Raw genomic sequence first — 112,216 nt, forward strand, 5'->3', positions numbered from 1 at the left:
TGTCGGCGGCGTGCCGCAATCGGAACGGCAGTTTCAGCGCCGACATCACCCGCCGCTACCACGCCCTGTGCAGCCACTACGGGCTGGCCTACAGCCGCAACAACCTTGGCGTGGCCCATGAGAACGGCCGTGTCGAAAGTCCCCACGGCCATCTCAAACGGCGGATCGAGCAGGCACTGCTGCTGCGCGGCAGCAGCGATTTCGACACGCTCGCTGACTACCAGGCCTTTCTGGCGGAGGTCCGCGATGACTACAACCGTCCGCGTCTGTGCCGGCTGGAGCAAGAGAAAGCGGCGCTGCGGCCACTGCCGCCATTCCGCTTTGCCGACTACGACATCGAGCAGCTGACAGTGCGGCGCACCAGCACGATCGAGGTGCGCAAGGTGGTGTATTCGGTTCCGCCGCGGCTGATCGGCCAGCGGTTGACGGTGCGGATCTTCCACGACCGGCTGCAACTGCTGCTCGGCCGCCAGCTGGCCTGCGAACTGGAGAGGCTCCACGGCGGTGTCGAACGGCATGGACGGGCGTGGAGCATCGATCTGGAGCACCTGATCGATGCCCTGCGCCGTAAGCCGCGGGCCTTGCTGCACTGCCGCTATCAGCAGGAGCTGTTCCCCGATGAGCGCTGGTGGCAGCTGTGGCAGCAGCTGCGCAATGGCGGCGACCGTGACGCCGCCGCCCGCCTGGTGGTGGAAGCCCTGTATGTGGGCTGCCGGCTGGCCGGTTACGAGCCGGTTCTGACCTGGCTGGAAAAGGCCCACCAACGGCAGGGGCTGTCGCTGGCGGCGCTGCAGCAACGCTTCCGGTTGCCGCCCCATCGCCCCCTGCCCACGCAACGCATCCCTCAACACCCCCTGCAGAGCTATGACGATCTCCTCGTCCTCCGTGCCAAGGCCCCAGGCAGCGGAGGCCGCCCTGCCGATCCTGTTGCGGCAGCTGCGGCTGGCACGGATCCGCTCCCACTCGCAGAGCATCGCCTCGCAAGCTGAGACCGAGGGCTGGAGCCACAGCCAATTTCTCTATTCCCTCTGCGAGCAGGAGGTGGAGCAGCGCCAGCAGGCCCGCCAGCAACGGCTGCTGCGTTCGGCCCAGCTGCCCTGGAGCAAGGCGCTCGCGGACTATGACCACAGCGGCAGAATCGAGGCCGGCCCATGGCAGGAGCTGGAGGGGCTGACCCACCAGAGCGAATGGCTGCAGCGGGGTGAGAACGTGCTGTTGTTCGGCCCCAGCGGCGTCGGCAAGACCCATCTGGCGATCGGCATCGTCCTGGCGCAGATTGCGTTGGATCAGCCCTGCCGCTTTTACCCAGCCACGGCACTGGTGCAGGAGCTGCAGAAGGCCCGCGCCGACTACAACCTGCCGCAGGCACTGGAGCGGCTGGATCGCTACCCGCTGCTGCTGATCGATGACATCGGCTATGTGCGGCGCGATGAGCAGGAGAGCAGTGTGCTGTTTGAGCTGATCTGCCACCGCTACGAGCGCCGATCGCTGCTGATCAGCGCCAATCAGCCGTTCACGGCCTGGGATGAGATCTTCCCCAGCAGCTCGATGACCGTCGCGGCGGTGGATCGGCTGGTGCATCACTGCCACATCGTCGAGATCGGCGGCGACAGCCACCGCCGCGCCGATGCCGAACGCCGCGCAGGGAGGCGGCGCAAGGAGCAGGGATAGGGCGAGGAGACATTGACGCGAGGCGACAACCTGGCGCCGATCAGCGCAGCCCCCGGTGGTGAGCTCCGCGCTGCCGGCGGACTATGGGGTCCGCCGGCTCGTGCGCTCCGCCAGAGGTTGGGGCGGAGAGTCACCAGCGGTACCGGCCAACCGGGTTGTCGTCTGCTGCCGAACACGAAAAGCCAGTGCTGATCGGACTTCTGGCAGGCAGGTGGCTCAGTTTTCATGTCGCCGCCCCCAGGTTGTCGCCGGCGACAACCTGGGGGCGATCAGGGACTCTCACCGGCCAACTTGGTTGTCGCGAAACGGCCAAGGGGGTTGACGCGGATCAGGTGAGGCTGGCATCGTCGCCCAGCAGACTCCAGAGCACCGAAAGTCGGCTGCGCTCGTATGGGGCCGCAGCCAAAGCTTCTGGACAATCCGCAATCGAACCCGGCTCCAGGCTCAGGCGAAGGCCACGCTCCCAGCTCAGGAAAGTGCCGTCGTGGGTGGGATAGAACCAGCAGGTGGCGTTGCTCAGCTCGCTCAACGCCACGCGATCCAGGCAGTGCAGAACCGTGGGATCGTCCGGATCGGCCTGGTAGATCCCAAGCCAGTGGTGCTGTGGCTCGATCCGCACGATCAGGGCGTCACACAGCAACTGGGTGCCATCGCTGCTGCGGCGTTGCTCACCGGTGAGGCGGCCATCGACAGGAAGCTGGCCCAGGTCGGGATGCTCGGCACCCCGATTGAAGATCCGCAAGGAACAACCAATCGAGGGACCTGAAGCCTGAGCCACCTGCAGATCCTCAAAAGAGGCGGTGCCATCGGGCAACGGCGTGGCCGGGGCCACCACGAAGATCAACGGTGAAGTCATGGCGACAACGGTGGAATCAGGGCGACGGCTTTGGAGGGAGTCTCGAATTTGGCGAGGCTCCCTCCATCACACTGAGCGGAGCCACTCGACTCTGTAGGTCCCGGTCGGGGTGAGCCACAGAGGAGAGGGGTCTCGCCCCGTCGTTGAACGACGAACCCAGGGGCTCACCTCTGGGAACCTGGAATGACCTGGATGGGGAGGGCGCGCAGTTCGCCGGCCTCCACTGAGAGGTCACCCGCCTCTGATGCAGCGGACTCGCTGAGGTCATCGAGCAAGGCAGGGACGATGCCGGCATCGAAGGAGAAGCGGCCGGGGCCGTTGCACAGCAGGGCGAGGCTGCCGCCCAGATACAGCAGCACCAGCTCGAGCACGTAGATGTTGAAGCCGGCGGTGGAGATGTGCTGGTAGGCCGCAACGGTCATCGTGCCGCTGAGGGCCAGGGCACCGAGGGGGGTCATCAGGCCCAGGATCACCAGCCAGCTGCCGATCAGCTCTGAAAAACCAGCGGCGTAGGCAAAGAACACCGGGAACGGCAGGTGCAGCGACGCCACATAGGTGTCGGCAAACTGCTGGGGATCGGCGAGCTTCTCCTGGCCGTGGTGAATCATCAGAGCGCCGATGGTGAGCCGCAGCAGCAGCAGGCCAACCGACGCCAGGCGTCCGGGGCGCTGCAGATAGGCCTTCAGTGCGGGAGCCACGGCCGTGAACAGGGCCCGAGGCGCGAAGCTGGCCGAGGGCATGCCCACGGCGACGAACCAGAGGGCGAAGCAGGCGGCCGCGAAGCCCCCGAACAACTCGAGCAGGGTGGACGTGGACACAGGGGAGGTCGCGTTTCCGAAATCATGGCAAGCATCGTTAAGGAACGTGAAGCATCGGCGAGGCAGGGCGAGCTCAGTTGCAGCAAGCTATCCGGGCGACAGGCCGGGGATGGAGGCCACGCAGCAGCCCCGCCGAAGCGGCAGGATGTAACAACTTCGTTACAAGGCGATGACCGCTGGCGAGCTGTTCCTCGAGAGCCTCAGCTCCGGGGTGATCACCCAGGCCGAGATCGATTGGCTGCTGAGCCAGCAGGAGCGCTTCTCCAGAGCGGAGCAGGCGGCAATGCAGCGGCTGGGGCGACTGCTTGACGAGGGGCAGATCCAACTGGGGTGCCGGGTCGCGCCGCACTGGCTCCGTCACCGTCAGATGCTGAACGACTGGATCGAGCCGCTGGGACGGCGTCGGGGTTCCTCTTCGCCCCATGACACCTGAGGCAGAGGTGGGCCCGTTCAAGCCAGGCGTGTGGATCCGGCAGCTCCTGCACCGGAGGCACGCGATCACGATTCAGAGGGGCAACACCACTGCTTCCGCCTCCGGGTGCTCCAGGCGGGTACCCATTCAGGGGGGCGGGACAGCTCATCGCGAACATCGATACGACTGAACCCTTGACGTCGGCTTGAATCCCGGTTGCATCTCAGGCAGAGACTTCCTGCGATGACCACCCCTCCGGCCGGGATTTCAGAAGCGGACTGGGCTTCCACTCCGGTGGGCGTGAGGGCTGGCTTCCTTGAGGTTCTTGCACAGCTCCAGAGACAACAGCAGGAGAACGACCAGCTCCGAGCGCAGCTCACCGACCTGGCGACGGAACTGGCCAGCCTGCGCGAGCGGATCGGCCGCAACTCCCGCAACTCCTCCAAGCCGCCCTCCAGTGACGGCACGGGTTTTAAGCCGCCCACCCGCTGCAAAGGCACTGGTCGCAAGCGGGGTGGTCAGCAGGGGCACCCGGGAGCAGGGCCGGAGCTGCTGCCGATCGCGCGTGTGGATGAGGTGCTCGAGCACCACCCGGACGCCTGCCGCCGCTGCGGCACCCTGCTACAGGGGGAGGATGCGGAGCCGCTGCGCCATCAGGTGATCGAGATTCCACCGATCAGCCCGGTGGTGATCGAACACCGTCTGCACCGTCTGGTCTGCCCCTGCTGCTCCACCAGCACCTGCGCCGAGCTGCCGGCGGATGTGGAGCCCAGCCGCTACGGCCCACGCCTGAGCGGCCTGGTGGGACTGCTGGGCAGCGCCTTTCCCCTGAGTTTCGGCCGAACCCAGGCGCTGCTGGATCAGCTGCTGGGTGTGGAAATCAGCCGCGGCGCTATCGCCACCATCCGGGCACGTCTGAGCGCAGCCCTGCAGCAGGCGGTGGAGGAAGCCCTGGAGGTGGCCCGGCAGCAGCCGGTGGCCTACGTGGATGAAACCGGCGCCCCCACCGGCAACGCCGACGGTTGTAATCCTGCTGGCAGGCGCGGCTGGCAGTGGGTCATGGTCACACCACTGGTTACGGTGTTCCTGCAGGGCCTGAGCCGCTCAAGTGCAGCGGCAATGGAGCTTCTGGGCCATACCTTTGCAGGGATCGTGGTGAGTGATCGCTTCTCGGCCTACAACCACCTGCCCGTGGAGCAGCGGCAGCTGTGCTGGGCCCACCTGATCCGGGATCTGGCGGCCATCGCTGAACGCCAGGGCGCCAGCAGGGAGATCGGAGCCCAGATGCTGGCTCTGCAGCAGCATCTGTTCGCTCACTGGCACCAGTGGAAGAGCGGAGCGATCGACCGGCCCCAGCTCCTGCATCGATGCCACCCCCTCCGCTTGGCGTTCGAGGCCACGCTGCAGCGGGTGGTGGATCTGGGCTGTGAGCGGGGCGAGCAAACGCCCTGGGCCCAGACGGTGCGAACCTGTCGCCAGTTGCTGCAGCGCAAGCAGGCGCTCTGGACTTTTCTGCAAACGCCAGGGATCGAGCCCACCAACAACGCTGCCGAGCGGGCACTGCGGCAATCGGTGATTCACCGCAAGATCAGCCATGGCGTCCAGTCCTCCGGCGGCGCCATCTGCCGCAGCCGGTTGCTCACCGTCACCGCCACCCTGCGGCAGCAGGGCCGCGATGTCTGGCAATTCCTGGAGCAGGCCTGGATTGCCCATCGCCTCGGCGGCGTGATGCCATCGCTGGTGCCGGATCGCTGAGGCAGCGATCACACGTGGAAGGAACAGATGGCCCCTCTCAGAGGAGAGATCGGAGATTGACTGACGCACTGGGGTGTCCCGACCCCTGAACGCTTACCCAGGCGGAACAGTCGGTCATCGGCGGCACGGCGGCTGATGTGCAGAAACAAGGGGATGTCAATGCCGAACTCCTGCTCGAACAAATCCTTCACTCCAGGCGTCTCGCCCAGGCCACAGGCACGGATGGCACGGCCAAGCCCTTGGCGAGGGTAATCCGTGAGCACCGTGAACAACTGGTTCAGGCGATGTTCCTGCAGGGCCTGAACGGGTGTGACGCCACGGATGTGATTGAAGCTGAAATCCAGACAGTGCAGGCTGGTGCCGAGCGAGTTGGCGAGATCCGGCATCTGAATTGGATCAGGGAAATGGAGGCCGAAATAGCGCGAAGCATCGCTCACGACTTGCCGTGGGTTGCTGCAGTCGCGCGGGGTATCGCGATCGGCCCGGTTCTCACCATCCACCACCGACAGAGATGGGTGACACCCAACAGTCACGCGTGCTGAAACACGTGACACCAAGCACGTGCATTCTCCTGGATTCAATCTGCACGGTCGGAGCGCTTGAAGCCACGGGTCGGCAGGTAAGTGGCACACATCGCAATCAGCAGTATTGCAATGTCATCAGGCGACTTAAGGAACCCCTGAAAAACCCGATAGAATCAGTACAGTTCCAATAATGAGACTGGCAGCGGATGGCGGCCCCCTCCAGTTGGGTTTCACGGACTACGAGCAGACCTACGCCAAGAAGAAAACGCGCCGGCAGCGCTTCCTCGATGAGATGGAAGCCACAGTGCCCTGGGATCCTTTCCTGGCCTTGATTTCGCCTGTGTACCACAGGCCTTCTGCCAAGGGCGGGCGCCCACCGTTTCCGCTGGAGGTGATGCTGCGCATCCACCTGCTGCAGCAGTGGTTCACGCTTTCCGATCCCTTGATGGAGGAGATGCTGATCGAGACCCCCTGCTTCCGCCGCTTTGCTGGGATCGACATGGTTGAGGACCGGATCCCTGACGAGACGACGATCCTGAACTTCCGCCACCTCCTGGAAGAGAATCGGATAGCAGAGCAGATCCTGGAGACGGTGAACCAGAGCCTGCGGGAGAAGGGCGTGATGCTTAAGGAGGGTACGATCCTCGATGCCACAATCATCAACGCTCCCAGTTCAACCAAGAACAAGACGGGCGAGCGGGATCCTGAAATGCACTCGGTGGCCAAAGGCAACCAGTGGTTCTTTGGGATGCGGTGCCACATCGGTGTGGATGCAGCCTCGGGTCTGGTCCATTCCGTGGTGAGCACGGCTGCCAACGTCCATGAGCTGAACACGGCACCCGATCGCGTCCATGGCGAGGAACGCGTGATCTACGGCGACTCTGGCCACATCGGCATCGAAAAGCGTGAGGCGTTCAAGGACTGCGAAGCAGAGATGCGCATCGCCATGAAGCCCGGACAGCGCCGAGTTCTACCGGACACCCCAGAGGGAAGACTGCTGGATCTGATGGAGGCGGCGAAAGCACATGTCAGGGCAAAGGTGGAGCATCCATTTCGGATCATCAAGTGCCAGTTTGGATTTCGGAAGGTCTTCTACCGAGGCATCCGCAAGAACAACCTCAAGCTGACGATGCTGTTTGCCCTCGCCAATCTCTGGATGGTGCGCGAACGTTGTCCTTCTACAGCGTAAATGACAGAATAAGTGTGCCATCTTGAGGGTGAGCAGCCAAAAATGATCGGGGAACTCACGAGAAATAAGCCAGTCAGGCCCTGGATTGGAGCACCTGGCGAGTAGCCAAGGACAAAATACCCCACTTGTGTCTCATTGACGAGAATGAGACACGCTTGCGCTCAATTCCCGGTCTTGATCAGAGCTTCCTTAAAAAGACACCTTCTCTCGTCAAGCTTCATTCATTCAGAAGCGTCAATCACTTTGACCTGACCCCGCGGGCGATCAGTGCCGCCACCCGTTCGTTGCTGGGGGGAGTCGCCTGGGCCTGAAAGCCCCTGGGCTCACGAGCGATCCTTCCCTCGCTCGCTTGCCTCGTCTCACGCCAACAGCGCCACCTCGACACAGAGCCCCGGGCCGAAAGCCATCGCCAGGCACGGTGCTGCTGCGCCATTGCGTCGCAGGCGCTCAAGGATGAACAGCAGGGTCGGGGAGGACATGTTGCCGCACTCCCTCAGCACCGATCGGGAGGGCTCGATCAGGGCGGGATCGAGTCCAAGGGTGTCGGTGACCGCCGAGAGGATGCGGGGGCCACCGGGATGCACGGCCCAGCAGCCGATGGCGTCAAGCGTCAGTTGTTGCTCCGCCAACCACGCCTCCAGCCAGGGCCTCAGATGCTGTGCGATCAGATCGGGGACCTGGGGGGACAGACCCATGACGAAGCCGTGATCCTCAATCGCCCAGGACATGGCTTCGCTGCTGTCGGGCACCAGGAGGGAGCCGCTGGCGATCAGGCGACGCAGCCCCAGGGCGGATTCCATCCCAGCAGCTGCCCCTTCCCCGCAGGCCACCAGAGCGGCGGCGCCATCGGCAAACAGGGCATTGGCCACGATCCTGTCTGCCTCCCAGCCGTACTGCAGATGAAGGCTGCAGAGCTCGACGGCGCAGAGCAACACGCAGGCGTTGGGATCGGCGCCGGTGAAGGCGGCCGCCACCCGCAGCCCGTTGAGGGCGGCGTGACATCCCATGAACCCCACATGGGTGCGGGCCACGCTGGGGCGCAGCGGCACGGCGGCCATCAGGGCCAGATCAACTCCGGGCGCATGGAAGCCCGTGCAGGAGACCGTGACCAGGTGGGTGAGGCGTTCGGAGGGAACCTGCGCCTGCTCCAGGGCAGCCCGCACGGCCCGCAGGGCAAGAGGCGGTGCTTGCTGGCTGTAGCGACGCATCCGCTCTCCGGTGCCAGGGCTCGTGCTGCCGAAGAAGCTCTGATCAGGACCGTCGATTGTGCCCATCAGGTCTTCCAGCACGAGGTGGCGCGTAGCGACCCCAGAGCGTCGATGGAGGGTGTCAACAAGCCGGCGCTTGGACGGGGAAGCCTCCTGCTCCGGCAGGGCCACCCGGGCGGCGATCGTGGCGGCGTCGCCCTGGGCCAGGCGATGCGGGGGAAGGGCTGTACCCAGGCCGTGAATCGTCAGGGACATGGCTCTGGGGTGATCCTTTGCAGGTTGGCACCATCGAGATGCTGGAGCAGGGGCGCCGTCAGGGCAGGCCAGCGCTCTGCTGCAGACAACATGGCTCGGCTCAGGCCTGGGCGCCGCAGAGCAAAAGCCAGGCCATGGCAGAAGCGCTGACGCGAGCCGATCAGGCGGGCATGGCGCCGGGCCCATTCCCGCTCGATGCCGTGATCCCATTCCCTTTGTGCCTGCAACACCAGCGGGACGACCGCCAGTGCCCCCACCAGGGCCCAGCCCATGCCCTCCCCCGTGAACGGCTCGACGTAGCCGGCCGCATCCCCCAGCAACAGCAGCCGTTTGGCCGCCGGGGGGATGGAGCGTCGGGTGAGAGCCGGCGTGGCTCGCCAGGGGGAAGTGGTGGCTTCCGGCAGAGGATCAAAGCCTGCCTCGGCCAGCACTTCGGCGGCGGCGGCGGCCGGCCCACCGGCTGCCACCAGATGGGGGCGATCGAAGGCCGCCGCCAGGTTGAGGGCATCTGCTTCGTTGCGCACCAGGCCCACGTAGCCATGCCGGCCGATGGCCATGTGGATCGTGCCGTTGCCGTAGCCCCTCACATCGGCCTTCAGCTCGCAGCCGGCGCCGATCCGGGCCCGGGGGCTGATCCGCGTTTCGATCGGCAGCTCCGGACCCAGAGCGGAGCTCCCCAGGCCCGAGGCCGCAAGCACGACCCGGGCGCTGGTGGTCTGCACATCATCACCGGAACGCAGCCGCACCTCCCGGCCGGCGGGGGAGCAGCCAGCCACGGTGGCCTCGCACGGCGAACGCAACACGGCGCCAGCAGCAACGGCGGCTTCGCACAGGGCCAGGTCAAGGCGCCCCCGGGAGAGTGAGCGGCCCGCCGGCAGGGCGAGTTCCAGCTGATGTCCTTGCAGACCGAGCCGGATGCGTCCGAGTGGAACAGCGCCCAGTTCATTGAGCAGATGGCCCAGTCCCGCCGCCTCCAGCGCCTTGAGGGCCACGCCATTGAGGCAGCTGCCGCAGATCTTCCAGCGGGGGAACGCTCGCTTTTCCACCAGGAGCACCCGCAGCTGCTGACGCACCAACTGGTGGGCGGCCAGCGCACCAGCGGGTCCGGCCCCGATCACGATCACGTCCCACTCGGGAGCGCTCATCGCTCCTGGGGCGAACAGCCCGGTCGTCGCCAACTCAGCAGATATCGCTCCGGCCAGCTGCGCCGCAGCCCAGCCCCTGCCAGACCGGCCCGGGTCGCCAGAGCCCGCACTTCCGACAACTGAAAGGCACCCTGCACCGAGACCGGACCATCGAAATGAACAATCGGGGAGCGACTCAGCAGTCGGCAGCCCGCCCAGGCCAAGCCGTAGCCCAGGGGGCTGCGGATCAGGTCATTGACCAAGACCAGGCAGCGGCTGGCGCCAGCCATTCGCCGCAGCAATTCCAGCGCCTGGTCTTCATCGAGATGGTGCAGAAACAGGCTGCAGAGGATCACGTCATAGTCCTCGGGGATGCGACCGTGGAGGGCGTCGGCCTGGAAGAACCGGGTACCCAAGGCCCGCTCTTCAGCGTTCCGGGTCGCGATAGCCACCGCCTGTGGGCTGATGTCGCAGCCATCGACCTGGATGGCGAGCCCTTCTCGGCGGGCCCGTTCCGCCAGGGCGGTGGTGTTGTCCCCACCGCCGCAGGCCAGATCCAGAACCCGCAGCGGCTTGTCATTCTGTTCCAGGGCCAGGGACCGGATCGGCGCGAACAGGGATCCAACAGCTCCGCTGAAGGCATTGATCCGGCGCAGACCCTGCAGGGCCTGGCTGTGGGCGAGCGGATCGATGCCGGGCTGGTCCATCCACTCGGGTTGCCGGTGCCGCTGGGCCAGGGACGGGAGAAGCATCAGACGGGAATGGGGTGGAGTGTGCTGCGGTTGTGATGTCGAGGGGGGATTGCAACCCAGAGCTCCATCGACCAGCCTCCCCCTCGCTGCCGCATCGCCAGGGCGACTTCAACGGCCATGGACCGACTTCAGGCCGCTGCAGGGCGGCGCTGCTGCATCACGTCGAGGGCTGCCCCGCCGGCAGCCACCACCAGACCACCGCTGAGGGCCAGGAACACCAGGGTCTGCAGCAGCAGCAGGAACAAGCCCAGGGCCGAGAAGGCCGTGATCCGGATCTTGGCCTTGATGAGGAGCGTCAGCAGCAACAGCACGGTGGCCTTGAGGGCCAGCACCTTGGCCGTGGTGAATGGGCAGAACGGGTTCAGAAGCACGGCAGACTGGCAGACCTCCCCATGCTGGTGACCTGTGGTCCATCCCGCGGCTGGCGTTCCACAGGCAGCGCCCACTCCGGGGGACAGGCCTGCCAGCCCTGCTGTCGCTTCTCGCTCCAGAGCCGCAGCGCCTCCTCGCGGCTCAGCTCCTACCGGCGTCACCGCTGCGCAGATGGCTGCGCCTACAGCAGTGGCACGGGCTGATCCGGCAGCAGCTCTCCGCTGGTGATCTCGAGCCGCTGACTCCAGCGATTCCAGAGGTGGGCCGGAAGTGCAGCACCTGGCGGCCGTCGCTGATCCAGGCCTCGCGGGGAGAAAGTGGCGGCCGCTTCCGTGCTCCTGAGCTCACGCCACGTCCTGTGACCAGTCCCGCTGGCGGTGCAGATCCTCGGTCCAGCCCCTGATGCAGATGGCAGACGAGCTGGGGGATGCAGTTCGGCCCCGGGTGGTGCCGTGAGGGGCATCCGGCCGGTGGCACGCTCTTCAGCCATCTGCCGTTGAGCTGGGGATGCCCAAGCAAGAGTCCAGAGCCCTCACAGGCTGGCCGCTGACGATCCCTCTGCACCTGTGCAGTTCTATCGCGCTCTGCTGGGCGTTGAGCCGCAGTCAGGCTTGAGCGCCGCGCACTGGCGCGTGCCGTGGCCGGTCGGGGGCTGGCTGGAGCTCTACGCGCCATCCCGGAACAGGCCGCAGCTGCTCCGGCAGGGTCGCCTGGCGCTTTGTCTGCAATGTCAGGCCGATGGGCCGGGCGCCCTTGCCGTGCTCCAGGCCTGGATCAGCCCGGCCCTGGATCTGGGTGCCACCGCAGAAGATCCGCCGCGTCAGCAACCGTTCGGCGCCGAGACCTGGCTGCAGGATCCGGAGGGCAACCGATTGCCGCTGCTGGTGATCCGATCACCGTGAAGCCCCTTCATGAAGCCCCATTGCCTCCCGTGAAGAGCGGTATCGAAGCTGCTGCAGCCGTTGCCGGCTCTGGCCGGCGGGCCCATTGTGGCTGCAACGGGATTCGGAGGCTCCATTGATGGAAGACACCCCCCCTGAGCACCAGCAAGGAGCGCGCTGACGATCCGGCCCCTGCTCCAACATTCCTGACGGATCACTGATGTTCCTGGCGTGTCATTTCCTGGAGGGGACACACGCCGTCCACTGCACCGCCTGAGGTGCCCCGGACCCAACGGAACGTCCCACTCGACACCTGGCCCCAGGTGCCAGCGCCGGCAGCTCCGCCCACAACTGAAAACCACCGATCTGAAAACGATCAGGCTGTTTCAACGCAAACCATCGCACGGCTGCGCCCGACCCCCTTGGGACGGCACCACGGCTGAGCAGGCAAACGCCCGGGGCCAACGCTCCGGGCTTTGTTGTGTCAGCTCAAGCCTTGTGATCCCCCTCGGCTTTGGCCAGGGCCGCCGCCGGATCGCCGCTGAGATCCGCCTTGAGGAACGCGGGCGATTCCGGTAACACCAGCTGCAGGTGACTCTCGCGGTGCAGCTCAAGCTCCAGCTCCCGGCTCTGCAGCTCCAGCACATGACCGGCATGGCGGTGGTCGTCGCTGAGCAGGTGCAGGTGGTAGCCCGGCACGTTGATCGTGCGGGCATAGCTGGGGGTCCAGAAACCCACCAGGGTGCCGGCCACCTGCTCCAGATCGAACGTCTCGAACACCCCACGGATGCGGATCGCCACGAACAGGTGGCGTTGTCGCGCAGGCCATCGAGCCGGGCAGTGAGATCGGCCCAGCTGGCCACATCGCGCAGGGTGGCCTGGTGGTCAGCCGCAAAACAGGGTCGGACAAAGGCAGTTGCCGCAACAGCTCTCGCCTGTCTCGATCCAGTAATTAGGGCCTGCTGAGAATCCCAGACCCACTGCCCCGCAGTTGATTCCAACAGGAATCTCATGATAGGATGGCCTGTAATCAGCCATTCCTGGCTTAGAAGAACCTGCTGACACGCAAATGTACGTTTTTCAGCACACCGGTCAGCTGTCGATTGAGGAGTTTCACTCGCCCTTTGGCGGGAAGCTCGATCCCAACAACCGCTGGGTTCTGCTCCACAAGTTGATTCTGTGGATTCAACTGGAAAGCCACTACGCGCCCCAGTTCAGCGCCAAGACAGGAGCCCCAGCCAAGCCCTTCCAGATGGCGTTCGGTGCGCTCTACATCCAACGACGATTGGGAGTGACGGATCGAGAGACGGTGGAGCTGATCACGGAATCACCCTATCTGCAATTTTTCATTGGCTTGAGCGGTTACCAGCCCCTGCCGCCGTTTGACGCCTCCATGATGGTGCACTTTCGCAAGCGAATTGGCCCTGAGCTGATCAAGGTCTGCAATGCTATGACCAAGGCCAACGGGATCGCAATGATTCAGGAGATGCTCGCTACTTGCGAGCAGGAAGACGGCATGACTGCAGAGGATCACAAGCAGCTTGCGGCCATTGAGGAAGAGCTGGGGGTGAAGCCAGCATCGCTCGATCCTGGCAGCAACTGGGGAACTCTGATCCTTGATGCAACCTGCGTGCCTGATGACATCCCCTACCCAGTGGACTTGAGGCTGCTTGCTGAGTCCCGGGACACAACGGAGAAGGTCATTGACGAGTTGTTCAAGCAGTTACAGGGCAAGATTCCCCGCAAGCCGCGCTGCAATAGCGTAAAAGCTCATAACCTATTCCTGGTTATCATCAAAAAGAAAAAGCCAAGCCGTGAGGAGATCCGGGAGGCGAAACGCTTCCAGCTCAACGAGATCAGCCGTAATCTCAGAGCAATTGACGGCATGATCTATTGCGGTGCAGAGCTTTCGGGGCTTGGTTCACAGCTGTACCGCAAGCTGCTGATCGCCAGTGAAGTCGCCCGGCAGCAACAGGAGATGTATAACGCTGACAGCCGGCGCATCGATGACAGGATCGTGAATCTGATGAAGCCACATGTAAGACCGATCGTGCGAGGCAAGGCGGGCAAGAAAACCGAGTTCGGGGCCAAGATTTCAATTTCTGATGACAATGGCTTTGTCGATGTGGATCGGATCAGCTGGGACAACTACAATGAAGCCAACGATCTGATCACACGTGCCGAGCAATACAAGGAAGAGCGAGGATACTACCCGGCCCGGATCTGTGCCGATTCAATCTATATGACATCTGGAAGCAAGAAGTTCTGTGAGGCTAATAAAATCAGAGTCAGCGGCCGCCCACGCAAGAAGCAGGTCGAAGCCGAGGTGCAGACAGCAGAGCAGCAAGAGCTGTTCAAATCAGACATGAGAAAGCGTTCCGTGATCGAGGGAAGAATCGGGACGGGCAAGCGGAAATACGGACTGGATCGAATCCTAACCAAGTTGGTTGAAACATCAAGAACAGTGATCACGATGGCGTTCTTTGTCATGAATGTCGAGAAGATCATGAGGCTACTGCGCCTCTTGTTCGCTATTTTTGTCTCTGTGTACATCCTGATGCTTGGTTTGTGCACTGTCCGGTGCCGTCCAGCGCTTCTGTGGGCTGCTTAGTCAGCTTCCAGGAGTAAAACTGCGGTCACCACTGCTCGGGCGTGCGGGCCAAGAGATCCGCCTTTGACGCGCCGGAAAAGCCCACAATCGAAATTCAGCAAGCTCTAATTAGGGCTTCCTGAATAAGGGCAGATCCACTGCAGTGCAATGGATCTCGGCAGTTTCTGACGGTAAAATGTGCGTGAAAGGGCTGATCTGAGCCCAAAAGCGGTCCGGAGTTTTCCACATGTATCGGCGTGAGCATCGTTATCAGCTCTCGTTCGAAGACTTCTTCCTGCCGTTTGGCGGCAAACTCTCCGGTGATAATCGGTGGATCAAGCTGGCTGAGCTCATTCCGTGGGATGAACTGGAGGACGACTACGCAGCGCAATTCTGTAAGGGCTTTGGAGCACCGGCAAAACCCTTTCGCATGGCACTGGGTGCCTTGATCATCAAGACCCGTCTCGGGCTCACGGATGAAGAACTGGTGGAGCAGATCAAGGAAAACCCCTATCTCCAGTTTTTCATTGGCTTGGAAGCGTTCCAGTCTTCGGCGCCGTTTGATCCATCGATGATGGTGTATTTCCGCAAGCGCTTGCCAGAAGCGATTGTGAATGAATGCAATGAAAGGATTGTGCGCCACGGCCTGAAAATGATTCGCTCATCAGATCCCCAGGGCACAGGGGATGACGACGGCAGTGGCGGATCGACCAGTCCTCCCGACCAACCAAAGCCATCCTTGCAGAAGCAGCCGAATCAGGGTTCACTCTTGATCGATGCCACCTGTGCGCCGGTGGATATCCGTCATCCCACCGATCTATCCCTGCTCAATGAAGCCAGGGAGGTGACTGAGATCCTGATTGATGCGATGCATCCCCAGGTCAGGGAACGCTTCGGCTACAAGCCGCGTACACACCGCAAAAAGGCGAGGCAGCAGTTTCTTGCAGTGGCCAAAAAGAAGAAGCCAAGGATCAGCAAGATCCGCAAAGCGATCAAGCAGCAGCTTGGTCACCTCAAGCGGAATCTGGCAAGCGTTGACGCCCTGATCGCCTGTGGTGGCAGCCTTCTGGCCGCCGGACGGCATATCTACCGGAAGTTGCTGGTGATCAGCGAGCTGGTCCGCCAGCAGACTATTCTCTATCACGCAGACAGCAGAAGCATCCCAGATCGCATCGTCAGCCTCTGCCAGGCACATATCAGGCCGATTGTCCGCGGGAAAGCTCGTTGCAATGTTGAGTTCGGAGCCAAGATCTCAATCTCTGTCACCGGCGAGGGATTCACCTTCCTCGATCGCCTGAGTTATGACCCCTACAACGAAGGAGAAGACCTCAAGGGTCAAGCGATTTCCTATCGGCGTCGCCATGGTCACTATCCGATGGTGATTTGTGCTGACCAGATCTACCGCACAAGATCGAACCGTGCCTTCTGCCAGCGCCATGGAATCCGTTTGAGTGGCCCGCGACTTGGACGGCCGAAGAACGATCCTGAATTGGTGGCTGCCGAGAAGCAGCAGTTCATCGATGACCAGCGCCAAAGGAATGCCGTTGAAGGCAAGATCGGCCAAGGCAAGAGGCGTTTTGGACTGGGCCTGATTCGTGAGAAGCTCGCTGTGACCCAGGGTTCAACCATTGCACTCAATATTCTGGTGATGAACCTCGAGAAGCTGCTGGAGCTTCTTTTTGTTCTTTTTGCGTCCTGGCTGCAACTTCTCCTGTGCAATCAACCAGGCAAGGGGTCCCCATTCGTGTGTGTGAGCACTCATCTCAGCCCCACATGAACGGCCAGTCTCCGCCTCACTCAGGCTCGGCTCTTTGACAGCTTGACCTCCCTCTCACTTTCTCAGGAAGCCCTAATTACCCGGGGATCTGGGAGCACTAGGTCGCAGGTTCGAATCCTGTCGCCCCGATTGACGCTTTTAGGAGTTTGCGGAAAAACCGTCAGAAACGCCGCGTTCCTCCCTCGCGTGATCTGATTACGCGCTGTTCGGGCTGGATTCGTTGATTCAGCGGTTCAGAACGCCAGATTTCAGGCGTTTTGCCCCGTTGGGGCTTCCTGGAAGCCGCCTCGTTGGCACACCTCTGGGCAACCACCTGTTCATGCCGCCGCCATCGCCGGTTTGAGCAGGTTGCCCAGCCGGATCAGGTTGTAGGCGATCACGTGCAGGCCAAACACTGCACCCACCTTTTCGGTGCCGCGCAGCTTGAACTGACGCAGACCGCCCCACTGCTTGATCCAGCCAAACACCTTCTCGATGCCGCGGCGGGCATTGATCGACTTGCCGTAGCCCTCATGGCGAGTGGTGCGGCCATCAATGGCGGAACCACCAGAGCGAGCAGTGTTCTGAGCCACGTGAGGTGTGACTCCGATGCGGCGCATCTCTGCGACAAAGCCCCTGGTGTCGTAGTTCTTGTCGGCACCGATCGTTTTCTGGTGGGCACCGGGACGATCTGCCGCCATCACCTTGGCGGCATCCCGCTCTCCGGTGCCCGTCGCTTGCGTGACGCGACAGTCGACGATCAGGGCATGGCGGTTGTCCATGAGCACGTGCCCCCGGTAGCTGGGCAACGCCGGATGGGCCTTGGATTTGCGGCACAGCAAGGCATCCGGATCGACGCCGGAGCGATGGGTCTTGTTGCTGAGCTTGATGCCGCGGAAATCCCCTTTCGCCCGCTTCCTGCCGGGCTTTGGAGCACCAAAGCCCTCGCCAGGGCCCGATGGCGGCGGCGGCGGATCGTCCTGCCCATCAATTCGCTCCAGCGAGGCATGGGACGCCCAGGCCTGCAGCAGGGTGCCATCCACCGAGAAGTGCTCATCGCTGAGCAGCGGCCTGACCTCCGGCGCACCCATCAACTTCTCCAGGAAGCGCCCCATCACCTCCTCGTTGAGCAGCCGCTCGCGGTTCTTGGTGAACGTTGTCGGATGCCAGATCGGATCATCCGGGCTGAGACCCACGTAGCCGCAGGCCCGGCGAAGCCGTAGCAGCGAAAGAGCAGGTTGTAGTGGAGCTGCTCCAGCAAAAGACGCTCCGAGCGGATGCCATAGAACGCCTGCAGCAACGAGGCCAGAAGCAGCTGCTCGGGCGGCACCGATGGCCGGCCTTCTGAGGCGTACAGCGCGCAGAAGGTGGGATTGAGTCGATCAAGGGCCTGATCGGCCAGCTTGCGGATCCGCCGCAGCGGATGACTGGCCGGAATCCGATCCTCGACCGAGACGTAGGAGAACAGCGAGCCGGTGCGCTCCTGTCGACCTCGCATCACAGGGTGGGCGGTTGCCCCATTTTCGCAGGGATGGGCGGGTTTTTCAGCGAACTCTTAGGTGCGGCACCGCCCCCCGGTTGGGCGGGGGATGGACGGCTCTCCCAGAGCATTGCTGCAGATCCTCAACGCATGGGCCAGCGGTGCCGCCGCATCGATGGTGTCGCCATGGCAAAACACCCGTTGGAGGTCCTCATCGTCGCCGTTTGCGCCGCTGAGGACGCCAGGCCGCAGGATGGCCAGGAGCATGGCCCAGCTGCTCGAAGAGCAGATCAGGGCCTAAAGGTCAGTGATAACCTGATGGCGCAGGCGGAGCTTTATTCCATGTCCATAGACATTCGCTCTTCGGGCGCCATTCTGAGGATCCTCAATCGGATCGCGTTGGTGGATGGTCATCTCTCGCCTGAGGAGGAGCATCTGCTCGATTCACTCGCGCAGCAGTACAAGCTCCAGGCCAAGATCGTGTCCTGGGAGCAGGAGCTCGCCGATCCCTCCAGGATCACTGCTCTGGCCTCCATCGTCGCGACTGAGCATCACGCCCTTCTGCTCAAGAGCGCCTATATGGTGGCCGGCATCGCCAGGGATAGCCGCGAGGACACCTACATCGGCACCGAGGAGGATGCTCTGCTCAAAGAACTGGAGTCGGTGCTTTCTCTCACAGCAGCTGAGGGGGCCACCGCCCGCCAACAGGCAACGGCGGAACTCGAAAGGCAACCGTCGCTCTGGCAGGTGCTGTACGCCTGTTTCGGTTCCCAGTTTGAGTGGCCGTTGCTGGGTTGATCGTCTGTCCCGTCAGCATTACGCGGGTGGGTTGTCCTGTTGGCTCTGCTGCAGCTCTGGTGCGCAACGTGAGTCTGGAGCAGCACCTCGGCACCATGAATGCCACCGGCTCGCAACCGTCAGCCACTCCCGGACTCTGTGCCTGCTTCCAGGCCGGGCACCGCCTGCAGAGCCGGTTCCAACGGCACCTGAAGGGCGTTGTTGGTGAGGGCGAAGAGCACGTACTGCGACACCAGGGCGATCAGATCCAGCAGGTCGCGAGGGCTGAGATGGCAGCCATGGAGCGCCCAGACGTCTGGAGGAATGGTGCGCTCGTTCACCAGGGCATCGGTGAGCACCAGCAGGCCCTGTTCACGGCCTGGAAAGTGCTCAAATCCGCCGCTGCGCAGCCATTCCAGTTCAGCTGTGGTGATCCCGAATTCACGGCCCACCTTCACGTGGTGGCGCCACACGTAATCGCTTTCGTAGAGCACGCCCATGCGCAGGATCACCAACTCCTGCTCCCGCCCATTCAGGGCCATGCCTGTCTTGCCAGCCACCCACCAGGCGAGGAAGCCATCGAGCAACTCTGGGCTATGGAGAAGCTGGCCCAGCACCTGGCGAGGAAATCCCTCTCCCTTCAGGCCAGCGCCCGGAATGCGCTCCAGGGTGGCGCGGGCGGCGTCGCTGAGTTCCTCGATCGGTCGTGGTGGAATGCGGGGGGTGGATTCGCAGGGGTGCAGCATCGCTCTGGAGTGGTGTCAGGGGCCATGGCTGGCGATCCAGTCACGGAATCGCCGGGCCAGAGGGGCCAGATTCGCGGAACGTGGGGTGGCCGCTGTGGTTGGCACCGCGACCCGGGGATGGGGGAAGGGGCCTGGGGGATCCACCGGGATCGTCACCACCCTGGCAAGACGGCGATAAGCGGAAGCCAGGGGCAGGCTGCTTGGGGATCCGACGGAGGCGCCGACGCCGTTGTCCAGCACGTACCAGTGCAGGTTGGCGGGGCTCCGGTGGAACAGGTGATCCTTCATGGCGCTCATCTGAGCATTCTGATCGCCGTCCACCACCACCACCTCGAGATCGGGACGGCTGCAGGCCAGGCTCCAGCCGATCGCGAGGGTGCCGCCCATGTAACCCACGTTGTAAAAGTTGCCCGGTCGGTCACCAACGGCCTGGGCTGCTCTCGCCGTGTAGCCGTTGCTGAAGAGCACCGCAGCATCGGGGTGAGCCGCCAGGATCGCCGCGATCGCCGCATCCCGGTCTGGAGCGCTGCTGCGTGATCCGTCCAGGGTGGCAGGGCTGGAAGTGCCTCCAGTGGCCTCGTCGCTCCACCACTGCCGGTCATCAGCGGAGGTGACAGCTTCGGCTGGGCTGGCGATGAACGCGGCGGGCGAGAGCTGCAGAACCCCTCGACCACCCTGTCGGGCAGCCTGGATTGCCGATGCAAGCCCCTGCAGCGGGTCCTCCAGTCCATGCCGATCACCGGTGATCACGGCCTCAGGCCCGAACACCTCCGCCACCAGCGCCTGAGTGCGACGGCCGATGGCCTGGTGGGGCTCGCTGACATCGCTGGCGTCATGACCGCGCCAGGTGATGAGTGCCACCAGGGGCAGGTCGAAGACCTCCGCTCCGGCGCAGGAGATCAGACCATCCGCGGCATTGGCCAGGCCGGAATTCTGCAGGTGGATCAGCGCCGGCTCGCCCGTGCCGAACCAGTGACCGATGGCCAGGCCCACCAGATTGCCCTCATGGGTGGTGGGTTGCAGTCGCAGTGCGCCGTGTCGACTGGCCTCGGACGCCAGGGCCGCCCAACCGGCGGTGACGGTGCAGGGCACCGTGAAGATCGTGCGGATCCCACCCTGGCCCATGGCGGTGAGCAGATCCTGATCCGTGGGCCTGGGGGTGGGGGGGCTCTCCATGCTCGGAACCAGGGACCTGTGATCAATGCAGCGAACGGACTGGCCGGCTGGCCCGATGATCAGTCCGCCAGGGCCCTCACTCCTCCTCAGCCGCGCCCAGGGGGATGAGCTTGATCTGCTTGCGGCCGAGCTTGATCTCGAATTCATCGCCCGGCTGCAGACCCAGCTGGGCGGTGTAGGCCTTGCCGACGAGCAGGTTGCCGTTGAACTGGACCTTGGTGACGTAGCTGAGCTGACGACCCGGTCGTCCTTTGCCGCCGACACTGCCGGTACCGAGGTTCATCCCTTTGGCCTCCAGCAACGCCTCATAGAAGGCCGTGAAGTTGAGGCGCTCGCTGCCGTCCTTCTTGGTGCTGACGTAGCCGCAGCCACGCACCAGGTCGGACTTGGAGACTTCGCCGAGATCCTTGACTTTGGCGAGCAGATCAGCACCGGTGAGCATGATGTGGGGATTGAGTGATGGGAACACCCTAATTGCCAGACGTCACACGGTGATCAACCACTGGGTGATCGGCCTTCGCTGAGACCCACCTGTTGCGACTGAGATCTGCTTAGGGGGTGAGTCCTTGATCGCACTGCGCAGCGGCGTTGCTGCATTTCTTCAGGGGCTGTAGCGCAACCGTGTGGTGGAGATCATGCCTGACCCGGTTCAGAACGGCTCCGATGGATCCATCCCTCGGTTTCCATGGATCATCGGCTGCTGCCGCCGAGGTGCGCCTCGATCGCATGAACCGTGCTGGCCACCCCATCTTCGCGGCAGAGCAACTGTTGCAGCTCCTGTGCCCGTTTGCGGAAGCATGACTCGCCTGCCAGAGCCCGGAGGCTGGTGGCGAGGGCCTCGGCGCTGAGCGTGCTGAGCCGGTGTGTGGCAGGACTGACCCCAAGCCGCTCCAGCGTGCGTCCCCAGGCGGGCTGATCCGCAAAGAAAGCCACCACCGTCGAGGGGATGCCGTAGCGAAGGGTGGCGGCGGTGGTGCCGGCGCCACCGTGGTGAATCGCCGCCTGCACCCTGGGAAACAACCAGCTGTGCGGGCAGTCCTCCAGCAGAAACACATCCGCCGGCAGGGCCATGCGGGGCTGCACCCGGCCCCAACCAGGCGAGAGGATCAGGCGTACTCCGGCCCGTTGCGCGGCCTCCACCATGACATCTGCCAGCGCCCCAGGATCACGGCAGATCATGCTGCCGAAGCCGGCGTAGAAGGGAGTGGGGCCCTTCGCCAGAAACGCGGCGAGATCCCGATCCGCTCTGTAGTCCGCGGGCAGGATCGCCCCATCGGCGGAGCGGGGCTCGAGGAAGCAGTAGCCGGTGAGCGAGGCGCTCGCTTTCCAGTCTTCCGGCTGGGGCAACACCTGAGGGCTGATCAGATGCAGCACCGGGGGATCCACCAGGTGTGCGGGTGGCGTGCGGCGGCTTTGGGCGCCACCCCAGGGGAGGGGATCCAGAGCCAGGCGCGCGCGACGAAAGTCCTGAATCACCCGGGCGTCCTGCCGCCACTTGAGCAGGCTGACCAGCCGGTAGCTGCTGCGGTTGAGGCGGCGTCGCAGACGACGACGGGGGCCGCGACCTCTCGTGCTGGTTGGTGATGCGGGAAAGCCCAGGAAAGGAAAATCACCGGTGGCCATGATCGGCATGGGGCTGAGCACCACCAGCGGGCAGCCAGTGGCCTCGGCCAGGTGGTAGCCCCACAGGCAGAGAGGCGAGACCAGCAGCAGATCCGTTCCTTCCATGGCGTCATGGGCTGTGGTCAACAGCTCACCGAGCAGCCCATCGGAAATCAGGCGCACAGGTTTGCCCTGCATCAGGGCCAGGCCCGTCTCCGATCTCAGCAGGGTGGTGAAGTCGCCAGGCAGGGGAACGAATGGCAGCGCATGCTCCTCAGCTGCAGCCTGGAAATTGACACTGCCGATCAGGGTCACCTCATGACCGCGGCGCTGGAGTTCCAGGAGGATGGCCAGGTAGGGCTGCAGGTCTCCCCTGGAACCAATGGAGATCATCCGGATCCTGGCCATGGGAGACGTCGCTGCTGCCGCGTGATGCTGCACGATTACGCCGGCAGCTGCTGCCATCACGGCATGGAATCGGTAGCGACGCCCGCCAGGGGTGGTGCCATCGGGGATCACGGCAGACGTGTGCCCACGCCTGAAGTCCCAGGGGCGCGTGATACCTCCTTGCACCTGCCACACCCCAAGGCGGAAGCGGCTGGCCCTGACAGGGAAGGCGCCCCGTGGGGGGCGCCCTGGCACCGGTTGGGGTCGTTGCTTCCTCACACCAGAAGCGACCGATCGGGTGTCTGTCGTTCACGCATCGCCTGCCTTGTGCCTGACAGGAGAGGAAATGGGATCACGTCTCTGGGAAGAGATGCTCGGAGCTTGACCTTCTCAGTTGTGATCCCGACTCGGGCTATGCAGCCCTGAGGTTCATCATGCGGGATTCAGAACTGGCGTATCGCTCTCTGCGGCTACGGGATGGCGTTCTCGCTGCGCCACCGAGTTCACCTGGTTGGTCAGCAACCATTCGTTTCACTCGCACCTCCGCGATGCACACCGGCTCGGGTGATCCCTGGCCGGACTCTGTTGGAGGGTGAGGGTCGGGTTGGCTCCCGGGCCTCCCCTCAACTTCAAGGTAAGGCCCCTGGCTGCGGCTGGTGGCTCCAGTCAGTTCCTGTTCCCGTCTGTGATGTGGCGGTTCTGCGAACTGTCAGGCTGCAGGCTGCGCCGCCCTCATCCCCACCCCACGGAGAAATGCACGCTCAGATCGGGCCGCGCAGCACGTAGCCGACGCCCCTGACGGTCTGGATCAGGCGCTCCGCCCCATCGTCCTCCAGCTTCAGCCTCAGAGCCCGCACATAGACCTCGATGATGTTCGACTCACCCAGGAAGTCGTAGCCCCAGACGGCCTTGAGAATCTGATCCCGGCTCAACACCTGCTGGGGGTGGCGGCAGAAGTGCTCGAGCAGGTCGAATTCCTTGGCGGTCAGCTCGATCCGGCGCTTTCCACGGTGCACCTGACGTGCCAGCACATTCAGCCTCAGGTCCTCAAAGACGAGCTCCGACGGAGCTGCATCCTGCCGTTTGCGCAGCTGGACCTTCACCCTGGCCAGCAGCTCTTCGAGACTGAACGGTTTGATCAGATAGTCATCGGCCCCGGCATTCAGCCCCTCGACCCGATGGGTGATCTCATCCCTTGCGGTGAGCATGATCACAGGCGTCCTGATGCCCGTGTGGCGCAGCCGCAGGCAGAGGTCGAGTCCCGAGAGACCCGGCAACATCCAGTCGAGCAGGATCAGGTCGGGTTTCAGGCTGCGCGCCATCTGCAGGCCGCTGATGCCATCGGCGGCGGCCTCCACCGCGTAGCCCTCGATCCGCAGTTCCGAGACGAGCAGTCCCGCCAGATTGGCGTCATCCTCCACAACCAGAATCAAGGGCTCACCCATGGCTGCCAGCGTGGAAGGACGATCGTGAACACGCTGCCCTGGCCGGGGCTGGAGCGCACCTGGATCGTGCCACCCATCGCGTCGAGCAGCGCCTTGACGATCGCAAGGCCGAGGCCTGAGCCGTCGCGTCCGCGGGTCATGCCCTCACTCACCCGGTAGAAGCGCTCGAAGATGCGTTGCTGCTCGCTGAGCGGAATGCCCAACCCCCGATCCTGCACCTGGATCTGGGCATTGCTGCCTGAGGCTGTCAATCGCAGATCAATTGCCGCCTCGGGCTGGGAATACTTGACGGCATTGTCGATCAGGTTGAGCAGCACCTGCTGCAGCCGGGCAGGATCCGCCGCGACCAGCACGGTGTCGTCCGGCAGCTGCAGCCGGATCGGTCGGCGGCTCACCTGCTCGGCCATGGCGGCGGATTCCGCCAGCAGCGCATGCAGATCCGTGGGCTGGCTCGCAACGATCAGCTGACCGCTGTCGGCCCGTGCCAGCTCCAGCAGATCACCAAGCAACTGGATCGCCCGCTCGGTTTCCGCCCGGGCCGTGTCGACGGCCTGCCGCTGGTCGGCATCGAGATGGGCACTGCGGCGCTGCAGGCTCTGCAGGTAACCGGCCACGATCGTGAGCGGCGTGCGCAGTTCATGCGACACGTTGCCCATGAAGTCCCGCTGCTGCTGCCAGGACACCGCCAGGCGGGCGAGCATGGCGTTGAAGGCCCGCGCCAGACCGCTCACCTCCGCAGGCGCCTGATCGAGTTCCAGCCTGGCGACCTGCAGTGCATCCGCCGACACCGCTGCCGCCACCTGGCTCATCTGCCGCAGCGGTGCCACCGCCATGGAAATGCGCGCACTGATCGCCGCGATCAGCAGCAGGGCCACCACCGCACTGAGCAGCAGCAACTGCCCGAGCCGTGCCTGCAGCTGCATCTGATCACCGGTGATGTCGCGGGAGAGCACCAGCTCGCCCACGGACTGCCCGTTCACCAGCAGTGGAGCGGCACAGAGCACGATCCGATAGGTCCCAAACCGAATCACCTGGGGGTGCGCCGGCATCGTCATCAGGGAACGTGCCAGCTGCGCCTCCGGGATGCGGAGATCGAAGTTGGCGGAGTGGCCGAGCAGCTCACCGCGGCGATCCTTCACCCACACGACCAGTCCTGGCGCGCCCACCTTCTCGATGGTGCGGTCGACACCATCTTTGAGGTTCTGGGTCTGCAGATGCATCGCCAGCTGCTCAGGGAATCGGGCGGCGATGTAGTCAAGCGTCTGCTTGTGGCCGGCAATCAACAGTTGTTCCAGCTGCCAGCCGGCCCAGATGCTCAGCGTGCTGAGGCCCAGCAGGGAGATCACCAGCAGCTCCAGGGTGAGGCGCAGCTGCAGGGAATCGTGCGCCGGAGTCAGGCGTCGCAGCCGCGACCACCAGCTGCTGGTTGCCGAGCGGAATCGGGACATCGACCTCGTGCATGACATGGGCAGCCGCTGCCCTGGGACAGCGACGCTGCCTGCAGGATTGCACCCTGCAACGATCAGGTGCTGGAGCCGAAGACGGCATCGCCTCGCTCACCGGCGCAGGCGCACCGCCGACATCCCTCATCGGGCCTGCACTTCAGAGGTGTGCGACCCCATGGTCGCGGCTCCGGCGACCTGGCGTTGTTGATCAGATCCGCATCGCCGCTTCATCTGAGGCTCATCTGGGCTCTGTTCACTGTGGGTGTCACTCCCTGGAGGCTTCACGATGCCGCGTCCACTGTTTCCGCTCGCCATCGCTGTGCTTCTGGGAAGCCTGGTTCCCATCCAGGCTCCCGAGGCCTCGGCCGCAACGCTCCAGCAGCCTGCCCAGGCCAGGATGGATGCTGCTCTGGCTTCAAGCCCGGCAGGCCCCCTTGCCAGACAGCTGCAGGGCAAACCGGTGGTGGTGGACGTCTACGCCAGCTGGTGTCCGGCCTGCCGCAACATCGCACCGACCCTGGCGCAACTGCGCCAGACCTATACCAACCGCGTGCATTTTGTGGTGTTTGATGTGAGCGACAAGGCCAAGACCGAGGTGTCCATGGCCAACGCCCAGCGGCTGGGTCTGGCGGGCTTCCTGAAGGCCAACCGGACCCAGACGGGCCTGGTGGCGATCATCGATCCCGCCACCGGCAAGGTCCTTGCCCAGCATCGCAACAATGCCGATGCCTCGGCTTACACCACCGTGCTGAACAAGGCCCTGTCGAAGTGAGCGCAGGCCATGGGTTGCCTTGTTCAGTCCCCTGGCACCCGGTCATTCTCGCCTCGTGTCCTGGTCTCTTCCATGCCATGACTCTCCCCTCCTTCCGCACGCGAACCCCGGCGGCCCCCACGCCCTGGCGGTCGTTCGCCATGCCACGCCTGCTGCCAGCGCTGGCATTGGGCCTGCTCACTCTCGTGGTCGTCGTGGGCTTGGGCCCACAGCTCAGCCGCCCGCTGGAGTGGATGATCGGCATCGCGGAGAACCGCTATCAACGCTGGTTTGACGCCCAGGACACCAGCCATCCCGTCCTGCTGCTCAGCCTGGCCTTCGGCGGCGGACTGCTGGCCAGTCTCTCCCCCTGCATCCTGGCCCTGCTTCCGGTGAACCTCAGTTACATCGGGACGTTGAAGCTGACCTCCCGTCGCGATGCCTTTCTCAAGGCGGCTCAGTTCGTGCTGGGGGCGGTCACGATCCTGAGCCTCTTCGGATTGGTGTCGTCGTTTGCTGGTGCCGTTCTCATCGATTTCCGCGGCTACTTCAACATCGGCGTGGGGCTGTTGATGGCGCTGATGGGCCTGGGTCTGGCGGGTTGGATCCGCCTGCCCCTGCCGCAGTGGCAGCTCGACACGCCGATCACCGGGCCCTATGGGGTGGGACTCGGCTTCGCCCTGGTGAGCTCCCCTTGCGCCAGTCCCGTGCTGTTCGCCGTGCTGGCAGCGGCTGCCGCTTCGGGCTCCCAGGTGTTGGCTGTGCTCACGATGGTCAGCTATGCCCTCGGCTACACGGCCCTGATCTTCCTCGCCAGCCTGTTCACCGGTCTGGCCAGGACCAGCCGTGGTCTGCTGCAGCACTCCGAGGCCATCGTGCATTTCGGCAGCCTCGCCCTGGTTCTCACGGGTCTGTACTACTTATGGATCGGTGCCCATTGGTTTGTGGGCAGCGGATGAACACTTCCCTTCGCATGCCGAGCACCACAACGCGGAGAGAGAGGACCCGTCCAACGCCTCCTGCGGACCTGGGCGGGTCTCCACCCGATGGGCGCCATGAAGCGGCAGTGCCGATGAAGGCGATCGTGAGTGATGCGCGTGAGGTGCTCTGGGTGGCGTTGGAGCAGGTGGATCGAGAGGCCTCCCGGCTGGAGGAGACCCGCACCAGCGGTGCGGGTCGGGATCTCCATCAGGGCCGGATCCCGCCAGAGCTAACGGGCGGGGAGCATGTCGATGCCGTGCCTGCGCAGGTTGGCCTCAGGTCTGGCGGGATCGATGGTCTGACCCTGCTCGATCAGGTTGAGCGCCTCAGCTCTGGCCCCAGCACAGCTTCGGGTTGGTGGTGGTGAGCAGCATGCCGGTCATCGGCACGTTGGTCGTCAGCAGGGTGTAGCTGAACTCACTGGGACGCACACCGGTGGGGTTGGCGCACAGGAATGTGGCCCCGTTGGTGTTGGTGGTCGTCTTGGTGCTGATTCCGTAGAGCTGCAGCAGGTTCACCATGGAAGCATCGTAATTCACCTCGCCATCGCTGCTGCCAAGGAACAGCTGGGAGCGGCTGCTGCCGCAGCGGGCCTTGGATGTGGTGACATTGGGATACAGGGCCGCAGAGGTATAGGTCACATCAAAGATCAAACCCTGGGGTGTGTCGGAGGTGCCTTGGATCGACAGAATGGCCACCGCGGTGGGGTTTGCCTGCTTCACGAACACCTGCTGAGGGATGAATCCCTTGAGATCAATGGCCTTGGCGCCATCTGCGAATAGAATTGACGCAGCCGAGATGGACGTGGTGACTGCAACCGCAATGGCGCGCGATGAGGAGTGACGAAGCATGAAAAATTCGCTTTCAAATTCAGCGTGCCACTGAGATTGTCTACTGATCATCGGCTCTCATATTTGGTTACATTCCTGCCAGTCAGTCCAGTTCGCCTCTTGTTGTTCACTGACGCTGGGAGTTGACTACCGCCGGCCTGCAGCAGGATGGGATGTGGGCGGTGGCTCTGACAGAAGTCTGCTGCCTGTACGGAGCCCACCATGCGATCTGGGAGCGATCTGCAGTGAGCCGATCACGCCAAGGCTCTGCCTTCTTCCGTGATCTGAGCGCTGCTCACGCTTCCAGGGCACCCAGAACCCAGCGCGGAGTTCAGTGCCTCTCGGCACCGCCTGGAGCTCGCCTCGAGATCACCGGCACTGAGACATGGTGAGCGTTCTCCTGGCACGGGGCCATTTTCAGGGCAGTTCCAGCCGCTGATCGGAGTGAGGCTGATCGATGCTTCCGGGCTGACCTCCTGGGAGCCTCAGCCGTCAGATCCAGCTGGGGCTCGGCGCGGTGGCCCTGGTGATCGGTGCGATGAACCTGCGCGATGCCCGCCGGCCCGGAGAGCGCTTCACCCTGTCGATCCCCGATGAGGCGAAGCCGGGGCTCTATGCCCGCATGCGTGGGGTGCTGCAGAGCCGGGGCCTGGCAGCGTCCCTTGTGGGGGTGGCGCTGCTGGCGGTGGTGGTGAACCTGGTGGAACTGCTCTGCACCGCCGGCCTGCCCGCGTTGTACACGGCCGTGCTCAGCCAGCAGGCCCTGCCGGCCTGGGGCCACTACAGCTATCTGGGCCTCTACATCCTGGGCTACATCGCCGACGACGCCCTGATGGTGGGCATGGCGGTGTGGGCCCTGGGCAACCAGCGACTGAGCGAAGCATCCGGGCGGCGCCTGAAGCTGCTCAGCGGAGCCGTGATGCTGATCCTGGGCCTGGTGCTGCTGTTCCCGCCCAGGCTGGCTGCTCTGAGCCCACCCGGTCAGCCGCCGGCCGGTGGAGACAGCTGGAGGCGAGCCCGCGGCCGCGACCCGACCGCGCCGCGAATCTGAAGGCTGATTCAGATGCCGACCTGAGCAGGGATCACGGGACGGTGGCGTCATGCAGGGCCACCACCGCGGCGGGAGGGGCCATCAGCTCGGCCGGATCGCCGGAAGCCAGCGGCAAGACCAGAAGCAACGGCAGCTCCGAGCGGAGCCGGGGCTCGAACCGCGGCAGATCGAACTGCGCCGAGCTCTCCGGAAGCGTCGTCTCGCCGGCAGGAACCAGTTCAGCACTGCGGTTTTCCAGCTCCCAGCTCCCGCCCAGGCCGTCGCGCAGCTGCAGCGGCCGGCTGTGGTCGAGCGCCTGACGGCCGGAGCGATCGGTGAACCGCAAGCGCAGCCCCCCTGGGTAGGAGGGGTCGAGCTGCTCCAGCAGCGTCAGCGACCAGGACAGACCGCTCTGATCCTGGAGGTTCCAACGCTGGGGCTCGAGCGCCAGAGCCGCCCCCGGGCCCAGCAGCAAGACCCCGAGCAGCAGCGCCAAAACCACAGACCCCAGCCCGCGCCCCGCATGCGAACGACGCGGTTGAGCAGAAACACCCATGGCCAGGACCTCAAAAGATGCGGCTTTCACGCTACCGTTGTATGCAGGTGAAGGGCACAGCACTTCATCCCTCTGCACAGTCTTCCCTGCCATGACCACGACCTCCCTCGCCCCCGCCAGGGGCGGCTCCTGGGAGTCCTTCAAGGACTGGATCACCTCCACCAACAACCGCCTCTACATCGGCTGGTTCGGCGTGCTGATGATCCCCACCCTGCTGGCGGCCGCCACCTGCTTCGTCATCGCCTTCATCGCCGCTCCCCCCGTCGACATCGACGGCATCCGCGAGCCGATCAGCGGCAGCCTGCTCTACGGCAACAACATCATCACCGCGGCGGTGGTGCCCAGCTCCAACGCCATCGGCCTGCACTTCTACCCGATCTGGGCCGCCTCCAGCCTCGATGAGTGGCTGTACAACGGCGGCCCCTACCAGCTGATCATCTTCCACTTCCTGATCGGCATCTACGCCTATCTCGGCCGCGAGTGGGAACTCAGCTACCGCCTGGGCATGCGCCCCTGGATCGCCGTGGCCTACAGCGCTCCGGTGGGTGCCGCCACCGCCGTGCTGCTCGTCTATGCCATCGGCCAGGGCTCCTTCTCGGACCCCATGCCCCTGGGCATCTCCGGCACCTTCAACTTCATGCTGGTGCTCCAGGCTGAGCACAACGTGCTCATGCACCCCTTCCACATGCTCGGCGTGGCCGGCGTCTTCGGGGGCAGCCTCTTCTCGGCCATGCACGGCTCGCTGGTGACCTCCAGCCTGGTGCGGGAAACCACCGAGCAGGAATCCCAGAACCGCGGCTACAAGTTCGGCCAGGAGGAGGAGACCTACAACATCATCGCCGCCCACGGCTACTTCGGTCGCCTGATCTTCCAGTACGCCTCCTTCAACAACAGCCGCAGCCTTCACTTCTTTCTGGCTGCCTGGCCCGTGGTGGGCATCTGGTTCGCCACCCTGGCGGTGATCAGCTTCTCGTTCAACGTGAATGGCTTCAACTTCAACCATTCCGTGCTCGATCACCAGGACCATGTGATCAACACCTGGGCCGATATCCTCAACCGTGGTGGCCTGGGCATTGAGGCCATGCACGAACGCAACGCCCACAACTTCCCCCTCGATCTCGCCGCTGTCCCTTCTGAGCCTGTGGCCCTACGCGCCCCGACGATCGGTTAGTGAGACTTTGAATCTCGCCCAGCCTGATCAGATCAGACGGCCGTGTTAAGGAAGCTCTGATCAAGACCGGGAATTGAGCGCAAGCGTGTCTCATTCTCGTCAATGAGACACAAGTGGGGTATTTTGTCCTTGGCTACTCGCCAGGTGCTCCAATCCAGGGCCTGACTGGCTTATTTCTCGTGAGTTCCCCGATCATTTTTGGCTGCTCACCCTCAAGATGGCACACTTATTCTGTCATTTACGCTGTAGAAGGACAACGTTCGCGCACCATCCAGAGATTGGCGAGGGCAAACAGCATCGTCAGCTTGAGGTTGTTCTTGCGGATGCCTCGGTAGAAGACCTTCCGAAATCCAAACTGGCACTTGATGATCCGAAATGGATGCTCCACCTTTGCCCTGACATGTGCTTTCGCCGCCTCCATCAGATCCAGCAGTCTTCCCTCTGGGGTGTCCGGTAGAACTCGGCGCTGTCCGGGCTTCATGGCGATGCGCATCTCTGCTTCGCAGTCCTTGAACGCCTCACGCTTTTCGATGCCGATGTGGCCAGAGTCGCCGTAGATCACGCGTTCCTCGCCATGGACGCGATCGGGTGCCGTGTTCAGCTCATGGACGTTGGCAGCCGTGCTCACCACGGAATGGACCAGACCCGAGGCTGCATCCACACCGATGTGGCACCGCATCCCAAAGAACCACTGGTTGCCTTTGGCCACCGAGTGCATTTCAGGATCCCGCTCGCCCGTCTTGTTCTTGGTTGAACTGGGAGCGTTGATGATTGTGGCATCGAGGATCGTACCCTCCTTAAGCATCACGCCCTTCTCCCGCAGGCTCTGGTTCACCGTCTCCAGGATCTGCTCTGCTATCCGATTCTCTTCCAGGAGGTGGCGGAAGTTCAGGATCGTCGTCTCGTCAGGGATCCGGTCCTCAACCATGTCGATCCCAGCAAAGCGGCGGAAGCAGGGGGTATCGATCAGCATCTCCTCCATCAAGGGATCGGAAAGCGTGAACCACTGCTGCAGCAGGTGGATGCGCAGCATCACCTCCAGCGGAAACGGTGGGCGCCCGCCCTTGGCAGAAGGCCTGTGGTACACAGGCGAAATCAAGGCCAGGAAAGGATCCCAGGGCACTGTGGCTTCCATCTCATCGAGGAAGCGCTGCCGGCGCGTTTTCTTCTTGGCGTAGGTCTGCTCGTAGTCCGTGAAACCCAACTGGAGGGGGGCCGCCATCCGCTGCCAGTCTCATTATTGGAACTGTACTGATTCTATCGGGTTTTTTAGGGGTTCCTTAACGGCATGGGCCTGGATCACTCCAGGCCCTTCTCATGCTCTCTCTTCCAATCCACCGCCGCCCTGGGACCCGCCCTTGGGAAGGGCCAGGAGTGGCCCCGCGGCCTCCACATGTCTCTCCATGCCCTGAACCTGTTGCTGTTCAGCTGGCAGGCCATCACCGGCATCGCCATCGTCAACAGGCTGCTCAGCGCCTGATGGCCCCGCCGAGCAGAGGGGCAGGCCCCCACACAGCGGCAGCCCTGCGTTCTGCTCTGAGCTCAAGTCACCATTGCATGAGGTAAAACCCATGACCAACACCGATGCTCTCGGGCGTGAGAACGAGGATCAGGCTCCCGATCCCGCCCGCCGCCAGCTGCTCAACCTGATCACCTTCGGCGCCGTGACCGGTGTGGTGGGAGGGGTTCTCTACCCTGCCCTGCGCTTCTTCCTGCCGCCTCGGGCCAGGGGGGGTGCCGCAGGCGTCCTGGCCCGCGATGAACTCGGCAACCCGATCTCCGCCAGTGGCTGGCTGCGGGCCCACAAGCCCGGTGAGCGCAGCCTGGTGCAAGGGCTCAAGGGCGATCCCACCTACCTGATCGTCACCGGCGACGACGCCATCGGCAGCTACGGCATCAACGCCATCTGCACCCACCTCGGTTGCGTGGTGCCCTGGAACGCGGCGGCCGGCAAGTTCATCTGCCCCTGCCACGGCAGCCAGTACGACGAGGCCGGCCAGGTGGTGCGTGGCCCTGCGCCCCTGTCACTCGCCCTGGCCCACGTGCAGGTCGACAACGACCAGGTGCTGGTCAGCCCCTGGAACGAAACCGACTTCCGCGACGGCTCCAGGCCCTGGTGGGCGTAGACCCGGGCCAATGGCCCGTGTTTCGCACGCACCGCGTTGCTTCGCGGTGCGTGCGGCATCGACGCAAGGGTCCCCGCTGCAGGGGACTCGCCTGATCTGTCAATCTCCTGTTCTCATTATGTATCGATCTGCACGCCGTTCCCATAGCCGTTGCCAGGGTGACCGGACCCGTGTGAAGCCGCAGGCTGTGCTCTCCATGGCTCGATCCCACCTCGCCTCCCGTGGTCAGCAGCTGGGCAGCAGGCCCCGGTTGCTGCCCTGGAAACGCCCGATCCGAGCCCTGCTGGGTGCTGTCTTGACGCTGCTGCTGTCCCTCCATCCCTCTCCGGCTCTCGCTGCCAGCGGAGAAGCTCCCGTGGATCCGCCCGTGCTCGCCAGGGCCGTCGATCAGATGGAGCAGCTCGACCGCATGCGCATCTCCCTGGCCTCGAGCCTAGAGGGCAGCAGCGAGGAGCCCACCATGGACACCATGCGGGAGGTGTGCTTGCCCGTGGGCAAGCGCGCCATGGCCATCGGCAAGGAGAACGGCTGGACCGTACGCCAGGTGGCCAGCAAGTACCGCAACCCCGACCATGCCCCCGCCGGCACCCAGGAGACCGGCGTCATGGACCTGTTCTCCAGACACCCCGAGATCACCGGTCTGTGGGAGCCAGCCACGGCCGAGCAGGGCGCCGGTGTGAACTATTACAGGCGCATCGATGTGCAGGCCAGCTGCCTGGCCTGCCATGGCAGCCGGGACAGCCGCCCCGCCTTCGTGAAAGAGAAGTATCCGAACGACAGGGCCTTCAACTTCCAGCCCGGCGACCTGCGCGGCATGGTTGCCGTGTTCATCCCGGAGGTGCAGGCGGCGCTGGCGGCGCAGGCATCGGACACCTGAGGCATCAACTGCACCTGCACTGTGTTCATCATGGCCGCGATGCCTGAACTCCCCTCCGTCTCCTATGCCGTGCGCCTCAGCGGATTGTGGGCGGCCTGGCTGCTGGTGATGCTGTTTCATGTGGAGCTGGGGCTGATGCCCCTCTTCCACGGTCTGTCGGTCGAGATCAAGAGCCAGGTGGCGGCCAGTCGGGTGCCACGCCTGTTTCTGGCGATGCTGTTCTATTTCCTGCTCCCGGTGGGAGCGCTGCTGGTGGCGATCCATGCCGTCGCCGATCCCGGTGGCTGGAGCGCGTCGTCACCCTGGCGCGGCGCCCAGTTTCTGTTCAGCGTGGTCTACAGCATCACCAACGTCATCCACCTGATCGCCGATATCCGCATTCCTGATTCGCGCAGCGATCAGGTGATTCTGATGACCGTGCTGACCCTGATCGGCCTGCTGATCAACCAGCAGGCCTGGGCCTGGTGGCAGGGGTGAGCAGCCTGGGCTGGATTCTCGTCGGCGGGCTGCTGATGAGCCTGGTGGCCATGGTGGGGGCGATCACCCTGCTGCTGCCACAGAAACAGCTGCAGAACATGCTGTTCCCGCTGGTCTCCCTGGCCGCCGGCTCCCTGCTGGGTGGGGCCCTGTTTCACATGCTGCCGGAGGGAATGGAAGCGATGGAGCCGCGCCAGGGCAGCCTGTTCATCGCCGCGGGGTTCACCCTGTTTCTGGCGATGGAGCAATTCCTGCACTGGCACCACTCCCACCGCCGTCCCGCCGCCAGGAATCACTCCGGCACACGCCAGGCCGTCGCGATTCTGATCCTGCTGGGAGATGCCCTGCACAATTTCATCGGTGGTCTGGGCATCGCCAGCACCTTTCTGATGAATCCTGCCGCGGGGATTGCAGCCTGGTGCGCCGCCGTGGCCCATGAGGTTCCACAGGAGCTCGGCGACTTCGCCATCCTGCTGCACAGCGGCTGGAGCCCGCGATCCGCCCTGCGCTGGAACTTCATTTCAGCCCTCACCTTTCCGCTGGGCGCCGTGCTGGCCTGGCTGATTGCCCAATCGCTGCCTGTGGCTGGACTGGTGCTGTTTGCCAGCGGCAACTTCATCTATATCGCCGCCTCCGATCTCGTTCCTGAGATCAAAGCCAACACCAGCCTGCGCTCCGCCTCCCTCAGCTTCGGCTGGTTCTGCGGCGGACTGCTGCTGATGCTGGGGCTGGCCCGTTAGCTGGACGGGGGCCGTCATGGAAAGACCGTCCCTCGCTGATTCGGGACACCGTCATCGCTGCATGCAATCCAGCCTCAGGGCGTCGGTTCCGCCACCGTGGTGACGAGGGGGCAGGGACGAATCCGATCAAAGGCAGACCAGTCAATGCGGCGCGGACCTCCATCACGCCCACCTTCAGGAGCCTCATCAATCATGTCGGCGAAGCAGTAGCCGAAGCGCAGGCGCTCCAGGGGCCAGTGGGCCTGGGCATGCACCGGTCGCTCGATCGTCTGATCCATGCCGCTGAAGGCCACCACCACTTCGGCATGCAGACGCGCCAGCTCCTCTGGACGCAGGCCATACAAAGGGCTGGAGGCATCGAGGCGATGCATGGCCGTCCACACCAGCAGAAAGGCCACGCCCCGGTCGCGCTCCAGCACAAGCGGTTTCAACCGCCGCAGCCGATGCCCCTCCCGGCTGATCTCGTCAACAGCCAGAAAGGCCTGCAGCCTCGCATCGCGCAGGATGTTGCCCCGCTCATTGGCCAGCCGGAAACAGAGGGTGGGCACGCCGTTGTAGAGGTGCACCACCGCCACCTGAGAGAAGCGGATGCGGGCATTGCTGCGGGCGAAGCGCGCGAACACCAGCCCCGTGGTGATGGCGACGAACAGCAGTCCGCTGAGCGCCTCGATCGACACCAGCACGTTGGCGTAGAGCCCACGCGGATGCAGGACGCCATAGCCGATCGAACCCAGGGTCTGCACGCTGAAGAAGAAGGCCTCAGCGAAGCTGGCCCTCGGCTGCGCCGTGCCACCGATGCCGGTGGGATCAAGCCGGAAGAGGCCGGCGAACAGCAGATTGATCGCCAGGTAGAGGGTGGCGATCAGGACCAGAAAGGCCGGCCAGGGGATGGCCAGGGCGAAATGGTAGGGATCACGCCAATGACGCCAGACGGAGCGAGGGCGTCCGACGAGAAGACCGCTTTCACGACGGAGCTTCTGATGAAGAGGTGGCATCGCCGGCATCCAACCTCTGGCCATGGTCGCGCGTCATGCCTGGCAACGCATGAAGACAATCAGGATGTGCCTCCTCCAGTGACGCAATCCCCCGCTACAGAAAGGACAGGCCTCAGAGCAGCAGCCATGGAGACCCGACACCACAGGGTGCTGATCGTGGGGGGCGGTGCCGCAAGCATCACCACCGCCAGCCTGCTCAGGCGTCAGCGGCCCCAGCTGGATGTGGCGATCCTGGAGCCCTCAGCCGACCACGACTACCAGCCCGGCTGGACTCTGGTGGGCGGCGGGGTGATGCGGATCGAGCAGACCCGCCGCAGCGAAGCCTCCCTGATTCCCGGAGGCGTCACCTGGATCCAGGCAGCAGCGACGGGATTCGACCCCGACCACAACAGCGTGGCCACCAGCACGGGTGACACCATCCGCTACGACGTTCTCATCGTGGCCACCGGCCTGCAGTGCCGCTGGGAGCAGATCGAAGGCCTCCGCGAAGCCCTCGGCAGCCATGGCGTCTGCAGCACCTACAGCAGGGATTTCGCTCCCTACACCTGGCAGAGCATCAGGGATTTCAAGGGGGGCAATGCGGTGTTCACCATGCCGGCCACCCCGGTGAAATGCGGCGGTGCGCCCCAGAAGGTGATGTACATGGCCGATGACGCCTTCAAGGCAAGGAGCGGGGTGGGCGTCAACAGCCGCGTGATCTTCTGCACGCCGCTCCGCACCTTGTTCGCCGTGTCCGCCTATGCCCGCACCCTGCAGCAGGTGGTGCGGCGCCGGGGCATCGACGTGCGCTTCGGGTGGGAGCTCAAGGCCGTGCGCGGACCCGAGCAGAAAGCGGTGTTCGACGTGCATGAGACCGATGGCAATGTGCACCGCGAGGAGCTGCCCTTCGGGATGCTGCATGCGGTGCCGCCGATGAGTGCCCCCGATGTGGTGGCCAGCAGTCCCCTCGCGGGCGAGGGGCCGGGCGGCTGGGTCGCCGCCGACCGATTCACGACGCAGCACCCGCGCTACGCCAATGTGTTCTCCCTGGGCGATGTGGCCGGCCTGCCGACCTCCAAAACGGCGGGCGCCGTGCGGGGCGAGGCGCCGGTGACGGCGGCCAACGTGCTCGCCTTCCTGGAGGGCCGGGAGCTCAGCTCCCACTACGACGGCTACACGGTCTGCCCTCTGATCACCGGTTACAACAATGTGGTGATGGCGGAATTCGATTACAGCCAGAAGCCGATCTGCTCCTTCCTGGTCGATCCCACCAAGGAGCGCTGGAGCATGTGGCTGATGAAAACGAAGATGCTTCCCTGGCTCTACTGGAATCGCATGATCAAAGGACTGCCCCACGAGAGCCGGTACCTCAAGCCTCTCGCACCGCTGGTGCATCTGCTCAGACTCGATTACCGCGAGCCTCCGTCACAGAGGAGACCAGCGGCCAGGCAGTAACCTGCTGACAGGGAGGCCACCCGTGCCACGCATCCGACAACCCGCCGATCACCGGCACTATGGTGATGGGAGAATTGTGCCAGGACCAATCATGAGGAAGCGGTCGGGACTGACTCGCATGTTCGGCCTTGTTGGTCTTGAACTCCTGGTCATGAGCAGTGCAGACCTGCCCGCCATGGCCCGCCCCACATTCGGCGATTGTGCCAAGGCAGTGGAGAGAGAGGGCTATCTCATCCTGGAGATGGATGCCCGAGGATCGAACTACGACATTGATGCAAGAAAAGGGGGTCGGGAATGGGATCTTCAGGCAGACAGGAATTGCAGGATTCTCGACGCCCGACCTGACTGACGGGGTCCGGTGTCCAGCCGTTCTGAGAGCCCCCGTACGAACCAGCAGCGGACATCCGGAAGCACGCCGGGCGCCTACTCAGCCTCGGCAGGGTGCGGCACCTTGCCACTGAAAGCCACATAGTTATAGATATTGTAGAAGAGCATGATCGGGATCAGTACACCGATGAACGTGAGCATGAACACCAGTGAACTGACCGAGGCGTGAGCCTCGAAAATGGTGACGGAGGGAGGAATGATGGCGGGAAAGACCATCAGTCCAAGCCCTGCAAAGCTCAGAATGAACAACAGGACCGTATAGACCAACGGCCACACCTCCTGCTCGAGGGACAGGCTGCGAAACAGCTGCACGATCAGGGCGATGCCAGCCAGGGGAAGCACCACGAACACCGGCAGGAACTGGGGGTCAAAGATCCGCTCCTTCAGGGTGCTCGACACGAAGGGGGTCGCCAGGGTGATCAGCAGGGCACCCGCCAGGGTGGTGGCGGCCGCGAGGCGGGCGGTGCGGCGGTGCAGGCGCTGCAGCTCGCCGGTGGTTTTGAGGATCAGGTAGGTGGAGCCGATCAGCACATAGCCCTGGATCAAGGTGAGAGCCACCAGCAGGCTGCTCCAGTTGCACCAGATCCAGGGGCTGCCGGTGAAGTGCCCCTGGCTGTCGGTGGGAATCCCGGCCAGCACGGTACCCAGACAGACCCCCTGCGCGGCGGCAGCAAGCACGCTGCCCAGGCCGAACATCAGATTCCAGGGACGCTTGCGCTCGGCATTTTCGCGGAACTCAAACGCCACGGCCCGCAGGATCAGGCCCAGGATCATCAGATAGATCGGGCCATACAGCGCCTTGAGGATGGTGCCGTAAGCCAGGGGAAAAGCGCCGAACAGGGCACCGCCCATCAACACCAGCCAGGTTTCATTGGCATCCCAGACATTGCCCAGCGACGTCATCAGGATGGAGCGCTGGGTTTCCGTCGGTGAGGTGAGCGACAGAATCCCGACACCCAGATCAAAGCCATCGAGGATGACATAGAGCAACAGAAACAGAGCCAGGATCACGAACCAGACCGCTGGCATGAAGATGTCAAGGAAGTCCATGACGACGGATCAGGGAAGAGCGGTGTTGGTGGCAGCCCCGGCTGCATGGCCTGGCTCCGCCGGAGGCATCAGGCTGAGGTCAGGTCCGCGGCGGATGATGCGCGAGCCAAACCAGAGGGCACAGCCGAGCAGCACCGCATAGAGCACCGCGAAGGTGCTCAGGCTGGCCAGCACCTCCGCGGCCGGCAGCTGCGACGCGGCGTCGGATGTGCGCAGCTGGCCGTACACGGTCCAGGGCTGGCGGCCCACGCAGCGCACCACCCAGCCCGCCTCGATCGCCAGATAGCCCGCAGGGGCCGAGAGGATCCAGGCCCAGCCCAGCCAGGGCAGCGCGAGCATGGTCTCCGCCGACAGACCACGGCTCCACCAGAGCAGCACGGTGAGCGCCATCAACAGGGTGATGGCGATGCCGATGCCGGCCATCAGCCGGAAGGAATAGAACAGCAGCCCGACCATGCGGGGCCGCTGATCGGCCGGCCAGCTGTTGAGGCCGCGCACCTCATGGCTGAGGCTGGAGCGTCCCTCCAGAATCCAGCTGAAACCACCCGGCACCGCGAGGCTCCAGCGGTTCCTGCCGGCGGCTTCATCCGGGGCCGCCAGCACCGTCCAGGCCGGAGAGCTGCCCGCGGGTTCGTTGCTCCAGATCCCCTCGATCGCCGCCAGCTTGGTGGGCTGATGCTCAGCCACCTGCAGGGCGCTCTCATGGCCCGCCAACACCTGCAGCGGTGCCACCACCAGCAGGATCACCAGCGCCAGCTTGAGCGAGAACGCAAAGAAGGCACGCATGGCCGCCTCCGCCTGCCGGCGGAGCAGCCACCAGCAACTGACTGCGGCCACCACCAGCATGCTGGTCTCCACGGTGGCGAGGCTCATGTGCAGCACGCTGCGCACCATGAACGGATTGTTGATGGCGGCGAAATAGTTCTGGACATGGAAATGGCCCTCGGAGAAGCTGCCACCGGCCGGCGTCTGCAACCAGGAATTGGCGCTGAGGATCCAGAACACCGAGAGGTTGGCGCCGAAGGCCACCATCACGGTGGCGAGAAAATGGATGGCCGGCGGCACCCGGTTCCAGCCGAACAGCATGATCCCCAGGAAGCCTGCTTCGAGCATGAAGGCCATGGCGCCCTCGAAGCCGAGCACGGAACCGAAGAAATCGCCCACGAATTCGGACAGGGGCGCCCAGTTGGTGCCGAACTGGTACCCATTCAGGGGGGCGGGACAGCTCATCGCGAACATCGATACGACTGAACCCTTGACGTCGGCTTGAATCCCGGTTGCATCTCAGGCATAGACTTCCTGCGATGACCACCCCTCCGGCCGGGATTTCAGAAGCGGACTGGGCTTCCACTCCGGTGGGCGTGAGGGCTGGCTTCCTTGAGGTTCTTGCACAGCTCCAGAGACAACAGCAGGAGAACGACCAGCTCCGAGCGCAGCTCACCGACCTGGCGACGGAACTGGCCAGCCTGCGCGAGCGGATCGGCCGCAACTCCCGCAACTCCTCCAAGCCGCCCTCCAGTGACGGCACGGGTTTTAAGCCGCCCACCCGCTGCAAAGGCACTGGTCGCAAGCGGGGTGGTCAGCAGGGGCACCCGGGAGCAGGGCCGGAGCTGCTGCCGATCGCGCGTGTGGATGAGGTGCTCGAGCACCACCCGGACGCCTGCCGCCGCTGCGGCACCCTGCTACAGGGGGACTCCTGAAAAATCCAGATCCATTGCGCCGCGGCTGGTCTCAAGCATGAGAAGCCGCTAAAATGGCCGTGAACCAGGCAATCCGTGATTGCCTTTACTCCTGATCACTCCAGATGTACCGGAGGCACAATAACGGTCAGATCTCAATCAAGGAGTTCCACCTGCCATTTGGCGGCACACTTGATCCCGAGAATCGCTGGGTTCAACTGGAGGGGCTGATGCCATGGGATGAGCTGGAACAAGCCTATGCCCCTCAATTCAACGCCACAATTGGCGCTCCAGCCAAATCAGTGCGGATGGCCTTTGGTGCTCTCTACATCAAACAGAAGTTGGGGTTAACCGACGAAGAGACTGTCCATCAGATCAGAGAGAACGCCTATATGCAGTTCTTTCTCGGCTTTGCGGGTTACACAGCCAAGGCACCGTTTGATGCCTCGATGATGGTGCATTTTCGCAAACGCTTTTCTGACGAGGATCTGCGCCGTATCAATGAGCTGGTGGTGCAGCGCGGCAAAGAGATCCTTCTGGAAGCACTTGCTCAGGTAGCAGACGATGACGACCATGATGATCCTGATTCCAGAGGAGGAGGCGCTCAGCTGGAACTTGATGCGTTGATCAAGCCTGCTGACTGGCCAGAAGGAAAGAATTGGGGCACTTTCACGATTGATGATAGTTGCACTCCTGCCGACATTACCTATCCCAGAGACCTCAGGCTCCTCAGCGAGGCTCGCACAACGACCGAGCGAGTCATTGATGATCTGTGCAGTCAGTCATCGGGATTCAGGAGACATCGACCTCGCTACGACCGTGGCCTTGCTCGTGCTCATTTCCTGAGAGTGGCGAAGCAAAAACGGCCACGCCGCCGAAAAGTGAAGGCTGCCATTAAACATCAGCTTGGATATGTGCGGCAGAATCTCAAAGCCATTGATGCTCTGATCGGCTGTGGGGCAACGCTTTCTGAGCTCAAGAGGCATTGGTGGCAGAAGTTGTTGGCCTGCAGCGAGTTGGAGCGGCAGCAGGGCCTTCTGCTCGCCTCTCAGACCAACAGCATTCCAGACCGCCTGGTGAATCTTGTGCAGACCCATATCCGCCCAATGGTGCGAGGCAAAGCACGTGCTGCGGTGGAGTTTGGTGCCAAAATCAGTGTTTCGGTTCAAAACGGCTTTCCGTTCTTGCACCGCATCAGCTGGAACCCCTACAACGAAGGAGAAGACCTGATCGCTCAGGCGGAAAAATACAAGCTGGATACAGGATCTTACCCAGAGCGCATCTGCGCCGACCGGATTTATATCACGGCCAAGAATAGGCATTTCTGCATGAGGAACGGTATTCGCCTCTCCGGCAAGCGATTGGGCCGCCCGCCCAAGGATCCTGATGTCACCACTGCACACAAGCAGCAGCTCCGATCTGATCAAGCTCGACGCAATGAAGTGGAAGGCGTCTTTGGATATGGAAAGCGCAAGTATTCCCTGGATCTGATCATGGTTCGTCTACCAGCTGGTGCCGAATCCTCCATCTCGATGGCCTTTGTCGTGATGTGCGCGGAAAAGGTCTTGAGGCTGCTGCGCCTCTTTTTTGCCCTTCTTTTTGGGTGGATCTACAGCTTTCTTATGGCCTGGTCAGCGATCAGAGCTCCTGCGGTCATCTGCAAGCCAGACTTTTGAGATCTGGCCCACTTGATGTCACGGCGCTTGCCGGCCTGATTAACGCGAAGCAAACGGACGAATTCGGCGCCGATGGGCCGAGAATCTTTTTCAGGAGTCCCTACAGGGGGAGGATGCGGAGCCGCTGCGCCATCAGGTGATCGAGATTCCACCGATCAGACCGGTGGTGATCGAACACCGTCTGCACCGTCTGGTCTGCCCCTGCTGCTCCACCAGCACCTGCGCCGAGCTGCCGGCGGATGTGGAGCCCAGCCGCTACGGCCCACGCCTGAGCGGCCTGGTGGGACTGCTGGGCAGCGCCTTTCCCCTGAGTTTCGGCCGAACCCAGGCGCTGCTGGATCAGCTGCTGGGTGTGGAAATCAGCCGCGGCGCTATCGCCACCATCCGGGCACGTCTGAGCGCAGCCCTGCAGCAGGCGGTGGAGGAAGCCCTGGAGGTGGCCCGGCAGCAGCCGGTGGCCTACGTGGATGAAACCGGCGCCCCCACCGGCAACGCCGACGGTTGTAATCCTGCTGGCAGGCGCGGCTGGCAGTGGGTCATGGTCACACCACTGGTTACGGTGTTCCTGCAGGGCCTGAGCCGCTCAAGTGCAGCGGCAATGGAGCTTCTGGGCCATACCTTTGCAGGGATCGTGGTGAGTGATCGCTTCTCGGCCTACAACCACCTGCCCGTGGAGCAGCGGCAGCTGTGCTGGGCCCACCTGATCCGGGATCTGGCGGCCATCGCTGAACGCCAGGGCGCCAGCAGGGAGATCGGAGCCCAGATGCTGGCTCTGCAGCAGCATCTGTTCGCTCACTGGCACCAGTGGAAGAGCGGAGCGATCGACCGGCCCCAGCTCCTGCATCGATGCCACCCCCTCCGCTTGGCGTTCGAGGCCACGCTGCAGCGGGTGGTGGATCTGGGCTGTGAGCGGGGCGAGCAAACGCCCTGGGCCCAGACGGTGCGAACCTGTCGCCAGTTGCTGCAGCGCAAGCAGGCGCTCTGGACTTTTCTGCAAACGCCAGGGATCGAGCCCACCAACAACGCTGCCGAGCGGGCACTGCGGCAATCGGTGATTCACCGCAAGATCAGCCATGGCGTCCAGTCCTCCGGCGGCGCCATCTGCCGCAGCCGGTTGCTCACCGTCACCGCCACCCTGCGGCAGCAGGGCCGCGATGTCTGGCAATTCCTGGAGCAGGCCTGGATTGCCCATCGCCTCGGCGGCGTGATGCCATCGCTGGTGCCGGATCGCTGAGGCAGCGATCACACGTGGAAGGAACAGATGGCCCCTCTCAGAGGAGAGATCGGAGATTGACTGACGCACTGGGGTGTCCCGACCCCTGAACGCTTACCCGAACTGAAACTCCATCGGCAGCCCCGAGGCCACACCGATGCCGAAGTTGAGCACATACAACCTGGCCCAGAAGCGGGCCTGCCGGTAATAGAGGGGGTTACGGGTGCGCAGCCAGAAGCCCTCCAGCACCACCAGAAAGATGGCCAGTCCGGTGGAGAGCACCGGCCAGAGCATGTGGAAGATCGCCGTCAGGGCGAACTGCAGGCGCGAGAGCACCAGCGTGTTGTCGAGCCAGTTCATCGATCCAGCCGGTCCATCCGAGCCAGGTTCTGCCCCAGAAACTGATCGGAGCTGCCAATCGGAGAGGTGATCCAGGCAGCAATCGAGAAACTTCGTTGCAATCACACTAGTGTTGTGTGTGATTTCACACCTGCTGGACGCGATGACCCCCGCCGATCCGGTTCAGTTCTGGGATGCGCGCTACGGCGACACCGACTTCGCCTACGGCGATCAGCCCAACGACTTCCTGCGGGAGCAGGCGGCACTGCTGCCCCCGGGCGATGCCCTCTGTCTGGCGGAGGGAGAGGGGCGCAACGGCGTCCACCTGGCCGAACTGGGACACCGGGTGACCGTCCAGGACCTCAGCGCCGTGGGGCTGGCCAAGGCCCGGCGGCTGGCCGCGGAGCGGGGCGTCTCCATCGAGACCTGCTGCGGCGATCTGCAGGAGTTCAGGCCGCGGCCCGAGAGCACGGATCTGGTGGTGGCCATCTGGATGCATCTGCCGCCACCCCTGCGCGCCTCGGTGCTGGCCCAGGCCATCGCGGCCCTGCGGCCGGGCGGGCATCTGATCCTGGAGGCCTACAGCCCGCGGCAGCTGGCCCTGGGCACGGGCGGCCCCCCTTCGATCGAGCTGCTGGTGGAGCCGGAGCAGATCCGCAGGGAACTGACAGGGCTGGAGCTGCTGGTGCTGGTGGAGCGGCAGCGCCAGATCCACGAGGGGCCGTATCACCACGGGACAAGCGCGGTGGTTCAGGCCGTCGGACGGAAACCCGCAGCACGCACCCCATGACCCCAGGAGCCAGGGCATTGCAACCATCCCCTTTATGCGGCTATGGTCATAGCAGTTGATTCTGGTTCGGTCATGACCGTTGCACCGGCCTCCTCCGTGTCCCTGGCTGCGGCTGCGGGCGGCGGCTCCCTGCTGTTCCGCCAGCTGTTTGATGCCGACACCGGCACCTTCACCTATCTGCTGGCCGATGTGGCCTCCGGCGAGGGGCTGCTGATCGACTCGGTGTTCGAGCGCCATCAGCGCGACCTGTCGCTGATCCAGGAACTGGGCATCCGCCTGGTGGCCTGCCTCGACACCCACGCCCACGCCGACCACGTCACCGGCAGCTGGCTGATGCACGAGGCCACCGGCTGCGCCATCGGCCTGGCCGCCGCCGCCCGCGCCGAAAACGTGACCACACCGTTGCAGCACGGCGATCGGGTGACGTTCGGCAGCCGGCACTTGCAGGTGCGCAGCACCCCCGGCCACACCGATGGCTGCATCACCTTCGTGCTCGATGACCAGAGCATGGCCTTCACCGGCGATGCGCTGCTGGTGCGGGGCTGCGGCCGCTGCGACTTCCAGCAGGGCAACGCCCACACCCTCTGGGCCTCGATCACCGAGCAGATCTTCACCCTGCCCGACTCCTGCCTGCTCTACCCCGGCCACGACTACACCGGCCGCACGGTGACCTCGGTGGCGGAGGAGAAGGCCTTCAACGCCCGTCTCGGCGGCGCCGCGACCGAGCGCGACTTCGTCGGCCACATGCAGAACATGAAGCTGCCCCACCCCCACAAGATCGCCGAGGCCCTGCCGGGCAACATGCGCTCCGGCAAGCCCCGGGAGGCCGTTCCCACAGCCCCCGGCTGGGCACCGCTGCAACGCAGCTATGCGGGGCTGCCCGAGCTGCCCCCCAGCTGGGTGGCGGAGCACCGGGATCAGGTCACGATCCTGGATGTGCGCTCCAGCGAGGAATTCGACGGCCCGGATGGGCGTGTCGCCGGCAGCCTGCTGATCCCCCTGCCGGAGCTCGAGGCCCGCGCCGCCGCGATCCCGGCCGATCGTCCGGTGGTGGTGGTGTGCCATTCCGGCAGCCGCTCGGCCCTGGCCACCCAGCAACTGCTCAAGGCCGGCCGCGCCCGGGTGGCCAACCTGCGCGGCGGCCTCAGCCGCTGGAGCGATGAGGGCTACCCGCTCGATGGGGCCGTCACCGCAGGCACCGCGAGCTGAGGCAGCCGAGGGGAGGGGTCCCGTGGGGCCCCATCCCGGTCGCCCGCTGCATGTCCACCGCTCATCCAATCCCCACTCCGACGTTCATCCCTTCCACTCCAGCCATGACCCACACCTCCGCCCAGCAACGCATCAGCGCCCGCGACCTGGCCGACCAGCTGGCCGAGCAGCGCGTCAAGGTGATCGACGTGCGCGAACCGATGGAATACGCCGGTGGCCACATCGCCGGCAGCCTCAACGTGCCGCTCTCGCGCATCACCGAGGCCGACCTGCCGCGCGGCCCGCTGGTGCTCGTCTGCCACAGCGGCAACCGCAGCGCCAGGGCCCTGGCCCAGCTGCTCCAGCAGGGCCATCCCCATCCCCTCTCCGATCTCGAGGGTGGCCTCCCCGCGTGGCAGCAGGCCGGACTGCCGGTGCGCAGGTTGAAGAACGCCCCGCTGCCGCTGATGCGCCAGGTCCAGATCGCCGCCGGTTCGCTGGTGCTGCTCGGTCTGATCCTCAGCAACGTGGTGGCGCCGGCCTGGATCCTGCTCACCTGGTTCGTCGGCGCCGGCCTGGTCTTCGCCGGCGTCAGCGGCTTCTGCGGCATGGCGCGTCTGCTGGCGCTGATGCCCTGGAACAAGGTGAGCCTCTGATGGCCCTCGGCACCCTTGTCCTGCTCGCCGGCGGTGGCGGCCTGATCGGCTTTCTGCTCTCGGTGCTGGGGGCGGGCGGATCGATCCTGCTGCTGCCCCTGCTGGTCAGCGGCGCTGCTCTGCCCACCCGGGAGGCGGTGCCGCTGTCGCTGCTCGTGGTGATGCTGCTGGCCCTGGCGAACCTGGGGCCCTACGTGAGCCGCGGCCAGTTCGCGCCGCGCCCGGCCCTGATCCTGGGTCTGCCGGCCCTGGCGGGCAGCTGGATCGGCGGCAGCTGGGTGAAGGCGGGCTATATCCCCGAGCCCGTGCAGCTGGCCGTGTTCGCCGCCGCGGCGCTGGTGGCGTCCTGGCTGCTCACCCGCCATCGCCCCGGCGCCAACGCTGAGCCGACAACGGCCACAGCGGCCAGGGGCCGCGCCATGGCCTGGGTGCTGGCCGGTCAAGGCGTCCTCGTCGGCCTGCTCACCGGCATCGCCGGAGTGGGCGGCGGCTTCGCGATCGTGCCGGCCCTGGTGCTCCTGGCGGGCCTGCCGATGGCACTGGCCAGTGGGACCAGTCTGCTGCTGATCGCCGTCAATGCCCTGGTGGCCCTGGCCGCTCTCGGCCACTGGCCCGCCTCCCAGCTCCCCCTGATGCTGCCCCTGCTGCTGGGAGGGGCTCTGGGTGCCGTGGTGGGTCAGCGGCTGGCGCCCCACCTCAGTGACCGGCGGCTGCGCCAGGGCTTCGCGGCGCTGCTGCTCGGATCAGCCCTGCTCACCGGCGCCGAGGCGATCAAGCGCCACCAGGTCCTGAGCGATCCGGCCACGGGCGCCTCGCGTCAGCTGCCGGAGCCCGCTTCCCGCCATCGCCCGGGCTGAAGACCTGCGCCACACCGTTGTCACCATCCCCACTGTCAGTCGCCCCCCCATGAGCCAGCGCACCTTCCAGTTCCGGCTGCGCAGCAGCCATGACGCCCCCGATCGCGCCACCAGGTCGCTGGTGGTGGAGTTCCTGGCCGAGTCGGGGGAGTGGCAACCCCAGACGCCCAGCCTCACCACCCCCGGCTTCCGGCTCTATCTGCTCTCGCTGCTGCTCTGCCAGCACCACTATCTGGTGGCCAATGCCCGTGAGCGCAGCATCCCGCTGCGGCAGGTGGAAGGATCGTTCACGGTGATCACCAGCGCCGACTGGACCCTGGAGCAGGTGACGGGAGACTTCCTGATGCAGCTGGATCCCGGGGCCTCCAGCGAAGAGCGGGCCCGCGCCGATACCGAGGCGATGGGGTACATCAAGGAACAGATGAAGCTCTGTCCGGTGTCGCGCAATCTGCCGGGATCGGTGGACAAGCACATGACCCTCTCGCTCGAGAGCTGACGAGCCAGGCCGCCACCGCAGCCTCGGCCGCTCCCAGAGCGTTCAGGATGGAGAACAGGCACGGTGATGAGGCGGCGTGACCCGGAGGATCTGGCTCACGATCGCTGCCGTGGCCGGCATGTCCCTGGTGGCAGGGCTGGCCGTGCGTCAACTCGGGCAGCGCCGTGCGCCCTCCTTCGCCAGCGGCAACGGCCGCCTGGAGGCCATGGATGTCGATGTGGCCGCCCACGCCGCCGGCCGCCTGGCGCAGGTGGACGTGCGGGAAGGCGATCGGGTGCGGGCCGGTCAGATCGTCGCCCGCATGGACGCGGCCGCCCTGACCGCCGACCTGCACCAGGCCCAGGCGGAGCTGGCCCAGGCCGAGGCCGCCATCGCCAGTGCCCGCAGCCTGCTGCGTCAGCGCCTGAGTGAGGAGCGGGAGACCCGCAGCACCATTGACGAGCGCCTGGCCGAGCTGCGCCTGGCGGAACGCCGTTTCCAGCGCTCCCGCTCGCTGCTGGCCAGCGGCGCCATCACCCAGGAGAGCTTCGATGCCGATGAGGCCAGGCGACTGACCGCCCAGGCCTCGTTGACCAGGGCCCGCGACGCCGCCCGATCCGCCGGAGCCGTGATCGCCTCGGCCCGATCCGGGCTCCAGGCCGCCGAGGCCTCCAGGGCTTCCGCCCTGGCCCGCATCGAGCGGATTCAGGCCGACCGGAACGAAACCCTCCTGCGCGCCCCCACCGATGGGCGGGTGCAGATCCGCATCGCCGAACCGGGGGAGACCCTGCCGACCGGCGGCAAGGTGCTCAACCTGCTGGATCTCAGCGATGTGTTCATGACCTTCTATCTGCCCGCCGGTGAGGCCGGCCGCCTCCAGCTGGGCAGTGAGGCGCGCCTGATCCTGGATGCGGCACCCGAGCTGGTGATCCCGGCACGGGTCACCTACGTGGCGAGCGCGGCCCAGTTCACCCCCAAGACCGTGGAAACCCGCTCCGAACGACAGACGCTGATGTTCCGGATCAAGGCCAGCGTCGAACCGGCTCTGGTGCGGCGCTACGAGCGGGGCGCCAAGATCGGCATGCCTGGCGTCGCCTGGGTGCGGCTGGACCCTGCCGTGCCCTGGCCCCGGCGGCTGCAGGTGAAGCTGCCACCCCCGCCATGAGCCTCGCCCTGCAGGCCACCGGATTGCGGCTGCGCTATGGCACCGTCACGGCCCTCGCCGCCATCGATCTGCAGGTGCCGACCGGCAGCTTCCTGGGGTTGATCGGACCCGATGGCGTCGGCAAATCGAGCCTGCTGGCCCTGATCGCCGGCTCTCGGCGGCTGCAGGGGGGGCAGCTGCAGGTGCTCGGCGCCGACATGGCCGATCCGGCGGCGCGCCGGCGGGTGAGCCCGCGCCTGGCCTATCTGCCCCAGGGCCTCGGCCGCAACCTCTACCCCAGCCTCACGGTGCGCGAAAGCATCGATGGCTTCGCGGGACTGTTCGGTGTGGCGCCCCACGACCTGCGGCGGCGGCGGGCGGCGCTGCTGGACGCGGTCGGGCTGGCTCCCTTCGCGCAGCGGCTCGCCGGCCAGCTCTCCGGGGGGATGAAACAGAAGCTGGGCCTGTGCTGCGCCCTAATTCACGACCCGGATCTGCTGCTGCTCGATGAACCCACCAGTGGCGTGGACCCACTCTCGAGGCGGCAGTTCTGGCAGCTGATCGGCGCGATCCGGCGCGAGCGGCCCCAGCTCACCGTGCTGGCAGCCAGTGCCGATCTCCAGGAAGCCGCCGGCTTCGAGCGGCTGGCGGTGCTCGACGCAGGACGTCTGCTGGCGGCTGGCTCGCCGGAGGAGCTGCTGCAACAAACGGGAACGACCAGCCTGGAGCAGGCCTTCGTGGCGCTGCTGCCTGCGGAACAGCGGGCCCGCCATCAGCCGGTGACCCTCCCCGAACCCCTGGCCCAGGCCACGGAGGTGGTGATCGAGGCCCGCGGACTGACCCGCCGTTTCGATGGCTTCACGGCGGTCGATGGGGTGGATCTGGCGATCCGTCGCGGTGAGATCTTCGGCTTCCTCGGCTCCAACGGCTGCGGCAAGACCACCACCATGAAGATGCTCACGGGCCTTCTGCCGCCGACCGCCGGTGCGGCCCTGCTGCTGTCCAGGCCGGTGCAGCCGCAGGATCTGTCGACCCGCCGCCGGGTGGGCTACATGGCCCAGAGCTTTTCGCTCTATCAGGAGCTGACCGTGCGGCAGAACCTGCGGCTGCATGGCCAGCTGTTCGGTGTTCCGGGGGTGGAACTGCAACGCCGGACGGATGCGCTGATAAGGCGCTTCGGCCTGGAGGCCGTCGCCGAGCGGCTGCCGGACGCCCTGCCGCTCGGCCTGCGCCAGCGGCTCTCCCTGGCCGTGGCCCTGATCCACCGGCCGGAGGTGCTGATCCTCGATGAGCCGACGGCCGGCGTGGATCCGATCGCCCGCGATGCCTTCTGGAACGAGCTGATCCGCCTCTCCCGCCAGGAGCGGGTGACGATCTTTCTGTCGACCCACACGATTGCGGAGGCGGCGCGCTGTGACCACGTGGCGTTGATGCATGCCGGACGGGTGCTCACGACGGCCCCGCCGCAGGAGCTGATCGCTCAGCGCGGCTGCCGCACGCTGGAGCAGGCCTTCATCGCCATCCTCGACGAGGTGGCTCCGCAGCCCATCCCACCTGAGGCGGTGGACTGGCTGGGGCCGCCGGCCGCCACACAGCCGGCTCCCGCGCCCTTCCGTGTGCGGCGCCTGGGCTGGACCGCCCGCCGGGAGGTGCTGGAACTGCGCCGCGATCCGCTGCGCGCCGTTCTCGCCCTGGTGGGCAGCGTCGTGCTGATGGTGGTGATGGGAACCGGCATCAGCTTCGATGTGGAACACCTGCCCTTCGCGGTGCTCGATCGCGATCAGAGCAGCCTGAGTCGCGATTACATCAGCGGCATCGCCGCATCGCGCTACTTCCGCCTGCAAGCCCCGATCACCTCCCCCGCTGAGCTGGATCGCCGTCTGGCCAGCGGCCGGCTGAGCCTGGCGCTGGAGATTCCGCCCCATTTCGCCCGCTCCGTCAAACGCGGCGATCCGGTGAGCCTGGGCATCTGGCTCGATGGGGCCATGCCCCAGCGGGCGGAGACGGCGCGCAGCAGCTTCGAAGGTCTGCACAGCCAGTGGCTGAAGGAGCAGCGTTCGCTGGGCCTCTTTCCCCGGGAGAGCCTGTCCGCCGTACCCGCCGGGGCCATCCCCGTGGAGACCCGCTTTCTCTACAACCCCGATCTGCGCAGCATCACGGCGATGGTGCCCTCGGTGATCCCGCTGCTGCTGATGCTGATCCCGGCGATGCTCACCAGCCTCTCGGTGGTGCGTGAGAAGGAACTGGGCTCCCAGGTGAACCTCACCGTGACCCCGCTGACCCGGCTGGAATACCTGCTCGGCAAACAGCTCCCCTACCTAGGGCCTGCTGAGAATCCCAGACCCACTGCCCCGCAGTTGATTCCAACAGGAATCTCATGATAGGATGGCCTGTAATCAGCCATTCCTGGCTTAGAAGAACCTGCTGACACGCAAATGTACGTTTTTCAGCACACCGGTCAGCTGTCGATTGAGGAGTTTCACTCGCCCTTTGGCGGGAAGCTCGATCCCAACAACCGCTGGGTTCTGCTCCACAAGTTGATTCCGTGGATTCAACTGGAAAGCCACTACGCGCCCCAGTTCAGCGCCAAGACAGGAGCCCCAGCCAAGCCCTTCCAGATGGCGTTCGGTGCGCTCTACATCCAACGACGATTGGGAGTGACGGATCGAGAGACGGTGGAGCTGATCACGGAATCACCCTATCTGCAATTTTTCATTGGCTTGAGCGGTTACCAGCCCCTGCCGCCGTTTGACGCCTCCATGATGGTGCACTTTCGCAAGCGAATTGGCCCTGAGCTGATCAAGGTCTGCAATGCTATGACCAAGGCCAACGGGATCGCAATGATTCAGGAGATGCTCGCTACTTGCGAGCAGGAAGACGGCATGACTGCAGAGGATCACAAGCAGCTTGCGGCCATTGAGGAAGAGCTGGGGGTGAAGCCAGCATCGCTCGATCCTGGCAGCAACTGGGGAACTCTGATCCTTGATGCAACCTGCGTGCCTGATGACATCCCCTACCCAGTGGACTTGAGGCTGCTTGCTGAGTCCCGGGACACAACGGAGAAGGTCATTGACGAGTTGTTCAAGCAGTTACAGGGCAAGATTCCCCGCAAGCCGCGCTGCAATAGCGTAAAAGCTCATAACCTATTCCTGGTTATCATCAAAAAGAAAAAGCCAAGCCGTGAGGAGATCCGGGAGGCGAAACGCTTCCAGCTCAACGAGATCAGCCGTAATCTCAGAGCAATTGACGGCATGATCTATTGCGGTGCAGAGCTTTCGGGGCTTGGTTCACAGCTGTACCGCAAGCTGCTGATCGCCAGTGAAGTCGCCCGGCAGCAACAGGAGATGTATAACGCTGACAGCCGGCGCATCGATGACAGGATCGTGAATCTGATGAAGCCACATGTAAGACCGATCGTGCGAGGCAAGGCGGGCAAGAAAACCGAGTTCGGGGCCAAGATTTCAATTTCTGATGACAATGGCTTTGTCGATGTGGATCGGATCAGCTGGGACAACTACAATGAAGCCAACGATCTGATCACACGTGCCGAGCAATACAAGGAAGAGCGAGGATACTACCCGGCCCGGATCTGTGCCGATTCAATCTATATGACATCTGGAAGCAAGAAGTTCTGTGAGGCTAATAAAATCAGACTCAGCGGCCGCCCACGCAAGAAGCAGGTCGAAGCCGAGGTGCAGACAGCAGAGCAGCAAGAGCTGTTCAAATCAGACATGAGAAAGCGTTCCGTGATCGAGGGAAGAATCGGGACGGGCAAGCGGAAATACGGACTGGATCGAATCCTAACCAAGTTGGTTGAAACATCAAGAACAGTGATCACGATGGTGTTCTTTGTCATGAATGTCGAGAAGATCATGAGGCTACTGCGCCTCTTGTTCGCTATTTTTGTCTCTGTGTACATCCTGATGCTTGGTTTGTGCACTGTCCGGTGCCGTCCAGCGCTTCTGTGGGCTGCTTAGTCAGCTTCCAGGAGTAAAACTGCGGTCACCACTGCTCGGGCGTGCGGGCCGAGAGATCCGCCTTTGACGCGCCGGAAAAGCCCACAATCGAAATTCAGCAAGCTCTACCTAGTGCTGGGGCTGGCCAATGTCGTGCTGCTGGCCGCTGTGGCGACGATCGCGCTGGGAGTCCCCCTGCGCGGCAGTCCGATCGCCGCTGGCCTGGGGGCCCTGCTCTATGTGAACGCGGCCACGGCGTTCGGAATGCTGATCTCCGCCTTCCTCGGCAGCCAGCTCGCCGCGATCTTCGGCACCACCCTGCTGACGGTGTTACCGGCCATCTCCTTCTCCGGTCTGATCGATCCGGTCAATTCGCTCACCGGACTGGGGGCGTTCATCGGCCGCATCTATCCCACCAGCCACTTCCTGATTCTCTGTCAGGGGGTGTTCAACAAGGGGCTGGCTCTGGTGGATCTGCTGCCGCCACTGCTGCCGCTGCTGATCGCCGGGCCCGTGCTTCAGGCCCTGGCGGTGCTGGCTCTGCCCCGGCAGGAGCGTTGACGATGCACGGCCTGCGGCTGCGCTGGAGCCATGTGCGCGATCTGGGCGTCAAGGAACTGCGCAGCCTGCTGCAGGAACGCTTCCTGCTGGTGCTCATCCTGTTCGCCTTCACCGTCTCGGTGCTGGCCGGCACCAGGGCGTCCCCGGAAACCCTTCGCAACACCCCGATCGCCATCGTTGACGAAGACCATTCGCCGCTGTCCCAGCGGATCAGCGAGGCCTTCCTGCCGCCCTATTTCCAGGCACCCAGGCTGGTGGAGCGAGCTGAGATGGAACGACGCCTGGAACTGGGGCAGGACACCTTCGGGCTCGATCTGCCGCCCCATTTCGAGCGCGATGTGCTGGCAGGCCGCCGACCGGCGGTGCAACTCAACGTCGATGCCACCCGCATCGGCCAGGCCTACAGCGGCGCCGCCTATGTGCAGGCGATCGTGCAACGGCAGGTGCAGGCCTTCCTGAGCCGTGATCGTCAACCCGTGACGCCGGCACCGGTGGAGCTGATCGCCCGTGCGCGCTTCAACCCGGAGCTGAGCATGGTGTGGTTCGGCTCGATCATGCAGGTGATCAACCAGGTGACGATGCTGTCGCTGATCCTCAGCGGCGCCGCCCTGGTGCGCGAACGGGACCGGGGCACGCTCGAACATTTGCTGGCGATGCCGGTGACGCCGCTGGAGATCATGCTTGCCAAGGGCTGGTCGATGGGCCTGGTGGTGCTGGTGGCCGCCACCGGCTCCCTGATAGTGATCGTGCAGGGGGTCCTGCAGGTGCCGATTGCCGGTTCGCTGCCCCTGTTTCTGATCGGGACGGCGGTGCATCTGTTCGCCACCACCTCCATGGGAATGCTGATCGCCACCCTGTCGCGCTCGATGCCGCAGTTCGGCCTGATGCTCCTGATGGTGCTCCTGCCGTTGCAGATGCTCTCGGGCTCGATCACGCCACGGGAGAGCATGCCCACCTGGGTGCAGCTGCTGATGTTGCTGGCCCCCAACACCCACTACGTGATCCTGAGCCAGGGGATCCTGTATCGCGACACGGGGCTGGCCATCCTCTGGCCTGAATTCATGATCCTCCTGGTGATCGGTGCCCTCTTTCTGGCCCTGGCCCTGGTTGGGTTCCGCCGGAGCATCAGCGCGATCCGATGAGGGGGACACAGCAACCAATCAAGAGGCGGTCGGCAACCGAAGACCGGCCGATTGGACCTGGCTGGCTCAGGTGCGCCCGCAGGGCTGCCGCCTCGCCCGGGCAACCCCGAGCCCCATGGATCGGCATCAGGCCGCTTGCGAGCGGCGCTGTTGCAGGGCGACCAGCGCGGCACCGCCCGCGGCCAGCACCAGGCCACCGCTGACGGCGAGGAACACCAGGGTCTGGAGCAGCAGCAGCAGGACGCCCAGGGCGGAGAAGGCCGCAATGCGGATCCTGGCCTTGAGCAACAACGTCAGCAGCAGCATCACGGTGGCCTTGAGGGCCAGCACCCTGGCTGTGGTCAGTGGGCAGAACGGATTCAGCAGCATCGCGGGCTAGCGGATGACCCCATGCTGGTGGACTGAGGGCCCTGACGGTTGCGCAGCTGTGCCGCAGGGAAGCGAGAAGGCACGCCACGGCACAGGACGGCGCAGGACGGCACACGACGCGGATGCCCGCGTGGCGGCTCACGCGGGATGGCCGTGACGGATCACCAGCTCGGCCGTGGTTCGCACGAGGGAGCAACCGACAAGATGACCGCCGAGCACGGCCCCCGTGGCGTCAGCGATGGTGATGTGCAGGTGGGCGCCGCCCGAATCCTCGATCAGACTCGGCACCCTCACCAGGGCATCGCCGCCGGGGCGTCTGCAGTGGGGGGGGCGGCCGGTCACCGCCTCAGGCCCGGGATCAGCGCGCCAGCAGTCCGAGCGGACCGAGGGCCGCAACCCCGCCGCCGCAGGCGAGGAGCAGGGCCACACTCCGGGTCCAGGCCAGGGGCAGGCGCCGCAGCACCAGGGCGCTGCCGCCGCTCACCAGCAGCGAACCGGCGAACGCTCCCAGCCACCACAGCGCCGCCGAACCGTCACTGGGGGCCTCGAGGCCGTGCAGCATGGCGTGAACAGCCACCGCCCCGGCCACCAGGCCGCCGCAGGCGCCCAGCCGGGGACTCCGGCGCGAGCGGAGGCAGCCCAGCACCAGCACCGCCACGGCTGTGACGGCCAGGGCTGCGAGGAGCTCCTGGCCCGGCAACGTGCCGCCCACCGCCCCGAAGAGCCCGCCGCCGATGGCACCGGCCACCGCCCAGAGCAGAAGCTGGGAGGAGATGCAGGAGGCTGCGGCCCCCACGCCGATCAGCAACAGCAGATGGTCGACGCCGCCGATCGGATGCAGAAAGCCCGAGACGATGCCGCCCTGGGCGATGCCGTGGGCCTGGGCGGGTTGATCCAGCAACAGCGCCAGCGCTGCCGCGCCGCCGCACAGAGCCAGGGTTCTGGCCGGGAAGCTCTGAGTCATCGAAAGAACCGGTCCGCGCCGGGGATGAAGGGGTTGGGCACGGCGAGCGTTCTGACTGAGGGAGCGTGGCCCCGATCACAGCTGCGGGACAGTGCCGGACTCGACTCAGGAGATCCCTGAACCCCACCGGACTTTCCTCGTTGCCTCCAGGGAGTGACCCGCTGGAACCGTGGCCTCCATTGTGAGCCCGGAGGGCATGGGGAGCACGCCGGCAGGGACAGGAACGCAGGGCCCATCCCTAGCGGGGATGCTCGGAGCAGGGCATCCAGAGGGAACCCATGGCATGGGCACCACTGCAGCCCGCTTTTCGGGCCTGTTCCAGCGCTTCCTCACGGGTGGGGTATGCCATCAGATGGGGCGGCAATCGAGCCGGGGAGCTGGGGTGGTGGTGCTGATGCAGGGCGCCGGCCGGAGCACCCAGGCGCCGAGGCCCCATCCCCTCGACGCCGGCCCACCACACCCCCATCACGTTCACGCCGGCGACCAGCACGCCCATCCCCACCACACAGGCGTTGAGAACACCCATCCCCACCACGCCGAGGCTCACCACCCCCATCGGCACCACACCGATGCTCACCACTCCCATCGGCACGATGCCGATCGAGATGATGCCCAGGGGAGCCACGCCGAAGGCGATGAACCTGGGCTTGTCGCCGCATTGGGCCATGGATGGGCTCGGGCTCAGTGGGACGGCGAGGCGCCGTGGACGTCGCTGTGCTCGGCACAGGGCATCCACTGGTTGCCCATCCTGTGGGCGCCTGTGCAGTTGAAGTGAAGCCTGGCGGCCTTCTCCGCTTCGGCCTGTGTGGCATAGAGAGCGGGCACAGCACCGGCCCCGGTGGCGGGAGCGGCGAGAGCGGAGGCGGAGAGCAGCAGGTTGACGCCGGAGACAGCCGCCGTCCGGGGGATCCACGGACGGAAAGGGAGCGACATGGGACGGAGGGCAGGCGCCGGGGATCGGGCGGGCGTTGACCCTACCTAAGGCCTCCACAACAGCGCGAGCAGTGGAGGGTCGATGTCCGGACGACCGCACCCATCACCCCTCTCTACAGTGGCCGGGCTTCCCTTGGTTGGAGGGTTCAGTCCATGGCCCGGCAGGGATCGCTGTCACCGATGCCCGCCCCCAGCCTGCGCATCGGTGAGGTGGCCAGGCGCACCGGCCTGTCGGTGAAGACGATTCGCTTCTACTGCGATGCGGGACTGCTCGAGCCCAGGGAACGCTCGGAGGCTGGTTACCGCCTGTTCGATCAGGAGAATCTCGCTGAGCTCGCGATCATCCGTGCCCTCCGCGCGATGGATGTGTCCATCCCTGAGCTGGCGAGAATCCTGGAGGTGCGTCGCTCCGGCCTGTGCAATTGCTCGGTGCTGAAAGACAGCATCACGGCCAAGATGGCCTCGATCGACCAGCGGATCTCCGAGCTCAGCGCCATGAAGGACGAGCTGGCGCGTCTCCTGGACAGCTGGCAGGACTGTGGAGGAGCCAGGGCCGATCGCTGATGCCCCTGGATGGCCGTCGCGATGTCACGCACCTGGATCCACAGCCCATCGACGGATCCATGGGCACGGGCTCGGGGCGCCACCGGTGCCGGCGCTCGTCCACCTGCCGACCGCCACAGCCGAGGGCTCCCTTCGGTGAAAATGGTTTCCGTTCCAGCAGGTTGCGGAGCCGGCGCCCCTCCGATGGCTCATCCCACACCCCCCCTGGATCCGGAGACGCTCAACCTGGGGCCCAGGCAGCTGTCCCTGCTGCAGGTGCTGCGTCAGGCCGAGGCGGAACTGAGCGGTCAGGAGCTGCATCAACGGCTCCGGGAGGAGAAGGCGCGCTCCGGACTGGCCACCGTCTACCGGAACCTGCGGCAGCTGCAGTGTGCGGGGCTGGTGCGCTGCCGCAAGCTGCCCAACGGGGAGAGCGTCTACGCCCCCGTCGACCGCGATGACCATCACCTCACCTGCGTGAGCTGCGGCCACAGCGAACCGTTGCCGATCTGTCCGGTGGGGAGAAATGGCCTTGGGCTGAATGCGGTGCAGCTCCACGGCTTCAAGCCCCTGTTCCATACGTTCGAGGTGCATGGTCTCTGCCCCTCCTGTCAGCAGCACGCGCCATCGGGTCACGACTGAACGGGGGGGGGGGGGGCCGACGCCGCACCTCGGAGCCTCACCCCCGGCGGCCCGCTGCCGCTCCTCTGCGCTCCGGCTGGGTGGGCCGGGGCAATCTCCCCCCATCTGCAGCGATCGTCGGATCCGTTACTCCGGAGGCCGGCGGGCCCTCCATAGGTTGACGTCATCCGGCTTCGGCGAGGCCACCCGCGGCCCTCGCCTGATGCCACCACGCCCGGGCCCCGCTGCCCGCGGCAGGAGCCCCGTCCGATGGAACGCTTCTTCCTGGAGCTCGATCCGCCCGAGGAGGCGATGCGCCGCTGGCCCCATGTGGTGGTGGTGGGCGGAGGCTTCGCCGGCCTCAGGATCTGCCATGGCCTGGCCGGCCAGCCGGTGCGGGTGACGCTGATCGACAAGCGAAACTTCAACCTGTTCCAGCCCCTCCTCTATCAGGTGGCCTCGGGTCTGGTCTCCGAAGCGGACGTCGCCTCGCCGCTGCGCCAGATGGTGGGCAACGCCCCCAACATCCAGATCCTGCTGGGTGAGGTGGTCGACATCGACCCCGAGGCGAGGGAGGTGGTGCTCAACGGGCACCATCTGGCCTACGACCAGCTGATCCTGGCCACCGGCTCAGGCAGCACCTATTTCGGCCGCGAGGAATGGCGCTCCCTGGCGCCGCCGATGAAGATCCTCGAGCACGCCGATGAGATCCGGCGCCGGCTGCTGATGGCCCTTGAGGAGGCGGAGCAGACCCGTGACCCGGAACGGCGCGCCTTCCTCCAGAGCGTCGTGGTGGTGGGGGCGGGACCGGCGGGCTGCGAGCTGGCCGGTTCTCTCATCGAGCTGATGCACAGGGCCGTGCAGCGCGATTTCAAACAGCTGCGGTCCGAGGACTGCCGCGTGATCCTGGTGGATCTGGTCGATCGGGTTCTGCCGACGATGGCCCCCCAGCTCTCCGCCGCCGCCGCGGACCATCTCCAGTCAGCCGGGGTGGAGCTGCGGCTGGGCCTCCGGGTGAAGGAGATCGCACCCGGGCGCGTGAGCCTCGACGGAGCCGGGGAGACCCGGGACATCGAAGCAGCCACCATCTGCTGGACGGCCGGAGTCCGGGCCTCCCGCCTGGGCCTGAGGCTGAGCGAGCTGATCGGCTGCCCGGTCGACCGCGGCGGCCGACTGATGGTGGAGCCGGATTTCTCGCTCCCCGGTCATCCCGAGATCCGGGCGGTCGGAGATCTCTGCTGTTACAACCACACCGCTTCAGGGACACCGCTGCCCGGCATGGCGGGTCCGGCCGTGCAGGCGGGGGGCTGGATCGCCCGCGACATCCTCGCCCGCCTGCGCGGGGAGACCACGCCGCCCTTCCGCTGGCTCGATCTGGGCAGCATGGCCGTGATCGGCCCCTGGTATGCGGTGGCGGACCTGCGCGGCCTGCATGTCACCGGCCTGGCGGGCTGGCTGTTGTGGGCCCTGGCCCATCTCGCCTTCATTCCGGACACCGAGAACCGCATCGCCCTGTTCAGCAAATGGATGTGGCAGATCGCAACCCGCCAGCGCACGGCGCTGCTGATCACCGGCCGGCCGGATCAGCATCTCGGTGTCGATGTGGGGTTGTTCCGCGCAACCCGGAGTGGACTCGCCGAGCGGCCTGGCCACCTCTCCCCGGAACGAACCGGATCACCCAGCCCGACCTGAACGCTCCTCTCGATCAGCGCTTCCTGTCCTGAGCACTGCGGATCCGGCGCCGGCTCGATCCGGCGGACAGCATCAGGGCAGTCGTTGTTCCTGGCCTCACCCCGTGCACCTGAGCATCGGCTGCCGGATCGAGCTGCGCTGCGAGGCGGCCACGCCGTTGCTGGCACTGGTGCATGTCCACGGCAGCCTGGCCACCGATCTCATCGCCCCAGAGCAGCTGCTGCTCCAGCCTGATCGCACCGTTGAGGTGCTCGCCGATCAGAGCGGCAACCGCTGGTGCCGCTTCGTCGCAGCCGCCGGCACCACCAGCCTCCACTACGCCACGACCATCGAGGCTCCGGATCACAGCGATCCGGTGCTGCCCGGCGTGCGCCAGTGCCCGATCGAGGCCCTGCCGATCGACACCTACCGCTTCCTCAACGCCAGCCCCTACTGCGACACCGCCGCCCTGATGGAGCTGGCCTGGAGCACCTTCGCGGGGATTCCAGCGGGCTGGTCGCTGGTGCAGGCCATCTGTGACTGGGTGCATGGCCAGATCCGCTTCGAGTACGGCGCTTCCGAACTCCACCAGAGCGCCAGTCAGACTGCTGATGCCGGTGTCGGCGTCTGCCGCGACTTCGCCCACCTGGCGATCACCCTCTGCCGCTGCCTCAACATCCCCGCCCGCTACTGCACCGGCTATCTCGGCTACACCGGCATTCCCATCGGCCTGGCCCCCGTCGACTTCTCCGCCTGGTTCGAGGCCTTCCTCGGTGATCGCTGGTACGTCTTCGATGCCCGTCACAACATCCCCCGCTGCGGCCGGGTGCTGATCGCCCGCGGGCGCGACGCGGCCGATGTGCCCTTCCTGCGCTCCTTCGGGGCCCATGAGCTCACCGGGTTCGAGGTGATCACCGAGGCGCTCAGCAGCGACGCCCCCAGGCCCCTCAGCGGAGACGAGCCCGCAGAGCGCAGCGAGAGCCCCGTGCTCTGAGGCGGTTGCGGACCAGAGTGGGATTTCCCCTCACGCCGGCCGGCATCACTCCCATGCGCCCTCGCTTCCTGATCCGGCCGCTGCTGGCCTGCCTGACAGCGCTGCTTCTGCTGCTGGGAACGGCGGCCCCGGTGTGGGCTGAATTCACGCTGCCGCCGCTGCCCTATGCCCCGGATGCCCTCGAGCCGGCGATCGACGCCACCACGATGACGCTCCACCACGACCGTCACCACGCCGCCTACGTGGCCAATCTCAACGCCCAGATCAAGGCCGAACCGTCCCTCAGGACCCTGAAGCTGGATGCGCTGCAGGGCCAGATCTCGCGCTTCCCGGTGGCGGTGCGCAACAACGGCGGCGGCCACTGGAACCACAGCCAGTTCTGGGCCGTGATGGCGCCGCCGGGACAGGGAGGCGCGCCCTCCGAAGCGCTGCTGGCGGCGATCAGCACCGACTTCGGGTCGCTGGAGGCCCTGCAGCAGGCCTTCGATCAGGCCGCTGCCGGGCGCTTCGGCTCGGGCTGGGCCTGGCTGATCCGCAGACCCGATGGAAGCCTGGCGATCACCAGCACCGCCAATCAGGACAACCCGCTGATGGATCTGCCCGGGATCGAACGGGGCACGCCGCTGCTGGGCCTCGATGTCTGGGAACACGCCTACTACCTCAGGTATCAGAACCGCCGGCCCGACTACATCCAGGCCTGGTGGTCCCTGGTGAACTGGGACGAGGTGAACCGCCGCTTCGAGGCCGCCGGCAGCGGGCCTGCGGCATGAGTGGCCATCCTGCGGTGAGCGGCGTTCCGCGCCCCAGGGTGCTCGGCCGGGGTGGCAGCTGGCAGGCCCGGCTTGGCAGGCTGCCCTGACAGACCCGTGCAGCAGACCGTGACATCGCCAGCCGCCAGAGACCAGGTCCGTGGAGCAGCCCTGAACGGGAACCGGGCCCTGGTCACACTGCTGAGCGCCGCCTCCCTGCTTCCCGCCTTGCTGCTCCAGGCCCCGGCCCTGGCCGGCAGCCTGACGGGCACGGCCACCTACAGGGAGCGCATCGCCCTGCCGCGGGATGCCGTCTTTGAGGCGGTGCTGATCGATGCCGCCCTCGCCGACGCGCCCGCGCGGGAGCTGGGCCGCGTGCGGCTGCAGCCGGCCGGGCAGCCCCCCTTCCGCTTCTCGATCCCCTACCGCGACAGCGATGTGACCCCCGGCGGGCGTTACACCGTGCGGGCGACGGTGCGCCAGGGCGATCGCCTGCTGTTCACCACCGACACCTTCACACCGGTGCTCACCGGTGGGCCCAGCCAGCCGCTCGATCTGGTCATGGTTCCGGTGGGCAGCCGCCGGCCGCCGGCGCCAAGGTCTCCGTTGGGGCACCTGCCCGCCAGCTGGCGCGGAGATCTACCGGCGGCCAGCGGCACGACGCGCTGGCAGGTCGATCTGGCCCCCTCCGGCAGCTTCCAGCTGCGCCAGACCTTCCTGGATCGGCCAGCACCCAACCAATTCGATGACATCGGCCGCTGGCTCCTGGAGCCGGGCGGCCAACGCCTGGTGCTGCAGGGCGGGCGCGAGGCGCCGCTGTTCTTCCAGCCCGTCGGCGGCGGTGCCCAGCTGCGCAAGCTCAACCTGCAGGGCCAGCCGATCCAGTCACGCCATCACGACCTGCTGCAGCGGTTGCCCGCCGCCGAGCCGATCGAGCCGCGGCTGCACCTGCTCGGGATGTTCAGCTACCAGGCCGATGCCGCCCGCATCCGCCTCTGCGCCACCGGCGCCAGCCTGCCGGTGGCGATGGAGGGCGACTACCGCCGCCTGGAGCAGGCCTATCTCAAGGCTCTGCCCGCCGGCGGCGCGGGCCGGCCGCTGCTGGTGAACCTGGAGGGGCTGATCGCCAATCGCCCCTCGGCTGAGCCGGGACGCGCTCCCGAGCGCAGCCTCGTGGTGGAGCGCTTCGTGGGCGTGCATCCCGGCAAGGGCTGCCCGCAGGCGCCACCAACGGCCCCCACTCGTGCACCGCTTGCCAGGCCAGAGCTGCGCGGCACCCTCTGGCGGCTCCAGGCCCTGCAGGATGGCAACACCCCCACCCTGCGCAAGCCCCCGGGCAAGGCGGCCGAACTCCAGTTGGCGGCGAACAGCGAGCGCGTCAGCGGCAGCGGCGGCTGCAACCGCCTGATGGGCGGCTTCCAGCTGGATGGCGAGCAGGTGCGCTTCTCCAGGCTGGCCAGCACCCAGATGGCCTGCGAACCAGCGGCGATGGCCTTCGAGAGGCGCTTTGTCGATGCCCTCGCGCAGGTCCGCCGCTTCAGCATCGACAAGCAGAACCTGTTGCTGCAGAACGCGCAGGGCCGCAAGCTGCTGCTCTTCCGCGCCATGCCCTGATCCCACCCGGAAGGCAGCCCGGCGGCTGCTCACAGCCGCCGGGGGCAGGATGGACCCATGAGGTGCGTGTCTCCGGTGGAGTTGCCGGAACTGCAGCTCACCCACCTGCACGAACGGAACCGGATCGTCCATCGGATCAACAGAGCGCCTGCTCACTGGCGGGAAGCCACCATCCGCTTCATTGTGACGGGCGAATGCCAGCCGCCCACCCCAATGAGCACGGCAGCACGGCAGGCCGAAATCGCATAAAGTCCTTGGGTGGGCATCGCGTCCTTGAGCACGCTTCGATCACGGCTGATTGGCCGACTTCGTTCACCGATCTTTTCATCCACACCCCGTCATCGGCCAATCCAGAGGCCTGATCCTGCCCGAAGCGATTGCCGATGCCACCCCAACCACCCCGCGTCCCCAAAGCCGCCCGCAGGTTGCTTGCCGGGCTGGCGGTCTTCGTGCTGGCAGGGCTGCTGGGCTACCGGTGGTGGCAACAGCAGGCGCCGATCCCGGTCGCCATCGGGATCGACCTGCCGCTGACGGCGGGCGGGGCCATCGATCCCAGCGACAAGAACACCGCCGATCTCTACCTGGAAGAACACCCCGACAGCCGGATCGAGATCCGAAATTTCTACAACAGCGCCGACCCCAGGCTGGGGCCCGCCGAATTACGCAAGGCGATGCAAGAGGGTATCCCCTTCTTCATCAACACCCAGGCCTCCAACAGCGCCATCAAGAGCCTGGACCTGTTCCGCTCACCACAGGCGCTGACGATCAATGTCTCGGCAACGAGCACCAAGCTGAGCAATCTGGATGATCACTTTCTGCGTATCATCCCCGACCTCAATGTCGAACAGAAGGCGGTCGCCGAACAGGTGAACAAGCTGCCTGGACGGCGACTGCTCATCCTGCAGGACAACAGCAATCTCGCCTATACCGATCCCGCTCTGCGCAGCTTCAGAAAGGCAATGGATCCTCGCTGGCAGGTTGAGACCAGGCAGATCAATTACGTGACCTATCAACCCCAGCAGCTCGCTGCTCTGCTGCACCAGCCGTTTGATGCCCTCTACCTGCTGGGAGGGGCCTTCCTGCCCTCCATCGGCAACATGGCCCAGCAGTTTCACCGCCATCAACCCCAGGCACCGATCGTGCTCACGCCCTGGGCCCGCTCGGCGATGATCGAGGACCACGCCGGCGACGCCGGCGCACGCATCCTTCAGATCAGCCCCTATCCCGATGCCCGCAGGGACCCGGTGCTGCGGAGCTACCTGGAACGCTTTCAGAAACGCTTCGGCTACGAGCCCTATGCGATGAGCATCGGCACGCGTCAGGCACTGGAGTTGCTCGAACAGGCTTTCCGCAGGGGATACCGCACACCCGCCGACGTGAAGCGCTATCTGTTGTCGCAGTCCTCCCACCGCACCAGCCTGGGCACGATCCGCTTCAACCGCACCGGTGACAGCGAAGGGGGATTGCAGGCCTACTGGCTGAGCCCGGCGACGCCTTCCGTGTCTCCCTGATGGTCGTCAGGACGCCATCCACAGCGAAGCTGCCCACCTTCTGGCAGCGGAACCTGGCCCAGGAGGTGGCCGTGCTGGCACTGCTGCTGTTGCTGTTCGCCATCTCCAGCGCGGCGGCGATGGTGCAGCTGCGCAAGCGCTACATCGCCATCGCTGCGGCCGAGGCCGAGAAGGTGGAACTGAGGCTGAGCGAACAACTGCAGAAGGCCCGTCAGCAGCTGCGTCTGTTCGCCCAGCTCGGCCAGGGCGAAAGCCGTCGGGCACTGGCGGACCTGATGGGCGATTTCTCCGATCTCTATCAGCTCAATCGGGATCTGCAGGTGACGGAGGTGATCCGCCAACGGCCCACCAGTCAGGTGTTTCCTCTGTTCTCCATCAGTCGCGGCCCGCTGGCCACCTATCTGCGTCAGCCTGCCGCAGCCGGTGACTTCTCCCCGCTGCTGCGCGGCATCGAGGACGGCCGGCCCAGCATCTACATCACCGTCCCACAGGACGATGGCCTGCTGCTGGGTCGCGTCGATCTGGAATCGCTGCAGAGCTTTCTGCGGCAGTTCAGCAACACCGCCGGCACCCCGGTGCTGCTGGTGGCCCGCGATGGTTCGGTGCTGCTCTCCAGCCATGACACCCTGCGCATCCCGGCCTTCGATCGCGATCCTGGCCTGAATCAGCAGGTGATCAGCCCTGCCATGCAGATCGGAACCCAGACATGGATTCCGATCATCACGCCGGCCCGCTCCGTCGGCGCTGCGATCGTCACCCTGCTCCCCACCCAGCCGCTGGCGGAGGAGCAGCGGCAGATCCTGCTGTTGCTCCTGGTGGCCTGCACGGGCAGCAGTCTGCTGATCGCCCTCAAGAACCTGCGCATGCGCCGGCTGCTCATCCGGCCGATCTCCTCCCTGGCGGAGCGGATGCACGCGCTGAAAAGCCCGGCGCCTCCCGTGCAGCCACCGGCAGCCGCACCGGCCTTCGCCGAGCTGGCGGCACTGGAATCAGCCTTCGAGGCGATGGCGCAAGCGATCCGGGAACGGGAGGAGGGTCTGAAGCGACGCGCCAACCGCGATGAACTCACCGGACTGCTGAACCGCCGCGGACTGCTCGAGCGGCTCGAGACACTGCTCAGCGCCGCACGGCGGCGCCACGACGACGAGCTGGGGCTGCTGTTTCTCGATCTCGATCTGTTCAAGCAGATCAACGACAACCTCGGCCATGCCGCTGGTGACACCGTGCTTCGCACCGTCGCCGAACGGCTCAGGGAGCGCCTGCGGGAAGGCGATCTGGCCGGACGCATGGGGGGCGATGAGTTCGTGGTGGTGCTCCGGGGCCTGGCGGACCTCGCGGCGGCGATCGCCGTCGCCGGCACCATCCTCGAGGCGATCGAACAGCCGATTCACGGCAGCGATTTCGAGATCACCATCTCCGCCAGCCTGGGGGTGACGCTGGCGCGGCCGCAGGAAGCCCTGGACGACGTGATGGCCCGCGCCGACACCGCGATGTACCAGGCCAAGCAGGACGGCACCCGCATCGTGCCGATCCACTGAACCCTCGGCGCCGGGCCGGGCCCGCAGGGTTGATCGCCCCCGATGGTCCGACTGCCGCGATCGGTGGCGGAAGCTCAGCGAGCAGTGGCCCTGAGTCGCTCCTCGAAGGCTTCGGCGGCCATCGGAAAGCCGAACAGATACCCCTGGAACAGATCACAGCCGAGCTCCTGCAGGATCCGCCACTGCTCCTCGGTTTCCACGCCTTCGGCCAACGCCTGCAGTCCCAGTTCCTGGGCCAGCAGAATCGTGCTCTTGACGATCGTGTGATCGGTCTCGTTGGCCTGCAGCCGTTGAATGAAGCTGAGATCGATCTTGATCTTGTCCACCGGCAGCAGGTGGAGGCTCACCAGGGAGGCATAGCCGGTGCCGAAGTCATCGATGGCCAGCTGGAAGCCCGCCCGGTGCAGGGCCATGGTCTCCTCGCGACTGGTCTCCGGGTCGTGGATCAACGCGGTTTCGGTGATCTCCAGCTCGAAGGCCTCCGGTTCGAGACCGTGACGGCGCACCGTGGCGATCAGGGTGCGGGCCAGCTCGCCATCCGGAAGGCACAACTGCGTCGCGGAGAGATTGATCGCCAGTTTCGGCACCTGCAGACCCCGCTGCCGCCAGGCCACCAGCTGCCGGCAGCTCTCCTCGATCACCCAGGCGCCGATGGCATGGATCTGACCGGAGCGTTCCGCCAGCGGGATGAACACGCTCGGGGGGATCGGGCTGCCGTGGTGGTCGTGCCAGCGCAGCAGCACCTCCGCACCGATCAGCTCACCCTGGCGATCCACCTGCGGCTGGAACACAAGCCGGAAGGCCTGCTGGCTCACCGCCTGCTCCAGCTCCGCCTCAAGAGCCAGTCGCTGGCGGATGCGCAGGCTGATGGCATCGCTGTAGAGACAGATCCCTCCCTTGCAGCGCCGCTTGGATTCCATCAGGGCGGTGTTGGCCGCCTGCAGCAGCGCCTGGGGCTCCATCCCGTGGCTGGGCAGATGGCACACCCCGATGGAGACGCTCGGCAACAGGGGCAGGTGCTGGAACTCCGCGGCCGCCTGGGCCAGCAGCAGTTGCAGACGCCGCGCCTGGGCTTCGAGCTGGGAGAGATCGCCTCTCTCCAGGATCAGAAACTCATCGCTCTCCAGGCGGGCAAGAAACGCTTCAGGTGAGAGATCACGGCGCAGAATCCGGCTCACCGCCACCAGCAGACGGTCACCGGCCTTCGGTCCGAAGCTGTCATTGAAGGCCTGGAACTGGTCGAGATCCAGGTTGAACACCCCGAGTCACGCAGCTGAGGTCGGCGCCTCCAGCCCCTGCTGTGGGCCCTCCTGCAGAACCTCCTGCAGATACCGCAGAGCCGCCTGGCGGTTGGGCAGCTTGGTGAGCGGATCGATGTAGGCCGCCCGCTCCAGCTTCCGCTCGTACTCGATCAGCTGCGTGATGTCCTGCACCGTGCCGATCGAACGCAGCGGCGCACCGCTTGCATCGAAGCTGGTGGTGCCGCGCTCCTGCACCACCTTCTCGCGGCCGTCAGCCAGAAGCAGCCGATGCTTCACCTGATACGGCTGACGCGTCTGCAGAGACATGTGGTAGGCCCGATCCACCATCTCCCGGTCCTCCGGATGCACCGCGGCCAGGAAGCGCTCATAGCTGGGGATGAACGCGCCGGGGGTGGCTTCGAAGATCCGGAAGGTCCCCGCCGACCAGACGAGCTCACCGGTCGCGTGGATCAACTCCCAGCTCCCCACCCGGGTGAGCTGCTCGGCGTCGAGCAGCAGCTCATGCAGCCGTTCGGCCCGGCGCAGCGACTGCAGCAGTTCGGAGCGATCGCGATGCACCGCCAGCACCAGCCGGCGGCCGCGGTGGTGAAGCACCCGGTACTCCACCAGCACCTCGATCGCCCGGCCATCCCGTCTGCGATGGCGGGTGTGGAACGATCCGCTCGGCTGACGCCTCATCTGCTCGAGATGGGCCGCGATCCAGGTCTCGTCATGCTCCGGATCCGCCTGCAGACCGACCGGACCAAGCGCCAGATACTCCTCGCGGCTGTAGCCCAGCCGCTGATGGGCCGCGAGGCTGCAATCCAGAAAGGTGCGTCCCTGATCGAGATCGCTCAGGGCAAAGGCCTCCTGGTTGAGGCTCAGGGCTTCGCGCAGGAGGCGCAACTGCTCGTGGTCGCTGAGGCGATCGCCGGGCAGGGTCTCATCGGCCGCCACTTCACCCCGATCAGGAGCAGGCCCACAAAACAGATCGAACAAGACGGCGCCGGCCTCGAGGCAACCCGTCCAACCTAGGAAGGCTGGTGGAAACACGATCCAGGCCTGAGGGAGGCGCCGAGTCCTGGCCGGGGCTCATCGCAGCAGGCGGTAGGCGGCATCGAGCCGCCGGAAGGCTTCGGCATCGCCGCCGAGGTCGGGGTGGTGGGCCTTGGCCAGGCGCCGGTAGGCGCGTTTGATCGCCGCCGCCGTCGCGCCGGCTTCCAGACCGAGCAGGGCCAGGGCCTCGGCACGCGGATCCGCTGAGGCGGCACGGCGGCTGCCTGGAGGATGGGTCCCGGTGCGCTGCTGGCCCTGGTGATGGCCACCACCGTCGTGCGGTGCCCGCTGACCATCGCCGGGCTGCGCCCGTTGACCGGCCCCATGGGGCGGCCGCTGACCGTCACCCTGCTGGCGGGCACCCTGCTGACGTGTGCCCTGCTGGCGGGCGCCGCCGCCGCTGCTGCCACCGGCCCGGCGCCCGGTCGCGTCACTCTGATGCGAACCAGCTCCTTCGGAGCGGCGATCGCCGGATTGCCCCCGAGGCTCCGGCCCCTCGCCACCGCTGGCGGTGCGCGTTCCCCCCTGCCGCGCTCCGGTGCCGGCCCTCTGCTCCAGCTGCTGCACCCGCCGCAACAGCTCGTCCACCACCCGCAGCGGCTCCTCGCTCAACCATTCCGGGGCTCTTGGGCCGTAGAGAGCAAAGGCCGCCCGCACCGCCCAGCGGCCGCGGCTGTGGGGGCCGCGCAAGGCCTCGAACAGTTCATGGCCCAGGCCGGGACAGCGGCGGTCCAGCTCCTGCTCGAGGCTGAGAGCGGGGTTCCACCAGTGGCGCCGCAGCTCCTCCTCCAGACCCCGCAGACCCCCGGGCGGCCCGATGCGCAGCGCCTGCCAGCGGGGATGGCGGGCCAGGGAGCGCCCCCAGCGTTCCACCAGGTCGGGACTGAGGCCATGGGAGGAACCGACGGTGACGCGGCTGCGCGGCGGCTCCGACGACGACCAGGACGGCCGCGAGGCCCGCGAGCGGGCCGAGGACGACCAGGCCCCGCCGGCCTCAGCCGAGGCGGCAGGGTCCTCCCGGGGCGGAGCCCCCATCGGCTCCCAGGGGCCGGATGGATCCGGTGCCCCCTGCAGAAAGGCCTCCAGCTGCAGACGCAGGGAGCGCACCTCCCGGCGCAGCGCCTCGTTCTCCGCCAGCAGCGCCTCGACGTTGGTGGTCAGCGGCCGGGAACCGGAGGAGGGTCGCCAGCGGCGAGGATCGAAGCCCATCGGGGCCGCAGCAGCCGCACCGCGGCCATTGTGCCGGAGTCCCCTCAGGCCGCCCCGCGGCCGGGTTCGCCCAGGGCCTCGGCCACCGCCCGCTGAAACACCCCCTCCTCCGGGGTGACACCGGTCCACTGCTCGAAGATCTGCATCGCCAGCTGCACCAGCATCTCCACCCCGTCGACGATCGGGCAGCCCCGCTCGCGGGCCGTCGCCAGGAAGGGTGTGATCCGCGGATTGGTGATCACATCCACCACCACACAGCCGGGATCGACCGTGTTCCACAGCATGGGCACCGGCTCCAGCTCGGGGGCGCAGCCCAGGTGGGTGGCGTTCATCAGCAGGGTGGTGCCCGCCGGAACCGCCACCTCCCCCTGCCAGGGGAGCCATTCCGCCGGCACTCCGGAGGCGCGCGTCACGGTCTCGGCCACCTCGCGGCCCTGTTCCTCGCGGCGGGTGATCAGAGTGAGATGGGACGCCCCGGCCCAGGCGAGCTCCACCGCCATGGCCCGGCCGGCGCCGCCGGCCCCGAGCATCACCACCCGCTGGCCCTGGAGCGGTGCCACCTTCGCGATCGCCTTCACCACCCCCTTGCCGTCGTTGTTGTGGCCGATCAGGCGGCCGTCCTCGATCGTCATGTAGTTGGCGGCGCCGATCGCACGCACGTCGTCATCGACGGCATCGAGCAGCGGGATCACGGCCACTTTCCAGGGCACCGTGATCGCCATGCCCTTGTATCCCAGCGGCCGCAGCGCCTGCACCGCCAGGGCCAGGTCCTGCTCACTGGCGATGTCGTTCTTCCAGAACTGCCAGGGCAGGCCGTGGTGGGCGTAGACCGCATCGAACATCCGGTCGATCGGGTTCTCGGCGACCGGATGGCCGAGCATGCCGGTCATCTGCTTCTGTGGAGGAATCAAGGGAGTCGGGCGGCTTGCCCCAGGCTGGCGGGAGGGACCGCCCCTGCCATCCCCGCAACCACGATCCATTGACGATCCGGTGTGGTTCGTCAGGCAGGCCCTGCGGGGTCGCGCGCCTTGGTCAGTCCCAGGGCCACCACCAGCGGCGCTGCTTCGGCCTGGCGTGGTGGCCGTCGCAGAGCGGATAGGCGCGGGAGCGGCCGCAGCCGCAGAGCAGCACCGTGGTGGCCTGCTGCAGGCGCAGCTCATGGGAGACGCGACCCGTGCCCAGATGGGCGCCATCGCAGAACCAGCCGTGGCGGCTGCGCCCACAACTGCACAGGTGGTGCACCCCCGCCGGCAGGTCCAGCCGCACCGGGCCGGCGTTCTGAGCGGGTGTGACCGCCATTCCAGGGGGCTCGGCAGACCCTTGCCTTGCCGGATCCGCTGCCATTGATCCGCTCCGCGGCCAGGAGTTCCAGTCTGGGATCCAGGCGACCGCCCGGCGAGCCGCCACTGCGGCAGAGATCGCCAGACCCGCGACGGGCCCCATCGATGGCCGCACCGCCCGCACCGCCCGCATCGCCCGCATCGCTGGCACGCTGCTGAGGCAGCGGGAACGGCATGGCGGCACGGAACACCGTGGAGGTCTGGCGGCGGCCGAGCTGGCGCCGGTGCGGCAGACAGCAGGAGCATGATGCGACCGCTCAGCGGGCCGATCGGCCGACCAGGGCCCCCGGCCCGGACGAGGGCCACAGCACGACACGGCGGCGGCGCTGCTGCGGGCTGACGGCCACGGCGGCCCTGACCCTGCTGCAGGCCAGCCTGAACCAGGCCGCCTGGGCGGCTCCCTGGAAGGACTGCTCCTTCAACGACCGTCCGATCCCCTGCCGCGACAGCCACATCGCGGACGGCAGCGTCCGCATCGTCTGGCAGGACGGCCCGGCGATGACCTACCGCCTCATCCGAGCGGGATTCCCCGTCGTGATTCTGCGCGATTCGCTCGGCGGCACCTGGGAGCGAAAAATCCTCCCCCAGGGCAACGCCGTGTTCGTCAATCGCGCCAACGGCAACCGGATCGTGGTGCCACTGCGCTGAGCCCATGGTGCTGGGCAGCACCATGATCCGGACGCTCAGGGATTGGCGAACAGGCTGGCGATCTGGTTGCGGCCGTTGGCCTTGGCCAGGGCCAGGGCCTGATCGGCGCGACGCAGCAGGTCCTCGATGTCCCGGTCTCCCGAGGCGAGGCTGGTGAGGCCGCCACTGATGTGCAGCTGAAAGTCGGAGTGGCTGTGAGCGCCGGGCAGGGCGGTGACGGCCTGGCGCAGCGCCTCGGCCAGCTCCAGCGCGCCATGGCCCTCCAGGCCCACCAGCAGCAGGGCGAACTCGCCATCGCCGAGGCGGGCGACATAGTCCTGCTCGCGCATCACCCCCCGCAGCAGAGCCACCACACCCTGCAGCAGCTGGTCGCCGGCGTGGTGGCCCCAGCGGTTGTTCACCGACCGCAGGTTGTCGATGTCGACGCAGAGCAGCGACAGGGGCAGCTGCTCGCGGCGGGCACGGCTGATCTCGTGGCCACCGATGGTGAGGAAGGTGCGGCGGGTGGGAAGGCCGGTGACCGGACAGAGGCGGGCCTGGCGGCGCAGCTCGATCTCATGCATCACCATCTCGGCCAGGAGGGCCAGCTGGCGCTCCTGCTGTGCCGTGATCTGCCGCGGCTTGCGATCGATCACGCAGAGGGTGCCGAGATTGTGACCCTCGGGGCTGTGAAGCGGCGCACCCGCGTAGAAGCGGATGTGGGGAGCGGCGGTGACGAGCGGATTGCTGCGGAAGCGGGGATCGGCAGTGGCATCCGGAACCACCATCACGCCATCGGTGGCGATGGCATGGGCACAGAAGGCCTGATCGCGGGGCGTTTCACTCGCCTCCAGTCCGAGATTGCAGAGAAACCACTGGCGGTCCTGCTCCACCAGCGAGATCGCCGTGATCGGCACCGCGAAGATCAGGCTGGCCAGCTCAACGATGCGCTCGAAATGCTCATCGCTGGGGCTGTCGATGACGCCGTAGCGCTCCAGCTCCCGCAGACGCTGCAGCTCGTCGGCGGGGATCGGATAGCGCAGGGAGGAGTCCATGGCGTATCACCTGGAGATTCCAATCCTAGGGAGGGGGTCCGGCAGCGGAGAGGCCGGGCTGTGCGGGAACCCCCAGGCAGGCGCGGCAAGGCAGTGCCGTCTCCCTCCCACCGGTGGCCGCCACCGTTGCTGGGCAAGGCGGTCCGTGGGAACAGCCCCGGGACTGCTCCACAGTGGCGGCTGCGGGTGGGCCCCCCGCCACCCTGCTCCGGGGTTGGGCAGAACGGGGCCGGGCCAGGGGGAGTCCGCTCGTCCTCCGCGGGCTCGATGCGTCAAGCCATTCCGCAGTCCTGATGGAGGAGAGGCGGTCCGCGTCCCAAGGCCATGAACCTCGGCCGCCTCAAGAACCTGCAGCCCACCGAGCCGTAGCACCGCTACCTGGGGACTCCTGAAAAAGATTCTCGGCCCATCGGCGCCGAATTCGTCCGTTTGCTTCGCGTTAATCAGGCCGGCAAGCGCCGTGACATCAAGTGGGCCAGATCTCAAAAGTCTGGCTTGCAGATGACCGCAGGAGCTCTGATCGCTGACCAGGCCATAAGAAAGCTGTAGATCCACCCAAAAAGAAGGGCAAAAAAGAGGCGCAGCAGCCTCAAGACCTTTTCCGCGCACATCACGACAAAGGCCATCGAGATGGAGGATTCGGCACCAGCTGGTAGACGAACCATGATCAGATCCAGGGAATACTTGCGCTTTCCATATCCAAAGACGCCTTCCACTTCATTGCGTCGAGCTTGATCAGATCGGAGCTGCTGCTTGTGTGCAGTGGTGACATCAGGATCCTTGGGCGGGCGGCCCAATCGCTTGCCGGAGAGGCGAATACCGTTCCTCATGCAGAAATGCCTATTCTTGGCCGTGATATAAATCCGGTCGGCGCAGATGCGCTCTGGGTAAGATCCTGTATCCAGCTTGTATTTTTCCGCCTGAGCGATCAGGTCTTCTCCTTCGTTGTAGGGGTTCCAGCTGATGCGGTGCAAGAACGGAAAGCCGTTTTGAACCGAAACACTGATTTTGGCACCAAACTCCACCGCAGCACGTGCTTTGCCTCGCACCATTGGGCGGATATGGGTCTGCACAAGATTCACCAGGCGGTCTGGAATGCTGTTGGTCTGAGAGGCGAGCAGAAGGCCCTGCTGCCGCTCCAACTCGCTGCAGGCCAACAACTTCTGCCACCAATGCCTCTTGAGCTCAGAAAGCGTTGCCCCACAGCCGATCAGAGCATCAATGGCTTTGAGATTCTGCCGCACATATCCAAGCTGATGTTTAATGGCAGCCTTCACTTTTCGGCGGCGTGGCCGTTTTTGCTTCGCCACTCTCAGGAAATGAGCACGAGCAAGGCCACGGTCGTAGCGAGGTCGATGTCTCCTGAATCCCGATGACTGACTGCACAGATCATCAATGACTCGCTCGGTCGTTGTGCGAGCCTCGCTGAGGAGCCTGAGGTCTCTGGGATAGGTAATGTCGGCAGGAGTGCAACTAGCATCAATCGTGAGAGTGCCCCAATTCTTTCCTTCTGGCCAGTCAGCAGGCTTGATCAACGCATCAAGTTCCAGCTGAGCGCCTCCTCCTCTGGAATCAGGATCATCATGGTCGTCATCGTCTGCTACCTGAGCAAGTGCTTCCAGAAGGATCTCTTTGCCGCGCTGCACCACCAGCTCATTGATACGGCGCAGATCCTCGTCAGAAAAGCGTTTGCGAAAATGCACCATCATCGAGGCATCAAACGGTGCCTTGGCTGTGTAACCCGCAAAGCCGAGAAAGAACTGCATATAGGCGTTCTCTCTGATCTGATGGACAGTCTCTTCGTCGGTTAACCCCAACTTCTGTTTGATGTAGAGAGCACCAAAGGCCATCCGCACTGATTTGGCTGGAGCGCCAATTGTGGCGTTGAATTGAGGGGCATAGGCTTGTTCCAGCTCATCCCATGGCATCAGCCCCTCCAGTTGAACCCAGCGATTCTCGGGATCAAGTGTGCCGCCAAATGGCAGGTGGAACTCCTTGATTGAGATCTGACCGTTATTGTGCCTCCGGTACATCTGGAGTGATCAGGAGTAAAGGCAATCACGGATTGCCTGGTTCACGGCCATTTTAGCGGCTTCTCATGCTTGAGACCAGCCGCGGCGCAATGGATCTGGATTTTTCAGGAGTCCCTACCTGTGGGCCAGACCTGGCGACATGATCCACGTCGACACAAAGGACTGGTACGGGTTACGAGAAAGCCCATGTCGCCAGCGACGACGCCATCCACCTGGCCTGGGTGGAGGTGCTGGCGGACGAGAAGCAAGCCACCACCGCCGGGTTCCTTCTGCGTGCTGTGGCCTTGTTCAACAGCCCGGGAATCACCTGGCCCGTTCACCCACATTTTACCGTCAGAAACTGGCCAGATCCATTGCATTGCAGTGTATCTGCCCTTATTCAGGAAGCACCAATTACTCGCGACAACCAGACCCAGGGGATTGGTGTGTCTGAATACCTTGATTCAGCCTCAGAACCAGCCCAGAGTGGCTGAAAAGGAGACCAAAACCCTCAGAAAGTGGTCTCAAAGGCAATTCACGGCCAAAGGTACTCTTTCCAGCTGGCTGCTGCCGCTCAAACTCTCTTTGTCCAGAGATTCCCTAGCAACTATTGAAAAGACGACATGCCTTTCGCCATTCGATTGTCTCCTGCAAACCATTAGAGAATGCAACACAGGGCCTCCATCCGAGCAACTTCGCAGCCAAGCTGTTATCGGCAACGCGGTTCAAAGGGCCCGTAGGCTGGTGCGGTAATAACTTGATCACTGGATCATGCCCAAAGTATCCAAGGGTTTCCCTCGCAACATCAATAACCCTAATGCGTTCCATCGTACCTAGGTTAATTGCATGTGCATCGCTAATGCGTTCAGCCGCCAAAAGAGTACCTGACACAATGTCGTCCACATGGGTCCAGTTTCGCACCTGCTCACCATTCCCCCAAACAATAAATGGATCTTCTCGACGAAGCGCTCTGCCAATCATTGCCATAATGGCATGACTCTCTCCACATCGCGGACCATAGACGGTAAAATAACGACAAGCCACCGATCTCATGCCATACTTTTTGTAGTAGGCAGCCAGCGTCATTTCACCTATCAGCTTAGCCCAGCCGTAAAGATTATCCGCTTGGAAAGGAGAGCCGACCATTGATTCATTTAAGGAAGCTCTGATCAAGACCGGGAATTGAGCGCAAGCGTGTCTCATTCTCGTCAATGAGACACAAGTGGGGTATTTTGTCCTTGGCTACTCGCCAGGTGCTCCAATCCAGGGCCTGACTGGCTTATTTCTCGTGAGTTCCCCGATCATTTTTGGCTGCTCACCCTCAAGATGGCACACTTATTCTGTCATTTACGCTGTAGAAGGACAACGTTCGCGCACCATCCAGAGATTGGCGAGGGCAAACAGCATCGTCAGCTTGAGGTTGTTCTTGCGGATGCCTCGGTAGAAGACCTTCCGAAATCCAAACTGGCACTTGATGATCCGAAATGGATGCTCCACCTTTGCCCTGACATGTGCTTTCGCCGCCTCCATCAGATCCAGCAGTCTTCCCTCTGGGGTGTCCGGTAGAACTCGGCGCTGTCCGGGCTTCATGGCGATGCGCATCTCTGCTTCGCAGTCCTTGAACGCCTCACGCTTTTCGATGCCGATGTGGCCAGAGTCGCCGTAGATCACGCGTTCCTCGCCATGGACGCGATCGGGTGCCGTGTTCAGCTCATGGACGTTGGCAGCCGTGCTCACCACGGAATGGACCAGACCCGAGGCTGCATCCACACCGATGTGGCACCGCATCCCAAAGAACCACTGGTTGCCTTTGGCCACCGAGTGCATTTCAGGATCCCGCTCGCCCGTCTTGTTCTTGGTTGAACTGGGAGCGTTGATGATTGTGGCATCGAGGATCGTACCCTCCTTAAGCATCACGCCCTTCTCCCGCAGGCTCTGGTTCACCGTCTCCAGGATCTGCTCTGCTATCCGATTCTCTTCCAGGAGGTGGCGGAAGTTCAGGATCGTCGTCTCGTCAGGGATCCGGTCCTCAACCATGTCGATCCCAGCAAAGCGGCGGAAGCAGGGGGTATCGATCAGCATCTCCTCCATCAAGGGATCGGAAAGCGTGAACCACTGCTGCAGCAGGTGGATGCGCAGCATCACCTCCAGCGGAAACGGTGGGCGCCCGCCCTTGGCAGAAGGCCTGTGGTACACAGGCGAAATCAAGGCCAGGAAAGGATCCCAGGGCACTGTGGCTTCCATCTCATCGAGGAAGCGCTGCCGGCGCGTTTTGGAAGCTCTGATCAAGACCGGGAATTGAGCGCAAGCGTGTCTCATTCTCGCCAATGAGACACAAGTGGGGTATTTTGTCCTTGGCTACTCGCCAGGTACTCCAATCCAGGGCCTGACTGGCTTATTTCTCGTGAGTTCCCCGATCATTTTTGGCTGCTCACCCTCAAGATGGCACACTTATTCTGTCATTTACGCTGTAGAAGGACAACGTTCGCGCACCATCCAGAGATTGGCGAGGGCAAACAGCATCGTCAGCTTGAGGTTGTTCTTGCGGATGCCTCGGTAGAAGACCTTCCGAAATCCAAACTGGCACTTGATGATCCGAAATGGATGCTCCACCTTTGCCCTGACATGTGCTTTCGCCGCCTCCATCAGATCCAGCAGTCTTCCCTCTGGGGTGTCCGGTAGAACTCGGCGCTGTCCGGGCTTCATGGCGATGCGCATCTCTGCTTCGCAGTCCTTGAACGCCTCACGCTTTTCGATGCCGATGTGGCCAGAGTCGCCGTAGATCACGCGTTCCTCGCCATGGACGCGATCGGGTGCCGTGTTCAGCTCATGGACGTTGGCAGCCGTGCTCACCACGGAATGGACCAGACCCGAGGCTGCATCCACACCGATGTGGCACCGCATCCCAAAGAACCACTGGTTGCCTTTGGCCACCGAGTGCATTTCAGGATCCCGCTCGCCCGTCTTGTTCTTGGTTGAACTGGGAGCGTTGATGATTGTGGCATCGAGGATCGTACCCTCCTTAAGCATCACGCCCTTCTCCCGCAGGCTCTGGTTCACCGTCTCCAGGATCTGCTCTGCTATCCGATTCTCGTAAGCGTTCAGGGGTCGGGACACCCCAGTGCGTCAGTCAATCTCCGATCTCTCCTCTGAGAGGGGCCATCTGTTCCTTCCACGTGTGATCGCTGCCTCAGCGATCCGGCACCAGCGATGGCATCACGCCGCCGAGGCGATGGGCAATCCAGGCCTGCTCCAGGAATTGCCAGACATCGCGGCCCTGCTGCCGCAGGGTGGCGGTGACGGTGAGCAACCGGCTGCGGCAGATGGCGCCGCCGGAGGACTGGACGCCATGGCTGATCTTGCGGTGAATCACCGATTGCCGCAGTGCCCGCTCGGCAGCGTTGTTGGTGGGCTCGATCCCTGGCGTTTGCAGAAAAGTCCAGAGCGCCTGCTTGCGCTGCAGCAACTGGCGACAGGTTCGCACCGTCTGGGCCCAGGGCGTTTGCTCGCCCCGCTCACAGCCCAGATCCACCACCCGCTGCAGCGTGGCCTCGAACGCCAAGCGGAGGGGGTGGCATCGATGCAGGAGCTGGGGCCGGTCGATCGCTCCGCTCTTCCACTGGTGCCAGTGAGCGAACAGATGCTGCTGCAGAGCCAGCATCTGGGCTCCGATCTCCCTGCTGGCGCCCTGGCGTTCAGCGATGGCCGCCAGATCCCGGATCAGGTGGGCCCAGCACAGCTGCCGCTGCTCCACGGGCAGGTGGTTGTAGGCCGAGAAGCGATCACTCACCACGATCCCTGCAAAGGTATGGCCCAGAAGCTCCATTGCCGCTGCACTTGAGCGGCTCAGGCCCTGCAGGAACACCGTAACCAGTGGTGTGACCATGACCCACTGCCAGCCGCGCCTGCCAGCAGGATTACAACCGTCGGCGTTGCCGGTGGGGGCGCCGGTTTCATCCACGTAGGCCACCGGCTGCTGCCGGGCCACCTCCAGGGCTTCCTCCACCGCCTGCTGCAGGGCTGCGCTCAGACGTGCCCGGATGGTGGCGATAGCGCCGCGGCTGATTTCCACACCCAGCAGCTGATCCAGCAGCGCCTGGGTTCGGCCGAAACTCAGGGGAAAGGCGCTGCCCAGCAGTCCCACCAGGCCGCTCAGGCGTGGGCCGTAGCGGCTGGGCTCCACATCCGCCGGCAGCTCGGCGCAGGTGCTGGTGGAGCAGCAGGGGCAGACCAGACGGTGCAGACGGTGTTCGATCACCACCGGGCTGATCGGTGGAATCTCGATCACCTGATGGCGCAGCGGCTCCGCATCCTCCCCCTGTAGCAGGGTGCCGCAGCGGCGGCAGGCGTCCGGGTGGTGCTCGAGCACCTCATCCACACGCGCGATCGGCAGCAGCTCCGGCCCTGCTCCCGGGTGCCCCTGCTGACCACCCCGCTTGCGACCAGTGCCTTTGCAGCGGGTGGGCGGCTTAAAACCCGTGCCGTCACTGGAGGGCGGCTTGGAGGAGTTGCGGGAGTTGCGGCCGATCCGCTCGCGCAGGCTGGCCAGTTCCGTCGCCAGGTCGGTGAGCTGCGCTCGGAGCTGGTCGTTCTCCTGCTGTTGTCTCTGGAGCTGTGCAAGAACCTCAAGGAAGCCAGCCCTCACGCCCACCGGAGTGGAAGCCCAGTCCGCTTCTGAAATCCCGGCCGGAGGGGTGGTCATCGCAGGAAGTCTCTGCCTGAGATGCAACCGGGATTCAAGCCGACGTCAAGGGTTCAGTCGTATCGATGTTCGCGATGAGCTGTCCCGCCCCCCTGAATGGGTACCGATTCTCTTCCAGGAGGTGGCGGAAGTTCAGGATCGTCGTCTCGTCAGGGATCCGGTCCTCAACCATGTCGATCCCAGCAAAGCGGCGGAAGCAGGGGGTATCGATCAGCATCTCCTCCATCAAGGGATCGGAAAGCGTGAACCACTGCTGCAGCAGGTGGATGCGCAGCATCACCTCCAGCGGAAACGGTGGGCGCCCGCCCTTGGCAGAAGGCCTGTGGTACACAGGCGAAATCAAGGCCAGGAAAGGATCCCAGGGCACTGTGGCTTCCATCTCATCGAGGAAGCGCTGCCGGCGCGTTTTCTTCTTGGCGTAGGTCTGCTCGTAGTCCGTGAAACCCAACTGGAGGGGGGCCGCCATCCGCTGCCAGTCTCATTATTGGAACTGTACTGATTCTATCGGGTTTTTCAGGGGTTCCTTTTCTTCTTGGCGTAGGTCTGCTCGTAGTCCGTGAAACCCAACTGGAGGGGGGCCGCCATCCGCTGCCAGTCTCATTATTGGAACTGTACTGATTCTATCGGGTTTTTAGGGGTTCCTTGATCCTGAGGAGTAGGCGAGAATCCTCAAGACGCTCTTGGCAACATATGATACCAATGCCGCACTGAGTTCTTGCCCGTCTCCGTCGTGATGCCGGGATTGGCGGTGGGTTTGATGCAGTTTTCGCATACCCCCCATCGGCTCCTGGTTCCTCAGCTTCTGCCCTGGGTTCTACCCGGAAGCCCACAGAGAAGCCACTTCCAGGTTCCCGCTAATCCTGGTGAAACGTTGAGAGCCCCTGCGGCACAAGGGTTCTTATCGTTTGCCCGGTCTGATGATGGTGCCCGTTCCATCCCCCAGCCTGATCCGGCCTGTGGATGTCAGGCGTACAGAGGTGACGGGCGCCGGCATCCGAATGAACGCGCCCAGTCAATCTGCGGCGGCAGGGTCACGGTGCCTTCAGGGAGGTGCCTCTCCCACGAGACGTCGATCAGCGACCGACTCTGAGATGACCTTGACTCAATGTCTGGCGACCTCCATGGTCTGATCGGCACGCTCCACCAGCACCTGATCGCCGGCCGTCTGCCATCACCGGGACCCTGCTCTCACGAAGGGATCAGCGCGGCAGGTCACGAAGAAACCGTGGGAGATCAGGCCAAGGACTGCCGTGGCAACCCAGGTGACACCACCGGCAGGGGGGCTCAGGCGGCCGGCTGCGCGACGATCTCCTCGTAGGCGGCGCAGCGCCGCTGGTCGAGATCGCTGAGGTAGCGACGCTCGCTGTAGTAGGCCTCCTGAAAGCGCAGCGCATCGCTGTTGAGCTCCCGGAACAGGGCCTCGATGCTCGCCTCGGCATCCAGCAGCGGAGCCTGCGACGGCGGATCGCCGGACGTGCCTCCGGCACGCCCCTCCTCCTGCTCCAGCAGGTGGGCGATGCAGTGCTCCAGGGTGCGCAGCCGCTGGCTGCTCCAGGCATCGAGCAGGTGGCGGCAGCGCTTCTCGGTGGCCAGCCGCGCCCGTACGGCCAGGGCGCCGCGCAGCAACAGCGCCGGCTGCTGCAGCGACAGGCGCTGCACCTCACTGGGCTGGAGCAGCGGTGTCAGGCGGGAACCCAGGGCATCGTCCTCCAGCAGCAGCCGATCGACCAGCAGGCGCGCCAGATCCAGATCCGCCAGGTCATCGCCGCTGTCCTCGCCCCGGCTGATCGCCTCCAGCCGACCGGCGCCGAGGTTGTCCTCCTCGAGTTCGGCGATCGCCGCCCACAGGCGGCGGTGGTGCTGCAACACGAAATCCTCCTGCTCCCACTGGCGCAACTGCTGGCGAATCACACCGCGCTGCACGGGGCAGTGCAGATACAGGCGCAGCACATCGGCCTCGGCGCGCTCCTGCACGCTGGTGGCGCCGGGCTGCTCCCAGCGGGCCGAACGCCCGTGCCAGCGCTGCCCCTGCACCTGCTGGCGCAGGTCATCCTCGAGGCTGCGGGCCAGCCGGGCCTGGCCACCCGAGAGGCGCTCGGAGACCTGCTGCAGATAGCGGCTGCGCACCGCCGACTGGGGAAGCTTGCCGAGCAGCGCCACCAGCGACGACACCGCCTGCTGAAACTGATCGGAGCGGGCCAGATCACGCCCGGCCAGCACCTGCTCGATCTGCCAGTCGAGCCACAGCGGCGCCTGGTCGAGCAACGAGCGGTAGTCGCCGGCGCCATGGACCTTGAGGAACTCGTCGGGATCCTTGCCGGCGGGCAGCTGCAGCACCCGCAGCTCCAGCTGCCCCTGCAGCGCCAGCTGTTCCACCGCGCCGATCGCCCGCTCGGCGGCGCGCACACCGGCGCCATCGCTGTCGAAGTTGAGGATCAGCCGCTTGCTGTCGCAGCAGCGGCAGAGCTGGGTGATCTGCTGGCTGCTCAGGGCCGTGCCCAGGGCCGCCACGGCGTTGGTGATGCCAGCGGCGTGCAGGGCGATCACATCGAAGTAGCCCTCCACCACCACGGCCCGGTCGGCGCGGCGGATCGGATCGGCGGCCCGGTCGAGGCCGAACAGATGCTTGCCCTTCTCGAACACCTCCGTCTCGGGGGAATTGAGGTATTTGGGCTCGGCGCCGTCGAGGCTGCGGCCGCCGAAGCCGATCACCCGACCCTGGCGGTCGCGGATCGGCACCATCACCCGATGGCGGAAGCGGTCGTAGAAGCCGTCGCCGCCGCGGCGGGGCACCACCAGCCCGGCGGCCTCGAGCAGCTCCGGCTCCATCCCCTCCACCTGCTGGAGATGGCGCAGCAACCCATCCCAGCGCTCCGGCGCGTAGCCGAGGGCGAAGGAGTCGATCGTGGCTTCGCTCAGCCCGCGGGACTGACGCAGGTAGGTGCGAGCGGCGGCTCCCTCCGGACTGCGCAGCTGGCTCTGGAACCAGCCGGCCGCCAGCGCCAGCACACGGTGCAGCGCCTCGCGGCGGGACAGCTGCTGCCGGAGACGCTCCTGCTGGGGGCCGTCGACCGTCTCGACCGGCAGCTGGTAGCGGCGGGCGAGCTCCAGCACCACATCGCTGAAACTGGAGCGCTGCAGCTCCATCAGGAACTTGATGGCGTTGCCGCCGGCCCCGCAGGAAAAGCAGTAGTAGAACTGCTTGGCCGGCGACACCGTCATCGACGGCTTGCTGTCGTCGTGGAAGGGACAGATGCCGACGAACTCCCGGCCCTTCTTCTTGAGCACCACGTGATCGCCGACCACATCGACGATGTCGGCGCGCTCTTTGACAGCCTCGATCGTGCGCGGGTGGATGCGGGGAAGGGTCAGGGCCATGGAGCGGGCACAGGCCCCACCGGTGGTGGCATGAATGGCACCATTCTGCCCCCTGCCACCACCCCTGTGGCCCGGTTGCTCCGATGACGGCGACGGAGCCCCGCCGTGCCGCCCTGGCCCTGCTGGCGGCAGCGCTGAGCTTCAGCCTGATGGCCGTGTGCGTCAAGACTGTCGGTCGCCGCATCCCCGTGGCCGAGGTGGTGCTGGCGCGCTCGCTGGTGAGCCTGGCCCTGTGCGGCGCCATGGTGCGGGCGGCCGGGCTGTCGCCCTGGGGTCAGCGGCGCTGGCTGCTCACCCTGCGGGGCCTGCTCGGCTCGATCGCCCTGGCCTGTGTGTTCGGCGCGCTGACGCTGCTGCCGCTGGCCACCGCCACGGTGCTGCAGTACCTCTATCCCACCCTCTCGGCGCTGGCCGGCTGGCACTGGCTGGGGGAACGGCTGGGCCGCAGGCTGCTGCTGGCGATTCCGCTCGGCTGGCTGGGCGTGCTGCTGGTGTGCGCCCCGCCGGGCGCGGCCCCGTCACCCCTGGGGATCCTGCTCGCCCTGGCTGGAGCCGGCCTGACCGCCCTGGCCTACGTCAGTGTGCGGGAGCTGGGGCGCACCGAACCGGCGCTGGTGATCATGCTCTACTTCCCGCTCACCTCCCTGCCGCTCTGCCTGCCCTTCGTGGCGCTCGATCCGGTGCTGCCGCAGGGGGGGGAATGGCTGTGGCTGCTCGGGGTGGGGTTGTTCACCCAGCTCGGCCAGATGGGGCTGACCTGGGGGCTGGTGCGGCTGCCGGTGGCGCCGGCCACGGCGCTCGGCTACGCCCAGGTGACGTTCGCGGCGCTGTGGGGCTGGCTGTGGTTCGGTGAAGCGCTGGCTCCCGCCACGGCGCTGGGAGCGGGCCTGATCCTGAGCGCGACGCTGCTTAGTCTTCCCGCGGCGAAACCACCGTCGCGCCGCGCGACCTGATGCCTTGCAAGCACCCACTCTGTCGACGGCTCTTCTCAGTCAGCAGGTGTCGCTGCCACTGGTGATGGTGGTGATCGGCGCCATCTTTCTCGGCACCTTGGCGATCAGTCGCTTCTCCTTGCGATTCGGCATCCCCGCCGTGCTGGGCGTGTTGCTGTTCGGCCTGGCGATCAACCCGAAGTTTATCTCCGTGAGTCATAGCTCGATCGAGTGGATTCACACCCTGACACTGGCCATGCTGCTGTTCTATGCAGGGCTGTGCACCGAAATCAATTCGATCCGGGGGTTTCTCAAATATGGGCTGATCCTGGCCTTCGGCGGTGTTCTCGTCTCCACACTGCTGCTCGGCCTGATCGTCTGGAGCACGGCATCGCCCAATGCCGGCGGTATCGCCCTGGGCTTCCATCAGCTGCCGCTGCCCGTGGCGCTGCTCATCGCTGCCTGCCTGGGCTCGACCGATGCCGGGGCAACGCTCTCGGTGCTCGAGGGCGTGGGCTCTGGGATTCCAAGGCGCCTGCGAGCGCTGGTGGAATTCGAGTCTTCGATGAATGACCCCGCCGCGATCCTGTTTCTCGGCATCGTGCTCACCCTCAGTGGTGGCAGCATCAGCCGTGAGCAGGATGTGCCTCTGCTGCTGCTGGGACAGGTCCAGATGTTCGTGCAGAAACTCGGCTCGGGCCTGGTGCTGGGTGTGCTGCTGGGACTGGTGGCCAGTTTCTGCCTGAACCGCCTGGTGCACCGCAAGGAAGAATTGCTGATTCTGGGCATCTCGCTGGGAATGCTGTCCTACGGGATCTCTGAAATGCTCGGAGGCTCAGGCTTGATCAGCGTCTATATCACCGGCCTGTTTCTGTGTAATTTTCACTTCAGTAACAGCCGCATCACGCCCAGCAGCCTGCAGGAAACCCTGCTGCCCTTCAACACCATGACCACGATCACGGTGTTCCTGTTGTTCGGGATCGCCATGGACCCGGTCCTTCTGCTGCCGTCGATCAGTGAGGGGGTGGTGGCCGCCGCGGGGCTGATGCTGATCGCACGCCCCCTGAGTGTGCTGGCGATGCAGGCCTGGTCACCGTTCAACCTGCGGGAGAGCGTGCTGATCTCCTGGTGCGGTCTGCGCGGTGCGGTGCCGCTCTCCCTCAGTTTCGCGGCGGTGGAGGCCATCCCCTCACTGCCGGGTGTTGAGCAGACTCAGGTCGCGTCGCTGCAGACGAACGTCGCCGGCATCGTCTTCACCGTGGTGATGCTCAATCTGTTGCTGCAGGGCCTCAGCCTGCCCCACCTGAGCCGCTGGCTGGGGCTGCAGCCCGACGCGCCTGCCGCTCCCCCGGCAGCGGCAGCGGCTCGGTGATCCACGCCTGGGTCCCATCCGCTTCGACGGCGAGGGGGCGCGCCAGGCGCCAGCTCCGGCCCCGCTCACCCCGCTGCAGATAAAGCTCGAACGGGCTGTCCACCCGGATCGGATCCTCGGCCAGGCGCCAGTCGAAGCGACCCGTCAGGCGCAGGCCCCGGGCCTCCCCGATGGCGATCGGCTGCTGCTCCTCCACCCGCACGCGCGACACCTCCGGCAGCCCGACCGGCTCGAGTCGCAGGGCCTGGGCCACCTGGTCCTGGGTGAGGCGGATCTGCAGGGCCAGGGCATCGAGCACCACCCGCCGTGGCGGCTGGGCGCCGGAACCGCAGCCGCTCAGAAGCAGAGCCACCACGAGCAGCGGAGCCAGCAGGCGCCGCGCCGAGGGAGCGAAGGCGTTGGCGACCAGCAACGCGACCCTCGCAGGCAGCGCCTGCAGCAACACCACCAGCGGCTCCACCCAGGGCAGCGAGAAGGCCCGGCGACGCCACAGGCGCCCCGGCTCAGCAGAGGTCATCAGCTGGAGGGAGCTCAGCCCGGCAGTGGCGGCGCGAGGGCCGCTGGTGGTGGGGGTTGGCAGGGCGGGCAGCATGGGGGCCGGCGCACGGATGTCCATGATCGGCTGGCTGCAGGGACGGGTGGCCGATCCATGGCAGCAGGCGAACCGTTGCGGGTTGCTGCTGCTCTGTCAGGGCGTGGGCTACGAGCTGCTGCTCACCCCCCGCCACTGGCAGCGCCTGCCACCCTCCGGCAGCGAACTGTCGCTGTACGTGCACCTGAGCGTGCGCGAGGACGGCTGGCAGCTCTACGGCTTCCCGGACCGCCCGGAGCGGGATCTGTTCCGCGAGCTGGTGGCGGTCAGCGGCGTGGGCCCCCAGATGGCCCTCGCCCTGCTCGGCTGCCATGACGCGCCCGCCCTGGTGGCGGCGGTGGTGCGGGGCGACCTGCGGGCGCTGGTGCAGGCCCCGGGCGTGGGGCGGCGCACGGCCGAACGCCTGGCGGTGGAGCTGCGCGGCCGCCTGCAGGAGCGCTTCGTCGACCTGCTCGAGGGGCCTCCACCGGGCCTGGAGGAGCTTCCCGACGGAACAGCCATGCCGGCCGCGGAGGGCGCCCGGGAGGTGGAGAACACCCTGAGTGCGCTCGGCTATGAGGGGCTCGAGATTCACCGCGCCCTCCGGGCGGTGGCCGCCGAGGGCCTGGCGGTAGGCGAGGACACCGACGGCTGGATCCGGGAATGCCTGCGCTGGCTGTCGCGCACGGCCGCCTGAATCGGAGCCCCGCTGAGCGGCGACAGCAGGAGGGGGGCGGGCGAAGCGTTAGTCTGCTCGTTTGCTCGGAACGGGCTCAGCCCTGCCTTTTCACCACCCCATGCCGCTCACCACCACCCGCAAGCAGGAACTGATCAACGAGCATCAGACCCACGGCACCGACACCGGCTCGGTGGAGGTTCAGGTGGCGATGCTGAGCGAGCGCATCAACCAGCTCAGCGGTCACCTGCAGAAGAACATCCACGACTTCTCCTCCCGCCAGGGCCTGCTGAAGATGATCGGCCGCCGCAAGCGCCTGCTCAGCTACCTGCGCAACATCAGCGAGGAGCGCTACGCCGCCCTGATCGCCCGCCTCGGCATCCGCGGCTGATCGCCCGGCCCTGATCACCATGGCCCGCAAACGCAACGCGAAAGGTTCGGCCCCCCGCCGGAAGGATGACGCTGCGGGCCCCGCAGCGGCCAAGGCCCCAGCGGGCACGGCGGGCAGGACGCCCTCTCTTCCTGGAGGAACCACGGGTCGGGGTCTCGGCTCAGCCCGGCCGGCCTCCAGAACGTCAACGGCGGGCCTCTCCTCCGGCAGGCGAACCAATCCGAAGGTGATTCCCGACGCCGTGGCCAACCGCATGGCCCGTCGGATCGCCATCGCCACCGGCATCCCCACCCTGATGGGGATGGGGGTGTTCATCGGCAGTTACCTGCTCGTCAGCCGCGGCATCCTCGACATCCCGCCCAGCACCACGCTGCTGGCCTCGGGAGCCTGCTTCCTGCTCGGGCTGGTGGGCCTCAGCTACGGCGTGCTCTCCTCCAGCTGGGAGGATGCCCCCGGCACCCTGCTGGGGCGCGAACAGATCGGCGTCAACATCAGCAGGCTGCGCGATTCGATCCGGGCGATGCGCCAGGGCAGCGCCGGCGGCAGCCAGGGCTGAGCCCCTCCCCATCCCGCTGGTCGGGGAGCCGGGCTCCAGTACTGGCACAGCCCTGGCTCCATGCCCGCAACTGAGCCCTTCCGCACTCAGGCAGCCCCGAGCGGCGAGCGCAGCCGCGCCCGGAAGCGGGCCGAGGTGAGCGTCTCCAGAGCCGCGGAAGCATCCGCCACGCAGAACTGGCTCCCCAGCCGCACCCAGCGGCAGTCGCCGGCGGCGGCGACACGGGCAATCACCGGCACCCGCACGCCGGCCTCCTCCTGACCCGGACGGTGGCGGGTCAGGCATTCGCGCAGGCGGTGCTGCACGGCGATGTCGCCGGCCTCGGCCGGATCGAGTTCCACCTGCAGCAACTGCAGATCCTCGATGCTGCGGCAGTCATCGAGGATCAGCTGCACCCGCTCGTCGCGGCGATCCACCGAGGCCCATACCAGCAGGCGCGCATCCACCATCAGGTGGTCGGCCAGGCGTGCGTAGCTCTTGGGGAAGACCACCGCCTCGCAGCTGCCGGTGAGATCCTCGAGCTGGAGCACGGCCATGCGATCGCCCTTGCGGGTGGTCACCTGGCGGCATTCCGACACCATCGCCACGCAGCTGATGCGGCTCTTGTCGGCCAGCTCCTCGAGGCTGCCCAGACCCACCGGTGCCAGCAGGCGCACCTGCGACGACAACTGCCGCAGGGGGTGATCGGAGATGAAGAAACCGAGCAGCTCCTTCTCCAGCTTCAGCTTCTCCGTGGGCGCATAGTCGCTCACCGGCGCCGCCTTCGGCTTCGGGAGGGCGGCGGCGGCCGCACCATCCGCAGGAGTGGCCAGCAGATCGAAGAGATTGCCCTGGCCGCTGGCGCGATCCTTGGCGCGGCTGGAGGCCCACTCCAGCACCAGATCGAGATCGGCCATCAGCTGGGCGCGGTTACCGCCCGGCTCCAGACCATCGAGGGCACCGCAGTGGATCAGCGATTCCAGGGCGCGGCGGTTGAGCGCCTGGCCGGGAAGACGATCGCAGAGATCAGCCAGATCCTGGAAGGGGCCGTCGGCCTGGCGCTGCTCGATCAGGGCGCGGATGGCACCGTCACCGAGATTGCGCACGGCCGACAATCCGAACAGGATGCGATCACCCACCGGGGTGAAATCGATGCCGGAGGCATTCACATCGGGGGGCAGCACCTCGATGCCCATCGCCTGGCAGTTGGCGATGTAGCGCTGCACCCGGTCGCTCTGGCCGGCGTTGACCGTCAGCAGGGCCGCCATGTAGGCCACTGGATAGTGGGCCTTGAGATAGGCCGTCTGATACGTGACGGCGCCATAGGCGGTGGAGTGGCTCTTGTTGAAGCAGTATTCAGCGAACAGCACCATCTGCTCGAACAGGGCCTCGGCAATCTTCGGATCGACGCCGCGTTCGCTGGCGCCCTTGACGAAGATGCTCTGGTGTGTTTCCATCTCGCTCTTCTTCTTCTTGCCCATCGCCCGCCGCAGCAGGTCGGCCTCACCCAGGGAATAGCCGGCCAGATCCTGGGCGATCTTCATGATCTGCTCCTGGTAGACCATGATGCCGTAGGTCTCCTGGAGGATCGGCTCCAGCTTTTCATGGGCCACATCGATGGCCTCACGGCCATGCTTGCGGTTGATGAACTTGGGGATCAGTCCTGCATCGAGAGGTCCGGGTCGATAGAGAGCCAGGATCGATGAGATGTCCTCCAGTGAGGAGGGCTTGAGATCGCGCACGATCTGGCGCATGCCGCTCGATTCGAGCTGGAAGATGCCCTCGAGATCACCGCGGGCAAGCAGCGCGAAGGTGCCGGGATCGGCCTCAGGAAGGCCATCGGGGTCGACCGTTTCACCGGTGCTCCTGGCGATCAGATCGATCGTCTTGTCGATCATCGTCAGGTTCTTGAGGCCGAGGAAGTCCATCTTCAGGAGGCCCATCGACTCCACGTCCTCCATGAAGTATTGGGTGATCACCTGGCCGTCGTTGTTGCGCTGCAAGGGCACCAGCTCATCGAGCGGATCGGCGGCGATCACCACACCAGCGGCATGCACGCCGAAGGTCTTGTTGGTGCCCTCGATCCGCATCGCCAGATCCACCCAGTGCTTCACCCTGGGATCACCCTCATACTTCTCGCGGAATTCGGGATTGGGCGATTCCGGCCCGATCATCTCCTTGAGCTTGGCGGGCTTGCCTCGCACCACCGGGATCAGCTTGGCCAGCCGGTCGGCCTCGCCGTAGGGAATATCGAGCACCCGCGCCACATCCTTGAGCACCGCCTTGGAGGTCATGCGGTTGAAGGTGATGATCTGGGCCACCTTGTCCTCGCCGTAGCGCTCGGTGACATAGGCGATCACCTCGGAGCGGCGCTCGATGCAGAAGTCGGTGTCAATATCCGGCATCGACTTGCGCTCCGGGTTGAGGAAGCGCTCGAACAGCAGGCCGTGCTTGACCGGATCGATGTTGGTGATGCCCAGGGCATAGGCCACCAGCGAGCCTGCCGCCGAGCCCCGTCCGGGCCCCACCGGAATGCCGTGCTCACGGGCGAAACGGATGTAGTCCCACACCACCAGGAAGTAGGTGGGGAAGCCCATCTGCTCCATCACCTGCAGCTCGAAGCGCAGACGCTCGTCGTAGTGCGCCGGGATCTGGGAGGCTTCGGTGAGATGGAGGCGACGGCAGAGGCCCTGCTGGCTCACCTCGGTGAGGTAGGTGACGGCCGTGTGTCCCTCGGGGATCGGGAAGCGAGGCATCTGGTAGCGCCCCAGGATGTCGTAATCCTCCACCTTGTCGGCCACCTTGACGGTGTTGGCGATGGCGGCTTCGATCACCTCCGGCTCAAGATGGTCGGCGAACAGCCGGCCCATCTCCTCCGGGCTCTTGATGTATTCGGTGCCTGTGTAGCGCAGCCGCTTCTCGTCGGTGATCAGCTTGCCGGTGAGCACGCAGAGCAACGCATCGTGGGCCTCCACATCGCCGCTGCTGAGGTAGTGGGCGTCGTTGGTGGCGATCAGCTCGATGCCCAGCTCGGCGCCGATGCGGGCGATCTCGGTGTTGACGATGCGGTCCTCGAGGCCGCCATGATCCTGGATCTCGAGATAGAAATCCTCACCGAACACCTCCTGATACCAGCGGGCCACGTCGCGGGCCACATCGGGGCGACCGCGCAGGATCGCCTGCGGAATCTCACCCCCCAGGCAGGCGGTGGCGACGATCAGCCCCTCGCTGTATTGCTTCAGCAGCTGCTTGTCGATGCAGGCACGCGCAAAGATGCCGCGGCCGCGCATGCCGCGCAGGTGGCTGATGCTGGTGAGCTTCACCAGATTGCGATAGCCGGTGGCGTTCTTGGCCAGCACCACCAGGTGATAGCGGCGTTCCTTCTTCGGCTGCGGATCCTCGATCGAGCCGTTGATGACGTACATCTCATTGCCGATGATCGGCTTGATGCCCGCCTTCGTGCACAGCTTCAGCAGCTCGATGGCGCCGTACATGACGCCATGGTCGGTGAGGGCCAGGGCCGGCATGCCCAGCTCCTTGGCCCGCTCCACCATCGCCGGCAGCTGGCTGGCCCCGTCCAGGAGGCTGTAGTCGCTGTGGTTGTGGAGCGGTACGAAGGCCAAGGGGCGCCAGCCGGGGCCTCCAGGTTAGGAGCGCAGCGCCCAAGATTCAGCGTGCCGCGGCCGCCCGACGGCCTGGATCACACCAGATCTGGTGCCACCAGCGCCGCCTCCGGACGCTGGGCCATCACCTGCGCCGCCTGCTCGTACTGATGGGCCACCTGCAGCAGCCGCTCCTCCTGGAGCACGCCGGTGATCAGCTGCAGGCCGATCGGCAACCCCTGGTCATCGAAGCCGCAGGGGACGCTGATCGCCGGCAGGCCGGCCATGTTGGCCGGAATCGTCAGCAGGTCAGCCAGATACATCGCCAGCGGATCCTCGCTGTGGGCGCCGAAGCCGAAGGCGGTGGTGGGCGAGGTGGGGGTGAGCAGCACGTCCACCGTCTCGAAGGCGCGGTCGAAGTCGCGGCGGATCAGGGTCCGCACCTGCTGCGCCTTTCGGTAGTACGCGTCGACGTAGCCGGCAGAGAGGGCGTAGGTGCCGATGAGGATGCGGCGCTGCACCTCCTCACCGAAGCCCTCGGCGCGGCTGCGGGCGGTCATCTCCGCCAGGCTGGCGGCGTCGCCTGCCCGGTAGCCGTACTTGACGCCGTCGTAACGGGCCAGGTTGGCGGACGCCTCCGACGGGGCGATCACGTAGTAGGTGGCGATGCCGTCGTTGAAGCGGGGGCAGCTCACCTCCACCAGCTCACAGCCGAGGGCCTCCAGCCGGGCGGCGGCGGCCAGCACCGAGGCCTTCACCTGCGGGTCCAGGCCTTCGGCCTCGAAGCACTCGCGCACGATGCCGACCTTCAGGCCCGCCACCGGCTGGCTGAGGGCGGCGCGATAGTCGGGCACCGGTGCCCTGAGGCAGGTGGAATCACGCGGATCAGCGCCGGCGATCACCTGCAGCAGCTCGGCCGCGTCGGCGACGCTGGTGCTGAACGGTCCCACCTGATCGAGCGAGCTGGCGAAGGCCACCAGGCCGTAGCGGCTGACGCGGCCATAGGTGGGCTTGAGGCCCACCACACCGCAGAAGGCGGCGGGCTGACGGATCGATCCGCCGGTATCGGAGCCGAGCGAGGCGACGCACTCCCCGGCGGCGACGGCGGCAGCGCTGCCACCGGAGCTGCCACCGGGCACCTTGTCGGGATTCCAGGGATTGCGGCTGGGGCCGAAGGCCGAGGTCTCGGTGGAGCTGCCCATGGCGAACTCATCGAGGTTGGTCTTGCCCAGCAGCACGGCACCGGCCTGCCACAGCCGGTCGGTGACCGTCGATTCGTAGGGCGGCACGAAGTGCTCCAGCATGCGGCTGGAGCAGGTGGTGGCGATCCCTTTGGTGCAGAGGTTGTCCTTGATCGCCAGCGGGATGCCCGCCAGGGGCGGCAGCGCCTCGCCGGCGGCTCGTGCGTCGTCGATGCGGGCAGCATCCGCGAGGGCGCGCTCAGCGGTGACGGCCAGGAAGGCGTGCACCTGGGGGTCAACCGCCGAGACCCGCGCGAGGTGGAGCTCGGTGAGCTCGCGGGCCGAAACCTCACCGCGGCTCAGCTGTTCCCGCCATTGGGCGATCCCCATCCACCTGCACACCAGCTGGCAGGGACGCTATCAGCCGGACTTCGCCGGACGGCATGGGGTTCAGGCCGGCGGAACGGCACCGTCGGCGCCGGGAATCTCGGTGAGAGGCTCACCCCGGCTGGTGCGCACGAGGCTGTAGTCGAGCGAGGCCGGCGACTCGGCGCGCAGATCGTCGAGGAAGCCCGGCAGGGCCGCCTCCAGGGTGCTGCGGCGCACGAACGGACCGAACCAGTAGGTGGCGTCCGGGGACCGGGTTTCCACCCGCGCCCACCAGGCGAGGCCCAGCCCATTGGCAAGGTTGCGCATGGGCCAGAGCAGCGGATTCATGGGGGCGTCAGCTCATCGGTTCCATTCTGACCAGTCCATCGGCACCGGTCAGGCGTGTGCGTTGGGGCAATGGCAGCTCCGTCCGCCAGGCGGATGGCCGGCGGACGGATCCGGCAGCCATTCAGAGGCGGATGTCGCCCTGGAAGCTCATCCCGGCGTCACCGGAAGACTCCAGCCTGACCACGGTCTCCGGGCCTCGGGCAAGCTGCGCCTCCCCGGCGCCGGGCGGCGTCACCACCGGCGCCGCGGTCAGATCCGCCACGCCGGGTGACGGGAGGGAAAGGCCGGGGTGCGCCTCTGCCAGGTCGGCGTCGGGGGCGCCGCTGGCAGCAGCCTCGTCGTGGCCGGCTCGCTCCACCGGCGCCGCAGACGCCTGCTGGGCCGATGGGGCGAGCTCCTGGCGCTCAGGCAGCAGCGGGTCAGCGGCGATGGCCGCATGCCAGACCGGCGCCTCGTCGCCAACCTCCTCGCCGGCGTCCTCGGCGGCAGACTCCGTCAGCCCCTCCTGGGCAACCTGCCCGGGTGCGAAGGCCTGCGGAGCGGAGACAGGCTCCAGCAGCTCAGCTCCGGCTGCAGCCGCCTCCGCAGCGACGTCCACCACCTCTGCCGCTGGGGCGGGATCCACGGCGGCAGGATCCGACTCGGCGGCCGGTGCGGGCGCGGGCAGGGAGGGACGCACCAGGCGCGGCGCCGGGCTGTTGCCGCGCAGGCCCTGCATCCAGCCGCGGCGGGCGATCTCGTAGAGCAGCAGCGCCGTCGCCACCGAGGCGTTGAGGCTGGGGGTGGTGCCGCGCAGAGGGATGCGCACCAGCTGGTCGCAGTGCTTGCGGGTCAGAAGCGACAGGCCGTCACCCTCCGAGCCGGTGACCACCACCAGCGGTCCGTCCAGGTCGGCCTCCTCAAGGGTGACACTGCCCTCGGAGGCCAGGCCGATCACCCGATAGCCCTCGTCCTTGAGGGCCTCCAGTGAGCGGTTGAGGTTGACGACCCGCGCCACCGGCAGGTGCTCCAGCGCCCCGGCGGCCACCTTCGCCACCGAACCGGTCAGGCCGGCGTTACGGCGCTGCGGCAGCACCAGGCCATGGGCCCCGAGGGCCTCGGCACTGCGCACGATCGCACCCAGGTTCTGGGGATCGGTCAGACCATCGACGGCGATGAGGAGCGGCGCTTCACCGGTGGAACGGCAGCCATCGATCAGGCTCGGCAGATCAAGGGTCTCGGCCGCCGCGGGCTGCAGCACGATGCCCTGATGCACCGCGCCGCCGCTGATCTGGCCGAGCCGCGCCCAGGTGACCTCCTCCACCAGGACCCCGCCCGCCTTGGCTTCGCGCAGCAGCTGCAGGAAACGCGGGCTGAAGCGCATCTCCGGCGTGCACCAGATGCGATGGATCGGACGGCCGCTCTCCAGGGCCGCCTGTGAGGAGTGCCGCCCCCAGATCAGATCGCTGGGGGCGGCCCCGGCGAAGTGGTCACCCTCCGGCGCCTCGCTGGCCCGGCCTGCGCCGCCGACCGGGCCGCGGCGCTCCAGGCCAACGAGCTCAGCGGGAGGACGGGGACGGGCCCCACGGGGCAGGAAACGGGATCCCCCGGGGGCCTCAGGCGTCCGCGGCCCTGAGGGGCGAGCACCCGCAGGACGGGGCCCGGAGAACGAACGGGCGGGACGACCCGCCTCTGGTCGACGGTCGAAGCGGGCAGCGCCCCGCTCGGGGCGTCGCTGCTCAGGACGCCGCTCCCAGCGGCGCTCCTCGGTCCGTCCGAACTCCGGACGCTCAGGGCGGCGCTCTCCGAAGCGGGGGGCATCCCCACGGCGCGGTGCGGCGCTGTCGCCATCGCGGCCGCGCGGTGTCCACTCCCCCATGGGCCGGCCGGCATCGCGGCTGGGACGGGCGCGATCGGAACCGGATCCCTCCGGTGCGGAGCCCCAGCCGGGGCGGCGGTTGCCGGGTGCGCGGGTGGGTGCGCCGGGGCGGCCGGAGCCACGACTGGGCGGGCGGCCGGAAGGGCCTCCACCGGGGCGGCGCGCCCCCCGATCCGGGCGGGAATCGGGACGGCGATCAGGACGGGGACTCATGGGCGAACAGACAGGGGGTGGACGCGGTCTCCTCGAGGTGATCCAGCAGCTCGGCCAGCCGCCCTGGATTGCGCAGAAAGAGCCATCCCAGCATCGTCTCAAATCCCGTGGCCTGCCCATAGGTCGCCGGGTCGCCCCGTCGCGGCCCTGGACCGGCCCGGTTGCGGCCCCGGCGCACCTGGTCGCGCTCCTCCGGGCGCAGCAGCGGCTCCAGGCGCAGCAGGGCCCGGGCCTGGGCTTCGGCCTTCACCTCCGCCACCACAGCGCGGTGCAGATCGGCGCTCCGGCCGGGACTTGCGCAATGGCGCAGACGCTGGTGCAGCTCCCAGACCGCATCCCCCAGCCAGGCCAGCTGCAGGGCGCCGAGATCGGCATCGGCCTGCGGCGGGGCCAGGCCCTGGAGCCAGCGGGAGGGTGCGTCAGGCCGCGGAGAGGCGGCCAAGGGCGGTGTCGAGATCGGGCTGCAGATGCAGGAACTCCTCCAGTCGCACCAGTTTCACCGTCTGCACCACGCGGGCGTTGCCGACGACGAGAAAGTTGTGGCCGCTCTGCTGGAACTGCTTGGCGAGCTGCACGAGAGCGCCGAGACCGGAGGAATCGAGGAAGTCGATGCGGCTCAGGTCGAGCACCACAGGCCTGGAGACTTCCCCGAGATGGCCGCTCACGAACTCGATGAACTGCTTGTCCGAGTAGGCGTCGAGTTGGCCTGTGAAGCTGAACAGCAGGCATTGCGGCTGCTGCTCATAGCCACCGCGGAGGGAAACGGTCAGTCGCTGCAGGTCGGAGATGGCTCCAGCCCCCTTGAGCACGGTCGGGCTGAAGTGTAGGGACCGCGGCGGGGAATGACCGTTCTGAAGCAAAACGCACAGACGCATGCAGGCAAGCCGGCCGGTGGCAGACACATCGGTGCTCGCCAGCAGCCGGCCGATCCAGCAGGCGGGGGCGGATCAGGCCTGATGCAGCCTGAACGCCGGGGGCAGACCGGCGCGATGGGCAGACGCGGCAGGGACGGGACAACGCACCCGGATGCCAGACCTCAGGAGGGGCCAGACAGGACCGTCGAGGGCCGCGCTCAGCGGCGCTCCTCCATCAGGGCGGCGAAGCGGCCGAAGTGGTGGTCGGCATCGTGAGGGCCGGGGCTCGCCTCCGGGTGGTACTGCACACCGAACACCGGCTGATCGACCATCGCGAGGGCGGCGACGGTGCGGTCGTTGAGGTTCTCGTGCGTCACCCGCACCCGCTCGGCCGGCAGCGAGGCCGCGTCGATGGCGAAGCCATGGTTCTGGCTGGTGATCTCCACCATCCCGGGGGCGCCGCAGGGGTGGTTGAGGCCGCGGTGGCCATAGCCGAGCTTGAAGGTGGTGCCGCCCAGGGCCAGGCCGAGGATCTGATGCCCCAGGCAGATGCCGAACAGGGGCAGGTCGCGCTGCTCGAGAAGGCCGCGCGCCAGGGCGATGCCACTGCTGACCGCGGCGGGGTCGCCGGGCCCGTTGGAGAGGAACACGCCCTCGGGCTGGAGAGAGAGCACCTGCTCCAGGGTGGCGTCGGCGGGCAGCACCGTGACCTCACAGCCGTGGGCCACCAACCGCTCCAGGATCGCCCGCTTGATGCCGAAGTCGATCGCCACGACCCGGTAGGGCCGCTCCGGGTGGCGGACCGGACGGGCATCAAAGGAAGCAGGGCACAGCTGATCCCAGCGGTAGGGCTCGCGGGTGCTGACGGTCTCCGCCAGGTTGAGACCGCTCATCGAAGGCGCTGAGCGGACCTGTTCCAGCAGCTGAAGCGGCGGCGTGCCATCGCTGGAGAGGATGCCGTTGATCGCCCCTCCCTCGCGCAGATGGCGCACCAGGGCGCGGGTGTCGACACCGGCGATGCCGACCACGCCATGACGCTGCAGCCAGGTGTCGAGCTCCTCCTCGCTGCGCCAGTTGCTGGCCCGGGGAGCCAGCTGACGGGCGATCACGCCCCGCACATGCGGGCGGTCCGCCTCCTGGTCCTGGCCATTGACGCCGGTGTTGCCGAGCTCCGGATAGGTGAAGGTGACCAGTTGCCCCGAATAACTGGGGTCGGTCATCACTTCCTGATAGCCGGTCATGCCGGTGTTGAACACCACCTCTCCGACCACCGTGCCCCGCGCGCCGAAGGCCTGGCCGCGCAGCACGGTGCCATCGGCGAGCACGAGCAGGGCCGGAACGGCGTCAGCGGTGGAAGGGGTGGACAAGGCCGGCGGTTGGAACGGGGAACACGGCGGACCGGCCCTGAGGGGCGGACAGCCGTCTGACGATCATCCCCCAGCAGGCTCCGCCAGCGCTTCGCGCAGGGCCAGCAGTCGCTGCCAGGGATCGCCGGCCGCCAGGCTGGCCCTGGCTTGCTCCAACCCCTCGGCGATCGTGTCGCTGCGGCCGGCGACCCAGAGCACCAGGGCGGCGTTGAGCGCCACCACATCGGTGTGGGCCTCGGCGGCCTGGCCCTGAAGCACCTGCTCGAGGATGCGGCGGTTCTCCTCGAGATCACCGCCGGCGATGGCGGAGAGCGGCGCCAGCGCCAGCCCGAGGCCGGCCGGATCCAGGCGGTCGCTGCGGATCTCCCCGTTCTCCAGCAGACGCAGCTCGCTGGGGCCGCTGAGGGTGGCCTCGTCAAGGCCACCATGACCATGCACCACGATCGCCCGTCCCTGGCCCAGTCGCCGCAGCGCCTCCGCCATCGGATCGAGCAGATCCGGCCGTGCCACACCCAGCACATGGGCATCGGGACGCAGCGGATTCACCAGCGGTCCGAGCAGGTTGAAGACGGTGCGGATGCCCAGGGCCCGTCGCAGCGGCACAAGCCCCACCAGGGCCGGATGCCAGCCGGGGGCGAACAGAAAGGTGACGCCGGTGCGTTCCACCGCGGCGATCACCCGTTCCTGGGGGGCGCCCAGCGGCAGGCCGAGGGCCTCGAGAACGTCGGCCGAGCCGACGCGGCCACTGGCGCTGCGGTTGCCGTGCTTGGCCACATGGGCACCGCAGGCGGCGGCCGTGAAGGCCACGGCGGTGGAGATGTTGAAGCTGTCAAAGCCGGCACCGCCGGTGCCGCAGGTGTCGATCAGAGGGAGCTCCGGCCGCGGGGCCGGCAGGTCGCAGTGCTGGCGCAGCACCGCCGCCATCGCCGCCAGCTCTTCGCCGCTGAGGCCCTTGCAGCGCAGGGCGGTGAGCAGGGCGCCGGTGACGACCGGGTCGATCTCCTGAGCGATCCAGCCGCGCATCAGGGCATCGGCCTCCTCCCCGCTGAGATCCTGGCCGGCGATCAGCCGCTCGAGCTGGGCGGCGCGGGAGGAACGGTCGCTCATGGCGGAGGTCGGAGGGGGGACTGTCGGGGGACGGACAGAAAAAAGCCCGGGTGCAGGGCACACCGGGCCGGGTGATGGGGACTCTTCCACTATCACCCGAAGCGAGCCGATCTGGCGACTGCATCCAGGCGGGGGTGGCAGCGGCGCAACCGGCCGCTCAGGCGCCCTCGGCGGCGGCGGTGTCGAAGCCGGAGCCCACCGCTTCAGCCATGGGAGCGGCACCGGGGCGGAAGCCGGCCGCCCAGATGGCACGCGTGCGTTGATTCAACTGATCGCGATCGAGACCCCAGAGCCGGAGCAGACGCTCCAGGTCGTCGCGCAGATCGCTCGCCCCGGGGAAGCCGTCGTAGCGGCTGAACAACCGGGCCAGGTCGACCAGATGCTCATCGGCGGGCGGATCAGCCGCCAGCAGCCGGTCGATCACGATGCGGTCAGCCGCATGGAGAGGGTGGTTCTGCTCCTCCATCAGAGGGCGTCGATCGCAGGCGCTGCGTAGGTTAAGGGCCCCCGTCGCACCGCATGAGCGCCCAGCGTCTCCGCCAGATCGGCTGCTATCTGCGCCCGCACCGCCGCCAGGTGGCCCTGGGGGCCGTGGCGCTGCTGGTGGTGAATCTGCTGGGGGTGGCGATCCCCCTGCAGGTGCGCGGTGTCGTCAATGGCCTGCAGGAGGGCTTCAGCCTCGCCGCCGTGCTCCGTCAGGCGCTGCTGATCGTCACCATGGCAACCGTGATGGGCGCCGTGCGGCTCTGGTCGCGGATGCTCGTGTTCGGCGTCGGCCGCCAGGTGGAGGCGGATCTCAAGCAGCGGATCTTCGATCACGTGCTGCGCCAGGAACCCGGCTGGGTGCAGGGCACGGGCAGCGGCGAGGTGATCAGCCGCGCCACCAGCGATGTCGAGAACGTGCGGCGGCTGCTGGGGTTCGCCGTGCTCAGTCTCACCAACACGGTGATGGCCTACGCCCTCACCCTGCCGGCGATGCTGGCGATCGATCCCGGCCTGAGCCTTGCCGCCCTGGCCCTCTACCCGCTGATGCTCCTCGTGGTGCGGCTGTTCGGGGGCCGCATGATGCGCCAGCAGCGCCGCCAGCAGGAGGCCCTGGCCCGACTCAGCGATCTGGTGCAGGAGGACCTCTCCGGCATCGGCGCGATCAAGATCTACGGGCAGGAGCAGACCGAGCAGGAGGCCTTCTCCCGCCTCAACCGCACCTATCGCGATGCCGCCCTCGCCCTCGGCCGCACCCGCGCCACCCTGTTCCCGATGCTGGAGGGCATCGCCTCGATCAGCCTGCTGCTGCTGATCGCCTTCGGCAGCGGCCAGATCGAGAACGGCCGCCTGACCATCGGCGGCCTCGTGGCGCTGATCCTGTATGTGGAACGGCTGGTGTTCCCCACCGCCCTGCTGGGCTTCACGCTCAACACCTTTCAGACCGGCCAGGTGAGCCTGGACCGGGTGGAGGCCCTGCTGGCCCGCGAGCCCCTGATCGTCTCTCCGGACCAGCCACTGCCGGCGGCGACCCGACAGGCCGGAGCAGTGGAAGCCCGCGGTCTGGAGGTCCGTTATCCGGGCGCGACACGACCGGTGCTGCATGACCTGCACTTCCGGATCGAACCCGGCGAACTGGTGGCCGTCGTCGGTCCGGTCGGCTGCGGCAAGACCACCCTGGCGCGCGCCCTCGGCCGCATGGTGGAGGTCCCGGCCGGCAGCCTCTTCCTCGATGGCGTGGATGTCACGGCGATGGACCTGCAGGCCCTGCGTCGCCAGGTGGCGCTGGTGCCCCAGGAAGGGTTCCTGTTCACCGCCAGCCTGGCCGACAACCTGCGCTACGGCGACCCGGAAGCCGCCCGGCCGCAGGTGGAGGAGGCCGCACGGCAGGCCCGCCTCGAGGGCGACATCCGTGGATTCCCCGACGGCTACGCCACGCTCGTGGGAGAGCGGGGCATCACCCTCAGCGGTGGCCAGCGGCAGCGGGCCGCCCTGGGTCGGGCGCTGCTGATCGAGGCTCCGCTGCTGGTGCTCGATGACGCCCTCGCCAGTGTCGACAACAACACCGCCGCCGAGATCCTGGCCGGAGTGCGCCGCCAGCGGCATCGCACGGTGCTGATGATCAGCCACCAGCTCTCCGCCGCCGCCGCCTGCGACCGCATCCTTGTGCTCGAGGACGGCCGGCTGGTGCAGCAGGGCCACCACAACCAGCTGGTGAGCCAGCCCGGGCCCTACCGCCGCCTGTGGGAGAGGGAACAGGCCAGCGAGCGCCTCCAGACCGCCTGAAGTGCGGCAGAGGCGGCGGCATCGGGACAGCCGATCACCGAATCTCAACAGTTGTTGAGAAGGGCACCGAAGGCGCGGTGGGATGGCTTATCTGAACGCATCCGCTTTCAGGGCCCCGTCATGCAGACCCCTCAGGCGCCACCCCCATCCCTCGCGCTGGCGGCATACAGATTGCGCTGCACCCTGACCTTCGGCGACATCTACGGGCAGATCCTGATCTGGATGGGGGTGATCTTCGCCAGCCTCGCGGCGGGCCTCGGGCTGATGGGGGCCAGCCGACCGATCTTCGCCCTTGTCGGGGTGGGGCTGATCCTGGTGCTGTCCCTGCCGTTCCTGCTGTTCGCCTTCACCACCACCCTGCTGAACCACATCGCCCTCGATCCGGCCTCCCCGGAGCGGGCCGGCGGCTGAGCAGCAACCTGGCAGGGGGGCTGCCTAGTCTCCTGAGATCTCAGCCTCACCCCTGTGTTCGGTCTGTTCCGCAGCCCCTCCTCCGACCTGAACGGCATCAGCTCACCAGGACGGCATGTGGTGCTCGGCACCCCGTACGCGGCACCCGTCGGTGAGGGGCAGGCGGAAGCCCTGTTCGGATGCGGCTGCTTCTGGGGAGCGGAAAAGGGGTTCTGGCGTCTGCCCGGCGTGGTCACCACGGCTGTCGGCTACGCCGGTGGACAGCGCCCGGACCCCACCTATCAGCAGGTCTGCAGCGGCACCACCGGCCACGCCGAGGTGGTGCGGGTGGTGTGGAGCAGGGAGAGCGTGGGCTTTGCCGATCTGCTCAAGCTGTTCTGGGAGTGCCACGACCCCACCCAGGGCAACCGCCAGGGCAATGACGTGGGCAGCCAGTACCGCTCGACCATCTACGTCGATGATCCCGAGCTGCTGTCGCTGGCCCAGGCCAGCCGTGAGGCCTACGGCAGCCTGCTGGCGGCGGCGGGCCGGCCGACGATCACCACCGAGATCGCCAGCGGTCAGCGCTTCTACCCAGCCGAGGAGTACCACCAGCAATATCTGGCCAAGCCCGGCAGCCGGCCCTACTGCTCCGCTCAGCCCAGCGGGCTGCTGCTGGGGACATTCCCCGGCGCCGACTACCGCCTGCCCGCCAGCGTGTGGCAGGCCTATGACTGGTCGATTCCCCACTGCGTCCTGCGGGGCGACAATCAGCCGATCGCCCTGGCCTGAATCGCCCGCCCCCCGGCCATGCCCCTGCCCCCGAGCCTGGCTCTCCTGGTCGCGCTGGCCCTGTCACCAGCCTTTCCGGCCTCCTCGCGGCCGGTCCCGCCGCTGGCTCAGGCGATGCAGTCCCCCTGGTGGGAGAACTATGACCAGAGAGATCGCTATCTCTGCCCCAACCGCGGGTCCCTCGTGCTGGAGCGCAACGAGTCCCAGGCATCGCTGATCAGCGGCGGCAGCCAGATGATCCTGTTCCGTGAGGCCAGCGACGCGCCCGGCCTGCGCTACCGCAATGATCGGATGCTGGTGATCCTGAGAGGCGATGAGCTGACTCTGGAGCGCCTTCCGTTGAAACTCGTCTGCGTGCGCACGGACCAGGTATGACGCCCCTCCCTGACCGGACGGTGATCCTGGCCCTGGCCGGCACCATCGCCCTTGTCTTCGCCCTGGTGTTCTGGACCGTGCGTCTCCAGCCCACTCCGCAGGCCCCGATGCTGTGGCGTGAGGCGCCCGCCCCGGTGCGCGCCGGCGGCACGACGCTCTGATGGCGCCACCGGAGCGTTCCGAGAGCAGTCAGCCGGTGTGGAGGCGCGGCGAAGCGGCCCTGTCATGGCAGGAGGCGAAGGACCCTGCATCCGCCGGGACGCCGGCAGGATCCGGGATCGATGCTCCTGCCGTGAGCGACCGCCATGAGTCAATGCCGCAGGCGCCGGACCGGGACGGGCCACGGGAGGGAGCCCGCGATGGCGATGAAGCGGACCCATCCGCGCAGCGGGCCGCACCCGACTGGCGCAACCTGCCAGAGGGCGATGATGCCTCCACGGACGCCGCCGAACACCCACCGCGTCAGCTCCACCCTCTGCCCCGCGGGCTGGTGGAGCTGTATGGACTTCTGGCTGTTCTGTTCGTGCTGGTGCCCGAATGGATGGCGAGCGGCGCGCTGTTCGGCTTCCGGGAAGGGCGGCAGGGCTCTGAACTGCCTCCTCCCTCCGGTGCATGGAAGCGGCTGCCGGAGCTGCGCCTGGCCAGCCTCAACCTCGCGGAGCTGCGCCAGCTCGCCCGTGAGCAACGCGTGATCGGCTACAGCCGCCAGAACCGCCAGGACCTCACCGCACACCTGCTCAGACGCCTGAAGGCAAGCCCCTGAGCCAGCAGCCCATGTGATAACTTCGTTTTGCCGGGGCGTAGCGCAGCTTGGTAGCGCACCACTTTGGGGTAGTGGGGGTCGCAGGTTCAAATCCTGTCGCTCCGATTTCAGAAAACCGGTCGCAATCACCCTCCTTCAGCCGTCTCCCAGGGACGGCTTTTTTAATGGAAATGTCACCGGCTCATGCTGCAGCCGATGCTCAAGGGATGACCCGATGCCCCACGCCGGGACCTGAGAAGGTGTCTCGCAGCCGAGGCTGCATCGCCATCAGCCAGCCACAGCGGGAGTGACACGACGGATGCGGGATGCGTCAGGAACAATCCGGCGGCCTTCCTGCTGGAGATGACCCCTCTGCGGCCTTGAAAGCGAGCGAGTCGCCCCTGGATCAGGCCGCACCAGGCAGGTCGTCCAGCCGCGGCAGGTCGTCCAGGCGCAGCCGGGAGATCCTGGCTCCGAGGCGGCCGCAGGCGGACGGGCGAGATGGTGGCCGGCACAATGAGTCCATCACGCCCGACGGGCCGGGACCGGAACCCGGCGCGCCTGTCTCGCCCCGCAGGACCCCAGCCCCGTCCCATGGACCCGCCGCCACCCCCCAGGACATCCCGTCCCCCATTCGTCGTGCAGCGGCCGATCGGAACCGTCGATGGAGACGACTGGCCCGTCGATCGCGGGCGCCCCCTGGGACTGAGGCTGCTGGCACTGGTGGGTGCCCTGTCCTTTCTGATGCTGGGGCTGAGCGTCGTGGTGCCCCTCCTGGCCCCAAGGCCATCGCTTCCCCAGCCGCCGCGCGGACTCCCGCAGGCGACCGCCTGAAGCGCCCCACCTGGTGGACCCGCAACCCATGGCGCCTGAGAGGGAGTGCGTCAGGACAGACGCCCGGCCCACAGGTGGAGATCACCACCGACCCTCCCGCGGGCTCACCCCTCGATCGGGCCTTGAATCGAACGAGCGTGGCAGCAATGACGGGCATCCCCTCTCCCCCCCTGGTTCTGGTGCACGGGCTGCTGGACAGCCCGGCGGTGTTTGATCGGCTGCTCCGCGAACTCGGCGGCGGTCGGGGCGATCCGCTGGTCCCGGCCCTGCCGCTGCGCCTGGGCCGCACCCCGATCGAGGAGGCCGCCGTGGAGCTGGGCCGCTGGATCGACGCGGCCTATCCAGCCACCACCCCGATCGACCTGCTCGGCTTCTCGATCGGAGGCGTGATCGCCCGCACCTGGATCCAGCGCCTGGGGGGACATCGACGCACCCGCCGCTTCATCAGCGTGGGCAGCCCCCAGCAGGGAACGCTCACCGCCTGGCCCTGGCCGCGGCGGCTGTTCCGCGGCGTGGCGGATCTGCGCCATGGCAGTTCCCTGCTGCGCGATCTCAACGGCGACCTGACGACGCTGAAAGGGATCGAATGCCACAGCTTCTATTCGGCGCTGGATCTGGCCGTGCTGCCGGGATGGCGCGCGGTGCTCCCGATCGGGAAGCGGACGCTTCTGCCGGTCGCCACCCACCCCCAGCTGCTCCGCGATCCCGCCGCCATCGGCCCCCTGGCGCGGGAACTGATGCGGCCCTGAAGGGCCCGGTGGCGATCGCGCGTGAGCGGGACCATCACCGGCCTCCATAAGGTTGGGGTGCAGCCTGGGGCAAGCGCCGATGGGGTGGGTCGTGGGATCGGTGCTGCTGCGCTGGCTTCTGGGATGGCTGCTGGCGCTGCACCTGCCCTCCCTGCCGCGGGGGGGCCTCCGGGGCCATGAACGCGTGTCGGTGCTGATCCCGGCGCGCAATGAGGAGGGCACCCTGCCCCATCTGCTCGAAGCCCTGAAGCGGCAGACCCTGCGGGTCCACGAGGTGATCGTGATCGATGACCATTCCGACGACCGCACGGCGGCGGTGGCGATGGCTGCAACGGGATCGCTGCCGATCCAGGTGGTGCAGCCGCCCCCGCTGGCTCCGGGCTGGTGCGGCAAGACCTGGGCGCTGCATCACGGGGTCCTGGCCAGCTCCGGTGAGGTGCTGGTGTTCCTCGATGCCGACACCGAACCCGGACCGGAGTTTCTCGCCAGCCTGCTGGCCCTCCACGAGCAGCAGGGTGGACTGGTCTCGGTGCAGCCGTATCACCGCACCGAGAAGCCCTACGAGCAGCTCTCGCTGCTGTTCAACCTGGTGGGCCTCCTGGCGGTGCCGCTGGGGCCGGGCTGCGGCGTGGCCTTCGGGCCGGCGATGGCCACCAGCCGCACCGACTACGCGCGCAGCGGCGGCCATGCGGCCGTGGCCGGCAGGGTCGTGGAGGACTGGTTCCTGGCCCACTGCTACCAGAAGGCGGGGCTGCCGGTGAGTGCCTTCATCGGCGAGGGCCAGATCGCCTACCGCATGTATCCCGGCGGGCTGGGCGATCTGGTGGTGGGTTTCGACAAGAACTTCGCCACGGCCGCCGCCGAAGTGCGCTGGCCGTGGATGCTGGCGGTGGTGCTCTGGCTGTCGGGACTGTTCTGGGCGGCCTGGTGCCTGCCGGCGGCCCTGCTGGGCTGGCCGTTGCTGGGGGACCGCAGCCTGCTCACCAACGGCCTGATCTACGTCGCCTATGCCCTGCAGCTTCTGGTGATCTGCCGTCGCGTCGGGCGCTTCCCCTGGATCCCACTGATCTTTCCGGTGCCGGTGCTGTTCTTCCTCGGGGTGTTCGTGCTGGCGATTCTCAATCTCGAACGGGGCCAGGTGCGCTGGAAGGGCCGCACCGTGCAGACCCGCTGATGGCGACGACCGACGCCCCACGGCTGGTGCTGGCCACGGCGGGGCTGTGGCTGGGCTGGTCGCTGCTGGTGGGGACGCTCGCCAACCGGTTGCCGTTGGCGTGGCTCTGCGATCCGGCGGACCTCACGGGCGGCGGCCGACGGACACCGACACCACACAGCTATGAGCGCTGGCTGGCGATCCGCCGCTGGAAGCCCTGGATTCCCGACGCAGGCAATGCCCTGCCGGGGGGGATCCGCAAGGCCAGCCTGGCCCGCCGGGATCCGGCCGCCCTGCAACGCCTGATCGGCGAGACGCGCCGGGCGGAGCTGGTGCACTGGTCCCTGTGGCCGGCCTGGCTGCTGAGCGCACTGTGGCTGCCGCCGGCGGGGGTCGCCCTCAACCTGCTGTTCGCCACGGCCTTCAACCTGCCCTGCCTGCTGCTGCAGCGCTACACCCGGCGGCGCCTGCAGCGGACGTTGGTCCGCTTCGCCGACCACCCCCGCAGGCAGCGTTCCGCCGACCGCGCCGGGTGAGACCGCGACCGCGGCCATCACGCGTGGAGGCGCGCTGCACGGGGGGACGGCATCTCCTGCCGATCAGGGGCCCAGAAAGGCCGCAGGCAGGACGACCGCACAGGCCTGGCCGGCGTCCTCGCAGTGGCAGGCCAGCACCAGACGGTGCAGACCCGCCTCCAGCGCGAACCCATCACGCTCCATGTCAAAGAAGGCCAGACGCCGCAGAGGCACCACCAGTTCGATGCGACGGCTTTCGCCCGGCTCCAGGGGCACACGGGCAAAGGCCACCAGAGTGCGCCGCGGCCGCTCCAGCAGGCGGCCGGGCGGCTCGAGATAGAGCTGCAGCACCTCCGCCGCCGCGAGGCCACCGACGTTGCAGACCTCCACGACGACCACCAGATGACGCTGCTCACCGGCGCGGATCGCCGGGGGATCGGGCGGCTGCAGCAGCTGTGGCGCGGCACGCTCGAAGCGGCTGTAGGAGAGGCCGAAACCGAACGGGAATGCCGCCCGCTGGCCCTGACGCTGCAGGCGGCGGTAGCCGTGCCAGAGGTCGTAGACCACTCGCCGGGCCCTGGGATCGAAGGACGGCAGCTGCTCCTGCCGCTCCGGTAGCGACAAGGGCAGTCGCCCGCTGGGAGAGAGCTGACCGAGCAGCACCTCCGCCAGGGCCCGGCCACCCTCCTGGCCCGGGTACCAGAGCAGCAGCAGGCCCGGCACCTCTGCCAGCCAGTCGCCGGTAAGGATGGCACCGCCCCCCATCAGCACCACCACCGTGCGCGGGTTGGCGGCGGCCACCGCACGGATCAGCGCCACCTGCTCGGGGGGCAGGGCCAGATCGGTGCGATCGCCGGCGGCGAAATCACCGGCACGCGGCTCAGGCGCATGGCTGGTGATCCAGGCGATCAGCCGCGCCAGGGGCCTCCAACACACCTCCTGCAGGCGACGGCCCAGCACCCTCTCCAGCCAGCGCGGCGGTGGCATCAGCGCCAGGATCGGCGCGATATCGGCCGGGTGGATGTGCTCCCCCTCCAGTCGCCAGTCGAGACCTGCCACCACGACGGCCGCATCGCAACGGGCGGCCAGGTGTGACGCGCAAGCCACATCCTCACCGGCGTCGTGGGCGATCGTCAGGGCCGGTGCCACCCTGCGCAGGCCTTCCAGCGGGGTGACGACGCAACCGGGCTGGGGCCTGGTGTCGGAGGAGCCCCGATCCCCGAGGTTGGGCACGGCGGCAAGGCGGCCGATGACCGCCAGCGAGCCCAGGCCCGTGAGCGGCAACACCGCGGCTTCATTGCGCAGCATCACGATCGATTCACGGGCCGCCCGCAGGGCCAGGGCCCGATGGGCCGGGCAACCACGCAGGGAGATGGGGTAGTCCCCCGCGGGCACCCGCAGCTGCAGCTGCAGCTGGCGCAGCACCGCCTCATCGACGCGCGCCATCGGGAGCCGCCCCTGTTGCACGGCCTGCTCCAGGCAACCCGCCAGCACCATCTGGAACGGCATCTCCAGATCGAGCCCCGCCAGCACGGCCGCCACACCGTCGCGCACGCCGAAGATGAAGTCGCTCACCACGAGGCCTTCGAACCCCCAGCGTTGCCGGAGTGTCGCCGTGAGCAGGCCGGCGTGCTCGGCGCACCAGCGGCCGTTCACCTGGTTGTAGGCGCTCATCACGGAACCGGCGCCGGCCTCGACGCAGTCGCGGAAGTGGGGCAGGTAGAGCTCCTGCAGCACCCGCTCACTCACCTGGACATCCACGAGGAAGCGGCAGCTGTCGATCGAGTTGAGAGCGAAGTGCTTCACGCAGGCGATGGTGTGACGCTCCAGCCCGCAGGTCATCGCTGCCCCGAGAGCGCCCACGTGCACGGGGTCTTCGCCGTAGGTCTCCTGGGCCCGGCCCCAGCCCGGATGGCGCAGCAGATTGATGCAGACCGCCGCCACCCAGTTGGCACCGAAGGAGCGGGCCTCCAGGGCGATCGCCTCGCCGATGCGCTCCTCCAGCTCCGGATCCCAGCTGGCGCCGCGGGCGATCGGCACCGGGAAGGTGGTGGCGCCACCCACCAGTCCCACACCGCGGGGGCCGTCGACGAACTGCAGCCCCGGCAGAGCCAGCGGCGGCCGCTGCCCCGCCGGCCATGGATGGCGATGGGAGGCATCCCGCAGGGCGATGTCGGCCATCCCCGCCCAGAAGGGCGTATCGCCCGAGAGCAGGGCCAGCTTCTCCGCCGTGCTGAGCTCTGCCAGCAACGCCCGGGCCTGCGCCCGGGGCCCGGTGACCGGAGCGGATTCAGCCACCTCCTCACGCTAAGGCGGAGACCACGATGAAGGAAGCCAGGGGAGCCGCGGCATCCACGCGGCCGGGCCATGCCCAGCGCAGGATCAACACACGCCATCGAGGGAACCTCACGCGGGGGATGGCGACGGAGAGCGGGCCGTGTGAACAGCCGCCGACGCCTTGACCGGTCTGCATCGACGCAGGCAGCGGTCGCCGGAGCCACCGGCCGGGATCCGGGATGAACATGCCAGCAAGACGTCAGATGCTCCTCCATCGCTAGTGTGCCGTCCCAGAGATTTGCGCACAAAGCCGCTGGAGCTTCTCCAGGATTGAGTCAGCTGTCGCCGTCCAGTTGAACGGGGCCTTGGTCGTGTTGTAGGCGGCCACAAACTGCTCGATCCTGGCGATCAGCTCTTTGACGCTGGAGAAGCTGCCGCGCCGGATTGCCCGCTGGGTGATCAGTCCAAACCAGCGCTCCACCTGGTTGAGCCAGGAGGCGTAGGTGGGGGTGTAGTGGACGTGGAAACGGGGACGCTGGGCCAGCCAGGCACGCACCTTGGCGTGCTTGTGGGTGCAGTAGTTGTCCACGATCAAGTGCAGGTCCAGATCCTCGGGGACGGACTTCTCGATCTGCCTGAGGAACCCCAGGAACTCCTGGTGGCGGTGCCGGGGTTTGCACTGAGTGATTACCTCACCGGTCGCCACGTCCAGCGCGGCAAACAGGGTCGTGGTGCCGTGGCGGATGTAGTCATGCGTCACACCCTCCACGTAGCCCAGCCCCATGGGCAGCAGCGGTTGGGTGCGGTCGAGGGCCTGGATCTGCGTCTTCTCGTCGACGCAGAGCACCATCGCCTTGTCGGGCGGGTTCAGGTACAGGCCAACGATGTCCCGAACCTTCTCCACAAAGAACGGATCGGTGGAGAGCTTGAACGATTTCTGCCGGTGGGGCTGGAGCGAGAAGGTCTGCAGCCAGCGGTGAACCGTGGACTTGGAGATCCCTGTTTCTGCGGCCAAAGTCCGAGCGCTCCAGTGCGTGCTGCCATCGGTTGGCTTGCTCTGCAGGGCTCGGTTGATCACCTCCGCCACCGTGTCGTCCTCATAGGTCCGCGGGCGGCCTGAACGGAGCTCGTCGTGCAGCCCCTCGATCCCCAGATCGAGGTAGCGCTGCCGCCATTTGCCCACCGTTGCGCTGCGAACGCCAAATCGCTTGGCAACTGAGGTGTTGGTGTCACCAGCTGCGCAGGCCAGGACGATCTGCGCCCGCTGAACGATCGAATGGGGCAAGGACCTTGATCCAGCCAGGCTCTGGAGCTGGCTGGCCTCATCAGCCGACAGCTCCAGAGGAGCCATGGGGCGCCCGCTTGGCATGAAACGACCCCCTCGGGAGACACTTCATATTGTAGCGGCTATTTGCGGGACGGCACACTAGCCGTGTGAAGCACGAACCCGGGGGAAGGCGGCATCGTTGCCAGGCGCGATCCCTCTCTCGTCCGCAGCCCTGGAATTGCCCGCTCAGCTCTGATGAAGCAACCGGTCACTGCCATCGCCGACCGCTGGATTGCCTGCCTCACCACATCGGCAAGATGGATGCCGAACCATCTCTTGAGCTGGCCATCTCCATGCCGGCAGCGAGGTGACGGCGTGTCGATCGGCACCGATGGACTTGGCCCCCGTGATGCAGCGGGGCATCGCTGGCCGTGGAGACAGCACACCGATGAAGGGATGTCGGTGTTCCCGGCAATACCGCACGGCCAGGACAGGGGGAGATGCCCCCGGGTCTGGCAGGTCCATTGCGAACGAAATCGACCGCAGAGAAAGGAGAAGACGGCAGGCCACCAATGGGATGGCAGAAGTCTGATTGTTTGCGATTGCGGCTCGGCTGCGGTGACGTTTGGCTAACGGGAGCACTCCCCACCCCTTGTGCCGTCTCGATGCAGGAGCCTGAACCCCGATCGCATCTCGGAAACGCGGCAGCGTCCGGGATGGATGTGGCGATCCAATCCGATGCCCTGCAGGCTGCAACCGACGAGGCCTGCGGATGACAGGGGCAGGTTGATCGCTAAGGTATGAACGTTCAGGGGTTCAACAATGCTGACAGGATCCGATCTGCTCACCAAGGTCAAGGAGATGGGGGATGCCTCCAAATCCGATCTCGTCCGTGCCGCCGGCTACGTGAGCACCAAGAAGGACGGCACCGAACGGCTCAACTTCACCGCCTTCTATGAGGCCCTGCTCGAGGCCAAGGGCGTCAGCCTGAGCCAGGGTGTCACCCGTGCCGGCAAGCGGGGCCGCAGCCTCAGCTACGTGGCGACAGTGCAAGGCAACGGCAACCTGCTGGTGGGCAATGCCTACACCGCCCAGCTCGGTCTCAAGCCCGGCGATGTGTTCGAGATCAAGCTCGGCAAGAAGCAGATCCGCCTCGTTCCCGCCGGCGATACCGACGAGGAGGAGTGAGCGAAACCCAGGCGTAATCCGCCTGCGGTCCCAGCCACGATCACAGAAAACGCCACGGCATCAGCCCTGGGCCGGCCCAGGGTTTCCCGTGAGGCCCGCCACCCTCCCACGGCCGATTGCGCCGCCGCACATCACGGCGGCGCTTTTTTCATGGTGTTGCGCGGGCTGCCTCGCCGCAGCAGCACGCAGGCGCCTGGTCTGATACAGCCATGCCTCAGGACAGCCATGCCTCGGGACATCGCCGTGGATCTGGACGACGGATCGGTGACCAGGGGGACGGCCCCGGCATTCGGATCCGTCTCAGCGCCTGGGGGAGGGCAGCGGCGGCGGTGGGGGCGGCGGTTGCCCGGGAGTGATGGCACCGGGGAGCGGCTGCGGGCGCCGACCCGCCATACCGGGAGGCTGAGCGGCCGAGGACGGTCCGGTCGTGAACAGACGCTGATGCAGCTGCTGAAAGGCCTGACGCCGGAAGGGGCCGCCCTCAGGACCCGCATGCTGGCCCCAGAGGCCCTCCCAATAGAAATAGATCACCCCGTGGCCCCGCTCGGCCGCCAACCTGGCCTTCTGGCTGAGGGTGGCCATATCGGGGGTGCGTCCGCCGAAACCGGCGAGAATGCCGATCTCCACCGGCATTCCCCAGCTCTTGGCCTTCACCAGGGCCGGCTGATTGAGATCCTTGGCGAAGCCCTTCACCGAATAGGCGTAGTTTTGCACCACCAGGTCATCGATCAGATGGCCGATCGCCCAGAGCTCCCAGTCCTGCAGCCAGTGGTTGTACGCGAAGCGGAAGGGGCCCGGCGACAGGCTGATCACCGTGCGACCACTGCCGCTGGCACGGCGATCCAGACGGGCCCGCAGCTCACGCAGCAGATCGGTGAGCCGCTGGCGGCGCCAGCGCATCCAGAAGCGATCGGTGTGATCAGCAGGAGGCTCCCGGCCGGTGTCGGCGCGATAGAGCGCGCGGGTGGTGTCGTCGTAGCCCAGCTCCACCGGCCAGGCGAAGTGATCATCGAGCTGGATGCCATCGACACCGCAGCGCTGCACGATCTCCTCAATCAGCCCAACGAAGCGGGCCCGCACCTGGGGGTGGGCGGGATTGAGCCAGACCCGCAGATCCTTCAGGGGAGAGGTCTTCAGCGAGGCCCCGTGCATCGCATAGAGGGCACTGCCGTCGCGGCGCCGCAGCAGCCAGTCGGGGTTCTGCCGCACCACAGCGCTGTCGGCGGGCTCCATCAGCCCGTACTCGAACCAGGGAATCACCTGCAGGCCGCGACGCTGGGCGCTGCGCGTCAGGCGGCAGATCGGGTCGAGACCGGGGTTGGCGGCCGCCAGGGCCGGCTCCAGCGGCGCATGGCGGCTGCGGTGGAAGGTGGCACCGCGGCTCCACACATTGGGGTAGAGGGTGTTGAACCCGGCCTGGGCCAGCTGCTGCACCGCCTGGTCGATCCGGGCAGGGTCGTAGTAGAGGGGGCTGGGGCTGTTGGTCAGCCACACCCCCACACGCGGGCCGCGGGGCTGGGGCAGGGCCGAGGGGGTGACGGCCGGGCGGGCCGGTGCCGAGGCAGGAGCCAGCAGGGGCAGCACTGCTGTCACCAGGAGCGTGAGGCTCACCGGCAGGCGCCGCTGCCAGGTGGCGCCCCGACGCAGCGGCGCCCGCAGGGGTGGGGGGCCTGAGGAAGTCAGCGGAACATCGAGCTCACCGAGCTCTCCTCATGGATGCGCCAGATCGCCTCTCCGAGCATGTTGGCCACTGACAGCACGCGCAGCTGGGGAAAGTGGCGTTCGGGCGCCAGGGGAATGCTGTTGGTGACCACCACCTCCTCGAACAGGCCGGGTTCGGCCAGCCGTTCGGTGGCGGGCG

Annotated in this window: 110 protein-coding genes, 1 tRNA gene, 3 pseudogenes and 1 riboswitch (2 of these 115 cut by a window edge); of the genes and pseudogenes, 60 read left to right on the forward strand and 54 right to left on the reverse strand. The window is 66.2% G+C overall.

What is annotated here, in order from left to right:
• Together istA and istB are read left to right on the forward strand one after the other, a co-directional pair.
• Positions 1 to 989 carry the 3' portion of an IS21 family transposase gene (istA, locus tag H8F25_RS17570; protein WP_231597093.1) on the forward strand. Its footprint begins 571 nt before the window's first position, so 989 of the gene's 1,560 nt are visible here — the last part of the coding sequence; the start codon falls outside the window, past its left edge; the stop codon is at positions 987 to 989.
• Positions 886 to 1,671: an IS21-like element helper ATPase IstB gene (gene istB, locus H8F25_RS04620; protein ID WP_304623265.1), complete on the forward strand. Its 786-nt coding sequence runs from the start codon at positions 886 to 888 to the stop codon at positions 1,669 to 1,671. The genes istA and istB overlap by 104 nt, the downstream gene beginning before the upstream one ends.
• Positions 1,672 to 1,999: 328 nt before the next feature.
• On the opposite strand, the gene H8F25_RS04625 is transcribed toward istB, so the two are convergent.
• Positions 2,000 to 2,527: a hypothetical protein gene (locus tag H8F25_RS04625; RefSeq protein WP_197212208.1), complete on the reverse strand. Its 528-nt coding sequence runs from the start codon at positions 2,525 to 2,527 to the stop codon at positions 2,000 to 2,002.
• Positions 2,528 to 2,691: 164 nt separating this feature from the next.
• A complete protein-coding gene (locus tag H8F25_RS04630; RefSeq protein WP_231597094.1) occupies positions 2,692 to 3,345 on the reverse strand; it encodes a DoxX family protein in 654 nt (217 codons plus the stop codon).
• Positions 3,346 to 3,514: 169 nt separating this feature from the next.
• On the opposite strand from H8F25_RS04630, the gene H8F25_RS04635 reads away from it, so the two are divergent.
• Complete coding sequence (locus H8F25_RS04635) at positions 3,515 to 3,778, forward strand: hypothetical protein (RefSeq protein WP_197212209.1); 264 nt, start codon at positions 3,515 to 3,517, stop codon at positions 3,776 to 3,778.
• A gap of 222 nt (positions 3,779 to 4,000) precedes the next feature.
• Entirely contained in the window at positions 4,001 to 5,512 is a 1,512-nt protein-coding gene (locus tag H8F25_RS04640) for an IS66 family transposase (RefSeq protein WP_197210264.1), read from the forward strand.
• An 8-nt stretch (positions 5,513 to 5,520) separates the two neighbouring features.
• Here H8F25_RS04640 and H8F25_RS04645 read toward each other — a convergent pair whose 3' ends face one another.
• The gene (locus tag H8F25_RS04645) at positions 5,521 to 5,898 is read right to left on the reverse strand and encodes a hypothetical protein (protein WP_197212210.1); all 378 of its coding nucleotides are present in this window, start codon (positions 5,896 to 5,898) and stop codon (positions 5,521 to 5,523) included.
• 328 nt (positions 5,899 to 6,226) lie between these two features.
• On the opposite strand from H8F25_RS04645, the gene H8F25_RS04650 reads away from it, so the two are divergent.
• A complete protein-coding gene (locus H8F25_RS04650; protein WP_231597096.1) occupies positions 6,227 to 7,225 on the forward strand; it encodes an IS5 family transposase in 999 nt (332 codons plus the stop codon).
• Positions 7,226 to 7,584: 359 nt separating this feature from the next.
• Here the strand turns inward: H8F25_RS04650 and H8F25_RS04655 are convergent, their stop codons facing one another.
• From H8F25_RS04655 to H8F25_RS04670, 4 genes are all read right to left on the reverse strand, one after another.
• Positions 7,585 to 8,688 (reverse strand): type III polyketide synthase, encoded by a 1,104-nt coding sequence (locus H8F25_RS04655; protein ID WP_197212211.1) that lies wholly within the window; start codon positions 8,686 to 8,688, stop codon positions 7,585 to 7,587.
• A complete protein-coding gene (locus H8F25_RS04660; protein ID WP_197212212.1) occupies positions 8,679 to 9,833 on the reverse strand; it encodes an NAD(P)/FAD-dependent oxidoreductase in 1,155 nt (384 codons plus the stop codon). Before H8F25_RS04660 ends, H8F25_RS04655 begins: the two co-directional genes overlap by 10 nt.
• Complete coding sequence (locus tag H8F25_RS04665) at positions 9,830 to 10,564, reverse strand: methyltransferase domain-containing protein (RefSeq protein ID WP_197212213.1); 735 nt, start codon at positions 10,562 to 10,564, stop codon at positions 9,830 to 9,832. The genes H8F25_RS04660 and H8F25_RS04665 overlap by 4 nt, the downstream gene beginning before the upstream one ends.
• 128 nt (positions 10,565 to 10,692) lie before the next feature.
• Entirely contained in the window at positions 10,693 to 10,935 is a 243-nt protein-coding gene (locus H8F25_RS04670; protein WP_197212214.1) for a hypothetical protein, read from the reverse strand.
• A 27-nt stretch (positions 10,936 to 10,962) separates the two neighbouring features.
• Between H8F25_RS04670 and H8F25_RS17575 the strand changes: the two genes are divergently transcribed.
• Together H8F25_RS17575 and H8F25_RS04675 are read left to right on the forward strand one after the other, a co-directional pair.
• A complete protein-coding gene (locus tag H8F25_RS17575; RefSeq protein ID WP_231597097.1) occupies positions 10,963 to 11,139 on the forward strand; it encodes a hypothetical protein in 177 nt (58 codons plus the stop codon).
• A 363-nt stretch (positions 11,140 to 11,502) separates the two neighbouring features.
• On the forward strand, positions 11,503 to 11,838 hold the full coding sequence (locus H8F25_RS04675) for a VOC family protein (RefSeq protein WP_231597098.1): 336 nt from the start codon (positions 11,503 to 11,505) through the stop codon (positions 11,836 to 11,838).
• Between the two features lie 468 nt (positions 11,839 to 12,306).
• Here the strand turns inward: H8F25_RS04675 and H8F25_RS04680 are convergent, their stop codons facing one another.
• Complete coding sequence (locus H8F25_RS04680; protein WP_231597099.1) at positions 12,307 to 12,618, reverse strand: acetolactate decarboxylase; 312 nt, start codon at positions 12,616 to 12,618, stop codon at positions 12,307 to 12,309.
• Between the two features lie 268 nt (positions 12,619 to 12,886).
• Here H8F25_RS04680 and H8F25_RS04685 point away from each other — a divergent pair, with 268 nt between their 5' ends.
• A complete protein-coding gene (locus H8F25_RS04685) occupies positions 12,887 to 14,428 on the forward strand; it encodes an IS5 family transposase (RefSeq protein ID WP_197212215.1) in 1,542 nt (513 codons plus the stop codon).
• Between the two features lie 226 nt (positions 14,429 to 14,654).
• The gene (locus H8F25_RS04690) at positions 14,655 to 16,184 is read left to right on the forward strand and encodes an IS5 family transposase (RefSeq protein WP_231596832.1); all 1,530 of its coding nucleotides are present in this window, start codon (positions 14,655 to 14,657) and stop codon (positions 16,182 to 16,184) included.
• Between the two features lie 317 nt (positions 16,185 to 16,501).
• Here H8F25_RS04690 and H8F25_RS04695 read toward each other — a convergent pair.
• Positions 16,502 to 17,661 (reverse strand): annotated as a pseudogene (locus H8F25_RS04695) (IS5 family transposase).
• A 168-nt stretch (positions 17,662 to 17,829) separates the two neighbouring features.
• On the opposite strand from H8F25_RS04695, the gene H8F25_RS04700 reads away from it, so the two are divergent.
• The gene (locus H8F25_RS04700; protein ID WP_231597101.1) at positions 17,830 to 18,441 is read left to right on the forward strand and encodes a hypothetical protein; all 612 of its coding nucleotides are present in this window, start codon (positions 17,830 to 17,832) and stop codon (positions 18,439 to 18,441) included.
• A gap of 119 nt (positions 18,442 to 18,560) precedes the next feature.
• On the opposite strand, the gene H8F25_RS04705 is transcribed toward H8F25_RS04700, so the two are convergent.
• From H8F25_RS04705 to H8F25_RS04730, 6 genes are all read right to left on the reverse strand, one after another.
• Entirely contained in the window at positions 18,561 to 19,166 is a 606-nt protein-coding gene (locus H8F25_RS04705; RefSeq protein ID WP_197212217.1) for a carboxymuconolactone decarboxylase family protein, read from the reverse strand.
• Positions 19,167 to 19,181: 15 nt separating this feature from the next.
• The gene (locus H8F25_RS04710; RefSeq protein ID WP_197212218.1) at positions 19,182 to 20,342 is read right to left on the reverse strand and encodes a thiamine pyrophosphate-binding protein; all 1,161 of its coding nucleotides are present in this window, start codon (positions 20,340 to 20,342) and stop codon (positions 19,182 to 19,184) included.
• Positions 20,343 to 20,418: 76 nt separating this feature from the next.
• Positions 20,419 to 20,784: an AbrB family transcriptional regulator gene (locus H8F25_RS04715; protein ID WP_197212219.1), complete on the reverse strand. Its 366-nt coding sequence runs from the start codon at positions 20,782 to 20,784 to the stop codon at positions 20,419 to 20,421.
• A gap of 248 nt (positions 20,785 to 21,032) precedes the next feature.
• Positions 21,033 to 22,352 (reverse strand): glycosyltransferase, encoded by a 1,320-nt coding sequence (locus tag H8F25_RS04720; RefSeq protein ID WP_197212220.1) that lies wholly within the window; start codon positions 22,350 to 22,352, stop codon positions 21,033 to 21,035.
• Positions 22,353 to 23,092: 740 nt separating this feature from the next.
• The gene (locus tag H8F25_RS04725) at positions 23,093 to 23,776 is read right to left on the reverse strand and encodes a response regulator transcription factor (RefSeq protein WP_197212221.1); all 684 of its coding nucleotides are present in this window, start codon (positions 23,774 to 23,776) and stop codon (positions 23,093 to 23,095) included.
• Positions 23,761 to 25,224: a cell wall metabolism sensor histidine kinase WalK gene (locus H8F25_RS04730; RefSeq protein WP_197212222.1), complete on the reverse strand. Its 1,464-nt coding sequence runs from the start codon at positions 25,222 to 25,224 to the stop codon at positions 23,761 to 23,763. The genes H8F25_RS04725 and H8F25_RS04730 overlap by 16 nt, the downstream gene beginning before the upstream one ends.
• Before the next feature lie 283 nt (positions 25,225 to 25,507).
• Between H8F25_RS04730 and H8F25_RS04735 the strand changes: the two genes are divergently transcribed.
• Complete coding sequence (locus H8F25_RS04735) at positions 25,508 to 25,993, forward strand: thioredoxin domain-containing protein (RefSeq protein WP_197212223.1); 486 nt, start codon at positions 25,508 to 25,510, stop codon at positions 25,991 to 25,993.
• Positions 25,994 to 26,070: 77 nt separating this feature from the next.
• A complete protein-coding gene (locus H8F25_RS04740; RefSeq protein ID WP_231597102.1) occupies positions 26,071 to 26,931 on the forward strand; it encodes a cytochrome c biogenesis protein CcdA in 861 nt (286 codons plus the stop codon).
• 348 nt (positions 26,932 to 27,279) lie between these two features.
• Here H8F25_RS04740 and H8F25_RS04745 read toward each other — a convergent pair whose 3' ends face one another.
• Entirely contained in the window at positions 27,280 to 27,675 is a 396-nt protein-coding gene (locus H8F25_RS04745) for a hypothetical protein (RefSeq protein WP_231597103.1), read from the reverse strand.
• A 625-nt stretch (positions 27,676 to 28,300) separates the two neighbouring features.
• Between H8F25_RS04745 and H8F25_RS04750 the strand changes: the two genes are divergently transcribed.
• A complete protein-coding gene (locus tag H8F25_RS04750) occupies positions 28,301 to 28,834 on the forward strand; it encodes a hypothetical protein (RefSeq protein ID WP_231597104.1) in 534 nt (177 codons plus the stop codon).
• A gap of 31 nt (positions 28,835 to 28,865) precedes the next feature.
• Here H8F25_RS04750 and H8F25_RS04755 read toward each other — a convergent pair whose 3' ends face one another.
• Entirely contained in the window at positions 28,866 to 29,315 is a 450-nt protein-coding gene (locus H8F25_RS04755) for a DUF3122 domain-containing protein (RefSeq protein ID WP_370525873.1), read from the reverse strand.
• Between the two features lie 145 nt (positions 29,316 to 29,460).
• Here H8F25_RS04755 and psbA point away from each other — a divergent pair, with 145 nt between their 5' ends.
• Positions 29,461 to 30,540, forward strand: a complete 1,080-nt coding sequence (psbA, locus tag H8F25_RS04760) for a photosystem II q(b) protein (protein ID WP_197212227.1) — start codon at positions 29,461 to 29,463, stop codon at positions 30,538 to 30,540.
• Positions 30,541 to 30,778: 238 nt separating this feature from the next.
• On the opposite strand, the gene H8F25_RS04765 is transcribed toward psbA, so the two are convergent.
• A complete protein-coding gene (locus H8F25_RS04765) occupies positions 30,779 to 31,762 on the reverse strand; it encodes an IS5 family transposase (RefSeq protein ID WP_197210200.1) in 984 nt (327 codons plus the stop codon).
• Positions 31,763 to 31,828: 66 nt separating this feature from the next.
• Here H8F25_RS04765 and H8F25_RS04770 point away from each other — a divergent pair, with 66 nt between their 5' ends.
• From H8F25_RS04770 to H8F25_RS04790, 5 genes are all read left to right on the forward strand, one after another.
• The gene (locus H8F25_RS04770; RefSeq protein ID WP_197212228.1) at positions 31,829 to 32,020 is read left to right on the forward strand and encodes a DUF4079 family protein; all 192 of its coding nucleotides are present in this window, start codon (positions 31,829 to 31,831) and stop codon (positions 32,018 to 32,020) included.
• 91 nt (positions 32,021 to 32,111) lie between these two features.
• Positions 32,112 to 32,666 carry a cytochrome b6-f complex iron-sulfur subunit gene (gene petC, locus H8F25_RS04775; protein ID WP_197212229.1) on the forward strand — a complete coding sequence of 185 codons (555 nt, stop codon included), beginning with the start codon at positions 32,112 to 32,114 and terminating at the stop codon, positions 32,664 to 32,666.
• Between the two features lie 196 nt (positions 32,667 to 32,862).
• Positions 32,863 to 33,543, forward strand: a complete 681-nt coding sequence (locus H8F25_RS04780) for a DUF3365 domain-containing protein (RefSeq protein WP_197212230.1) — start codon at positions 32,863 to 32,865, stop codon at positions 33,541 to 33,543.
• A gap of 39 nt (positions 33,544 to 33,582) precedes the next feature.
• Positions 33,583 to 34,020: a hypothetical protein gene (locus H8F25_RS04785; RefSeq protein ID WP_231597107.1), complete on the forward strand. Its 438-nt coding sequence runs from the start codon at positions 33,583 to 33,585 to the stop codon at positions 34,018 to 34,020.
• Positions 34,017 to 34,760 (forward strand): ZIP family metal transporter, encoded by a 744-nt coding sequence (locus H8F25_RS04790; protein WP_231597109.1) that lies wholly within the window; start codon positions 34,017 to 34,019, stop codon positions 34,758 to 34,760. Before H8F25_RS04785 ends, H8F25_RS04790 begins: the two co-directional genes overlap by 4 nt.
• Positions 34,761 to 34,834: 74 nt before the next feature.
• Here the strand turns inward: H8F25_RS04790 and H8F25_RS04795 are convergent, their stop codons facing one another.
• On the reverse strand, positions 34,835 to 35,755 hold the full coding sequence (locus H8F25_RS04795; protein WP_197212232.1) for an ion channel: 921 nt from the start codon (positions 35,753 to 35,755) through the stop codon (positions 34,835 to 34,837).
• Between the two features lie 126 nt (positions 35,756 to 35,881).
• Between H8F25_RS04795 and H8F25_RS04800 the strand changes: the two genes are divergently transcribed.
• Positions 35,882 to 37,189, forward strand: coding sequence for an FAD/NAD(P)-binding oxidoreductase (locus H8F25_RS04800; RefSeq protein WP_197212233.1), 1,308 nt, complete (start codon positions 35,882 to 35,884; stop codon positions 37,187 to 37,189).
• Between the two features lie 118 nt (positions 37,190 to 37,307).
• On the forward strand, positions 37,308 to 37,538 hold the full coding sequence (locus tag H8F25_RS04805; protein WP_197212234.1) for a hypothetical protein: 231 nt from the start codon (positions 37,308 to 37,310) through the stop codon (positions 37,536 to 37,538).
• A gap of 74 nt (positions 37,539 to 37,612) precedes the next feature.
• Here the strand turns inward: H8F25_RS04805 and cydB are convergent, their stop codons facing one another.
• Both cydB and H8F25_RS04815 read right to left on the reverse strand, forming a co-directional pair.
• Entirely contained in the window at positions 37,613 to 38,626 is a 1,014-nt protein-coding gene (cydB, locus tag H8F25_RS04810) for a cytochrome d ubiquinol oxidase subunit II (protein ID WP_197212235.1), read from the reverse strand.
• A 9-nt stretch (positions 38,627 to 38,635) separates the two neighbouring features.
• Positions 38,636 to 39,856, reverse strand: coding sequence for a cytochrome ubiquinol oxidase subunit I (locus tag H8F25_RS04815; RefSeq protein WP_231597111.1), 1,221 nt, complete (start codon positions 39,854 to 39,856; stop codon positions 38,636 to 38,638).
• Between the two features lie 74 nt (positions 39,857 to 39,930).
• Here H8F25_RS04815 and H8F25_RS04820 point away from each other — a divergent pair, with 74 nt between their 5' ends.
• The 3 genes from H8F25_RS04820 to H8F25_RS04830 all read left to right on the forward strand — a co-directional run bounded on the left by H8F25_RS04820 (position 39,931) and on the right by H8F25_RS04830 (position 43,215).
• Entirely contained in the window at positions 39,931 to 40,326 is a 396-nt protein-coding gene (locus H8F25_RS04820; RefSeq protein WP_197212237.1) for a DUF6444 domain-containing protein, read from the forward strand.
• Between the two features lie 104 nt (positions 40,327 to 40,430).
• The gene (locus H8F25_RS04825; RefSeq protein WP_197212238.1) at positions 40,431 to 41,981 is read left to right on the forward strand and encodes an IS5 family transposase; all 1,551 of its coding nucleotides are present in this window, start codon (positions 40,431 to 40,433) and stop codon (positions 41,979 to 41,981) included.
• A gap of 136 nt (positions 41,982 to 42,117) precedes the next feature.
• On the forward strand, positions 42,118 to 43,215 hold the full coding sequence (locus tag H8F25_RS04830) for an IS66 family transposase (RefSeq protein ID WP_197212239.1): 1,098 nt from the start codon (positions 42,118 to 42,120) through the stop codon (positions 43,213 to 43,215).
• A 96-nt stretch (positions 43,216 to 43,311) separates the two neighbouring features.
• Here the strand turns inward: H8F25_RS04830 and H8F25_RS04835 are convergent.
• Positions 43,312 to 43,554 (reverse strand): annotated as a pseudogene (locus H8F25_RS04835) (cytochrome ubiquinol oxidase subunit I); the annotation flags it as partial.
• A 142-nt stretch (positions 43,555 to 43,696) separates the two neighbouring features.
• Between H8F25_RS04835 and H8F25_RS04840 the strand changes: the two are divergent.
• The 10 genes from H8F25_RS04840 to H8F25_RS04885 all read left to right on the forward strand — a co-directional run bounded on the left by H8F25_RS04840 (position 43,697) and on the right by H8F25_RS04885 (position 54,302).
• Complete coding sequence (locus H8F25_RS04840) at positions 43,697 to 44,323, forward strand: bifunctional 2-polyprenyl-6-hydroxyphenol methylase/3-demethylubiquinol 3-O-methyltransferase UbiG (protein ID WP_197212240.1); 627 nt, start codon at positions 43,697 to 43,699, stop codon at positions 44,321 to 44,323.
• A 72-nt stretch (positions 44,324 to 44,395) separates the two neighbouring features.
• Positions 44,396 to 45,532: a rhodanese-like domain-containing protein gene (locus tag H8F25_RS04845; RefSeq protein WP_197212241.1), complete on the forward strand. Its 1,137-nt coding sequence runs from the start codon at positions 44,396 to 44,398 to the stop codon at positions 45,530 to 45,532.
• Between the two features lie 104 nt (positions 45,533 to 45,636).
• Positions 45,637 to 46,167 (forward strand): rhodanese-like domain-containing protein, encoded by a 531-nt coding sequence (locus tag H8F25_RS04850; RefSeq protein ID WP_197212242.1) that lies wholly within the window; start codon positions 45,637 to 45,639, stop codon positions 46,165 to 46,167.
• The gene (locus tag H8F25_RS04855; protein WP_197212243.1) at positions 46,167 to 47,024 is read left to right on the forward strand and encodes a sulfite exporter TauE/SafE family protein; all 858 of its coding nucleotides are present in this window, start codon (positions 46,167 to 46,169) and stop codon (positions 47,022 to 47,024) included. Before H8F25_RS04850 ends, H8F25_RS04855 begins: the two co-directional genes overlap by 1 nt.
• Positions 47,025 to 47,073: 49 nt before the next feature.
• The gene (locus tag H8F25_RS04860; protein WP_197212244.1) at positions 47,074 to 47,520 is read left to right on the forward strand and encodes a hypothetical protein; all 447 of its coding nucleotides are present in this window, start codon (positions 47,074 to 47,076) and stop codon (positions 47,518 to 47,520) included.
• A 76-nt stretch (positions 47,521 to 47,596) separates the two neighbouring features.
• Complete coding sequence (locus tag H8F25_RS04865) at positions 47,597 to 48,664, forward strand: HlyD family secretion protein (protein ID WP_197212245.1); 1,068 nt, start codon at positions 47,597 to 47,599, stop codon at positions 48,662 to 48,664.
• Positions 48,661 to 51,024: a ribosome-associated ATPase/putative transporter RbbA gene (gene rbbA / locus H8F25_RS04870; protein ID WP_197212246.1), complete on the forward strand. Its 2,364-nt coding sequence runs from the start codon at positions 48,661 to 48,663 to the stop codon at positions 51,022 to 51,024. The genes H8F25_RS04865 and rbbA overlap by 4 nt, the downstream gene beginning before the upstream one ends.
• A gap of 54 nt (positions 51,025 to 51,078) precedes the next feature.
• A complete protein-coding gene (locus tag H8F25_RS04875) occupies positions 51,079 to 52,620 on the forward strand; it encodes an IS5 family transposase (protein WP_197212247.1) in 1,542 nt (513 codons plus the stop codon).
• Positions 52,621 to 52,683: 63 nt separating this feature from the next.
• Entirely contained in the window at positions 52,684 to 53,160 is a 477-nt protein-coding gene (locus H8F25_RS04880; protein WP_231597114.1) for a hypothetical protein, read from the forward strand.
• 2 nt (positions 53,161 to 53,162) lie between these two features.
• A complete protein-coding gene (locus H8F25_RS04885; RefSeq protein ID WP_197212249.1) occupies positions 53,163 to 54,302 on the forward strand; it encodes an ABC transporter permease in 1,140 nt (379 codons plus the stop codon).
• Between the two features lie 126 nt (positions 54,303 to 54,428).
• On the opposite strand, the gene H8F25_RS04890 is transcribed toward H8F25_RS04885, so the two are convergent.
• The 5 genes from H8F25_RS04890 to H8F25_RS04910 form a co-directional block, all read right to left on the reverse strand.
• The gene (locus H8F25_RS04890; protein ID WP_197212250.1) at positions 54,429 to 54,671 is read right to left on the reverse strand and encodes a hypothetical protein; all 243 of its coding nucleotides are present in this window, start codon (positions 54,669 to 54,671) and stop codon (positions 54,429 to 54,431) included.
• 138 nt (positions 54,672 to 54,809) lie between these two features.
• Positions 54,810 to 55,013 (reverse strand): PPC domain-containing DNA-binding protein, encoded by a 204-nt coding sequence (locus H8F25_RS04895; protein WP_231597116.1) that lies wholly within the window; start codon positions 55,011 to 55,013, stop codon positions 54,810 to 54,812.
• Between the two features lie 16 nt (positions 55,014 to 55,029).
• Positions 55,030 to 55,635, reverse strand: coding sequence for a HupE/UreJ family protein (locus H8F25_RS04900; protein ID WP_197212252.1), 606 nt, complete (start codon positions 55,633 to 55,635; stop codon positions 55,030 to 55,032).
• Positions 55,636 to 55,658: 23 nt separating this feature from the next.
• Positions 55,659 to 55,822: riboswitch (cobalamin riboswitch) on the reverse strand.
• Positions 55,823 to 55,873: 51 nt separating this feature from the next.
• Positions 55,874 to 56,302, reverse strand: coding sequence for a hypothetical protein (locus tag H8F25_RS04905; protein ID WP_197212253.1), 429 nt, complete (start codon positions 56,300 to 56,302; stop codon positions 55,874 to 55,876).
• A gap of 14 nt (positions 56,303 to 56,316) precedes the next feature.
• Positions 56,317 to 56,568: a DUF3721 domain-containing protein gene (locus H8F25_RS04910; protein ID WP_197212254.1), complete on the reverse strand. Its 252-nt coding sequence runs from the start codon at positions 56,566 to 56,568 to the stop codon at positions 56,317 to 56,319.
• A 180-nt stretch (positions 56,569 to 56,748) separates the two neighbouring features.
• Here H8F25_RS04910 and H8F25_RS04915 point away from each other — a divergent pair, with 180 nt between their 5' ends.
• The 8 genes from H8F25_RS04915 to H8F25_RS04955 all read left to right on the forward strand — a co-directional run bounded on the left by H8F25_RS04915 (position 56,749) and on the right by H8F25_RS04955 (position 65,809).
• Complete coding sequence (locus tag H8F25_RS04915) at positions 56,749 to 57,132, forward strand: MerR family transcriptional regulator (RefSeq protein WP_231597118.1); 384 nt, start codon at positions 56,749 to 56,751, stop codon at positions 57,130 to 57,132.
• A gap of 183 nt (positions 57,133 to 57,315) precedes the next feature.
• Positions 57,316 to 57,753, forward strand: coding sequence for a Fur family transcriptional regulator (locus tag H8F25_RS04920; RefSeq protein WP_197212255.1), 438 nt, complete (start codon positions 57,316 to 57,318; stop codon positions 57,751 to 57,753).
• A gap of 249 nt (positions 57,754 to 58,002) precedes the next feature.
• Positions 58,003 to 59,424 carry an NAD(P)/FAD-dependent oxidoreductase gene (locus H8F25_RS04925; protein WP_197212256.1) on the forward strand — a complete coding sequence of 474 codons (1,422 nt, stop codon included), beginning with the start codon at positions 58,003 to 58,005 and terminating at the stop codon, positions 59,422 to 59,424.
• Between the two features lie 103 nt (positions 59,425 to 59,527).
• On the forward strand, positions 59,528 to 60,397 hold the full coding sequence (locus tag H8F25_RS04930) for a transglutaminase family protein (protein WP_231597120.1): 870 nt from the start codon (positions 59,528 to 59,530) through the stop codon (positions 60,395 to 60,397).
• Between the two features lie 53 nt (positions 60,398 to 60,450).
• Positions 60,451 to 61,167: a superoxide dismutase gene (locus H8F25_RS04935; RefSeq protein WP_197212258.1), complete on the forward strand. Its 717-nt coding sequence runs from the start codon at positions 60,451 to 60,453 to the stop codon at positions 61,165 to 61,167.
• A 207-nt stretch (positions 61,168 to 61,374) separates the two neighbouring features.
• The gene (locus H8F25_RS04940; protein ID WP_231597121.1) at positions 61,375 to 62,760 is read left to right on the forward strand and encodes an META domain-containing protein; all 1,386 of its coding nucleotides are present in this window, start codon (positions 61,375 to 61,377) and stop codon (positions 62,758 to 62,760) included.
• 383 nt (positions 62,761 to 63,143) lie between these two features.
• Positions 63,144 to 64,271 carry an ABC transporter substrate-binding protein gene (locus H8F25_RS04950; protein ID WP_197212261.1) on the forward strand — a complete coding sequence of 376 codons (1,128 nt, stop codon included), beginning with the start codon at positions 63,144 to 63,146 and terminating at the stop codon, positions 64,269 to 64,271.
• The gene (locus H8F25_RS04955; RefSeq protein WP_197212262.1) at positions 64,271 to 65,809 is read left to right on the forward strand and encodes a sensor domain-containing diguanylate cyclase; all 1,539 of its coding nucleotides are present in this window, start codon (positions 64,271 to 64,273) and stop codon (positions 65,807 to 65,809) included. Before H8F25_RS04950 ends, H8F25_RS04955 begins: the two co-directional genes overlap by 1 nt.
• Before the next feature lie 74 nt (positions 65,810 to 65,883).
• Here H8F25_RS04955 and H8F25_RS04960 read toward each other — a convergent pair whose 3' ends face one another.
• The 5 genes from H8F25_RS04960 to H8F25_RS04985 all read right to left on the reverse strand — a co-directional run bounded on the left by H8F25_RS04960 (position 65,884) and on the right by H8F25_RS04985 (position 70,614).
• The gene (locus H8F25_RS04960) at positions 65,884 to 67,068 is read right to left on the reverse strand and encodes a bifunctional diguanylate cyclase/phosphodiesterase (RefSeq protein ID WP_197212263.1); all 1,185 of its coding nucleotides are present in this window, start codon (positions 67,066 to 67,068) and stop codon (positions 65,884 to 65,886) included.
• A 6-nt stretch (positions 67,069 to 67,074) separates the two neighbouring features.
• Positions 67,075 to 68,049, reverse strand: a complete 975-nt coding sequence (locus tag H8F25_RS04965; RefSeq protein ID WP_197212264.1) for a PAS domain-containing protein — start codon at positions 68,047 to 68,049, stop codon at positions 67,075 to 67,077.
• 93 nt (positions 68,050 to 68,142) lie between these two features.
• Positions 68,143 to 69,315 (reverse strand): J domain-containing protein, encoded by a 1,173-nt coding sequence (locus H8F25_RS18100; RefSeq protein WP_370525817.1) that lies wholly within the window; start codon positions 69,313 to 69,315, stop codon positions 68,143 to 68,145.
• Positions 69,316 to 69,359: 44 nt separating this feature from the next.
• Entirely contained in the window at positions 69,360 to 70,226 is an 867-nt protein-coding gene (locus tag H8F25_RS04980; RefSeq protein ID WP_231597123.1) for a shikimate dehydrogenase, read from the reverse strand.
• A 121-nt stretch (positions 70,227 to 70,347) separates the two neighbouring features.
• Positions 70,348 to 70,614, reverse strand: a complete 267-nt coding sequence (locus H8F25_RS04985) for a CDGSH iron-sulfur domain-containing protein (protein WP_197212265.1) — start codon at positions 70,612 to 70,614, stop codon at positions 70,348 to 70,350.
• 215 nt (positions 70,615 to 70,829) lie between these two features.
• Between H8F25_RS04985 and H8F25_RS04990 the strand changes: the two genes are divergently transcribed.
• Positions 70,830 to 71,303 (forward strand): hypothetical protein, encoded by a 474-nt coding sequence (locus H8F25_RS04990; protein ID WP_197212266.1) that lies wholly within the window; start codon positions 70,830 to 70,832, stop codon positions 71,301 to 71,303.
• Between the two features lie 35 nt (positions 71,304 to 71,338).
• Here H8F25_RS04990 and H8F25_RS04995 read toward each other — a convergent pair whose 3' ends face one another.
• The 8 genes from H8F25_RS04995 to dnaG form a co-directional block, all read right to left on the reverse strand.
• Positions 71,339 to 72,337 carry a sensor domain-containing diguanylate cyclase gene (locus tag H8F25_RS04995; protein WP_197212267.1) on the reverse strand — a complete coding sequence of 333 codons (999 nt, stop codon included), beginning with the start codon at positions 72,335 to 72,337 and terminating at the stop codon, positions 71,339 to 71,341.
• Between the two features lie 482 nt (positions 72,338 to 72,819).
• Positions 72,820 to 74,370: an IS5 family transposase gene (locus H8F25_RS05000; protein ID WP_197210801.1), complete on the reverse strand. Its 1,551-nt coding sequence runs from the start codon at positions 74,368 to 74,370 to the stop codon at positions 72,820 to 72,822.
• 579 nt (positions 74,371 to 74,949) lie between these two features.
• Positions 74,950 to 75,495 carry an NAD(P)-dependent oxidoreductase gene (locus H8F25_RS05005; protein ID WP_231597125.1) on the reverse strand — a complete coding sequence of 182 codons (546 nt, stop codon included), beginning with the start codon at positions 75,493 to 75,495 and terminating at the stop codon, positions 74,950 to 74,952.
• A gap of 201 nt (positions 75,496 to 75,696) precedes the next feature.
• A complete protein-coding gene (locus tag H8F25_RS05010; RefSeq protein WP_231597126.1) occupies positions 75,697 to 76,638 on the reverse strand; it encodes an IS5 family transposase in 942 nt (313 codons plus the stop codon).
• Positions 76,639 to 76,812: 174 nt separating this feature from the next.
• Complete coding sequence (locus H8F25_RS05015) at positions 76,813 to 77,466, reverse strand: IS5 family transposase (RefSeq protein WP_231597127.1); 654 nt, start codon at positions 77,464 to 77,466, stop codon at positions 76,813 to 76,815.
• Positions 77,467 to 77,539: 73 nt separating this feature from the next.
• Positions 77,540 to 79,051 (reverse strand): IS66 family transposase, encoded by a 1,512-nt coding sequence (locus tag H8F25_RS05020; protein WP_197210264.1) that lies wholly within the window; start codon positions 79,049 to 79,051, stop codon positions 77,540 to 77,542.
• Positions 79,052 to 79,085: 34 nt separating this feature from the next.
• Positions 79,086 to 79,517, reverse strand: a complete 432-nt coding sequence (locus tag H8F25_RS05025; protein WP_370525818.1) for a transposase — start codon at positions 79,515 to 79,517, stop codon at positions 79,086 to 79,088.
• Positions 79,518 to 80,335: 818 nt separating this feature from the next.
• Positions 80,336 to 82,429: a DNA primase gene (dnaG, locus tag H8F25_RS05030; protein ID WP_370525819.1), complete on the reverse strand. Its 2,094-nt coding sequence runs from the start codon at positions 82,427 to 82,429 to the stop codon at positions 80,336 to 80,338.
• A gap of 83 nt (positions 82,430 to 82,512) precedes the next feature.
• On the opposite strand from dnaG, the gene H8F25_RS05035 reads away from it, so the two are divergent.
• Entirely contained in the window at positions 82,513 to 83,382 is an 870-nt protein-coding gene (locus H8F25_RS05035) for a DMT family transporter (RefSeq protein ID WP_197212270.1), read from the forward strand.
• Between the two features lie 4 nt (positions 83,383 to 83,386).
• Entirely contained in the window at positions 83,387 to 84,733 is a 1,347-nt protein-coding gene (locus tag H8F25_RS05040) for a cation:proton antiporter (RefSeq protein WP_231597129.1), read from the forward strand.
• On the opposite strand, the gene H8F25_RS05045 is transcribed toward H8F25_RS05040, so the two are convergent.
• Entirely contained in the window at positions 84,651 to 85,325 is a 675-nt protein-coding gene (locus H8F25_RS05045; RefSeq protein WP_370525820.1) for a hypothetical protein, read from the reverse strand. The genes H8F25_RS05040 and H8F25_RS05045 overlap by 83 nt on opposite strands.
• Positions 85,326 to 85,347: 22 nt before the next feature.
• On the opposite strand from H8F25_RS05045, the gene ruvA reads away from it, so the two are divergent.
• The 3 genes and pseudogenes from ruvA to H8F25_RS17585 all read left to right on the forward strand — a co-directional run.
• Entirely contained in the window at positions 85,348 to 86,001 is a 654-nt protein-coding gene (ruvA, locus tag H8F25_RS05050; RefSeq protein WP_197212271.1) for a Holliday junction branch migration protein RuvA, read from the forward strand.
• 100 nt (positions 86,002 to 86,101) lie between these two features.
• The gene (gene rpsO, locus H8F25_RS05055) at positions 86,102 to 86,371 is read left to right on the forward strand and encodes a 30S ribosomal protein S15 (protein ID WP_197212272.1); all 270 of its coding nucleotides are present in this window, start codon (positions 86,102 to 86,104) and stop codon (positions 86,369 to 86,371) included.
• A 229-nt stretch (positions 86,372 to 86,600) separates the two neighbouring features.
• Positions 86,601 to 86,927: pseudogene (locus H8F25_RS17585) on the forward strand (PAM68 family protein); the annotation flags it as partial.
• Between the two features lie 86 nt (positions 86,928 to 87,013).
• Here the strand turns inward: H8F25_RS17585 and H8F25_RS05065 are convergent.
• From H8F25_RS05065 to H8F25_RS05105, 9 genes are all read right to left on the reverse strand, one after another.
• On the reverse strand, positions 87,014 to 90,529 hold the full coding sequence (locus H8F25_RS05065; protein ID WP_197212274.1) for a DNA polymerase III subunit alpha: 3,516 nt from the start codon (positions 90,527 to 90,529) through the stop codon (positions 87,014 to 87,016).
• 77 nt (positions 90,530 to 90,606) lie between these two features.
• The gene (gene gatA / locus H8F25_RS05070) at positions 90,607 to 92,079 is read right to left on the reverse strand and encodes an Asp-tRNA(Asn)/Glu-tRNA(Gln) amidotransferase subunit GatA (RefSeq protein ID WP_197212275.1); all 1,473 of its coding nucleotides are present in this window, start codon (positions 92,077 to 92,079) and stop codon (positions 90,607 to 90,609) included.
• Between the two features lie 60 nt (positions 92,080 to 92,139).
• Entirely contained in the window at positions 92,140 to 92,406 is a 267-nt protein-coding gene (locus H8F25_RS05075) for a DUF1816 domain-containing protein (protein ID WP_197212276.1), read from the reverse strand.
• Between the two features lie 121 nt (positions 92,407 to 92,527).
• Positions 92,528 to 94,477 carry a 23S rRNA (guanosine(2251)-2'-O)-methyltransferase RlmB gene (gene rlmB / locus H8F25_RS17590; protein WP_231597131.1) on the reverse strand — a complete coding sequence of 650 codons (1,950 nt, stop codon included), beginning with the start codon at positions 94,475 to 94,477 and terminating at the stop codon, positions 92,528 to 92,530.
• Complete coding sequence (locus H8F25_RS05085; RefSeq protein WP_197213463.1) at positions 94,461 to 94,871, reverse strand: ribonuclease III domain-containing protein; 411 nt, start codon at positions 94,869 to 94,871, stop codon at positions 94,461 to 94,463. The genes rlmB and H8F25_RS05085 overlap by 17 nt, the downstream gene beginning before the upstream one ends.
• 25 nt (positions 94,872 to 94,896) lie before the next feature.
• The gene (locus tag H8F25_RS05090; protein WP_370525821.1) at positions 94,897 to 95,286 is read right to left on the reverse strand and encodes an STAS domain-containing protein; all 390 of its coding nucleotides are present in this window, start codon (positions 95,284 to 95,286) and stop codon (positions 94,897 to 94,899) included.
• 263 nt (positions 95,287 to 95,549) lie between these two features.
• Positions 95,550 to 96,698, reverse strand: coding sequence for a glutamine-hydrolyzing carbamoyl-phosphate synthase small subunit (gene carA, locus H8F25_RS05095; protein WP_197212278.1), 1,149 nt, complete (start codon positions 96,696 to 96,698; stop codon positions 95,550 to 95,552).
• 63 nt (positions 96,699 to 96,761) lie between these two features.
• The gene (trpD, locus tag H8F25_RS05100) at positions 96,762 to 97,805 is read right to left on the reverse strand and encodes an anthranilate phosphoribosyltransferase (protein WP_197212279.1); all 1,044 of its coding nucleotides are present in this window, start codon (positions 97,803 to 97,805) and stop codon (positions 96,762 to 96,764) included.
• A gap of 157 nt (positions 97,806 to 97,962) precedes the next feature.
• A complete protein-coding gene (locus H8F25_RS05105) occupies positions 97,963 to 98,271 on the reverse strand; it encodes a DUF3288 family protein (protein ID WP_197212280.1) in 309 nt (102 codons plus the stop codon).
• 53 nt (positions 98,272 to 98,324) lie between these two features.
• On the opposite strand from H8F25_RS05105, the gene H8F25_RS05110 reads away from it, so the two are divergent.
• The 11 genes from H8F25_RS05110 to H8F25_RS05160 all read left to right on the forward strand — a co-directional run bounded on the left by H8F25_RS05110 (position 98,325) and on the right by H8F25_RS05160 (position 105,644).
• The gene (locus tag H8F25_RS05110) at positions 98,325 to 100,073 is read left to right on the forward strand and encodes an ABC transporter ATP-binding protein (protein WP_197212281.1); all 1,749 of its coding nucleotides are present in this window, start codon (positions 98,325 to 98,327) and stop codon (positions 100,071 to 100,073) included.
• 120 nt (positions 100,074 to 100,193) lie between these two features.
• Positions 100,194 to 100,484 (forward strand): hypothetical protein, encoded by a 291-nt coding sequence (locus H8F25_RS05115; protein WP_197212282.1) that lies wholly within the window; start codon positions 100,194 to 100,196, stop codon positions 100,482 to 100,484.
• A 54-nt stretch (positions 100,485 to 100,538) separates the two neighbouring features.
• Positions 100,539 to 101,255 carry a peptide-methionine (S)-S-oxide reductase MsrA gene (gene msrA / locus H8F25_RS05120; protein WP_197212283.1) on the forward strand — a complete coding sequence of 239 codons (717 nt, stop codon included), beginning with the start codon at positions 100,539 to 100,541 and terminating at the stop codon, positions 101,253 to 101,255.
• 18 nt (positions 101,256 to 101,273) lie between these two features.
• Entirely contained in the window at positions 101,274 to 101,630 is a 357-nt protein-coding gene (locus tag H8F25_RS05125; RefSeq protein ID WP_231597132.1) for an MliC family protein, read from the forward strand.
• On the forward strand, positions 101,627 to 101,791 hold the full coding sequence (locus tag H8F25_RS05130) for a hypothetical protein (RefSeq protein WP_197212284.1): 165 nt from the start codon (positions 101,627 to 101,629) through the stop codon (positions 101,789 to 101,791). Before H8F25_RS05125 ends, H8F25_RS05130 begins: the two co-directional genes overlap by 4 nt.
• A gap of 152 nt (positions 101,792 to 101,943) precedes the next feature.
• Entirely contained in the window at positions 101,944 to 102,393 is a 450-nt protein-coding gene (locus tag H8F25_RS18105; protein WP_370525822.1) for a Rho termination factor N-terminal domain-containing protein, read from the forward strand.
• 31 nt (positions 102,394 to 102,424) lie between these two features.
• Positions 102,425 to 102,498, forward strand: a tRNA-Pro gene (locus H8F25_RS05140).
• Positions 102,499 to 103,011: 513 nt separating this feature from the next.
• The gene (locus H8F25_RS05145) at positions 103,012 to 103,206 is read left to right on the forward strand and encodes a hypothetical protein (protein ID WP_197212285.1); all 195 of its coding nucleotides are present in this window, start codon (positions 103,012 to 103,014) and stop codon (positions 103,204 to 103,206) included.
• A gap of 146 nt (positions 103,207 to 103,352) precedes the next feature.
• Positions 103,353 to 103,955 carry a triacylglycerol lipase gene (locus tag H8F25_RS05150; RefSeq protein WP_197213467.1) on the forward strand — a complete coding sequence of 201 codons (603 nt, stop codon included), beginning with the start codon at positions 103,353 to 103,355 and terminating at the stop codon, positions 103,953 to 103,955.
• Positions 103,956 to 104,034: 79 nt separating this feature from the next.
• Positions 104,035 to 105,129: a glycosyltransferase family 2 protein gene (locus H8F25_RS05155; RefSeq protein ID WP_197212286.1), complete on the forward strand. Its 1,095-nt coding sequence runs from the start codon at positions 104,035 to 104,037 to the stop codon at positions 105,127 to 105,129.
• Complete coding sequence (locus H8F25_RS05160; RefSeq protein WP_197212287.1) at positions 105,129 to 105,644, forward strand: hypothetical protein; 516 nt, start codon at positions 105,129 to 105,131, stop codon at positions 105,642 to 105,644. Before H8F25_RS05155 ends, H8F25_RS05160 begins: the two co-directional genes overlap by 1 nt.
• Positions 105,645 to 105,707: 63 nt before the next feature.
• On the opposite strand, the gene H8F25_RS05165 is transcribed toward H8F25_RS05160, so the two are convergent.
• Positions 105,708 to 107,921, reverse strand: a complete 2,214-nt coding sequence (locus tag H8F25_RS05165; protein ID WP_231597133.1) for a beta-glucosidase — start codon at positions 107,919 to 107,921, stop codon at positions 105,708 to 105,710.
• A 256-nt stretch (positions 107,922 to 108,177) separates the two neighbouring features.
• Positions 108,178 to 109,269, reverse strand: a complete 1,092-nt coding sequence (locus tag H8F25_RS05170) for an IS630 family transposase (RefSeq protein ID WP_197210262.1) — start codon at positions 109,267 to 109,269, stop codon at positions 108,178 to 108,180.
• Between the two features lie 720 nt (positions 109,270 to 109,989).
• Here H8F25_RS05170 and H8F25_RS05175 point away from each other — a divergent pair.
• A complete protein-coding gene (locus H8F25_RS05175) occupies positions 109,990 to 110,355 on the forward strand; it encodes an AbrB family transcriptional regulator (protein WP_197212288.1) in 366 nt (121 codons plus the stop codon).
• A gap of 300 nt (positions 110,356 to 110,655) precedes the next feature.
• Here the strand turns inward: H8F25_RS05175 and H8F25_RS05180 are convergent, their stop codons facing one another.
• Together H8F25_RS05180 and H8F25_RS05185 are read right to left on the reverse strand one after the other, a co-directional pair.
• The gene (locus tag H8F25_RS05180; protein WP_370525874.1) at positions 110,656 to 111,972 is read right to left on the reverse strand and encodes a glycoside hydrolase family 10 protein; all 1,317 of its coding nucleotides are present in this window, start codon (positions 111,970 to 111,972) and stop codon (positions 110,656 to 110,658) included.
• Between the two features lie 62 nt (positions 111,973 to 112,034).
• Positions 112,035 to 112,216 carry the 3' portion of a ribose-phosphate pyrophosphokinase gene (locus H8F25_RS05185; protein ID WP_304623266.1) on the reverse strand. It continues 826 nt past the right edge of the window, so the window shows 182 of its 1,008 coding nt (coding positions 827-1,008); the start codon falls outside the window, past its right edge; it ends in the stop codon at positions 112,035 to 112,037.

Source organism: Synechococcus sp. CBW1004 (genome assembly GCF_015840715.1).
Taxonomy (GTDB): domain Bacteria; phylum Cyanobacteriota; class Cyanobacteriia; order PCC-6307; family Cyanobiaceae; genus Cyanobium.

Bases quoted from the DNA above. Each gene is read 5' to 3' on its own strand.
- H8F25_RS04625 (WP_197212208.1), bottom strand. From the start codon at position 2,527: ATGACTTCACCGTTGATCTTCGTGGTGGCCCCGGCCACGCCGTTGCCC.
- H8F25_RS04635 (WP_197212209.1), top strand. From the start codon at position 3,515: ATGACCGCTGGCGAGCTGTTCCTCGAGAGCCTCAGCTCCGGGGTGATC.
- H8F25_RS04640 (WP_197210264.1), top strand. From the start codon at position 4,001: ATGACCACCCCTCCGGCCGGGATTTCAGAAGCGGACTGGGCTTCCACT.
- H8F25_RS04645 (WP_197212210.1), bottom strand. From the start codon at position 5,898: ATGCCGGATCTCGCCAACTCGCTCGGCACCAGCCTGCACTGTCTGGAT.
- H8F25_RS04650 (WP_231597096.1), top strand. From the start codon at position 6,227: ATGAGACTGGCAGCGGATGGCGGCCCCCTCCAGTTGGGTTTCACGGAC.
- H8F25_RS04655 (WP_197212211.1), bottom strand. From the start codon at position 8,688: ATGTCCCTGACGATTCACGGCCTGGGTACAGCCCTTCCCCCGCATCGC.
- H8F25_RS04660 (WP_197212212.1), bottom strand. From the start codon at position 9,833: ATGAGCGCTCCCGAGTGGGACGTGATCGTGATCGGGGCCGGACCCGCT.
- H8F25_RS04665 (WP_197212213.1), bottom strand. From the start codon at position 10,564: ATGCTTCTCCCGTCCCTGGCCCAGCGGCACCGGCAACCCGAGTGGATG.
- H8F25_RS04685 (WP_197212215.1), top strand. From the start codon at position 12,887: ATGTACGTTTTTCAGCACACCGGTCAGCTGTCGATTGAGGAGTTTCAC.
- H8F25_RS04690 (WP_231596832.1), top strand. From the start codon at position 14,655: ATGTATCGGCGTGAGCATCGTTATCAGCTCTCGTTCGAAGACTTCTTC.
- H8F25_RS04700 (WP_231597101.1), top strand. From the start codon at position 17,830: ATGGCAAAACACCCGTTGGAGGTCCTCATCGTCGCCGTTTGCGCCGCT.
- H8F25_RS04705 (WP_197212217.1), bottom strand. From the start codon at position 19,166: ATGCTGCACCCCTGCGAATCCACCCCCCGCATTCCACCACGACCGATC.
- H8F25_RS04710 (WP_197212218.1), bottom strand. From the start codon at position 20,342: ATGGAGAGCCCCCCCACCCCCAGGCCCACGGATCAGGATCTGCTCACC.
- H8F25_RS04715 (WP_197212219.1), bottom strand. From the start codon at position 20,784: ATGCTCACCGGTGCTGATCTGCTCGCCAAAGTCAAGGATCTCGGCGAA.
- H8F25_RS04720 (WP_197212220.1), bottom strand. From the start codon at position 22,352: ATGGCCAGGATCCGGATGATCTCCATTGGTTCCAGGGGAGACCTGCAG.
- H8F25_RS04725 (WP_197212221.1), bottom strand. From the start codon at position 23,776: ATGGGTGAGCCCTTGATTCTGGTTGTGGAGGATGACGCCAATCTGGCG.
- H8F25_RS04730 (WP_197212222.1), bottom strand. From the start codon at position 25,224: ATGTCCCGATTCCGCTCGGCAACCAGCAGCTGGTGGTCGCGGCTGCGA.
- H8F25_RS04735 (WP_197212223.1), top strand. From the start codon at position 25,508: ATGCCGCGTCCACTGTTTCCGCTCGCCATCGCTGTGCTTCTGGGAAGC.
- H8F25_RS04740 (WP_231597102.1), top strand. From the start codon at position 26,071: ATGACTCTCCCCTCCTTCCGCACGCGAACCCCGGCGGCCCCCACGCCC.
- psbA (WP_197212227.1), top strand. From the start codon at position 29,461: ATGACCACGACCTCCCTCGCCCCCGCCAGGGGCGGCTCCTGGGAGTCC.
- H8F25_RS04765 (WP_197210200.1), bottom strand. From the start codon at position 31,762: ATGGCGGCCCCCCTCCAGTTGGGTTTCACGGACTACGAGCAGACCTAC.
- H8F25_RS04770 (WP_197212228.1), top strand. From the start codon at position 31,829: ATGGGCCTGGATCACTCCAGGCCCTTCTCATGCTCTCTCTTCCAATCC.
- petC (WP_197212229.1), top strand. From the start codon at position 32,112: ATGACCAACACCGATGCTCTCGGGCGTGAGAACGAGGATCAGGCTCCC.
- H8F25_RS04780 (WP_197212230.1), top strand. From the start codon at position 32,863: ATGGCTCGATCCCACCTCGCCTCCCGTGGTCAGCAGCTGGGCAGCAGG.
- H8F25_RS04785 (WP_231597107.1), top strand. From the start codon at position 33,583: ATGCCTGAACTCCCCTCCGTCTCCTATGCCGTGCGCCTCAGCGGATTG.
- H8F25_RS04795 (WP_197212232.1), bottom strand. From the start codon at position 35,755: ATGCCACCTCTTCATCAGAAGCTCCGTCGTGAAAGCGGTCTTCTCGTC.
- H8F25_RS04800 (WP_197212233.1), top strand. From the start codon at position 35,882: ATGGAGACCCGACACCACAGGGTGCTGATCGTGGGGGGCGGTGCCGCA.
- H8F25_RS04805 (WP_197212234.1), top strand. From the start codon at position 37,308: ATGTTCGGCCTTGTTGGTCTTGAACTCCTGGTCATGAGCAGTGCAGAC.
- cydB (WP_197212235.1), bottom strand. From the start codon at position 38,626: ATGGACTTCCTTGACATCTTCATGCCAGCGGTCTGGTTCGTGATCCTG.
- H8F25_RS04815 (WP_231597111.1), bottom strand. From the start codon at position 39,856: ATGAGCTGTCCCGCCCCCCTGAATGGGTACCAGTTCGGCACCAACTGG.
- H8F25_RS04820 (WP_197212237.1), top strand. From the start codon at position 39,931: ATGACCACCCCTCCGGCCGGGATTTCAGAAGCGGACTGGGCTTCCACT.
- H8F25_RS04825 (WP_197212238.1), top strand. From the start codon at position 40,431: ATGTACCGGAGGCACAATAACGGTCAGATCTCAATCAAGGAGTTCCAC.
- H8F25_RS04840 (WP_197212240.1), top strand. From the start codon at position 43,697: ATGACCCCCGCCGATCCGGTTCAGTTCTGGGATGCGCGCTACGGCGAC.
- H8F25_RS04845 (WP_197212241.1), top strand. From the start codon at position 44,396: ATGACCGTTGCACCGGCCTCCTCCGTGTCCCTGGCTGCGGCTGCGGGC.
- H8F25_RS04850 (WP_197212242.1), top strand. From the start codon at position 45,637: ATGACCCACACCTCCGCCCAGCAACGCATCAGCGCCCGCGACCTGGCC.
- H8F25_RS04855 (WP_197212243.1), top strand. From the start codon at position 46,167: ATGGCCCTCGGCACCCTTGTCCTGCTCGCCGGCGGTGGCGGCCTGATC.
- H8F25_RS04860 (WP_197212244.1), top strand. From the start codon at position 47,074: ATGAGCCAGCGCACCTTCCAGTTCCGGCTGCGCAGCAGCCATGACGCC.
- rbbA (WP_197212246.1), top strand. From the start codon at position 48,661: ATGAGCCTCGCCCTGCAGGCCACCGGATTGCGGCTGCGCTATGGCACC.
- H8F25_RS04875 (WP_197212247.1), top strand. From the start codon at position 51,079: ATGTACGTTTTTCAGCACACCGGTCAGCTGTCGATTGAGGAGTTTCAC.
- H8F25_RS04885 (WP_197212249.1), top strand. From the start codon at position 53,163: ATGCACGGCCTGCGGCTGCGCTGGAGCCATGTGCGCGATCTGGGCGTC.
- H8F25_RS04890 (WP_197212250.1), bottom strand. From the start codon at position 54,671: ATGCTGCTGAATCCGTTCTGCCCACTGACCACAGCCAGGGTGCTGGCC.
- H8F25_RS04900 (WP_197212252.1), bottom strand. From the start codon at position 55,635: ATGACTCAGAGCTTCCCGGCCAGAACCCTGGCTCTGTGCGGCGGCGCG.
- H8F25_RS04905 (WP_197212253.1), bottom strand. From the start codon at position 56,302: ATGGCCCAATGCGGCGACAAGCCCAGGTTCATCGCCTTCGGCGTGGCT.
- H8F25_RS04910 (WP_197212254.1), bottom strand. From the start codon at position 56,568: ATGTCGCTCCCTTTCCGTCCGTGGATCCCCCGGACGGCGGCTGTCTCC.
- H8F25_RS04915 (WP_231597118.1), top strand. From the start codon at position 56,749: ATGCCCGCCCCCAGCCTGCGCATCGGTGAGGTGGCCAGGCGCACCGGC.
- H8F25_RS04920 (WP_197212255.1), top strand. From the start codon at position 57,316: ATGGCTCATCCCACACCCCCCCTGGATCCGGAGACGCTCAACCTGGGG.
- H8F25_RS04925 (WP_197212256.1), top strand. From the start codon at position 58,003: ATGGAACGCTTCTTCCTGGAGCTCGATCCGCCCGAGGAGGCGATGCGC.
- H8F25_RS04935 (WP_197212258.1), top strand. From the start codon at position 60,451: ATGCGCCCTCGCTTCCTGATCCGGCCGCTGCTGGCCTGCCTGACAGCG.
- H8F25_RS04950 (WP_197212261.1), top strand. From the start codon at position 63,144: ATGCCACCCCAACCACCCCGCGTCCCCAAAGCCGCCCGCAGGTTGCTT.
- H8F25_RS04955 (WP_197212262.1), top strand. From the start codon at position 64,271: ATGGTCGTCAGGACGCCATCCACAGCGAAGCTGCCCACCTTCTGGCAG.
- H8F25_RS18100 (WP_370525817.1), bottom strand. From the start codon at position 69,315: ATGGGCTTCGATCCTCGCCGCTGGCGACCCTCCTCCGGTTCCCGGCCG.
- H8F25_RS04985 (WP_197212265.1), bottom strand. From the start codon at position 70,614: ATGGCGGTCACACCCGCTCAGAACGCCGGCCCGGTGCGGCTGGACCTG.
- H8F25_RS04990 (WP_197212266.1), top strand. From the start codon at position 70,830: ATGGCGGCACGGAACACCGTGGAGGTCTGGCGGCGGCCGAGCTGGCGC.
- H8F25_RS04995 (WP_197212267.1), bottom strand. From the start codon at position 72,337: ATGGACTCCTCCCTGCGCTATCCGATCCCCGCCGACGAGCTGCAGCGT.
- H8F25_RS05000 (WP_197210801.1), bottom strand. From the start codon at position 74,370: ATGTACCGGAGGCACAATAACGGTCAGATCTCAATCAAGGAGTTCCAC.
- H8F25_RS05005 (WP_231597125.1), bottom strand. From the start codon at position 75,495: ATGGTCGGCTCTCCTTTCCAAGCGGATAATCTTTACGGCTGGGCTAAG.
- H8F25_RS05020 (WP_197210264.1), bottom strand. From the start codon at position 79,051: ATGACCACCCCTCCGGCCGGGATTTCAGAAGCGGACTGGGCTTCCACT.
- H8F25_RS05025 (WP_370525818.1), bottom strand. From the start codon at position 79,517: ATGGCGGCCCCCCTCCAGTTGGGTTTCACGGACTACGAGCAGACCTAC.
- dnaG (WP_370525819.1), bottom strand. From the start codon at position 82,429: ATGGCCCTGACCCTTCCCCGCATCCACCCGCGCACGATCGAGGCTGTC.
- H8F25_RS05035 (WP_197212270.1), top strand. From the start codon at position 82,513: ATGACGGCGACGGAGCCCCGCCGTGCCGCCCTGGCCCTGCTGGCGGCA.
- H8F25_RS05045 (WP_370525820.1), bottom strand. From the start codon at position 85,325: ATGCTGCCCGCCCTGCCAACCCCCACCACCAGCGGCCCTCGCGCCGCC.
- ruvA (WP_197212271.1), top strand. From the start codon at position 85,348: ATGATCGGCTGGCTGCAGGGACGGGTGGCCGATCCATGGCAGCAGGCG.
- rpsO (WP_197212272.1), top strand. From the start codon at position 86,102: ATGCCGCTCACCACCACCCGCAAGCAGGAACTGATCAACGAGCATCAG.
- gatA (WP_197212275.1), bottom strand. From the start codon at position 92,079: ATGGGGATCGCCCAATGGCGGGAACAGCTGAGCCGCGGTGAGGTTTCG.
- H8F25_RS05075 (WP_197212276.1), bottom strand. From the start codon at position 92,406: ATGAATCCGCTGCTCTGGCCCATGCGCAACCTTGCCAATGGGCTGGGC.
- rlmB (WP_231597131.1), bottom strand. From the start codon at position 94,477: ATGAGTCCCCGTCCTGATCGCCGTCCCGATTCCCGCCCGGATCGGGGG.
- trpD (WP_197212279.1), bottom strand. From the start codon at position 97,805: ATGAGCGACCGTTCCTCCCGCGCCGCCCAGCTCGAGCGGCTGATCGCC.
- H8F25_RS05105 (WP_197212280.1), bottom strand. From the start codon at position 98,271: ATGGAGGAGCAGAACCACCCTCTCCATGCGGCTGACCGCATCGTGATC.
- H8F25_RS05110 (WP_197212281.1), top strand. From the start codon at position 98,325: ATGAGCGCCCAGCGTCTCCGCCAGATCGGCTGCTATCTGCGCCCGCAC.
- H8F25_RS05115 (WP_197212282.1), top strand. From the start codon at position 100,194: ATGCAGACCCCTCAGGCGCCACCCCCATCCCTCGCGCTGGCGGCATAC.
- H8F25_RS05125 (WP_231597132.1), top strand. From the start codon at position 101,274: ATGCCCCTGCCCCCGAGCCTGGCTCTCCTGGTCGCGCTGGCCCTGTCA.
- H8F25_RS05130 (WP_197212284.1), top strand. From the start codon at position 101,627: ATGACGCCCCTCCCTGACCGGACGGTGATCCTGGCCCTGGCCGGCACC.
- H8F25_RS18105 (WP_370525822.1), top strand. From the start codon at position 101,944: ATGCCGCAGGCGCCGGACCGGGACGGGCCACGGGAGGGAGCCCGCGAT.
- H8F25_RS05150 (WP_197213467.1), top strand. From the start codon at position 103,353: ATGACGGGCATCCCCTCTCCCCCCCTGGTTCTGGTGCACGGGCTGCTG.
- H8F25_RS05155 (WP_197212286.1), top strand. From the start codon at position 104,035: ATGGGGTGGGTCGTGGGATCGGTGCTGCTGCGCTGGCTTCTGGGATGG.
- H8F25_RS05160 (WP_197212287.1), top strand. From the start codon at position 105,129: ATGGCGACGACCGACGCCCCACGGCTGGTGCTGGCCACGGCGGGGCTG.
- H8F25_RS05170 (WP_197210262.1), bottom strand. From the start codon at position 109,269: ATGCCAAGCGGGCGCCCCATGGCTCCTCTGGAGCTGTCGGCTGATGAG.
- H8F25_RS05175 (WP_197212288.1), top strand. From the start codon at position 109,990: ATGCTGACAGGATCCGATCTGCTCACCAAGGTCAAGGAGATGGGGGAT.